Raw genomic sequence first — 115,343 nt, forward strand, 5'->3', positions numbered from 1 at the left:
TTCACCGGAAGAAGTGAGCCAATATGCGAGTGAGCTTAATAAACAGTTAGAAAAACCTTACAATATTGATGGCAATACCATAAATATAAGTTCATCGATTGGAATATCCTTCTACCCGTTTGACGCAGAAAACACCGAAGAGCTTATTCAAAAAGCAGATATTGCAATGATCCATGCCAAAAATAGTGGCCGAAATTGCTACCGTTTTTATACAGAGCAGCTTAATAAAGATGCACGTAATCGTGTACTTTTAGAAAATGAATTAGTTAATGCAGTAAAGCAAAATCAATTAACTAACTTTTATCAACCAATTATTAATACTCAGTCACAAAAAGTGGTAGGTGTTGAACTATTGTTACGCTGGTTCAATAAAGAAGAGATGATATCCCCAGGTGTGTTTATTCCGCTTGCAGAACAAATTGGCCAAATTGTTACTATAACGGAACTTGCCCTAGAAAAAGCTACTTTGGAGTTAAAAGACTGGCTTGCCAATGATCGCAACCGCTATTTATCAATAAACTTATCAGCCCTGCATATAGGTCAACCTAACCTTGTTAAAAGTTTTGTGGATATTCTCAATAGCACCGCCGTATCTCCAAGACAAATACGCCTAGAAATCACGGAAGGGATCTTGATTGATGATACGTCTAATGCGCTTGAACAATTACAACGCTTGAAAGATGCTGGTTTTAAGTTGTACTTAGATGATTTTGGTACTGGTTACTCATCCCTTACTTACATTAACCAATTTCCGATTGATGTAATTAAAATAGATCAAAGCTTTATTCGTCAGATGCTTTCCAGTAAAACCAATCAAGCTATTGTACAAACAATAGCAGTACTTGCTAAAAACTTAGGTACTTATTGTATTGCTGAAGGTGTTGAAGAGTTAACGCAAGTAACCGTATTAAAACGCTTAGGTTGTTATAATTTACAAGGGTTTTACTTTGCAAAACCTGTCCCTGCAAACACATTTTTAAGTGAAGAATTTCAATCTAATGTGGAGCGCAAAATTAGCGCTTGTAAGAATGCTTAAAAAAAGGGGCAATTAAGCCCCTTATACACGAAGGGAGTGTTAATTTAGGGTTTCTGTAATAACAGTATCGATCACATGAATAACACCATTAGTAGTGTAAATATCCTTAGTAACCACATTTGCACCTTGGATCTGTAGGGCAACTTGTGGCAGTGATACTTTCCACCAAACATTATTTGCGCCATCACCTTTAGTTTCTCCTGCAGCCATATCTTGTGCAAAGAAGTATAAAGGACGACCCATAAATGCCGCTTGTTTAGTGCCATCAGCACGTGTGATTATGCTCAGACCTTGAATATTATCTGCCATTTCATCAGTAACTATTACTGGTGGCCACGCATCTGCACATGCATCAATACATGTACTGCTAGCTTGACCAAGGTCATTATCGAACACATATAACGTATAACCTGCTTTGTCAGAGCCATTACCACCTACGAGCATTTGACTTGCTGCATCATAAGCAACTTCATCTGACTCCGAATTGGTTGATTCGGTGTAATTGATTAGATCTACTGAAACATCATTGTTTGCAAGAGTGTCCACGGCTTTACCATTTGCGGCAAACGCAGAAACCGAATCAATTTCAGCTGCGACAACATGTTGAAGTAATACATTTGTAAGCGCTGTGTTGTCAGCAAGGAGTGCTGAAAGCACATCATCAGGGATTTTATCAAAAGCCGCATTAGTTGGTGCGAAAACAGTATACGATTTAGTTTCATCAGCTAACGCATCAACCAAGTTTGCAGCTTGTAATGCAGTTACAAGTGTAGAGAATTCAGGGTTAGATACAGCAACTTCAACAATGTTTTGTGTCGGTTCACCTTTAATTGACGGCGGTAAAATTACTTGGTCTACAACGTGAATTACACCATTGTTTGCAGCTACATTCGCAGCAGATACTTTTGATGCATTGATATATAAATCAGTACCAGATAATGATAAAGCAGCCATTTGAGTATTAGCCATAGTGACTTTATTATTCTCACTATTCGCAACTGCAACAGCACCGTCTGACATTACTTTTTCATCAGCGATTACATGGTAAAGTAACACATTTTTAAGGGCTTCAGTGTCAGCAAGTAAAGCTTCTAACGTACTTTCTGGAATTTGTGCGAAAGCTGCATCAGTAGGAGCGAAAACAGTATAAGTAGCTGATTCATCAGCAAGTACATCTGCAAGGCCTGCGGCTGCAGCAGCAATTAATAGTGTGTTAAATGCCCCGGCTTTTGATGCAACCTCAACAATATTTCCAACAGGCTCTGGTACAGTTACGTCACCCACAATAACAGCGTCAATTACATGAATAATTCCGTTAGTAGTATAGATGTCTTTGGTAATTATCTTTGCTCCACCGAACATCAGTGAATCTGTTTCAGAATTAATAGATACAGGTATTTTTGCTCCAGAGGCTGTTTCTGCTTCCATACCGTTTAACGTGTAAGCAGTAACGGAATCAACTTCGCCCACAACGACATGTTGCAATAGAATGCTGCTCAGCACATCTGTGTTTTCAAGCAAAGTGTTAATGGTTTCTTCACCTAAAAGTGCAAAAGCATCATCGGTAGGTGCAAATACAGTGTAAGATTTTGATTCATCAGCAAGTACTGTGTCTAGGTTTGTTGCTTGTAGGGCGGCAACTAAGGTGTTAAATGTACCTGCTGCAACAGCCGTTTCTACTATATTACTAGTTGGCATGTCTTTGTCTTGAGGTGGCATCAAAACAGCGTCGATAACATGAATAATGCCATTGTCGGCCATAATATCCGTTGCGGTAACTGTCACAGTGTTAACAAGCAAGCTGTCACCGTCTAGTGATAAGCCAACGTAATCGCCATTGACCATTTCAACCTTTGAACCTGCACTAGAAATTGCTGCAGACGCATCAACTTTACTACCGATCACGTGATAGGTAAGAATATCTGTCAGCGTATCCGTATCAGCAAGTAAGGCGTCTAAGGTGCCTTCGGGTAAGAGTTCAAACGCGGCATCAGTTGGTGCGAACACAGTAAAATTCCCGTCAGTGTTTGCAAGGGTTTCATCAAGACCTGTAGCCTCTAATGCAGCGACAAGTGTTGTAAAATTACCATCATTTACTGCAACATCAACCACGGTAGTGGCTGAAGGCTCTGGGATGGTGGGTATTTCGACTTTTTCGTTGTTGTCATCGTCATTACACCCAGTTACCACGAGCATTGATGACACTAAGAGTGCAGATTTCAGTAAATTTCTCACAGTGTTTATCCTTTTAAATAATTAACTGGCGATATTTTGTACGCACAAAAAATTTAAGTAGATCAAAGATTCTAAAGTTATTTATTATTCAGTTAATAAAAGAGGTTATTCTGTGAAAGATAAATAAATAGATTTTTGTAATATTTCAGATTGTTACTAAACTTAAAAATAGGGTTTTAATACTCTGGTATTTCGCAATTGCAAGGAAAGCGGCATGCATAAAAATTTAATTAGAATCGCAATTGTTGATGACAGTAAAACCATGTTATTAACACTAAAAGCAATGCTTAATGGGCTCGGTTATCCCAATATTGAGACCTTCTCTTCTGCGCGCTTAGCGTTTGGAATAGTGGAAAAAGATGTTAATGCGTTTCACTGTATTTTAACTGATTTAAATATGCCAGAGTACGATGGTATGGCGTTTATTCGTCAACTTGGAGAAATAGGTTACCCCGGTGGCGTTGCTATTGTTTCTGAAATGGATGAGCGAGTGATTGCACTTGCGGCGGATTTAGCAAAAATTCATCATATTAGGTTAATCGGCAATCTTTCAAAGCCTGTCAGTATTAAACAAATTGAAATGGTGTTAGACCGGCTTAGCACGTTGAATGTCATTAAACAACAAACACTGCAATACCTTTCTGAACAAGAACTTATTGATGCTATTGAAAACCAGCAAATCGAACCTTACTACCAACCTAAAATTAATAGTATTACAAATCGAGTTGAAAGCCTTGAAATCTTAGCGCGTATTGTCAAACCAGGCCACATAGATGCGATTTTACCGCAACATTTTTTACCAACGGCTGTTGCGTTAGGTATCGAAAACATTGTCACATTCCAGTTGGTTGAAAAGGCTGCAAGGCATTACTCTGAACTTAAAGTTCTTTTTGATCATGATTTTAAGTTAGCAATTAATTTGTCGCCAAAACAAATGCAGGATTATTTTTGTGCTCAGCAAATGGCCACGATTTTATGTGTAAACGGCTTAGAACCTAATCAATTTATTATTGAAGTAACTGAAGAATATGCACTTAGAACACCTGAGCAACTAGAAACACTTAACCGCTTACGTATGAGTGGTTATGGCATTGCGCTAGATGATTTTGGCACCGGTTTTACTAATTTAAATCAGCTTAGAACATTACCATTTACTGAAATAAAAATTGATCGCAGTTTTATCTCAAGTATTCGTGATGACAAATTCTCGCAAGTTATCGTTAAGTCATTAATCGATGTGGCAAAAGAGCAAAAAGTAGAACTAGTTGCTGAAGGTGTTGAAGATGTTGAAGATTTAGAATATCTGCAAAAAAGTGAGATTGGGATTTTACTACAAGGTTTTTTTATTTGCCGGCCTAAACCAATTAAAGAAGTTATACGTTGGTATGCAAAATGGAAACAAATGACCGAAACACCTCTTTAAATGAGTTCATAAATAATAGTCATGATATCTAAATAAAAAAACCTTAAACACTGTTCTTTCGACTTAAACCACTATAAAGTAATGTTGTTTTTATGGCTTTAAGGAAAAAGCGAATGAAAGTAACTTATCCACTCATCAGTTTTACGATTTTATCTTCACTGACTTCTTTTAATTCAATAGCAGCCGATACTGCTGACATTGCTAAAAAACTGCAAAACCCAGTTGCTGATATGATCAGTGTGCCTGTGCAATTTAATTATGATCAAAATATTGGTTTAAACGATCAAGGTGAACGCTGGCTTACCAATATTCAGCCAGTGGTACCGTTTGATTTAAATGACGACTGGAATTTAATATCGCGCACCATTATTCCTGTGGTTAATCAAGATTTTGGCAATTTTACGGAATCAGGTATTGGCGACATCGTGCAAAGCTACTTCTTTTCACCAAAAGAAGTTACTGACAATGGCTGGATTTGGGGTGCTGGTCCTGTTTTGATGTTTCCTACGGCTTCTGAGCCTATGTTTGGTACTGAAAACTGGGGAATAGGGCCTACCGCAGTTGTGTTAAAGCAAGATAACGGTTGGACATATGGCGCTTTAGCTAACCACATTTGGGGCTTTGGTGCTGATGAAAAGAAAGGCGAAACAGATGTAAATGCGACCTTTATACAACCTTTTATTGGCTATACATGGCCATCTGCAACATCGCTATTTTTAAACAGTGAAACTACAATTGATTGGGAAAATGATGTTGAATCAGTACCTATCAATTTGGTAGCAAGCCAAGTAGTTAAATTTGGTGACAATGTATTTAGCATTGGAGGTGGTTTGCGCTACTGGGCAAAATCACCAGATCCGGCTGCCGAAGGGTTAGGCGTACGCTTAATGGTAACTTGGTTAATTCCTCAGTAGGTTTAAGTAATGTTTTAGTGATCTGTTAGCTTTAAAGCTAACGGAGCACTAACCAATCTTTAACTTGATGATTAATAAAGCCGCTTTGACGGTATGCTTTTTCTATTTGGCCTTTTTCACGAAGAATCGAAAGGCCTTTCTCAATTATTTCAAAAACCTGTTTGTTTTCTTTTTTTGAATTTGACACCACAAAGTGCCGACTGCCAGGAAGCTTAACTTTAAAACCTTTGATTGGCACAAATCGTTTGCCGTCCTGTGTGAAACTCAGGTCACTTGTATTATAAAATGCAGCTAACATCACATCGCTACGACCCTTAATAATCATATCGGTCATCTGTGTGAATTGACTTACATTATCAAGGTGTTTAAAGCCAATCGCCGACATAATTTTCCAGTCAACTTGCCAGTGTTGGTTTGATATAGCGTGTAACTGCCTTAAATCAGCAAGTTCAGTTACAGCAGTTGCTTTTTTATTTTCTTCAGAAGTATAAAACCCAGCTTCAGCCTCGCCATTGCGAAGCAGTGGTGAGGTAATAAATACACTTTCTTTAATCGATAACGCATCCGATTGCCAAATAGCGGTGACACTTAAATCTAACATGCCTTGCTCTAATAATCGTAAACGTCTTTTATAATGGTCCGCTTGAACAAATTCAATTTTGCCATCATAACCGCCGTAATAAAGAGCCTGTAAAAGCAATACTTGTTCGATTACATCACGATAGGCAAGTGGTCCAGAGTAATCAGTGATTGATTGAATAGGGCGGTTGTTTATGAACTGTTCGACATGCGTCTGTCCTTCAAGTTGAACACCAATGCGAAGAGCGGCATTAACATATGGCGAAACCAAACAACATAACACTGCACAGAAAAGCCAAATACGCATCTTGAATCCTTTTACATATATAAATCCTATTTACAACAATGATTTAATCATAATTATTATGTTAAAGCAGCTTTAGCGTTTAATTTTATAAAAAATAATCATTAGGTTAGAAGTAGGTTGAGTTGTAAATAAAGTCATAAAAACAGCAATGGAATAAAGGTTTTCAATTTTTATATTGTATCTTGCTTATAATTCAGGCACAGTTTCCGTACTTACCTTTTTGGAGTCGACGCCGACATGAACAACTAACTCCCATACAACACAAACATTTTGTTTTCTGTTCGGGATTAGTGGGCGTTACTTCGTCGATTTTCTATCAATTTTTTGTATGTTTTAACAACATAAAACTACGACAATTAGCGCCATAACGCTTATCCCGTTTTACTTTTGTAAAGGGAGGCTGTTATGCCACACATTATTATTTCAAATTTCACTAAGCAACTTGGCAATAAAGTTTTATTCAATAATCTTAATTTGACACTTCAAAACGGCGTTTATGGCATTGTTGGTAGCAATGGTTCGGGCAAATCGACATTTTTAAATGCATTAAATGAAGTAAATCTGGGCACTAATACCATTCAGTTGTTTGGTATGAGTATTTTGTTTTCACAACTATCAACAATACCAAATCAAAATATAGCTCAATACCTAGGTGTAGATAAGCAGCTAAAAGCGTTTAATCAAATCGAAGCGGGTATTGCAAAAGATACTGATTTTGAATTACTTAATGAACAATGGCATTTACCACATAAAGTGAATGCTTTATTAGCTGAGCTAGGATTACCAGAAGACCCTTTTATGTCATGTAAAAATTTAAGTGGGGGGCAATTAGCACGGTTAAAATTGCATTTATGTTTTGCTAGTGATGCAAATATTTTACTGTTGGATGAGCCTTCTAATCACTTAGATAGTAAAGGCAAAGAGTGGCTGATTTCATCCATAAACAAGTTTAAAGGGCTGGTGTTAATTGCAAGTCATGATGAGCAGGTATTGAGTTGTGTAGATAACATTTTGCACTTTAATAATAACAGTGTTCAAAGTTACCCTATGGACTATCAAACGTTCAAAAAGCACTTTACCAGTCAACAGGCGTCTTTATTAGCTAAAATAGATCATGAAAAGGCGGCGCAAAGAAAGCTTAAAAAAGTAGCTCAGCAAAGCCTCGAAAAAGCCCAGCAGCGTGCTGCACAAGGGAAGAAATTACGCGCGTCAGGCAGCCAAGCCAAAGTGCTATTAGATGCTAAAAAGAATGCTGCCGATAAAACAAAAAGCAGGCTTATATCGATGCAGCAACATCGATTAAGTGATGCAAAAGAAAAACTGGCAAACCTCACAACACAGCAATCTTCGTCTAAATCACAACATTTTTACCTTAACCAAGCGGAGCATCATAAAGAGAGTACTTTGCTTACAATAGAAGATTGGCAATGTGCTTATTTAAATAGCTCAAGTGTCTCGTTTACAGTAAAACAAACAAATCGAATTTGGCTAAAAGGGCCAAACGGTTCAGGCAAGTCAACGCTATTAAAAGCTCTCACAGATGCAGAGAGTACCTCGCCATTTATTACTTTTAAAAGTGGTGACATTACCTATTTAGATCAACATTATGTGTGGTTAGATAGGTTTTCTTCAAGCCTAGACGCCTTAATGACGATATCTAGTAATTTGACTGAGCAACAAGCAAGAAGCTTGCTTGCAGGCGTAGGTTTTAAAGGTGATAAGGTTTTTTCAAACACATTAAGCTTAAGCGGCGGTGAAAAAATGAAACTGGCGATGCTATGTGTAAGTTATGCCAAAGAAAATGCGTTATTATTGTTAGACGAGCCAGACAACCATTTAGATATTGAATCTAAAGCGAAGTTAACAAAGGCGTTATCGCGCTTTATACTTGTAAGCCATGATATTAATTTTGTAAATTCATTGAATATCAATATGATAATAGATATACAGGTTGGGCATACTTTTGCAGTAAATTAAAAATGCTGCTCTGTAGTAACATTTGAAATATTGATGCTCTAAGAGCCTATTTATATTTGCACTGCAATACTATTTTAAGGCGGTGTGTTATTAGTGATTGCTTGGTAAAGTCAAACGCGTCTTTTTACCTCTAAATCAATGAATTCATAACTTCAGCACAGGTGCTTTTTGCTTAAATTAAGACCATTAACAATCGATGATAAAGACGCACTCGTTAATTACTTAAACGATGCGTCTGTCACACAGTATTTATCAAGTAATATTCCATCTCCTTATACACAAGAAGATGCAATTTGGTTTATCACCAAAGGCAGTTTAGAAAATGCGATGGTTAGAGCAATAGAACGAAACGGTAAATTGTGTGGTGTCATTGGCGTATATTTAAAACAAGCTGAATATGCGCATAGCGCTGAAATTGGTTATTGGATAGGGAAAAAGTTTTGGCAACAAGGGATTGCAACAACTGCGGTTAAACTATTTGTTGATGATATTTTTAGTAAAACCCAGATTTCACGAATTTATAATCCTGTAACGAGTGCAAATATCGGGTCCATCCGGGTTATGGAAAAAGCAGGGTTTGTAAGGGAAGGTGTGTTAAAACAGTCTGTTAAACATCAGGGCAAATTGTATGATGAATACTTTTACGCCATAACCAAAACGTTTAAAAGCGAAGGTGATTAGTAAATCACCTTCGCTGTTTATTGTTAGTCTAAACTCGGGCTAAGAAGTTAACTCGCAATTTTTTCCGAGCTCAGGTGAGTTATGCTTTAACCTTTTCAGCGAATCGTAAAAGAGTATCACCACTCATACGGTAGCCAATCCATTCATGTTGAGGCTCTGCACCCAGCGATTCATAAAATTCACGTGATGGTGTGTTCCAATCTAAACAGCTCCATTCAAATCGACCGCAGCCTTTTTCAACAGCGATTTCTGCTAAGTGTTTTAATAGTGCAATGCCAGCACCCTTACCACGATGCTCTGGTGAAACATAGAGATCTTCGAGGTATAAACCAGGTTTAGCAAGCCATGTTGAATAGTTGTAGAAGAACACAGAAAAACCAATTGCTTTACCCTCTAATTCACAAATTAAACCGTGAACACCTGAGTGCTCAGCAAACATAGTCTGTTTAATGGTGTCAGGTGTGGCTAATACTTCATGTTCAGCTTTTTCATAAATCGCTAGCTCTTTAATGAAATACAAAATTGTGTCGACATCGTTTATCGTTGCTGGACGAATAGTTAAGCTCATGGAAACCTCATCTAGTAAATTTGCAGCTAGTTTATGTTTAAATGGATAATGAAACCAATGCATAATAAACATAAATACATGAATATTGATCATAATTATGAATGTAAAACAGTTTGATTTAAATTTACTCATCTTATTTCATAAACTTTATTTAACAGGCTCTGTAAGCCAAGCTGCAGATGAAATGTGCATAAGCCAGTCAGCATTTAGCCATGCTTTAGCCCGCTTAAGAAAAAGTTTGAACGACCCGCTTTTTGTCCGTGAAGACAATCAAATGAAACCGACAGAGCGTGCGCATTTACTTGCTAACTATACTGAAAAAGCACTGCCTTTGATTGAGCAAGGCCTTAGTCGTGTAGCACCATTTGAACCGCTAACAAGCGAAAAAACCTTTCGTATTGCAGCAACAGATTTCTCAGAGTTTTGCTTATTACCTAAATTAACCAAACATTTTGCATCTGTTGCGCCTAAAGTAAAACTGCAAGTTTTACCAGCAAGCCCGTTACCAGTTAAGCAGCAGCTTTCGCAAGGCAATTTAGATTTTGTTCTTGGTTTTCAACATCAAAATAGCGAGATGGAAGGGGTTAAACACTTAACTTGGTTAAGTGATGAATATGCAACTTTAGTGTGCCAACATCATAAAGACATCAAACAGCAAATTACCTTAGAGCAATTTTTAGCTCAAAAACATATTTTAATTGCACCCTGGGGCGAGAATGCAGGGGTTGTTGATCACGCCCTTGCAAGTTTAGATTTAACTCGCGAGATAGGCGCTCAGCAAGCGAGTGTTCTAGTTGCTCCATATTTACTACCTAATAGTGATTACGTGTTAACCATGCCTAAACGCATCGCAACCTTAGTGGCGGACGACTTGAAATTACAAGTACTCAAACCACCTATTCATATTCCTAACTACTTTTTACAGTTGTATTGGCATGCAACGAAGTCAAATAATGCAGCAATTACGTGGTTTGTAGAGCAGGTTGAAAGGTTATTTGTTGAATCGTGAAATCAAGTAATTCACAAAACATTGTTAAAAAGCCAGTCAGATTGATTGACTGGCTTTTGCTTTAAAGGCTCGTTTTAAATTGAGTGTGTGCGAGTGCTTCTTCAGATTCCATTTCACCACGGTGATCTTTTGCTAACTTTTCATAAAGTAACGGCAAAACAATTAAGGTGAAAAAGGTACCAATTAACATCCCCGCGACTAAGATAATACCAATACTGTTACGGGCTTCTGCACCAGCACCTGTCACTAATACCAGTGGGAAATGACCTAAAACGGTGGCTCCCGTTGTCATTAGTATTGGGCGTAGTCGCGTTGCTGCAGCGCCTTTTACTGCGTCTAGCTTAGATTTACCTTCAAGCTGTAAATGATTAGCAAATTCAACAATAAGAATACCGTTTTTAGCAATCAATCCAATTAGGGTAATAAGGCCAATTTGGCTATAAATATTAACGGTTGTTAGCGATAAAAATGGCAGCATTAATGCGCCTGCAAGAGCAAGGGGCGCACAGCCTAAAAGCACCACAAGTGGATCGCGGAAACTATTAAATTGAATCGTTAATAAGAAATACACCACTATCATTGAAACAAGTAACACACCAACCATGGTATTACCTTCTTTGCGCAGCTGACGTGATTCACCGGCATAATCAATAGAATAATGTTTTGGTAAAACGTCCGCAGCAATTTGCTCAATCGTACTTAAACCTTGCTCTTTTGTGATGTGTGGTAATACACCAGCTAAAATTCTAAATGAACTTTGTTGGTTAAATGAACCAAGTACACGCGGGCTTGTGAAAGTACGCAGTGTCGCAAAGGAAGATACAGGAATAAGTTCACCACTGCCTGTACGTATTTTCATGTCGAGAATGTTTTCAGGATTATAACGTTCGTTTGCGCCAACAATTGGGATAACGCGGTATGCTTTACCGTCTTTGTTGAAGTAATTTACAAAGTTATTGGACATTAAAATACTGAGCTGATCGTTTACTGACTTTAGGTTAAGCCCTAAATCGGCAATTAACTCACGGTCAATTTCAAGCTCTGCCTGTGGTAAATCGATTTTTAAATCGGTGTTTACAAACATAAAGCTGCCACTTTCATTGGCTTTAGCAATGATTTGATCAGCGTACTCTTTCATTACCTCAGGTTTGTCGTTTGCACGTAATACTACTTCAACATCAAATTGCCCTGCGGTAGGCAGTGACGCAGGTAAAATAGGGAACAAACTTAAACCGGTGACACTACCAAGCCTTGCGTATAAATCAAACAGCAAATCATGTACGGAGTTTTCGCGTTCTTCGTATGGTGCAAGTTCAACCCCACCGAAACCTGCAGCCGCAGTAATAATTTGCCAGGTAAATTTACCGCCTTCCGTTGCATTCATAACCACAGCTGTGTCGTTCATTTTAGTTGCAGTATATTCTTGAGATGATTCAGGCGGTGCTTCAACCACGACTTGAATACTGCTTTGGTCTTCAATCGGCGCGAGCTCTTTTTGTGACAATAAATAAAATGGCGCTGATAAAATTGAAAACACAATTGCCACAAAGAATACCTGAGGGCGAAGTGCAAATAGCTTATCAAGTGCATTAAAATAGAACGCTTGTAAACGGTCAAAGTAGCCATTCACTTTTTGTGTTAATTTACCTTCTTTACCACCTTCTGCATTGACCCATGCACTCATAATTGGCGACAAGGTCACGGCAACAACGCCTGATATTAATACTGCAATGGCGAGCGTGAAAGCGAATTCGCGAAACAAGAAACCCGTTAGACCAGTAAGAAAACCAATCGGTGCATAAACTGCTGCCAACGTAAGCGTCATCGCAATTACTGGTACTAATAATTGGCGCGAACTGATAAGTGCTGCTTGCCAACGAGGGCGACCTTCGCGCATATGACGGGCGACGTTTTCTACTACAACAATGGCGTCATCTACTACTAAACCGACGGAAAGTACTATCGCGAGTATTGTAAGCAGATTAAGTGAAAAGCCCATCATGTAAATTACGGCAATGGCGCCTAATATAGAAATTGGAATCGTGATAAGTGGCACCATAGCGGTTCTAAACGAGCCCATCATGGCAAGTACTACAATCCCTACAAGTAAAACGGTTTCGCCGAGCGTGGTAAAAATCTCTTTAATTGAATCACGCATGTACAAGGTACCATCGTAACCAATTTCAATGTGTAAACCATTCGGTAAAACATCATTTATTTGATCAAGTTTTTCGTAAAGTGCATCACCAATAACAATTTCATTTGCACCTGGTAATGCCCATACAGCTAAAAACACCGTGTCGTGATCATCTAAACGGGCAGTAACCATACCTTCAGCTTCGCCAATTTCAATTTTGGCAACGGTGCCTAAACGAAGTTGGACTCCATCACTTTCCTTGATCACTAAATTTTCAAAATCAGCAATGCTTTTAAGCGATGTATTGGCCATTAAATCAATGCGCTGACGACTATTTTCACTATAGCCAAGTGTGGCAATAGTGTTATTTGCTTGCAGTGCTTGAAATACATCCACGGCACTTATGTTATAAACTGCAAGTTTGTCAGTATCTAACCAAATACGCATTGCTGGGTCGCGGCCACCTTCTAGCGTTACTTTCTGAACGCCTGGAATATCGCTCATTTGCGGCACAATGTTACGAGTTAAATAATCACTTACTTCACTGCGGGGTAAGTCTTGCGATTGTACGTCCAGGTAAAAAACGGCATACGGACTATCAGCACGGACAATTTGAATTGATGGATCTTCCGCGCCAGTGGGTAACTCAAATTTAATTTGATTTAGCTTAGTTGTGAGCTCCGCTAATGCGTCAGTGGTGTTGTGATTTAATTCTAACCAAGCAGTTACCTTGCTAAGACCAGCTGTGGTGATTGAATCAACGTAATCTACCCCAGGTACTGTTGAAGTTACGCGTTCGATAGGCTCTGTAACGTAGCCTTTAACAACATCGGCAGCAGCACCGGTATAAACGGTATTTATCACAAGCGACGCACTTTCTATTTTAGGGTATTGCTGGACAGAAATTTTTTGTGCCGCATTAATGCCCGCTAATACAATTAGTACAGAGAGTACAATGGCCAATACCGGGCGGTTAACAAAGATATCCATAAAGGATGGCTTATTTTCATGTAATGCACTCATTACAAGCCCCCAGTATTTGAGCTATCTTGCGCAGTTTCTGTTGTATAAACCAATAAGTTTTCTTTTAATTTAAAGGCGCCTTCGCTGGCAATAAATTCACCTGCGTTTAAGCCACTTAAAATTAACTGTTGATCCGCATTTTTATCGCCAAGTACAACTTTAATTGGCTTAGCACGCCAATTTTGTTGTTCATCTTTTTCGAGTCTATAAACAAAATCACCAAAGTGATTGCGTGTTACCGCATTGGTTGGCACAGATACTGCGCTTATGGCTTCAATCGGCACAAAAACACTAACAATTTGATTATGATATAAACTGCTATTCTTGTTACTCAATTCAGCACGATAACTTTGTTGGCGAGAATTGATGTCGATATTGGGTGCCGTTGCAATAATTTTTGCGCTGAGTTTATTACCTTGAGCGGTTTGTTTTATTAAAGCAATTTCTACCGTATCACCGATGTTTAAACGGGGTAGGGTTTGCGGTACTGAAAAATCCACCCAAATGTTAGCATCTAAACCAACAAGCGTTGAAATTTGACTATTCACATCTAGCAGCTGACCAACTTGATATTGATTTAAGCCAATGCGTCCAGAAAAAGGTGCCTTAATTGTCTTTTTATTAATGATCGATGTTAAGTTTGCAACTTCCGCTTTTGCAACGCTTACATTTGCATCAGCTTTATCAACTTCGTCTTGGCTGATACGTTTTTGCGCTAAAAGTTTTTCAACGCGTATAAGTGTCGACTCTGCAAGTTTAAGGCGAGCTCGAGCTGCACTTAAATTAGCTTCTTCAATGCTAGTATCTAATTTAATTAGCAACTGGTCTTTTTCTACAATGTCACCTGGTTTAAAACCAATGTTAGTGATAGTACCAGCATATTCGTTGCTTAACGTTAAAATACTTGGGGCTTGAACTTGACCAACTACTTTAACCGTTTTGACATGCTCAACAGATTGCGCATAAGTACTTTTAACACTTGCCGATGGTTCAGGAAAAGATTCGGCAAAGGCAATCATCGCTTGTATTTGGCTAAATTTAACGAAGCCTAATCCTAGAATGACGACGAAGATTAAAATAATGGCACTTAGCCAGCGTTTGAGTTTCATAACTTTCCTTTAGTAATGTTTAACGCAAATTTAGCTCTTTCAACGTAGTATCAATACGTTGCAAAGAAGTTTGAGATAGTGGTTCTTGCCATGGGTAACTATTGAGTAAGCGCATTGAGCTGCGAATAATCGGGTGATCTAGCGCCAAAGGCTCTAGAAAAGATTCGGTACTTTCGGTGATTTGTTTTGTTTGTTGAATACGCTGAACATGCTCATAACCAACAGTAATTGCCCAGCCACTAATAATAATTTCTTCAATGACCTCACCGAGGTTAGGCACTTGCTTGAGTGCACCAGCATTAATGCCATCAGTCAATGCAAGCTTAAACGCTTGCTCACAGCGCGTACTTGCTTCAATCATTTTCTCTGTCCACATAGTTGATGCGCGTTTAATTACTGCTTCATTTGTTGCATATGATTGCAAGTCATAACAAAAGCTAAAACGCTGTAACTTGCGAGGCGCGATCAAGCTGATTGCCAGTATCTTTTCATGGGTTGCAAGAGATGAATGTAAAACTTGATTAAACACCACGGACGCGTGATTGAATGATTCATAGGCAAGTGCTAATACAATATCTTCTTTGCTCTGTACAAATTTATACACAGAACCCATAGATAGCCCTGCCAAACGGGCGATTTTGGCCATGGTAAAGTCAGTAACAGAGCTTTCCTGAATACACTCTTCTGCTGCTTTTAGGATTAAATCTTGTTGTTTCTCTGCACTAAACTTAGGAGCAGGTGCCATACAAATGCCTCACAATTTTCTTTGGTAATCTTGTTCGAATGATATTCGAATGATATTCTACGTTCGGTTTCAGTTAAGTCAAGCTGCAGTAATGCTGTTTTAATAAACAAGTTTCAGGTTGCTTGCTCATAACCTCGATAACACTTGTATATTCCTAAGATTTAAGAGTAATGAAGATGGACTATATAAAAATAAATAAAGAAACGTGGGATCAGCGTACTAAAGTGCATGTTGAGTCAGAGTTCTACGATGTAGCAAACTTTAAACAAAATCAAAATTCGTTAAACCCAATTGAACTCAAGCAAGTTGGAGATGTATTCGGTAAAAAGTTACTACATTTACAATGTCACTTTGGTCAAGACTCGCTTTCTTGGGCGCGACTTGGCGCAAAAGTAACAGGTGTTGATTTATCTAACGAAGCGATCACAAAAGCACGCGAACTTAATGACGAGTTGGGTTTCGATGCACAGTTTATTGCGCAAGATGTATATGAATTTGGTAATGAAAACCAGCAAACGTATGATCTTGTTTATACTTCTTATGGGGTATTGTGCTGGTTACCTGATTTAAATCATTGGGCAAAAGTCGTTGCTAATGCCTTAAAGCCTGGTGGCGAATTTCACCTAGTGGAGTTTCATAGCTTTAATGATTTACTTGACGGTTATGCTTATTTCCCAAAAGAAACTCCTGATATTGAAGAAGAAGGCACGTACACAGAAAACTGCGATGGTACTAAGGGCAAGGTTGTTACATGGGCACATTCTGTCAGTGAAGTTATCTCAGCGTTAATTTCAGTGGGCTTAGTGATTGATATATTTGAAGAGCATGCTTACTCTCCTTATGACTGTTTTGCAGATCTGGAGTTGGTAACGAATAAAGGCTATCAAAAGTTACATAAGGGTCAGCAAGTACCTATGCTTTATTCGATCAAAGCGCATAAGTCTGTTTAGCTATTTATACCAATCGAGTATTTAATAAAACTAATGAGATAAAGGCAGAGAAAATTGATAAACTTACCGGCGCTATTTTGACTTTTTTCTGTAGTAAATGATTATATTTATAACCGAATTTGTGAACTCTTAATCTAGTTACTTAGTGATTAATGCAATGCAAGGATGCAAAATGAAAAAAGCAATAAGAGTTGGTAGCTTAATCTTTATTTTTGTATTGAATTTCGCAACTGATGCCAAGATTTTATTATCAGAAGTTTTGATACAGCAACATGCTTATTTTGAACTCGACAACAAGTTAAAAGTACTGGCTATCTCAGATTCGACAACGAAAGAGTCAGCGGCATCGGTAAGTTTAGTCTTTGGTCAAGCTGATGGGCCTTTTGAGTACCCTGGTTTGGCCCATGCCCATGAACATGCAATGTTTTTGGGCAGCAGAAACTTTCCAAATAGTGATGATTGGCGACGCTTCTTTAAACCTAATACCGCAAATGCATCAACACTCACTGATCTCACTCGTTATCACTTTAAAATTGAATCCGAACATTTTGATGCAGCTTTGACTCGATTTCATGATTTATTGTTTAACCCATTATTTACACCACAGGGGGTCAAACAATCTTTGCAAGAAGTTGATGATGAGTTCCATCGTAAAAATAGCGATTGGCGCAAGTTGCTGTCTGTGATGCAAGCTAACATCAACCCGGCACATCATTTATCGGTTTTTGGTACCGGCAATTATGAATCTTTTGGTGAGTATTCAGAGGCGAAAAGACAACTATATATCGATTTACATAAACAATACTATGTTCCTGAAAATATGGTATTGGTGGTATACCATTCAGCGTCATTAGAAGTTTTGAAAGGGCAAATTAAGCGTCTGTTTGGCGAGCAAATGGCGGGGACATTTTCGTTACCGCGTAAACATGTCCCGTTATTACTAAGTTCACAACAAAGAAATTACATAAAAGTAGCAAAAGGCAAGGGTAAGCCTTCACTAGATATACGCTTCGAAATCCCACCAAGGACAAACCCAGTTAATTCGCTATTGCCAGAACTGCTCCATCACTATTTAGATATTTCCGTTGCAGAGACATTGAAACAAGCTGGACTGATTAGCAATCTTTCAATAGCTTATCAAGGTGATATGTATACTGGGATCATGGATATATATATTCAATTAACAACGTTAGGAGATAACAATAGCCAACAAGTTATAAAGCGCGTGCTAAAAGCAATTAGATCTTTTCAAAACGATTTCAGAGCAACTCAGGTTAAAGCGTGTGACTCACTAAATCAGCGTTTTCGAGGTCAACGACAAGAGATCTGGGATTGGCTGGGTGATATCTCGAACCAACTTCGAAGTTGGCAGCACGAACATTATATTGTGATTGATTATTGTAAAACAGAGGTATCTGAATCGGACTTAGAAAATTTTGCAAGCTATATTAAAAGTAATCAGTATCAAATTTTTCATGTGACCGGCTCTGAATTTAAAGCCGATAGTAAATCTAAATATTATCACGCAGCTTACCAAAAATTTGGACTATTTTTAGAAGTTCCATAATCGTTTTTAACATGACGTAATGATCTAAATGAATACTAGTGTGAGCGCAGTGATGTTAGATATAGAGCTTAAAACTCAAGTTTTCCGATTATCGGTAATTGGTGTTTAAATTCAATTTTACGTTTTTTCGAAGCAAGATGATTAATTATTAGCCTTGTTTATGAAAATTTGCAACATTATAAATGGTGTTTATAATGGGTATTGTTATGGTAAATCTTGCTATTGTGCTTAGCATGTTACAATCGTTGAAAATAGATATATGGTGAAGTTAGCCAATTTAAAATAGGCAACTGTATATAATCAATTGCCCATATATAAAGCATTTAACGCAGGATTTTTAAAATTTAGCTTGTTGGTAATAGTAATTATTATTAATAACTTAACGGGTGTTTGATGCTTTGCTTCATCATAGTGACTACTAAGGTTATCAATTAGTATTAATTTACTGAGTTTTTCATGTTTTTTAGACTCGACAGTTTAGTGAGTGAGTAAAAATCATGTAAAATACTTAGTTCATATCTTTTCAAAAACACGTCGAGAGTTTTTTATGAGTTTGTACACAGAATACATGGAAGAAATTGAGGTTCGTAAAAAAGACCTTGGTTTAAACCCAAAGCCAATTGATAGTGCTGAGCTACTATCTGAAATCATTGCTCAAATCAAAGATACAACAAATGAGCACCGTGAAGATTCATTAAAGTTTTTCATTTACAACACGCTACCAGGTACTACCCCTGCAGCGGGTGTAAAGGCAGCATTCTTAAAAGAAATCATTCTTGGTGAAGAGAGCGTTGCTGAAATATCAGCTGAATTTGCATTTGAACTGCTTTCACACATGAAAGGCGGTCCTTCAATTGCAGTACTACTTGACCTAGCATTAGGTAACGATGAAGCAGTAGCAAAACAAGCTGCAGATGTACTTAAAACTCAAGTATTCCTATACGATGCGGATACAACTCGCTTACAAGACGCATTCAAAGCAGGTAATGCGATTGCGAAAGAAATTCTTGAAAGTTACGCAAACGCTGAGTTCTTCACAAAACTTCCTAACATTCCAGAGAAGATTGAAGTTGTAACTTACATTGCAGGTGAAGGTGATATCTCAACTGACTTACTTTCTCCAGGTAACCAAGCGCACTCACGTGCTGACCGTGAACTTCACGGCCAATGTATGATTACACCTGAAGCACAACAAGAAATCGTTGCACTTAAAGAAAAGCACCCTAACGCGAAAGTTATGCTTATCGCAGAAAAAGGTACTATGGGTGTTGGTTCTTCACGTATGTCTGGTGTGAACAACGTAGCACTTTGGGCGGGTGAGCAAGCAAGCCCTTACGTTCCATTTATTAACATCGCACCTGTAGTTGCTGGTACTAACGGTATCGCACCTATCTTCCTTACTACGGTAGATGTAACAGGTGGTATTGGTCTTGACCTTAAAAACTGGGTTAAGAAAGTAGACGCCGATGGTAACACAGTGACTGATGAAAATGGTGACCCAGTACTAGAAGAAGCTTACTCAGTTGCAACGGGTACTGTGTTAACAATTGATACCCAAGCGAAGAAACTATACAACGGTGACAAAGAGTTAGTTGATGTATCTTCTGCTTTCACACCACAAAAAGTTGAATTTATGCGTGCGGGCGGCTCTTACGCGGTTGTATTCGGTAAGAAACTTCAAACGCTAGCAGCAGAAACACTAGGCGTTGATGCACCAGCAGTTTACGCTCCTTCAAAAGAGATTTCACACGAAGGCCAAGGTCTTACTGCTGTTGAGAAAATCTTTAACCGTAATGCAGTAGGTGTTCAATCTGAAACGCCACTTCACGCTGGTTCAAACGTACGTGTTAAAGTTAACATCGTAGGTTCGCAAGATACTACTGGTCCTATGACATGTCAGGAACTTGAAGCAATGGCTGCTTCAACGATTTCACCACTTGTAGATGGTGCTTATCAGTCTGGTTGTCACACAGCATCAGTTTGGGATGCAAAAGCGCAAGCAAACATTCCTAAACTAATGGCGTTTATGAACAAGTTTGGCCTTATCACTGCACGTGATCCAAAAGGCATCTATCACTCAATGACTGACGTAATCCACAAAGTATTAAATGATATTACTGTGGACGACCGTGCAATCATCATCGGTGGTGACTCACACACGCGTATGTCTAAAGGTGTAGCATTCGGTGCTGACTCAGGTACAGTAGCACTTGCTTTAGCAACAGGTGAATCGGCAATGCCAATTCCTGATTCAGTTAAAGTAACGTTTAAAGGTAAAATGGCTAAGCACATGGACTTCCGTGACGTGGTACACGCAACGCAAGCACAAATGCTTAAGCAATTTGGTGGCGAGAACGTGTTCCAAGGTCGCATCATCGAAGTTCACATTGGTACGCTAATGGCTGACCAAGCGTTCACTTTCACTGACTGGACTGCAGAAATGAAAGCGAAAGCGTCAATCTGTATTTCAAACGACGAAACGCTTATCAAGTCAATTGAACTTGCTAAGAGCCGTATCCAGATCATGATCAACAAGGGTATGGAAAACGAAGCGAAGACACTTCAAGGTCTTATCGACTTAGCTGACGAGCGTATCGCCGGTATTAAGTCTGGTGAGCAACCAGCACTTGCACCAGATGATAATGCTAAGTACTACGCAGAAGTAGTAGTTAATCTTGACGAAATCGTTGAGCCAATGATTGCTGACCCAGACGTAAACAACGATGACGTTTCTAAGCGTTACACGCACGATGTTATTCGTCCAGTTTCTTTCTACGATGGCAAGCCAGTTGATCTTGGTTTCGTTGGTTCTTGTATGGTTCACAAAGGTGACATGCAGATCATCGCACAAATGCTTCGTAACCTAGAAAAACAAAACGGTTCAATCGAGTTTAAAGCGCCACTTGTTGTTGCGCCACCAACATACAACATTGTTGATGAGCTTAAAGCTGAAGGTGATTGGGAAGTACTTGCTAAGTACGCAGGTTTTGAGTTTGACGATGCAAATCCGAAAACAGCTGCACGTACTAAGTACGAAAACATCTTATATCTAGAACGCCCAGGCTGTAACTTATGTATGGGTAACCAAGAAAAAGCTGAACCAGGTGATACTGTTATTGCTACATCAACGCGTCTTTTCCAAGGCCGTGTTGTAGCAGATACTGCTGAGAAGAAAGGTGAATCGCTACTTGGTTCAACACCATTAGTAGTTCTTTCAACTATTCTTGGTCGCTTCCCAACAATGGCTGAGTACACAGCAGCTGTTGAGGGCATTGACCTAACTGCGTTCACACCACTTGAAGAAGAACTAACGACTAAGTACGGTTCTGAGCAAGCAGTGCCAGTTAAAATGGTTTAATAAACCGATTTAACGAAAAAGCGCGGTAAGTTATGCTTACCGCGCTTTTTTATTTAAATGAACAACAATTCTGATAAATACAGATTTGAATAGGTTAAAAATCTATTCGTGATACTTACGAATAACCGCTACTTTTCCATTTTCAATTTCGAGCACTTCCATCATTACATTTGAATACTCAAGCGCTTGATTGTTTTGTGGGTGAATACCCTTAGCATTCGAGGTGTAGCGGATTGCGACAGCTGAATCATTAAAAGCAAATACATTGAGTAGTTTTGAATTGTATTCAGTATGTGCACCTAAATAAAATGTCATGCCTTTTCGCATCGCTTCTTTACCATCAGGCAAACGTGCATCATCGGTAACATAAGGTAGGTGTGAGTGACCCACATCGTCAGTAAGAAAAGCCAAATAAGCTTCAAGTTCTTTTGTTGTTGCGTTTGGTGCTTGAGAAGCAACCATCGCTTTATAGTAGTCTGTAGCAAATGTTTTAAGATCAAGTTGCTCTGCGTTTGCGAGCACATTTGGTATTGTGAACAATGAGAGTAAACAAATAAAGAGTAAGCGCATTTTAATTCCTGTTGATTTTATAAACATCAACTAATCTAGCGATTTAATTTTTTAAAGCCAAGGAAAATAAAGGCTTAGAATTATTTTGTTACATTAATCGCAAAGCAAAATAACTTACCCAATAGCAAATAATCACAGTAGATGTATGTATAATTGCTCGAATGAAAAATGGATACTTGCTTACATCTACCTTCAATTTACTCGATACTATGACGGCTAAACTCATCACAAAAAACCAAGGTGTACAAACAAAAAAGGTGTCTTTTTTAATTAAACTTACCGCTAAGTCATGAAGTAGCCCACTGATACTAAACGTTAAAATTAGTGCGAGAGTGTGAGGCAAAAAGTGCGTTAATGGTTTTTGAATTTTCGTAGCTAAGTAATAGCCCCAAATTGGGTTCCAATATAGCCAAAATTGTGAAAAGTTTTTCGCACCAAGGGCATTTTTGAGCATATTTGTGAGAGAACTTGATGCACCGAGTGGTACACCATTACGGCGTTTTACATATTGTCTAAGGGATAATTTTCTAGCCATTACAAGACATTTAAAGTAACAATCCATTAGTAATGGGCTGAAAACGACTCGCGCTGTAAATGAGAGACTGTGCAGTCAATTTTTCAACCCCATATACCCAGGTTTCTATACCATGTTTAGCTGCAACTTTTTGCAGTAGTAAATCGAAATCCCCATCGCCAGAGAGTAAACACACTACATCCACATTTGGGGCATGCTCTAAAACATCAATGGTAATGCCCACATCCCAATCACCTTTTGCTGAGCCATCAGCGCGTTGGATAAAAGGTTTGAGTTTTACGTCAAAGCCAATGTGCTTAAGCGCTTTTTGAAATTTATGTTGTTGGTCATCTTGGCGTGCAATTGCGTAAGCATTGGCGAGCACAATCTCTCCTTGATTTGATAATTGTTGCCATAATTCACGGTAGTTAAATTGGCGTTGATATGCTTGGCGTGTTGTGTAGTAAATATTTTGAATATCTACAAAAAGGGCGATTTTTTTCAAAATAAGTCATCGTTTTAAGTTTTGTTTACTATAGCAAGCATCGATTGAGAGTAACAGGGTAGCGATGCTGTGGTATAATTAGCTTTTTGAAATTTTGAGTAATCACTTTGTCTACAGCTTCTTGTTTCTCCCAAACGGCGTTATCGCCAGCACTTTTGGAAAACTTAACCAGTTTAGGTTATAGATCCATGACCGATATTCAGGCGCAAACCTTGCCGCTTATACTTGCAGGTAAAGATGTGATTGGGCAGGGTAAAACCGGTTCGGGTAAAACAACGCTTTCGCGTTCAAGCAGTGGTTGTGTGTCCTACTCGCGAACTAGCCGACCAAGTAGCAGTAGAGATACGAAAGCTTGCGCGCGCTATTCATAATATTAAAGTGCTTGCGTTATGTGGTGGAGCACCAATGGGGCCACAAATAGGCTCGCTTGAACATGGTGCGCACATAGTGGTGGGCACACCAGGGCGTATTGAAGAGCATTTACGAAAAGGCCGTTTAAATTTAGACGAAGTGAATACCTTTGTGCTTGATGAAGCCGACCGAATGCTTGAAATGGGCTTTGAAGAGTCTCTTAACTGTATTATTGAGCATTTACCGGCTGCTCGCCAAAACTTGCTTTTCAGTGCAACTTACCCAACTAAAATCGAGCAGTTAGCACAGCATGTGATGGTTAATCCTGAAAAAATCGTGGTTGAAGCAACACATGACCACAGCTCAATTAGCCAATATTTTTATGAAGTTGAAAATAACGAAGCGCGCTTAGATGCGGTTAATCGTCTGTTACTTAAGTTTCAGCCAAAATCAGCCGTGGTGTTCTGTAATACAAAAAATGAATGCCAAAGTGTGTGTGATGAATTAAGTCAGTTTGGCTTTGATAGCGCAGCGCTACACGGTGATTTAGAACAAAAAGATCGTGACCGTACCTTAGTGCGCTTTGCTAACAAGAGTTTAACTATTTTGGTTGCAACAGACGTTGCTGCGCGTGGTATCGATGTCGACCATGTTGATATGGTTATTAACTATCATATTGCCCATGACCCTGAAGTGCATCTTCACCGTATTGGTCGTACGGGCCGTGCCGGTAATAAAGGCATTGCTTGTTCACTTATGAGCTATAAAGAATCACATAAGGTGAATGCCCTTGAAGACTATTTAAAGATTGAAGCAATGCCCACTGATTTGCCGAGCGATGATGTGTTTGCTAACCCAATTGAACGCGCACCTAATATCACACTACAAATTGATGGTGGTAAAAAAGCAAAACTTCGCCCGGGCGATATTTTGGGAGCTCTAACTGCAAATAACGCAATTAGTGGCGATCAGATTGGCAAAATCAAAGTAACTGCAATGGCATCCTATGTTGCCGTTACCCGCAAAATAGCAAATTTAGCGGTAAAGACAATTAGCGAAGGTAAGATGAAAGGGCGCAGCTTTAGGGTACGTAAAGTTTCTAAATAATTTTTAGTATGGCGATCTACTTTGTAGTATCGCCACTATAACCCATGCTTTACGTTATAGTCTTTGAGAGCTTTTCTTATTTTATCGACAAGGGCTTTGTCTGTTTTTAGTCCAAATGCCATACACCCCTCGGCATCGCTTGGTTTTTTAACTTCAAATATTTTTTCAACATCAGATGCTGGGCGCTTGAAATGGCGCAGGTTTTCTTTCATTTCCCATTCTGTTTGCAACACTAAATCAACGCGCTCGGCAAAAAATTTACGTGTTCCAGCATAGGGGTCGCCTGTCACATCTAAATTAACACCATTGATAAAGCCTTTGGACAACAGATATTCGTGATCACTTTCACTTTTTTCAATGGAAGTAACGTAATTACGAGCATCCTCAATGGTATTGATATTGATATCTTTTCGTTTGGATAATTTGTAAAGGTGAACTTTAACAGGGCCAATCAGCGGGCAAATCCATTGAAACTTGTCTTCGCGGTCTTTGGTCCGGAGTATTGTATAAATAAGCGTGTTTTCATCATTAGATGTGAGGATCATCGAACGCGCCCAAGGGTAAGATGAAATGGTGTATTCGATGTTAATGCTGTCTAAAACTGCTTTTAATCGTTCAGTTGCAATGCCGGTAATTTCACCATTGTCGTTGGTGTAATTAAATGGGCGCCATTCTTCAGTCACTACATTAAGCTTGGCGACTGCGAAAGACATCTTTGCAAAGGTCAAAAATAGAAAAACTACACAGTTTAAAACAACCCGAAACACACTAATCGCAACTCCTTAAGCAAATGCGATTATGTAATTTTAGTACGTGATCGCATAAATAATTTCAAATTTAAGAACAATTTAATCCATTTTTAAGTTTCACTATATAACGTTGTATTAAGTTTTTAAACTAGGAAATAAATTCTTAAAAAAGAAAGTTTCAAAACTACATTAGTTGTACGTTGTAAATGATGCTATGGATTGGTTATGAGCCGATTTAAGTAAACAGAAACAGGCACTAAAAAAAGGGCTTACAGCCCTTTTATAATATACTTAACTTTCAGAAGTAGCATTTTGCTCTAACGCTAACTTTTCTCGCTCAGCCTTAGATATATATTTTGGTTTATTACTCTTATGTACTTTCTCGTTGGCTTTTTTGTCTTTCTTCTTGAGCTTTTCGTAGATTTTTTTACGACGGTTCATGATTATCTCAATAAATTTATCTTTGATTATTTTAACACAGCAAGTTAAAAAGCAATCATATTATTCACTTGCTAAACTTAAATTGTATAAAAGCGCGGCATGATCACTCCCGTTAACAGGAAGTGTAGAAAAGCTGTTAAGTTTAACTGTATTGCTTACTAAGCAGTGGTCAATGGTAATTCCAATCAATGAAAACAATGAATTGGGTAAACTGAAAGGAGCCCATGAAGCATAATGGCCTGAATTATCATAGCAGCTGCTGTATTTCGTCATTTTAGGAAAATGTGTTGAATGTGGGTTTGTATTAAAATCGCCAAGTACAATGGTGTGTTTTACTTCAGCTTCACTTTCTAATAAATTTTTAAGTTGTGTCAGCATCATATTGCGTTTATGCCACAGCGTTTGTGTTCTTGGTGATGGGGGATGAAGTGCAAATACTCTTACTTTTGTATCACCGACAGCGAGCATAAGTTCAATAATTACGCCGCGTACACTGCTTTGAAATATTTGGTGTTTTTGGCGAGATAGTATTGGGTACTTCGAAATAATACCTATGCCATCCGGAAACCCCTCTATTTCAGCTGAGCCATAATCAAAGTAATTGCCTCTTAACCTAATAAACTCGGCTCTGTGGCTATCATTTACTTCAAACAGCACGGTAAGCTCCGCTCTATTCGTTGCAAGTGTTTGATAGACTTTATTAATATTTGGATTGTAGTAATTTAAATTAAGCTGAAAAACACTAATAGCAGGCTGAACTTCGCTTACTGAAGATGAAAAAAGAGGCACCTTTGTAAATAGCAAACCAATAGATATAAACGTAAGCAATAAGCCAAATTTAATATTAAAACAAAGTAATAGAAATGAAATTACGCTGGCAAATATAATCAACTGGGGTGTGATACTACTGCTCAAATCGAGCCAGTAGAGCTCCGATGCAAACGATGAGTTTGACACTAAAACAAGCAGCACAATAACACACCACATTAAAATCAGAAGATTTTTAGCCATATTTCTCATTTGTCTTTTAGTTAGTGTAATAAGTATAGGAGGTGATTAGCTATGATGATATTTTGACTTGGTATGGCGGTAGTGAAGCGGCATTAGGGTGTTTTCACATGCGTATAATCAATGACGTCTGAAAGCTACTGGCAAAATAAAGAATCAGTATCGTTATGCGCTTAGTCAAATTGGCTACTTCCCAAGAATGAACATTCCTTTTTTAGGAAATAACTCCTCACCAGTTTTACCTTGATAGATTTGATGCAATCAAAGTGCTTAGTTATTAAACAAAGTCGAACAAGCTTTGCTTGCGAAGCTGCTTTTATTTTTAAAAGAAATAGAAGTTCCTAAACCACTGTGCTAATCTGCGCGACCTTTTTTTGCTTAGGAGTTTTCTATGATTGTTGGTTTTGATTATGGTAGTTCAAACTGCGCCATGGGCGTAATGGATGAGTCATCACCTAAGCTAATTCCTTTAGAGCAAGGCAAACCTTATTTACCTTCTACACTGTACGCGCAGCACAATAGTTTGATTGTTGATTATGTCGCTAAAAATCTGTCGAAAAATGCCGAACATGAGCATTATCTAGCATCACGAAAAGGCTTATTAAGCGGCATTCCAGCGATTCGTGCTGATTTAGACTTAGCTTCACATGAAAGCGGCATTTACATTGGTAAAGAAGCAATAGAAGAATATATAGAATTCCCTGAAGAAGGTTTTTACGTCAAATCACCAAAATCATTTTTTGGTGCGACAGGATTAAAAACAGAGCAAATTGCCTTTTTTGAAGATATTGCAACAGCCATGATTATGGCAATAAAAAAGCGTGCTGAAAGCCATTTAGGGCGTGAATTATTGCAAACGGTAATAGGTCGACCGGTTAATTTCCAAGCGGTTGGTGGTGAAGAAAGTAACCAACAAGCGGTTGAAATTTTAACAAAAGCGGCCAAGCGTGCAGGTTTTAAAGATGTTGAATTTTTATATGAGCCACTAGCTGCTGGTATCGATTTTGAATCGTCATTGAAGCAAGACAAAAAAGTACTTGTTGTTGATATTGGCGGTGGTACATCCGATTGTTCATTTGTACAAATGGGGCCATCATTTCGTGATAAGCATGACCGTTCGCACGATTTTCTTTCTCATAGTGGTAAGCGAATTGGCGGGAATGATCTTGATATTGCCCTTACTTTTCATAAGTTAATGCCACAGTTTGGCTTAGGCACACAAATGAAATCTGGGCTGCCAATGCCTCATCCACTGTATTGGCAAGCCTGTAAAATAAACGATATTCATTTACAAAGTGAGTTCTACAGTGATGCAAATCACCGAGAATTAACTCGCTTGCTACGTGAAGTAGAGCAACCAGATTTGTTAGCGAGACTGATAAAAGTATTAGAGAATAAACAATCTCATCAGCTAGTTAGGCAAGGCGAGCTGGCGAAAATTGCGCTTTCTGAAGATACTGAGCACACGGCAGATCTTTCGTTTATTGAATCATGTTTAAAGCAATCAATCGCTAGTAATGATTTAAGCGATGCGATAAATGATAGCCTTAAACAAATGGTAAATTTGGCCAATGATGCTATCACAAGTGCAGGTACACGCCCTGATATCATCTACTTAACCGGTGGCAGTGCACAATCACCATTTTTGAAAAAAGCATTACAACATGCCCTTGGTGATATCCCAATGTTAAATGGTGATAATTTTGGCAGTGTGACTGCAGGTCTTACAAAATGGGCACATAAACTCTATAAATAATTAAAAAGCGCTTTGTTAAGGTTACAAGTGATTGGCCTTAACACTGACAATGGTTGCTATTAGCGCTTTTCTTTGTTTATAGTAAAACCTACTGCTAAAGGAGTTATGCAGTAGGTCGATAAATAAACAACAATTTTTTCAAGGATGACATATGGAATCTTCAATCCATAAAGAGGCAGAACAGGCTGTGATGTCTGTTCATACAAGCCGCAAAATAGATTTACTTTTACTGTTATTGCTCAGTATTTTAGTTGTTGTAAATGCTTACTTAGCCCACTATGCATCGATAAATCATGCAGCTTTTAATGTGAAAAGTAAGCAAGTTGCATTTGTGTTAGCTGCGACATTTGGTTTGCCATTTATTTGTTTTGTCACAAGTCTTTGTTTTCCGGCAATGCGGAAATTATCAAACCAGCTAAGAATGTTTACCCTTACTTCTGCAATTGTCTTTGTCTCTAACATGCCATTGCTGGCTTTGGTTTTTTAAATAGCAATAAGCCGCTTTTAAAGGCGGCTTTATTGTTTGTTTCGTTTTTACTTGAATTAGCTTTGAGTAATAACAACACATTCACTGTACGTTATTGCAGTAATACTGATTTTTTCAGCCCTGACGAGAGTGCCATCTAAAGCCAAAATTTGCTCATCCCCTTCGCTTAATTTCATTTCACCTTGGTATACATACACCATTGTTTTACTGTCAGTATGGTAAGTTTGCCCCGCTTTAAGCTTTACAATATGCATATGTGTTGTGCTATCGAAGGTGTCATTTTGCGTTATATCACCACCATAAATATGGGTTACACCGATTTCCTTGGGGTTGTAATGTTTATATTCTGCAGGGCGACCAAACTCTTCTGGAAGCGCCCAAATCTGTAATAACCGGTTTTGAGAATTATTGGGGTTAATCTCATTATGTGAAAAGCCTTCACCACCTGCACGTTGAACTTGGGTTTCACCTGCTTTTAAGCTTTTACCATGCTCAAGAGAGCCTTCATGGGTTACTTCACCTTCTAACATAACAGTAATCACATCAATTTCTTTGTGTGGATGCATTGTGGTATCGCCAAAAGGATTAAACTTTGCATCTGCTAAGTAAACAAATTGTCCTAAACCTTCAAAAGTGTTTGGTGATTTATGATTGCCAAATAATCGACTATCTGTAACTAAACGGTGCTCTGTTAAACCTGCAAACCCGCCAAGTGGCAGTGAGTTTCTTGTAAGTACTTTCATTGTGTTTCCCTGTAATTAGTTGTGTTTTACCAATGAAAGTAATATTAGGGTGTTTTTATTGTTCAATAAATATAGTTTTTTGATTAACATAAATCCATAACTAACAACAATGATGTGTTATGCAAGACCTAAACGATATGATGGTATTTTTGGCTGTTGTTGAAACAGGCAGTTTCACACTGGCTGCTGAGCGTTTAGCAATGCCTAAAGCTAATGTGAGCCGCAAAGTAACAAAGCTTGAAAATGCGTTAGGCGTTACACTTTTAGAAAGAACAACACGTACTCAAAGATTAACCGAAGCAGGTAGAGCCTATATTGCCCATTGTAAGCGGATTTATGATGAAGCAGAGTTAGCAAAAGGCGTTGCAGACAAAGCCCGAAATTCTATTTCAGGTCCCATTAAACTTGGGTGTTCTGTGTCAATTGGGCAAGAAATTCTAAAACCCAATATTGCAGGGTTTTTGGCAAAATTTCCTGACGTTGAATTACAACTTAATTTGACAAATCAGCGTGTGGACATGGTCGAAGGCGGTTTTGATATGCTGATCCGTATAGGCAAACTGAGCGATTCTAGTTTGATTGCTAAAAAGCTGGGGTGTGCAACACGTAGCCTTTATACAAGCCCAAAATATTTAGCGTCATTAAATGTCGAACCTAATCTCGAAAACTTACATCAGTTAAATTGGTTGGTGATGAGTAGCAGTGTGAGTGCCCAAGGCATTACACTTTTGAATGCTAACAAAGAGAAACATGTATCATTTAAAGCAAAACTGATAGTTGATGATTTTAGTGTGATCAAACAAGCAACAATTGATGGTTTGGGTATTACTGCAATGCCAAACTATATGTGCCAAAAAGAACTTGAATCTGGAAAACTGGTTAAGGTGCTGCCTAACTGGCAACTGGAACCCTCAATGATGTATGCGCTTTATGCAAAAAATCGCGTTAATCTACCCAAAATTAATGCGCTTTTAACGTTTTTACAAACGGTATTTGAAAACAAGTTAGCATGCTAATAAAACTAAAAAGGGAAGCAATTGCTTCCCTTTTAAATATTAGATGTAAATCAAATTAGGTATAAATACTGAAAAGATCCGCATTTAACCAAAGGTGAACTAATATACTTGCCGCATAACCAAGGGCAATTACTGGCGCCCATTTTAAGTGGCCAAAGAAAGTATAGTAACCACGTGCTTGACCCATTAAAGCAACGCCTGCCGCAGAGCCAATAGACAGTAAACTACCACCAACACCGGCTGTAAGTGTGATTAACAGCCATTGACCATGTGATAGCTCAGGTGACATTGCCAGAACTGCAAACATCACAGGAATGTTATCAATTACAGCAGAGATTAAGCCCAGTAACACGTTTGCGGTAGTTGCAGACATACCACCATAGAGTGCTTCTGACATTAAGGTTAAGTAACCTAAGAACCCTAAACCACCAACACATACCACGATCCCGTAGAAAAACAGTAATGTATCCCATTCTGCTCGCGATACTTTTGCAAATACATCAAATGGTACAACGCTTCCCAGTGATTGAAGACGTTTCTGATCACCTTTACTTTCTGCCATCGCTTTTTTGCGAGCCAATGAGCCAGGTAGGGTCATTCTCAGGAAGTAACCAAAGAACTGAAGGTAACCAAGACCCATCATCATGCCAAGTACAGGTGGTAAGTGGAGTAGGCTGTGACACAGTACCGCAGTTGTTACAGTCAGAAGGAATAGACATAAAATACGAATGGCTCCACGCTTTAATTCAACGTCTTCTTGGGCTGCAGCAGGCTGCTTACGTTCAACGAAGAAACTCATAATCGCTGCTGGCACAATGTAGTTAGCAACAGCAGGTAAGAATAAGGCAAAGAATTCAATAAATTCGACTTTACCCGCTTGCCAAACCATTAAGGTTGTAATATCTCCGAACGGACTGAATGCGCCACCAGCATTGGCTGCAACAACAATATTAATACAACATAAGTTAATAAACTTTTTATCGCCAGAGGCAACTTTCATCACAACGGCACACATTAGAAGGGCTGTAGTTAAATTATCGGCGATAGGTGAAATGAAAAATGATAACCAACCAGTGATCCAAAACAGCGCAGGATAGCTAAAGCCTTTTCGAACCATCCAAGCACGTAATGCATCAAATACACGGCGCTCTTCTAAGGCGTTGATATAGGTCATCGCAACCAGGAGGAATAACATAAGCTCGGCAAATTCGAGCAAATTATGCCTAAAAGCAGCTTCGGTAATGGCTGGCAAGTCGTTACTGACATAATAACTACCAATTAAAATCCAAATTAAGCCCGCTGCAACTAACACCGGTTTAGATTTGCGCATATGTAACTTTTCTTCAAGCATTACTAAAGTGTACGCAAGTACAAAAATGGCAATACAAATAAAGCCGATAGTACTTGAAGTTAAGTTAAGCGGTTGGCCGAGATCTGTCGATGCAGCCAATAATGAAGAAGGAAACAGCAAGCAGCTGAATAGGAGTAGACATAAATACAACTTGTTATTCATCGGTGTGCCTTGTATTAAAATTGCAGCGTTTGTTAAAAAGCGCGCGAACAGTAACACAAAAAATTAACAAATTGCATAAGACAGAGGTCTAAATGGCTAAAATAATGGTTAATATCGGAAATAGATCAAAAGAATGGCTAATATGGTCACTATTAACTAGTAATTTTATTCAGGCGAAGTGAGCAAGTTGAGTATTTGGAAATAAGTCCTTAAAAATCAGGATTATTTTTTAGATGATATAAAAAAGCCCAGCAATGCTGGGCTTAATTTTTGGTAATTAAATTACCAAATACGTACGCGCTCTTCAGGTTTTAAGTAAAGTGCATCGCCTTCTTTAACGTCAAATGCTTTATACCATGCATCATGGTTACGCGGCGCAAGTGCACGGAAACGACCAGGTGCGTGTGTACCCGCACGTAATTGGTTAAGCATGCTTTGCTCAGTACGCTTTTCTTTCCATACTTGTGCCCACGCTAAGAAAAAGCGCTGGTCGCCAGTTAAGCCGTCAATTACTTCAGCTTCTTTACCATTTAAGCTTAACTTGTAAGCATGGTATGCCATAGCAAGGCCACCTACATCACCAATGTTTTCGCCAAGGCTGTTACGGCCGTTAACAAAGTTATCAGGAATTGGCTCGTACTTGCTGTATTGCTCTGCAAGTTTATCGGCTTTTGCTTCAAATGCTGCGCGATCTGCATCAGTCCACCAATTACGTTGGATACCGTTGGCATCTGATTTAGAACCCTGATCATCAAAACCGTGGCCCATCTCATGACCAATTACCGCGCCGATTGCGCCATAGTTAACCGCTGCATCTGCATTTGGATCAAAGAATGGTGGTTGTAAAATCGCTGCCGGGAAAACAATCTCGTTAAATGAACTGTTGTAGTAAGCATTTACACGTTGTGGTGTCATGCCCCAGCGGTTACGGTCTGTTTTTTCAAGCTCTTTTGCTGCGCTTTCAGCACGGAAGAACTGACGCGTGTTTTTAATGTTGCCCATTAAATCGTCTTTGGCGATTTTTAGGCCATCAAACTCTTGCCATACATCTGGGTAACCAATTTTTGGGTTAAATGCAGCAAGTTTTGCTTTTGCATTTACTTTGGTCTCTTCACCCATCCAATCTAAGCCATCAATACGCTCGCCAAGAGCTGTGCGAAGGTTTTCAACTAGTTCAGCCATTTGTGTTTTTGATGACTCTGGGAAGTAACGATTTACGTATACTTGACCAATTGCAAAGCCAAGAGACTCAGTGCCTGACATTTCGCTGATTGCACGTTTCCAACGAGGGCGAGGCTCTTGTTGACCGCTTAATTCTTTACCGAAAAATTCAAAGTTATTTGCATAAATTTCTTCAGAAAGAAGGCTGGCATTACCGCGAATTGCGTGGAAAGTTAAATAGTCTTTCCATACATTAATGTCTTCACCGTTAATTAGCGCGATCATTGCTTTAATTGGCTCAGGTTGAGACACATTTAACTGTGGTACTTTATAGCCTGTTTGCGCGAAATACAGATCCCAGTTAAAACCAGGGTATTCTTTTGCTAAATCAGCACGTTTAATTTGGTTAAGCGTCAAGTCACGGTTACGACGTTTTTCACGTGGCCAGTGACCTTCTGCAATTTTAGTTTCTAACGCTAAAATTGCTTTTGCGCGTTCTTCAGTGTTTTCAACACCCGCAAATTTTAGTGCGCTGGCAATATGTGCAACATAAGCATCACGTGTTTTTGCAAAACGCTCACTGTCTTCTAAATAGTATGAACGATCAGGTAAACCTAAACCGCCAGCGCCCATCGACATCTCATATTGGTTTGGGTCTAAACGGTTAAACCACATGCCACCCCAAATTGGAGAAGACACACCCGTTAACCAAGCATTACCAAATAGTTTTGTTAAATCATCTGTACCTTTAACAGCACTGATCTCATCTAATAAACCTTGGATTGGTGTAATGCCCTTTTTGTTGATTGTTTCAACGTCCATATAGGCATTGTAAAAGTCAGCAATAAGCTGCTCTTCAGCATTAAGATCTGTACGGCTGATAATATCATCGATAATTTCTTTTACTTGTTTTTCACTACGTTCAGCAAGTGCAGTAAATGCACCAAAGCGTGTTTTGTCAGCAGGCATAACGTAATTGTCGTACCAAGTACCACTTGCATACATAAAGAAGTCATCGCCTGGTTTAATTTCTAGATTACGTGCTGTTAAATCAACACCAAAGCTACCTAATTCCGCTTTGTTTGGAGTTTGACTTTCGGCAACTACTGGTGCAGCAGCTTGTTGTTTTTCTACTTTAGCTGTTTCAGCTTGTTGGTCACCACAACCACCAAGAAACGCAGTTGCAAGTGCAACTGCTAGCATTGATTTTTTCATTAAGATTTCCCTTAGCGTTTATTTTTTCTATTTTGCGTTAAAAACAGCAAAACTTAGCTTGTTTTTAACCAAATTAAGACAAGATAGCAAATAGAACACGTTTAATAGCGTGCTGTTTTGTAAATAAATATGTATATAATAATAGTTAGTCTGCTTGAAGGGTTAGCAGTTTATCGCTACTCAGGTTAAAGCAAACAACTTGATTTCTTCCATTTGCTTTTGCGCGATAAAGGGCTTTATCTGCATTAATGATTGCTGGTTTTAAATCATTTTGTACTTCTGCAATACCAAAGCTTGCGGTGATTGATAATGCCTCATGATTGTGAGAGCTAATCCGAGTTTTTTCGATTTGTATTCTCAATTTTTCGATAAATTTAAATGCAGACCGTTCATTACAACGTGGTAGAGCAATAATAAATTCTTCCCCACCTAACCGAGCGACAATTGCATTTTCTGGAGTGAATTTCTTAAGAATATCTGCAAATGCAGTCAACACTTCATCACCAACTAAATGACCATATTGGTCATTGAATTTTTTAAATAGATCAATATCTGCAATGGCTATACTTAAAGGAGTTTGGTCAGAATCTTTAGTTAGTAATTGATTAGTAACTTCATCAAAATAACGGCGATTATATAACTGTGTAAGTGGATCTGTATTTGCTTGTATTTGTAAACAGGCTTGCTCTTTTTCGATACGTTCAAGTTCTCGTATGCGGTAAGAAATGATAAAAGCAAGCATAAATGCCTCGAGCATGATGCCGATACCAACAGCATGGCTTGTCACATAAGTGTTTGGCAGAATACCTTTGTAATAACCAATGGCAAGTATGCTGAAAAGAACAAAAAAACTGTGACCAATTAAAAAATACTTAGCTAGAGGGTTACCCTTATTCTTGATAGATAAGCTGACAGTTAACGTAACTGCTATCATTATTGCAGCATGAGTCGATGTAGGTTCAAGCGCTGCAATGATATCGATAGTGCCATAGAATATATTCAAAACAATTAAAACGAGTACAGCTAATAGTGCTTTATGTTCTAATGGATACATTCGTTTTGTTTCGAATATACACATCATAAATAAAATTAAGAAACATGGCATGGCTAGTAATGACAAATTTATATGGATCATTGATTGGCCATAAATCCCAAATAAAGTGGCTAAAAAACCATATGAAAGAGCAATCCATACGGATGATGCCACTAAATAAAGGGCATAGAAGATATTTTCTTTTTTCCGTGATGTAATAAATAAGATGATGTTATAAAACATTAAGGCCAATAAGATGCCGACCATGATGCCAATATCGTAATTTTGACTGATAAGAGCATGTTTAGAATTTTCCTCATCATAAATAGCTAATGTAAACCATTGATGAGAAAAGGTTTCATTTTTTAAATAAATATAGCTTTCAGAATAAGGAGAAAGGTTAATGGGAAATATGGCAGTGCTGCCATATAGTTTTGTGTTTGGTTTGGCATCACCTAAATAAACAACATGACTATTTTCAATTAAGTTATTAGTCGCCTGATAAAGTGTCAGTTGTTTGGTGTGGTATGCTTCAGGGATATGTAAAAATAACTTTTTTGTTTTAGGTGAGGTATTAGATAGCAAAAATCTTACCCAAGTAGTTTTTGCATCTTTTCCAAGAGTAAGTCGATTAGATGAATTTTTAAAAGACTTGTTTTTGACTGTGTAAAAATCATCAGCACCAGATTTATCTACATAGTATTCAACGCTAAATCTTGTAAATGATGTTTCTGCTTCGTTTACTTCAATATGAGCATTTGAGCTGAAACTAAAAAAAAATAATAAAAGAAGCAGCATCGTAGCGGTCAGTGGCATAATCCTTTAGCCTTTATAAAACACCCCTTAGCTAAAAGATATCACACTCTATAACAATCTCATATGAAATATGAAATAAATTCAACTTACTCAATAATCGTACAATGAAATATGAAATATGAAATATGAAATATGAACTTTAACTTTTAAAATTAGTGAACGTGTATCAAAAAATTAATATGTTATTTATCCCTATATCAATTGAAAGGTTTTTAAATTTGCTCTGCGTTTTGTCTGTAGCATTGCAATGTGAATAGTCGTAACTTGTATAACGCATAGCACATAGCGGCAGTAATAACCGAGTAAACAATGCCACTTAGTGCACCAAAAACAATGCTTAGGCTCAAAGCAAATCCTAAAATACATTCAGCACGATATGCCTTTACTAAAAAAGCAATAAATGCGATTGCAATAATTAATATTCCAACATAGTCGGCGTAGCCCAAATACACACTACCTGAAATAGTCGCGCCATAATTAAATGACAGTAAAAAGCCAATCAAGGTAAAAGTCGTGTTTTTTGCGCGTTTACGGGCATTTTGCTTAAACCGAGTTTGTATCAAACAAAGGCAAATATATACAAAGGTCGGCATTAAGATAACTGCTAACCAGCTAGGTAATTCAAATGAGTAAGGATAGTTTGAGAAAGTATAAATCGTTAAAATGTTGTGATTAGCCTCAAAATTTAACAGCGATAGCTGAAGCATTGCTGTAAACGCTGTGACACTCCAAATAAATTTGTTTTTTAACATTTCCCACACCAAGTAACATCTTTTTTTATTCTTTAATGGCAAAAGTCGCGCCAAAAATAAAATCATTTGAATTCAATGCTCTATATTTCAAGGTGGTTGTGTGCTTTGGGTATTTAGTTATATTTTAGTGAACTTGGTAAGAGAGTTAGTCTTTTTCACAACTTTCAATGATATAATTTTGTGACTTTGCGCTTAATTATATTAACTATGGCATTTTCAGATTTTCGTTTAAATAAAACGCTTTTAACTACACTGCAACAATTAAATTATTTAGAGCCCACACCAATCCAACAATTGGCGATCCCTGAAGTATTTAAGGGGGCTGATTTAATAGCCCATGCGCAAACTGGCACAGGCAAAACGGCGGCCTTTATGTTGCCAATTATTCATCATATTTTAGAGAAAAATGAAGTCTCATCTTTGCCAAGTAAACAAGTAAGCGCACTTGTATTAGTGCCGACAAGAGAACTTGCTCAACAAGTTGCTAAGGCTTCAGAAAGCTATAGTCAAAACAGTCAAATTAGCGTTGCGTGTTTATATGGTGGGGCAAATATTGGCCCGCAAGAAAAAAAGCTCGCAAAAGGTGTACAAATTGTGGTTGCTACGCCGGGTCGATTGCTCGACCATTTAATTAAGGGCACTGTCGATTTATCCCAACTAACCCATTTAGTGTTTGATGAAGCCGATCGCATGTTAGATATGGGGTTTATCGGAGAAATCAAACGCATCATGCGACGTGTTCCTGAAAAAAGGCAAACATTATTGTTCTCAGCTACGGTTGATGAACATGTGATTAACAATGTAAGCCAATGGCTAAATAACCCACAACGAATTGGCGTCGATGCGCCAAATACGGCTGCAACCAAGGTTGAACAATTATTTTATGCTGTTGATGAAGAACGTAAACGCGAATTAATTGCTTACACCATAGGTAAAAATAACTGGCATCAAGTGCTTGTATTTACGCGTACTAAAAATTATGCCGATGAATTAGCAAAAGAACTCAATAAAGATGGGCTAAAGACGCAAGCAATTCATGGCGATAAGTCACAAGGAGCGAGAAATAAAGCATTAGAGCAATTTCGTGATGGTGAACTGCGTGTGTTGGTAGCAACCGACGTTGCTGCGCGAGGCATTGATATTCCATCGTTAGATTTCGTTATAAATGCTGAATTACCTTATGTGGCAGAAGATTATGTGCATCGAATTGGTCGAACAGGGCGAGCGGGTAAAGTAGGCACTGCAATTTCATTGGTTGGGTTAGATGAAAACTGGTTGCTAGAAGAAATAGAAGTACTTCTTGATGAACGCCTTACCCCGCAATGGTTAGCTGGATTTGAACCAGATCTTACTCGTGAACCTAAAAATAATCGTAAAAATACGGCAAAATCACGAAAGCAGCGTGATAAAAAACGCATTTTGGGGCAGCGTAGCACGCGTCGTCGCAAAAAGAATTAAGTAAAACTAGGTACTGACTTTTTGAGGCGAGTTTCAATAAACAGAGCTTTCTTGAAATGCGTCTCTTATTTTAAGCCTCTAATTAATTCCACTTATAATCCTTTCTAAACGCTCAATCTTCAAAAAATTAGTCAATTAGTTTAGCTATTTTAGTTAACAAATTTTCTTTTTATAAAAATAAACTATTTTGAAAGAGGTATCGTATTAACTAATTGCTTTGCTAGCCAATCAATGGGGCGTTCATAATGCTAAAAAACCTTCCTATTTTGCTCAAGCTACTGCTAATTCTACTTATTCCAAGTGCATTATGTGGCATGCTCATTTACCAATTAAATAAAACCAGCGAAGTGCAAATCACAGCTCAATTGGACATCAATAAGGTGATTGCGCTTACACAAGGGCTTAATAACGTTGCGCACAACTTTGCTGTTGAACGTGGAATAAGTGCCGGATTTTTGGGTTCGCGAGGAGCAGAGGGCAAACAAGCCCTTGCGGAGCAACGCTTAAAAGCAGATAAAGCAGCGGAAGCATTATTACTTGAGCTGGATGAAATTAAGACGCTATCACTAAATAAGCATTCGATTGAGGTGATAAGTACTTTAAAAAAACAATTTGCAGAACGAGAAACCGTTCGATCAAAAGTGGATACACTCACAAGTGATTCAGATTTCTTTGCTTTCTATTCCTCACTAAATGCCAATGCCATCACGCTTACTGAAAAGTTATCGGTGTATATTACCGACCCAACTTTAGCCGCTAAATTCAAAGCATCAATTCAACTAATCTGGTTAAAAGAGCATTTAGGGCAAGTGCGAGGAGCGCTTAATGGTATTTTTGCTAAAGGAGATTATGCGAATAACCGCGCAACCCAGGTTAATCAATTTTTGGCACAACTAGTTATAAGAGAAAGACAATTTAAGCACTATGCAAATGATGAATATTTGAGCCTTTATGAGACACTTAAAAGCAAAAAAGAAGTCGAAAATGTAAAATCAATGACGTCAATATTTACTAATAATGTAGAGCTTCGAAACCAAAACAAAGCGCTAAAAGTTTTACTAAGCCAGAACGTTGTTAATCAGAATGAACTGTTAGAGCTTAAACAAATATTAAATGAGTTGAAGCCACTTGTATCAAATGAATTCTACAGTTCATTATCTGGTGAAATTAATTTAATACAGCCTAATTCTGAGATTGCGACCAAGAATTTAAAACGGATTAATTCACTTTTATCTACAGCTGTAGTGCTACTAAAAGTAGATGCTAAAACGTGGTTTTTAAATGCCACAGAGGAAATAAAGTTTGTAAATGGTTTAATTCAAACACTTTCAAGTGAAATATCAACTAAGGCGCAGCAAACCTTAACTAATACCCAAAAAACAATTGAAAAAGCGCTCTACACAGTCTTAGCTTTTCTGTTGATAAGCCTTGTAATGGGTTACCTAATTGCCCGTTCAATAAAACTTGCACTCAATCAGATACAGCAAACAATCGAACAGGTTCAACAGGATAATAATTACAGCTTAAGAGTTCCTTTAAAACAAAAAGATGAAATTGGCAAAACCGCGGATAATATAAATTCATTGCTTGGCAATTTAAGAATGGCATTTGATGAAATAACTACAATGAGTGATGCATTAGCAAATGGACGTTATAGTGATATTAACTGTAAAGGCAGTTACACCGGCGATTTGTCAAGCTTAGTTAAACAAATCGAAACGGCAGGTAGGCAAGTAGGTACAGGTGTTGGCGAAATAAGTTCGGTGATGTCAGCTGTCAAACAAGGTGACTTTTCCAATACCATTCAAGCTGACTTAAAAGGGCAATTGGGTCAACTAAAAGAGGATGTTAATAATACAGTAATCATCTGTGACCAATCATTTAGTGCTATTACATCCGTTGTTACAGATTTGGCTCATGGTAATTTGAACAATCAATACGCTAATGATTTAACTGGTGAGTTTGGTAATGTACTCAACTCTGCAATTCAATGCCGAGACATTTTACACAAAACAATTGAACAAGAAATACAACAGCTGGTGGATGCTGCTTCCAAAGGCAAATTAGACGTTCAAATAAAAGAAACAGGTAAAGAAGGGTGTTTCTTGGCGTTAACTGTTGGCATAAACAAACTCCAAACTCTAAATCGCCAAGTAATTGGTGAGGTAGACAAAGTATTTGCAAACTTAGCAAAAGGTAGTTTAGCTACTAATATAGAGGGCAACTTCGACGGTGCTTATGCCCGATTGCAGGAAAATGCAAATAAAACGATTTTAACCCTTGAGCAAATTATCGAAAAAGAAATTGCGAATATTGTTGACGATTGTTTGATTGGCGAACTCTCATCAAGAATAAATACCCAAGATAAAGAAGGTTTCTTTCTCTCATTAAGTCAATCACTTAATAATTTAGTATCTCTTAATCAAAATGTCATAAGTGAGTTGAATTCTGTAGCAAATTCTCTTGCTAACGGCAATCTCCATGTAAGTGTTGTTGGTGACTATAAAGGCGAATTTAACTCTTTGAAAGTTAACATTAATAAATCACTTTCAGAACTTAGCCAAGTGATAGAGGTTGAAGTGCAAGAGGTTATAAATGAGTTAAAAGTAGGCAATTTAGATAAACGCATTGACAGTGAGAATAAACAAGGCTGTTTTTTACAGTTAAGTGACGGCGTTAACCAGATTATTTCTGTTGTGAGTCAGGTTTTGAATGATTTAGATAGTCTATTTGAAAGCTTGGTTTCAGGTGATTTAACCGCTCGCGTAACAACACATTATGATGGGCAGTTTAAGCGTCTTAAAGATAATGCGAATAATACGGTCAGCAAGTTAGACTCATTACTTTCTAATTTACTGACCCTTGCACAATCAGTATCGAATAGTGTGCATGAAATTGCCCATGCTAATGAAGATTTAAGAAGACGGACAGAATCGCAAGCAAGTGCAGTGGAGCAAACCAGTGTCAGTGTTCAGCGCGTTAATGAATCTGCAAAAGTAGCTCAATCGAATCTTATGGATACAGAGCAGTTGATGCTTACAATGTAAACAAATGCAAAAAGTGGTCAAAATATTGCCTTTGATGCTAAGGCAACCATGCAACAAGTGAGCGCCTCTAGCGAGCGAATTAAAAATATCATAGGTGTGATTGATGAAATTGCTTTCCAGACTAATTTACTTGCTCTTAATGCAGCTGTTGAGGCCGCAAGAGCAGGTGAACATGGTCGTGGATTTAGTGTTGTTGCAAGTGAAGTTCGAAATCTTGCTCAGCGAAGTGCGCAATCAGCAAACGAAATCAAATCACTTATTACATCTAGCGTTGAACAAGTAACTCACGGCAATCTTCATGTTGATAAATCAAGTGAAGCGTTGGTGGGTATTGCAAGTTCAATAACCAATGCAAATGAAAAAATGGAAGAAATTGCAGAAGCGAATAAACAGCAAACGGCAAGCTTTAACGAAATTAATATTGCGGTAAATAATATTGAGCAAAGTACACAACAAAATGCCGCAATGGTTGAGCAAATTGCAAGCTCGGCAGCTGCACTTAACGAAGAAACAAAACGTATGGTAGAAGAAGTTAATTACTTTAAGGTAAGTTAGCATGAAAAGGAAATTACCTTTCCATGCTAACGTCTTGGTGTTGCTGTTTAATTGAATTCAGCAACTAATTGGGTATTATCAACATCTTGCTCAGTTGTTGGGATCCACTTCATTAAGCATTGTTCATCTTTAACACAGGGGTCAGTTTGTGCTTTTAAGAAAGCAACAACGGCATCCACTTGTTGGTCTGTGTATTCAACAGTTTTTAGTTTAGCTGTACCCGCATTTTGTAACTGTGTTAATTGGTTTAGCGCTTTTTCTGTATTTGCTAACCAATTTTCAGTTTGTAGCCCAGGTTGTAAAGTACTTGGATCGTAATTAGCAATCGAAACTGCTGGATTAAGATGATGTTTTACAACCTCTTCTAATGTTGCAAAAGCACCGCTGTGGCCGTATGGGAATGTTACTTCGATATTGGTTAAATGCGGCGTTCTAAACGCAAAACGATCGCTATCAGTTTTAGTTTCACGAAAGCGGCCAAAATCTTCATCACCATTAACACCATCGCCTTTGCCGCGGCCAATTTGTGGCATGGCAATCACGTGGAATGATTCATCTGTCATAAAGTCGCCTGAATGACAAGATGCACAATTAAATCCACCATTTTCATACGACGTATAAAAAAGTTTTGCACCAACTAATTGTTGCTCGGTTAATGCATTATCATCACCTTCCACAAATTTGTGCCAAGGTGAGTTAATTAATACTTGCGAGCGCTGGAATTCACCAAGTGCAAACGCAATGTTGTCATAAGTAATTAATTCTTCTAAAGACGTTGTGTCGGCGCTGGTTTCAAAGCCAGTTAAAAACGCGTCAAACCAGCCATTGCTTGAGAGTTCATTCGTTTTTCCTTGCAATCGACTAGCAAGTTGATCTCGCAATTGTTGGTTTGTTAAGCCAACGGCAAACGAAAAGCCACGCATTTCTTCTTTAGAGGTTACAGGGAAGCGAGCCTGTGCAGCCGATAAGTTATTACCTGCGAAAGTGTCGACTGTATTAAATAGGCTATCAGGCGTGCGGATATCTTGACCAACACCGTTGAGTGTTGTGTCATCTGACAAACTTTCTACACGACCATCATGGAACATTTCTTTGTTATAAAATGCAATGTTAAAAGTTGATGGCGCATTACGCGGTACTGTTGGACCACCATCAGCATGTTCTGCAGAGGGCAAATGTTCGCGGCCAGGACCCAGAAGTTCAGGGTCAATAGCATCAACACCGATAGGGAGGGCTAAGTCATCACCGCCGCCAAGAAATGGATGATGGCAACTTGCACATGCTGTATCCATATTGCCACTTAATGATTTGGCGTAAAACAATTGCATACCAAGTTGTGCGATAGGCTGTTCAATATGCGGCAATTCAGCAACGTGTTGTGATAAGCCTTTTAATTGATAAGGTTCAATTAAAGTACGCACTTCACTGGCTAAATTGGTTTCAACATCAGGTTCTTTTACTTTGTTATCATCGTTACAGCCAAGTAACGATGATAACACCACTAATCCTATAAATGTCCTTATCATCTGCGCCCCTGTTTTTATTTTAAATTTAAGTTAAGAAGCGCAATACTAGTAGATAGTAACAAGATAGCAATGAAATCTGTTGTATATTTTCACATAAAATAACTGATATTTTATAAATACATTGGTGCAGAAAATTAAAGAATTGTTTTACTTTATAAAGTAGCCAATTGTTTGCCACTTGCCGTCAGAGAACATCATAGATAATGTTTCAATACTTTGGGCTTTATTTTCAAATTGTGTATCAAACTGGATAACTTGATAGCGTCCCTCTGGCATACCTGGTAGTTTTGCATGTTCAGTCGATTCAATGACATTACGATGTATCAACTTACCAAGAGGAAATCGAACCTGTTCTAAAGCTGTTTGCCATTGTTTTTCATTTACAAGTCTTTGAAACCGTTCACTGGTGCCTTGCCATGATGTCGCATACTCGCCTTTATCTACAAGGGCTAGCCATTCATTTGCAGCTGGTTCTATTTCATGTTCGTTTGCTAACAGATTAGCCGAAAATAACAGTAAAAAAGTTAAATACTTCATAGTTTGGTATGCCCTTAAAAGTTGTTTGTGTTCTTAATTGGTAATTGTTAGTTAAAATGTTTTTTATATTTTAATTTAGCTTTTGCGCCCATTTTGTATAACAGGGGACGTAGTGCGCGTCGTAATTTTGGGAAAAGATAAGCCAAAGTGGTGAGTTTGCCACTAAACCAAGGCATTGCTATTTCTTCTTTGTCATTAATTGATAGTGCAACAATGGCATTGGCAACATCAAGTGCACTACTCATAGGTTGTGAATAAACGATGTCTTCCACGTCGTCTATTTCGTCCATAATAAAACCGGTATTAATCGGACCTGGTGATACAACTGCCACTTTGACATTATATTGTGTTAATTCATCGAACAATGAATAGGTAAATGCTCTTAATCCAGCTTTGGTTGCAGCATAAACTGCGGCGCCTTGCAGTGGTGCGCGACCCGCAAGTGAGCCCACCATGACAATTGCACCATTATTTGATTTTTTAAGATAAGGTAAACACAAGCTGGTTAAGGTAAGTGGTGCTGTTAAATTGACCTGAACCATATTAGTCACTTGTAAGGGTGACAGACCTTGAAATTCCCCACGATGATGCAGACCTGCATTATTCACAAGGACATCTATTGAACCAAAGGTGTTAATTACGTCATCAACGAGCGTAGCAAGGTTATTAATATCACCAATATCACAAAGGAATATTTCGGCATGAGTATATTGGTTAATTTGTTCAGCAAGTTCTTTTAGTGGGCCTTCATTCCTTGCGACTAGCGCAACATTCGCTCCTAGTTTCGCAAATTGTTTCGCTGTCTCAGCGCCGACACCTTTAGAAGCACCTGTTATTAAAACCGTTTTATTTTTATAGTTATTCATTTCAATAGCCATTCAAGGTACATTAAAGCAAGATTGTTGTTTAATTTATCTGAAAATGTATGGAAACACTATTAGCACTTATTGGTTTGTTAATCACATTATTTATCTTAGGCGGTGTGATCGTAGCATGGATAAGCTTTGCCAAAATACGAAGTGCAGATGAAAGAATAAAGGAACTGACACTTGCAGTGCTTCATCTAAAGTCACTGGTAAAAAAATTAAGTGATAATGTTGCTGAAAACCAATTGAGTCAATTTCCGCCAACTGAATTTGAAAATGAATCTCAACCGGCACAACAATCTTCGAAACCCACATTGCATGAAGGGTCACCAGAATATCAAGCAACAGAAACAGAGAATCTAAAAGCCACCGCTACAAATAAACCGCCTATTAAGCAAGTTAATAAAACTAAAGTAAGCTTGGCAGAGCGCTTAGAAATGTTTCTAGCTAACAATGGCTTACTTTGGATTGGTGGGGCAATTCTCGCCCTTGGAGGTGTGTTTCTTGCGAAGTATTCAATAGAATCTGGGCTTATTTCAATTACTGTAAGGTTAATCATTGGTGGCGTATTTGCCACTTCACTAGTTGTACTGGCAGAATATCTCTATCGAAAGCATCTAGGAAGTGCAGAGTATATTACTTCCTTTGCGGCGCTAGCGAGTGGCGGAGTGATCACTGGCTTTGCTTTAGTGCTCGTTACCTTTAGCTACTATCAGTTTATTTCACCTTTTATTGCGTTTGCAGGACTTGGTGTAATATCGCTTTTAGCCACAGCGTTAGCACTTCGGTTTGGTCCATTACTCGCGGTAATAGGTATTATTGGCGCTTATGCGGTACCTGCATTAGTGAGCACAGGCAGTAATAATGTGTTTGCTCTTCTATTGTATGTAAATTTTGTTTCACTGGCGGCTATTTGGGTGGTTCACAAGGTAGCTAAACAATGGCTATGGTGGCAAAGTTTTGTCGGCCATTTTTTATGGTTGAGTATAAGTGTTTTTATCGCGGATAAAGCCGATATTTGGATAATTTTAGCGACAATTTTCGTTGGCTTGTACTTGTATGTAGTTTCAAGTGTTTTGGGCTGGCGATTGACTCGTATTAATGTAGAAGCACTGCCAATAAAAATCTTATTAATGCCAAGAAAAGAACAGTTAGCAATTGTGATAAGTGTTTTCCTACTTTCTTTATTTTATATATTGCACGGCTTTAATAGCAGTTTAATTATGGTCACCATACTATTAACCTGTTTGTGTTTATACTTACCACTTAGGCACAGTGCATTTGATTCATGGCCATTTGTGTCATTACTGTTTAATTGTTTTGTCATTCTAAACTACCCGCCGCCAATTGAATTAACTGACTCAATGCTTATTTTTTCAGGCATGTTTTTATTTGCTCAGGTGACGGCGATAAGTTATTTCGTGTATGCAGTTGTTTTTCAAAAGGTATATAATGAGCGGCCAAGTTTTAGCTTGCTCTTAGCAACAGCACCCGTATTACTGTTTGCTCTTTCGTATATTGTTTCTCCGAAAGAAGTTGAAACAGCGTTGTATTCACTTTGGACGTTTTATTTGATGTTGATAGCCGGCTACGCATTATGGCAAACAACTAGGTCCAATCATGTAATAGCGAAAATTACTTTCTGGATTCTGGCAAATACTAATTTGGCTTTAGTCGCATCCATGTGGCTAAATGCGAGCACATTAACGTTAGCAATCTGTAGTCAGCTTGTACTTATCGCCTATGGTCAAAAACGCTTTAAAATAGAGCTGCCATTGTGGTTAAGCAAAATTGCACTAACACTTGTGATGATTCGAATTACGCTTTCGCCATGGACTGCAAAGTACAGTAATGAAACAATTGTTGGTGTGCATTGGAGTTTAATTGTTTTACCAATAATAACAGCCTTAGTGTACTTTGCTTATAGACTGCATACCAACCTAGCACTAAAAAAATGGTATGAAGGTGCTTTAGTTCATTTAGTTGCGTTGTTTGTAACAACTGAAACAAGTTACTTGTTAGTTGGACGATATCCAGATTTTAATAATCTTAATTTTGCTGAACTTGCTGTTTTATCGATGAACTGGCTAGTGCTTGCTGCTGTGTATAGTTGGCGATATAAATTAAATGAGCGAAAGCTTTACTTATATGCTGCGTCAGGACTTACAATAGCAAGTGCTTTGGCGCATGTGGTGATTAATACAGAATATAATCCGTTTTTAACGTCTATTTCAGTAGGGGAATACTTCTTTTTAAATTGGTTACTAGTAATTTGGGCGGCACCTGCAATAGTACTTGGCATTGTTTATCACTTTAATCTTCTGCCAGGCATCTTTGAAATTAGTAAACAAAAACTACTCTTACCTTTAATTGCAGTCTTTGGTTTTTTATTTATAAACGGTGTGATCCGTGACTATTTTCAAGTAAATCAAATTTGGCTGAAGCTTTCGACCAGCCAGGCTGAAATTTACGCCTATTCAGTGGTTTGGTTAATGATTGCTGCTGGCTTTATACTTTTAGGGCAACAGAGGAACAAAGCAGTACTTTATCAATCCGGATTTGCTATATTGCTGGTTGTAATATTAAAAGCATTTTTGTTTGATATGGCGCATTTTGATGGGCTTTATCGAGCGATTTCGTTTATTGGTTTAGGTTTATCGTTAGTTGCTTTAGGCTGGTTATTTTCACGTTTTAAGCTGTCTGGCAAAGAGGATGTTAAATGATCGTTCTGATCATCATTTGTTTTATTATGTGGCTTTTTATGATGTGGCTGACATATTCAAAAAAGTTAAACAGTGTTAACCACTTAATCACGAAATCTGAAGGTGTTTTGTATGTTCGAGATACGCCTATTGCCCGATTAATAAAAGGGTTGTCGGTTTCGCTAGCAATAGATGAAATAAGGCAAATCGAAGCAACGAATACGCATGTTATACTGCGTACTGCAAAAAGCTCGGTTGATCTTTTTATCAACCATCGTTTTATTAATAATGTACTTGATTATCTCAAAGAAGAATTGGACGAAATCGAGATAAAAGATTTGCGCCCAATTGGTAAGTAAAGCGCTATTTACTTAGCGCTTGTTTTAATTTACTACCAGCTTTAAAGCTCACTTTATTTTGCCCTGCAATCGTTATTTGTTCACCAGTTTGCGGGTTTCGCCCTTGTTTTTCTGGGTGATAGCTCAGTGAAAAGCTGCCAAAACCAGGTAATTGCACTAAGTCACCTTCAGATAAGGAACGAATAATACTACTCATTAGGCTTTCTACAATAAGTTTGGATTTGGCTTTTGTCATGCCACTTTGTTTTGCAATTTCATCTATTAGTTGGGATTTATTCATAATAGCGCCCTTAAAAAGCGGGAAAGGCTAATCGTCTGTTGCCTAGGAGTCAAGTATTCTGGTGCTTGTTGCGCACTTTCTTAGCAAAAAAGTGTAATAGGAAATGTGATCGTGTTTTTGTTCAATTGCGTAATTACAAATGACAGAGATGATTGCGTTGTTGGAGGAATATATGGAATTACTAGTTTCTGTATTAGCTTATCAAAAAGCCCGTGATGAAGGTAGAAAAGATCCTGCTGAGCGAGATTTTGAATGGGCAGAGTTAAACTTAAGTTACTTTGAAAGTCATAAATTTGAATTCGGTTTATGCGATAACATTGAAAGCGCAGCTTCTCCGTTTGATTAACTTATTTTTGAAATGGAATTCAATTGTGTTTTTCTTTTTAATCCACTCAACATTACTGCTATAGGTGTTTATTAAATAAACCGACACCCACACATCTTCATTTTTACTTACCGTTCGAAATCAATTTTAACCGTTTATCATTTTTAGTTTTTCAAAATGTTTCAGGTTGTTATGGTTTGTGTATCAAAACAACTAAAACGGGTAACACTATGAAATCAGAAAATGCTATCAGCGCAATTGGCGATACTTTTTTAGCGCCAACAAAAGCCTTTAACGGATTAAAAGAGGCAAAAGGCTGGTCTTGGCTGGCAATCATCTTAATTTTTATTTTTGGCGTTTCTGCGCAAGTAATTTATTTCAACTCAGTTGATCAAGCTTTCTTTGTTGAGCAGCAAGTAGCACAAATGGAACAAAGTGGCGATTATAACCCGGCGCAACTAGAACAAGCCGAGGCGATGACCGCACAGCAGTTCCCAATGATGTGGATTTTCTCTGCAATTGGTGTGTTGATTGGTGTACCAACCATTTTTTGTATCTTTGCGCTTTATTACTACTTGATTGGCAAACAAGATATGGATTGTCATATGAGTTATGGCGATTGGTTTGGATTTACTGCATTCACCAGTTTACCAACTATTTTCGCTGCAATGGGTACTATTGCCTTGGTGTTAACAGCCTCAACCGGTGATATTCCAATGAGTGTCTTAACATTCGCCTCACTTAACCAATTAGTTTTTGGCTTTGAAGCAAACCACGCATTTGCAGGGCTATTAGAAAGTATCAATATCTTTTCAATTTGGTCACTGGTACTAACTTATGTTGGTTTGAAATCTTGGACAAACTTTAGCAATAACAAAGCATTACTATTTGCATTACTACCAAGCCTACTAATTTACGGTATTTGGGCAATCATTGCAGCACTTTAATGTGCTGCTTTTTCAGGGGTTGAAAATGAAAAAACTTGTAATTGTAATTGTTGCTATTGCCGCATTTGTTGCACTGATTGTTAGTCAGCAAATCAAAGGAGACAGTAAAGTACCTGAAGTTAAAGTGACTATTGCAGAAAAAGGTAAAATCAAAGATTCCATCTTGGCATCCGGTACACTGGTGTTTAACACACAAGTACAACTACGCTCAGAAGTCACAGGACGAGTGGAGCGCGTATTTGTAGAAGAAGGGCAACGTGTTGAAAAAGGCGATATGCTAATGCAACTCGACACCGAAGCCTTTGAAGCTGAAGTTGACCGTTATAAAGCGCTAGTAAGACAAAGCGAAATTGATATTGAACGCGCACAAACACAACTCAAAAATTTTGCTTCACAGTTAAAGCGTCAAAAAGAATTATACGATGTCGGTCTTTCGCAACAAGAAGTCTATGACAATGTAAAAAATGCGAAAGAACTCGCTGAAATTGATGTGGAAGCGCGAAAAGAATCACTCAATCAGGCAAAAGCATCACTGTCTATTGCAGAAGATCGTTTAAGTAAAAGTGTTTTTAGAGCAACTATGAGTGGTTTGCTTGCATCTGTAGATATTAAAGAAGGCGAAACGGTTATAGCCGGTACTACCAATATTGTTGGTTCAGATCTGATGTTACTTGCTGATCCAAGTAAAATACTTGCAGAGCTTAAAGTTGATGAAACGGATATCGCAAACATTAAGCTGCATCAAGAAGCTGAAATCTACGCAGCTGCCTACCCAAATAAACCGTTTATTGGGCAAGTAATTCATATTGGCACTTCAGCAAAACAGTTTGCAGGGTCGCAAGGGCGTTCATTTAAAGTAAAAGTACTATTAAATACTGACGAGCGTACACTTTATGCCGGTATGAGCTGCCGTGCTGAAATTGCGACAGCAATAGGCGAAGATGCAATTAAGTTACCTATTGAAGCCGTTCAAAATGAAAAAGACATGCATTATGTTTGGTTGTTAAATGATGACAACACAGTGACAAAGAAATCAGTTGAATTAGGCGTTTCATCAGATATTGAACAAGCTATTGATGATGGCGTCAGTGCAGAGCAGAAAATTGTGATAGGCCCAGCGCGAGCAATTAGCAAATTAAAAGAAGGTGAAAAAGTTAAGATAAAAGCGAATGAAAAGGACACTAAAGATGTCAGTGATCGCGCTTAATAACATTCGTAAAGAATATAATATGGGCGAGCAAACATTCCGAGCACTCGATGATGTGAGTTTAACCATAGATGAAAATGAATATTTGGCGATTATCGGCCCTTCTGGCTCAGGTAAATCAACGCTAATGAATATTATCGGCTGCTTAGATGTTGCCTCCAGTGGTGAGTATGTATTACAGGGTAAACCTGTAAAAAAAATGACAGAAACAGAACTTGCTGGTCAACGTAATAAAAGTGTGGGGTTTATCTTTCAAAGCTTTAATCTTATTCCCCGTGCAAGTGCATTAAGTAATGTAATGCAGCCGCTTATTTATCGCTTTATTTCAGCAAAAGAGAGACAAAAATTAGCGACAGAAGCCCTAGAAAAAGTGGGGCTTGGCGACAAGCTCAATCATTTACCATCACAATTATCAGGCGGCCAAAGGCAACGTGTAGCAATTGCTAGGGCGTTGGTAACTAAACCTGATATTTTATTAGGGGACGAACCAACCGGTAACTTGGATAGTAAAACAACTAATGAAATCATGGCGTTATTTGATGAATTGCACCGTGAAGGGCATACAATAATTCTGGTTACACATGAACAAGAAATTGCTGAACATTGTCACCGCGTAATCCGATTAGTCGATGGTAACGTGGTATCTGACACCCGAAATAGCGAGGAAAAAACATATGTTTAAATCATTTCTTGCGATTATTGAAGGTACAAAGGCTGCACTTCAAGCAATACGTGCAAATGCCATGCGAAGTGCGCTTACTTGTTTAGGTATCATTATAGGCGTTGCTGCAGTTATTACTGTGGTTGCAGTAATGCAAGGTTTTACTAAGCAAATTAACGACCAACTTGCTGATATGGCACCCGATGTGACAACCATTAAGCCTTATACAACGCCACAACAAGAAATGCTTGGTAAGCGCTCTTACCTAACAGTGAATGATTTTGAAACACTCAAAGGTAAAGTTGATGGGTTTGATACGATAACAGCCCAAATGATGGCATTTCGTTTTCAAGGTGCGGTGGAGTACAAAGGTGAAAGCCATAACACGCGAGTAGTAGGTACAGAGTCGAATTACCAAAAAGCCTATCGCATTTATCCTGAATCGGGACGCTACATTCGACCTCAAGACGATGAAAAACGCCGTCGCGTTGCGTTTATAGGGGAAAGTTTAATTGAAAAATTAAAGTTACCTAAAAACCCTGTTGGCGAATATATTAAACTTGGTGGAGAGTGGTTCCGAATTATTGGTGTTGCTGAAAAGCAAGGTAGCTTTTTAGGCTTTGACCAAGATGATTACATTAATATTCCGATTAGTACCATGCAATTGCTTGAAGGAAATCAGCGCAAACCTTACTTCCAAATTATGTTTCGCTTAAAAGCTGATGTTGATGAAGCTAAAACACTAGCGCAAATGAAACGAATCTTGCGACAAAATCATAAGCTAACAAAAGATGAACATGATGATTTTGAATTTGAAACGGCTGAAAAGGCGCGAGAAAACATTGATAAATTTACAGGAAGTGCAACGGCCATAACTGCAGGTATAGTAGGTATTAGCTTGATTGTCGGTGGTATTGGTGTAATGAATATTATGCTGGTTTCGGTAACTGAGCGCACGCGTATTATAGGTACATTAAAGGCATTAGGCGCAACACCTGGCTTCATAATGCTGCAGTTTTTGGTTGAAGCGGTGGTTTTAAGTCTTTTTGGTGGCATTATTGGGCTTGTGACAGGATATGGCGCTGCTGCTGCAATTTCCGCAATTGTACCCGGTATGCCAGATGCGTACATTCCGATGTGGGCAATTTTGTTGTCATTTGGATTCACTTCTGCAATCGGTGTTATCTTTGGATTGGTACCTGCAATTAAAGCTGCAAGACTCAACCCCATTGATGCATTAAGATACGAATAACAAGTGGGCATTAAGGAGTTTAAAATGAAAAAATGGTTTTTCGCCTTACTGGTAAGTACATTTTTAGTTGGTTGTGACTCAAATGAAGTGGGTGATGTATCACTTGGTATGTTTACGACTAAAGATATAAAGCTTAATCACTTTAAAGACCCAATTATTACCGGGGTGACATGTCATGTTGCATCAATTGAAGCAAATTTGAGCCTATCCGACCCAAGTGATAGCTCAATTGCTTGCAGACAAACAGGCCCAATTACCAAAGAGATGATTGCAAAAATAGATATGTCTGATTCAGGTGAAGTGATTTTTAAAAAGTCTAAAAGTGTATTATTCAAATCGATGAAAATAAGACGCGTTTTAGATAAAGAAAACCAAACATTGATGTATCTTGCTTATTCTACAAAAGAAACTTCTGGTAGTTTTAAACACAGTTTATCGACAGTACCACTGTGGAGAACTAAAGCGTATAATTTCCAAAGCATAGAAAATTAACATTAAATTCGGCTTTGCTATGTTAATTTGTGAATTGTAAACAAAAAACCAAATAGGAGATTTTGATGATTGTTTTAAACCCAACCGGGTGTAATGCATAAATAATTTCACCCGGTAACAATTACCGGGGTTAAAGCCCCTTTTTTAAATATTAAAGGGCATAAAATGATAAATATTAGCAAGTTAAACCTTATTGGCTGGCAGCCATTCTTTCAACAACAATTAACTATGGAAGAGTGGTCAGACACAACACTAGTACGTGTAATAGAGCAGCATCGCAATCAAATAGTTGTTGATAATACAGAGCAGCTACTAACGTTGCCAATAACAGTGACAACATCAGAGTATGTTGTGGGTGATTGGCTGTTACTTGATGAAGCGCATAATTAATTAGGTTACTTGAGCGTAAAAGCTTATTTTCACGAAAATCAGTAGGCTCACAACGTGAAGTACAACACATTGCTGCGAATATAGACGTTGCATTTATTATGTGTTCACTTAACGATGATTTTAATTTGAATCGGATTGAGCGCTATTTAGCATTAGTGAATGAGGCTGAGTGTGAAGCGGTTATTATTTTAACGAAAGCGGATCTAGTTGATGATTGCGTGCAAAAGCAAGCATTAGTACAAGCGTTAGATCCACAACTAAACGTTGAAGTAATCAATTGTTGTGACGATAAAGCGAATGAACAACTTGCACCTTGGCTAAAACCGCAAACAAGTATTGTATTGCTTGGTTCATCAGGTGTTGGTAAATCAACTTTAAGCAACACGCTTTTAGGTGGAAGTGTGCAAACTACAGGTGCAATCCGTGAGCAAGAAAGTAAAGGGCGGCACACAACTACCAGTCGTCATTTACTTATGCTTGAAAGTGGAGCGGTCATTATTGATACTCCGGGCATGTGTGAATTGCAGTTAGCCGATGTAACTTACGGCATTGAGGCGACGTTTAAAGATATTGAAACGTTATCAAATAACTGTAAATTTGCTGATTGTTGTCATACAACTGAACCTGCTTGTGCAGTGAGGATGGCAATTGAATTGGGTGAATTATCTGAGCGTCGGTTTTTGAACTTTCAAAAGTTACGTAAAGAAAACCAGTTTAACACGGCCTCTTTACAAGAGCGGCGGGCACTTGATAAATCGATGAGTAAATATTACAAACGTACTCAGAGCCAAGCGGTTAAATTAAAACGATTAGATAAGATGAATTAGACTATCAGGGAGCAAATGCTCCCTTTTTTATACTTTAAACCGATTCACTAATTGCTCTAAATTTGCCGCGATATTTACAAGGCCTCTAGCTGTTTCAGCTGCTTTTTCTGCGCCAGCAACAGTTTGCACTGCCATTTCATTAACTTGGCCAACACTGTCAGTAATTTGCTGCGTTACCACATTTTGCTCTTCCGAAGCCCCCGCTATTTGCATATTCATATCCCTAATGGTGCCCACAGAACTCGAAATAGAATCAAGAGCCAGATTGGTTTCATCGGCTTTTTCTGTTGTGATACGAGCACTTTCTAAATTGGCATTCATTTGGTCCACTGAGGTTTTAGCTTCGTTTTGTAACTTATGTATCATGGTTTGAATTTCTTCAGTACTCTGCTGCGTGCGACTGGCCAAACTTCTCACTTCATCAGCAACTACGGCAAATCCACGTCCTTGTTCACCTGCGCGTGCTGCTTCAATAGCGGCATTAAGTGCAAGTAAATTTGTTTGATCCGCAATTGCTCTGATCACATCAAGAATTGACCCTACAGATTCAGTTTCGCTTTCTAAATTTTTAATAGAACTACTAACTAATTCAATATTACTGACCAGGTTATCAATAGCACTTCTCGTATTATCAACTACTTGCTTACCTGTATGGGTTTGCTCGTCAGCATTTGTCGCTGCATCTGCAGCAAGTTGCGCGCTTTGAGTGATCTCCGCAACGGTAGACGCCATCTCATTCATTGACAGCACAGTTTGATTTAGCTGTTCCATTTGGTGCTCAGCACCTTGCATTGAACTAGCTGTATTTTCATCCAAAATAGTGGTTGCACGGGAAAGTTCCTTAGTGGCTGATTTAAGGTTATCAATGATATGTCTTAATGTTTCGACCATCTCGCCCATGGCTTTATAAATACCTGTCTCATCACCATTTTTAGAGAAGGAAATAGTGAGATCGCCATCAGCTATACGATTGGCAATATGTTCAATTTCAATTGGCTCACCACCAATTGGTTTACGTATTGTTACAGTAATAAACCAACTAAAGAATACGCCAACAAGTATTACTATAATTGATACAATAATAATCGTAGTTATGGTGTTTTGGCTTTGAGATTGTACAAGTGGACCTAATGTGTCTTGATCTTGTTTAACGGATAATTTGACTTGTTCAAGATCAGAAGCAATTTCAGGGCCTACTTTGTTAAGTACACCTTGAATAATCAAATTACGTTCGGTTATTACTGCATTAACATTATCAATTCCAGCAACATATAATTTGAGTAATGTAGTTGCTTCTTCTAATAGAGCACGTCGGTTGTTAGATTGTGTATTGTCATCGAGCTCTGCAAGGTGCTCGTTTAAAGTACTAAATTCTTGTTTTGCTCTTTGATAATCTTGTTGAGTATTGGTGACTAAAAATTTGGTGGTATAGAGCCTGCCTAGCAATAGTTGCTCTTGAACAAGTGCTGCAAAATAGGTGACATCAGTGTCGCCATCTTCATATGCTGTTCTAATGATTTCACTGATGTTTCTTCGAATTTTAGTGCCATTTGCATCTAATTGCTTTGATACAATGTCATTGCGTTTTTTAAAAAGTTCGACAACTTTATAAAAACCTTCTTCATATGCAATAACTTTATCGTAGGAGCTATGAATTAAACGTGAACGTTCTGGTTCAACAATCTCCTCTTTGGCTTGATGCAGTAGTTCGTTTAGTTGTTTTTCGCGCTCTTTAAATTGCGTAACGCTTTCAGGGTTTTGCTCTTTTAAAAATTTAAGTGCATTAAGCCTAATATGAAGTAAGTTAGACTGCACCATGGCTGCTAAGTTACTGTCTCTAGCAAGTTCACGATATTCTACAAAATTTGTATATCCTCTACTTAAACCAAAGTAAGCGATTGAAGCGAGGAGAACCATTAATCCAATCATGGCACCAAATGATATCGATAGTTGCTGAACAAGCTTTAACTTAGTAAACATGGAGCCTATCCTTCTGTGAAGAAGTGTTTTAGGAAAAATTTAAGTTAAGTATAGATAGAAAAATCAGAGTAATGCTAAAAATTCAGTAATGAAAACAGAATTGTTTTAATGAGAGATTTTGCAAGTGTTAAAAACTGGTATGCTTTGCGGGAAATTATGTTTCTTTGAAATAGTAAGAAAAAGAAATAGCCAGAAAATTGATCAAAGAAAAATTATTATTAATAAAAAAAACGCAGGACACGCCTGCGTTTTAAAAAGTGTACTATTGAGCTAGAGATTAATGCTCAAAAAGTGCTGAAATAGATTCTTCGTTGCTTACGCGACGAATTGTTTCAGCAAGCATATCAGCAAGTGTAAGCACTTTAATCTTATCGATTGCTTTAAGCTCATCAGTCAGAGGTACTGAGTCAGTTACAATTACTTCATCAATTACTGAGTTTTTGATGTTTTCTGCAGCAGCTCCTGATAATACTGGGTGTGTAGCGTATGCAAATACACGGCGTGCGCCATGCTCTTTTAACGCTTCAGCGGCTTTACATAATGTGCCACCAGTATCAATCATATCGTCAACGATAATACAGTCACGACCTTCAACATCACCAATAATGTGCATTACTTGCGAAACGTTAGCGCGTGGGCGTCGCTTATCGATAATCGCAAGATCCGTGTCGTCTAGTAATTTTGCAATTGCACGAGCACGAACTACACCGCCGATGTCTGGTGATACAACTACAACATCTTCAAATTTCTTAGCTTTCATATCTTCAAGAAGAATTGGGCTACCGAAAACATTATCCACAGGTACGTCGAAGAAACCTTGAATTTGCTCAGCGTGTAAATCAACCGTAAGAACACGGTCTACACCAACGCTTGAAAGGAAATCTGCAACTACTTTCGCGGTGATTGGTACACGAGCACTACGCACGCGACGATCTTGGCGAGAATAACCGAAATATGGGATAACCGCAGTGATACGGCCAGCTGATGCACGACGAAGTGCGTCAACCATCACGATTAATTCCATTAAGTTGTCATTAGTAGGCGCACAAGTAGATTGTACGATGAAAACGTCAGAACCACGCACGTTTTCGTTAATTTGAACGCTAATTTCACCGTCACTAAAACGACCAACTTCAGCGTCACCAAGATCAATGTATAAGCGTTTTGCAACTTTTTGAGCTAACTCAGGCGTTGCGTTACCAGCGAAGAGCTTCATGTCTGGCACGGTAGGTTTCCTCAGGCACTTTTTTGGGTAACGTTAGTTACCAATAATTAATTTAGTTTAGTACGTAGCTCCGAATGTGCTGGAGATATGTTCGTACTTCTTGCTACAAAGCCTTGCCAAGAGTCAGGGAGCATATTTAACGCTGCTTGGGCTGCGTGTTGTGTTTCAAAACTGACAAAACAACATGCGCCGGTACCTGTCATTCTCGACGGAGCGTATTTTAACAACCAGTTAAGGGTCTTTTCAACCTCAGGATAGCGCTTTTTCACTAACTCTTCGCAGTCATTGCGATGATTAACGCTTTGCCAATGGCTTGATAATTTAGGTGTATTACGTGGTAAGTCAGGATCGTTGAAGATTAATCCTGTACTAATATGCACATTTGGGTGAACTACTAAGTACCATTTTGTGGGTAATTCAACAGCTTCAAGTTGCTCACCGATACCATGTGCAATCGCCGCGCGACCATTTATAAATACAGGAACGTCAGCACCAAGTTTTACACCAATTTTAGCAAGCTCTTGCAATGATAAATTTAATTGCCAAAGAGCGTTTAGTGCAAGCAGGGTAGTTGCTGCATCGGAAGAGCCTCCGCCAACACCGCCACCACTTGGTAAACGTTTATCAAAAGAAATCTCAGCGCCTAATTTGCAACCAGTCGCTTCTTGTAATGCAACTGCTGCTTTGTAAATTAAATTATCGTTATTATTTAGCCCTGTAATTTGTGTAGTTAATACAATATTGTCGCTTGTGGTCGTTTTAAAATGAAGGGTGTCACCATAGTCTAAAAAAACAAACAGTGTCTCTAGTTCATGATAACCATTATCTAAACGGCCGTTTATATGAAGAAATAAATTGAGTTTTGCTGGTGCAATTAAAGAAAGTTCGTTTAAATCTGCCATGAATATACTTTTAATTTAAGTTTTACACTGTTGTGGGTAAGCGAAATTGAATAAGGCAGCCAATAACCACCGTGTTTTTTATAATCGTTGTACGAAATTTGCCACTGTTCACCTTTCGAATCAGTTAACGTAGCTTGGTTAACACGGTTTAGTTCATCTGCTAGATACTTTGTGGTGTTTGGTAAGCCTTTCAACCAATTTGGATCATCTAAAAACGGCAAATTCATGCCTGTTAACCAATAAACTAATTGTTGCGCATCCTTTCCAGAATGCGTTTCGCCATCAAATTCAAGAGTTGCTTGGTTTGCTGTTTTTTCGAGTGTTAAAACAGATGTACCCACAAAACTGGTGAGATTTAAATTATCTTTTAGCGGGGTAGTAGACCAAAATAAATTTGCGCTTTGTCTTTTGTTTGGTTGAATAATCGCCAGTTTTCCTTGGGCTTGCCAGGTATCCTGTTGAAGTAATTGTCTTTGCCAATTTTCTTTTACTGTCGCATTATCGAAGTATTGACTTGCACAGCCACTCAAAAAGACCAAAAATATGACAAATATCATGCGTAATTGCATCAAATCTTAAATCCTTACTTTTTTTATTGACTTGATTTACGTAAAATTAATCGCTTTAAAACGTGCTAAAAACAAATTGTAGACATAATGACCATAGTTGCTTTAGGCATTAATCATAAAACAGCATCAGTAGAACTCAGAGAACGCGTGGCGTTTTCACCCGAGCAAATTGATGTTGCCCTTTCTCAGCTTTGCCAACAATCTGGTGTAAATGAAGCCGTTGTTGTGTCTACCTGTAATCGTACAGAACTCTATTGTATCCTTGAAAATCAACATCCCCAAGTGCTTATTGAGTGGTTAGCGCAATTTCACAAAATTGGTGAGAATGAACTAGCTGAGCATATTTATCAGCATCAAGACTTTGCGGCTATCCAACATTTAATGCGCGTATCGGTCGGGTTAGATTCATTGGTATTAGGTGAACCACAAATACTTGGTCAGATAAAACAGTCCTATGCTAAAGCGAAACAAGCTGGGGTTGTTAATGCATTACTTGAACGCTTATTTCAGAAATGTTTTTCAGTAGCGAAACAGGTACGTACCGAAACAGATATCGGAGCGAGTGCCGTTTCTGTAGCTTATGCTGCGGTAAATCTAGCAAAACACATCTACGGTAATTTAGAACCAACCAAAGTGCTTTTGATAGGTGCAGGCGAAACAATCGAGCTAGTAGCACGTCATTTATATCAAAATGGCTGTCAGCATATGACGGTTGCCAACCGTACGTTATCTAGAGCGGAAAATTTAGCAGCAGAATTTAACGCGAAAGTTGTACCTTTAGCACGTGTGCCGGAAAGTTTAATTGAAGCTGATATCGTAATCAGCTCCACAGCAAGTACTTTACCGATTATTGGTAAGGGAATGGTTGAACAAGCTCTTAAAGCGCGTCGATATAAGCCGATGCTTTTAGTAGATATTGCCGTGCCGCGTGATATTGAAGCGCAAGTAGCAGAACTTGATGACGCATATCTCTATTCAGTTGATGATTTGCAAGAGATTGTTAATCAGAATATGGAATCCCGTGAACGTGCTGCGTCTGAAGCTGAAGAAATCATCGTAAATAAAGCCAATGAATTTGTCACTTGGCGAAATGCGCTAGATTCTGTCGATATAATTCGCAGTTACCGCGAAAATATTGAACAAATAAAATTAGAGTTAGTACAAAAGGCGCAAGGTCAGTTAAAATCAGGAAAAGATCCAGAGAAAGTATTAAATGAGCTTGCTAACAAATTAGCAAATCGCATTATACATTCACCTACAAAAGCGATTAAGCAAGCGGCAGAAGAAGATGATATTGCCAAGCTTGCACAAATCAAAAAAGTTTTAGATTTAGATAATTAATAGGCGTCAAGCTTAAATGAAAGAATCCGTTTATAGAAAGTTAGAAACGCTGGTTGAGCGTTACGAAGAAGTACAAGCACTGTTAAGTGACCCTGAAGTTATTTCAGACCAAGACCGTTTCCGTTCGTTATCAAAAGAGTACTCAGAACTTGAAGAAGTAACAAAAGCATTTAACGCATATCGTCAAGCTGAAGAAGACGTTGCAACAGCTGAAGAAATGCTAAAAGACAACGACCCTGATATGCGTGAAATGGCGCAAGAAGAATTTAAAGAAGCAAAAGCCAATATCGAAGCGTTAGAAGATGAACTTCAAGTGCTTATGCTACCAAAAGATCCACGCGATAATAACAACGTATTCTTAGAGGTACGTGCAGGTACGGGTGGTGATGAAGCTGCTATTTTCGCAGGTGATTTATTCCGTATGTATAGCCGTTACGCTGAAACACAGAAATGGAAAGTTGAAATTGTGAGCACGAATGAAGGTGAGCACGGTGGATTTAAAGAAATCATTGCTAATATTTCAGGTGATGGTGTTTACGGAAAACTTAAATTTGAATCAGGTGCGCACCGAGTACAACGTGTTCCCGAAACTGAATCGCAGGGTCGAGTTCATACGTCAGCCTGTACTGTTGCAGTTATGGCTGAAATTCCAGAAGCTGAAGCAATTGAAATTAATCCGTCAGATTTAAAAATCGATACTTTCCGTGCATCTGGTGCCGGTGGTCAGCACGTAAACAAAACTGACTCAGCAATTCGTATTACGCACTTACCAACAGGCGTGGTTGTTGAATGTCAGGATGAGCGTTCTCAGCATAAGAATAAAGCGAAAGCACTAAGTGTACTTGCATCACGCTTACAACAAGCGGAAGATGAAAAGAGAATGGCTGCCGAGGCAAGTGAACGACGTAACTTAGTGGGTAGTGGTGACCGTTCAGAACGTATTCGTACTTATAACTATCCGCAAGGTCGTGTAACTGATCACCGTATTAATTTAACGCTTTATAAGCTAAATGAAATAGTTGAAGGTGATTTAGGCTCAATTGTTGATCCGCTTGTGCTTGAACACCAAGCTGATCTACTTGCAGCGATGGGCGATGAGTAATTATTCACTTGAACAAGCACTTGCGTTTGGCGCAAGTGCTTTAAATACGACCTCTGAATCCCCTAAATTAGACGCTGAAGTATTGCTTCTTGCGACCATAAACCAATCACGTACCTATCTTTTTACATGGCCTGAAAAAGAACTTACAGATGATCAGCAATCACACTTTATTGCTGCAATTGAAAAACGTAAGTTGGGAAAACCTGTGGCGCATATTACACAGTGCCGTGAATTTTGGAGCCTAAATTTTAAAGTAAGTCCCGCGACATTAATTCCGCGTCCAGATACCGAAACGCTAGTTGAACTTGCATTAACTAAAGCCACAGAAAAGACAGGCAAATTACTTGATTTAGGCACAGGCACAGGTGCGATTGCTTTATCGCTTGCTAGTGAACTTGTGAATTGGCAAGTAACTGCGGTTGATTTTAAACCGGAAGCAGTTGAACTTGCTACCGAAAACAAACACGCGCTCCAAATTGAAAATGCTGAAATTTTACAAAGTGATTGGTTTAATGCGTTGAGTGATTCACAGTTTGATATTATTGTTTCAAACCCTCCTTATATCGACCCTCAAGATCCACACTTACAACAAGGCGATGTTCGTTTTGAACCTCTTTCTGCATTGGTTGCTAAAAAGCAGGGCATGGCGGATATTGAGCATATAATAAAAGCAAGTCGTAAATATTTGAAAGCAAAAGGCTGGTTATTGATAGAACATGGTTACGATCAAGGTCAGTTAGTGCGTGATTTTTTTGCAAAAATGGCATATAAAGTTATAACAACAGAGAAAGATTTAGGCGGCAATGACCGTGTTACCTTAGCCAAATGGGACCCAGATTAGTTATTAAAATCGGTGCGTTAGCTAAGCAGTCATAAGGGGTATGGATAAGATGGCAAGTGATTTTTTATTTTCAGAAGAATCAGAGCAAACACCTGAGCAAGAAAATAACCACGGCAGCTGGAAAGTATTAATTGTTGATGATGAACCCGAAGTTCATGCCGTAACAAAGCTTGCACTGAGTGATTTTTCTTTCCAAGGGAAACGTTTAGAGTTTTTCAGCGCATTTTCAGGTAAAGAAGCTGAGCAATTGATCCTTGCACATCCCGATGCCGCAATTGTGCTGCTTGATGTGGTGATGGAAACGGACGATGCGGGTCTTAAAGTTGCGCAATATATTCGTGAAGACGCCAAGAATAATCACGTACGTATTATTCTACGTACAGGTCAACCAGGACAAGCACCTGAGCGCCATGTAATTGTTAATTACGATATTAATGATTACAAATCCAAAACAGAACTAACCGCGCAAAAACTGTTTACAGTTGTGATGTCTAGCTTGCGCTCTTACCGCGATATTCTTTCAATTGAACACTCGCGACAAGGGCTTGAAAAAATTATCACAGCATCACGCGACATATTTTCTGCACATTCAATGGATACGTTTATCCACGGTGTAATGCAGCAGCTGACTTCTATTCTTGGCTCTGTGGATGAAGCTATGTACGCCACATCGCTTGTTGCTAGCAATCCCAATGAAAAAGAACAAGAACTAATTGTATTTGCTGGACAGGGCGAATTCGAAAAAAGTGAAGGCAAGCCTGTTAGTAATGTCCTCACGGAGAACCAGTTACTAGCGTGTAAAGAAGCGCTGCAAAATAAGAGTATTGTTTATAAAGAAGATTATTTGTTTGCGTATTGCTCTAGCCGTTTTAATCATAACTCAATGTTATATGTGTCGGGTATTCCAAAAAGTTTGACTCAAACACATAAAGATCTGATTGAAATATTTTCTCAAAATGTACAAATTGCTTACGAAAATGTGCAATTACAGTCTGAAATTGAAGATACACAGCGTGAAATCGTATATCGCTTGAGTGAAGCGGTTGAGCAACGCTCTTCCGAAACAGGCAATCATGTAAAACGTGTTTCTTTAATCAGTTATGAATTGGCCAAAGGCTATGGTTTAACTGAAAAAGAGGCTGAGATTCTTCGTTACGCAGCACCATTACACGATGTGGGTAAAGTGGGTATTCCTGATACTATTTTACATAAACCTGGTGCGTTGGATGATACAGAATGGAAAGTGATGCAAACTCATGCCATAAAAGGCCATGATATTTTAGCAGGATCTCGTCGTGACATAATTCAAGCTGGTGCAATATTATCACGTGACCATCATGAAAAGTGGGATGGAACGGGTTATCCTCGCGGTCTTAAAGAAGAAGAAATCCATATTTATGGTCGAATTGTCGCATTAGCTGACGTTTATGATGCGCTAAGACACAAGCGTTGTTATAAAGAAGCATGGACATTAGAGCAAGTTGTTGAAGAATTAACAAATCAACGAGGTAAACATTTCGAACCAAAATTGGTTGATGTATTACTTAACAATATTAATACCTTTGAACAAATTTTAAATAATTATCCAGAGTAGTAAAAATGGAATATACAGCGTTAAAACATACCCATATGTTGTTTGCACTAATCAGTGTTGTGCTCTTTTATATACGAGCATTTGCAAGAATTAAACAGCTTAATTTAGCTAAAAATAAATTGCTCTTTATAGGTAGTCATAGTGTAGATACACTGTTGCTGATTTCTGCTGTAGCACTTGCAATGACATTAGGAATGAGTCCTCATAATCAACCATGGTTACTAGAAAAGATTATTTTAGTGGTTGCTTATATTGCAGTTGGCATTTTCATGGCAAGGCAAAAACACATAAAAGGCCAGCTTTCCTTATTGTTGCTAGCAACTACAGTTATTTTTGCAATTTTCTATCTTGCAAGGTTCAAAACACCATTTCTTTTTTAAAGGCTGATTTTTCAGCCTTTTCTTTTGTATTTTGAGTAATTCACTTTTAACAAAGTTTAACAGATTCAAATTCTTTTTGAGCTAAAGCATAAAGTTAGCCTCTATTCTTTATCTATTCTGCTGTGAACGTTGGTATTCATAGTAAAACACGATAAACTGGCAGTAATTTTTAGTAACTATGAGACCGAAGGGTATTGATGTTTGATATCTCTGAGGAAGAATACACAGCAGCAGTCGAAGCGCCAGTATTTACGTGTTTAAATCATGAATCATCATGGCTCAATAAATTCGACCACCTTGCATGTAAAGATAAACTTTCTGAACTTGTCTTAATGGCTGTTAAAACACAAAAATCCGAAAACACAATCGAGCAAAATCTAAATTCATTGTTAGATAGTTTTTACAGTGATTGGGCTTTTAGTGGCACCAGCCAGAAAGTACCGATGAGTTTATTAAACAGCGTTGCTTACACCTTGCATTATCGTACTGGGAGTACAATTTCTCTTGGTATGATTTTAACGTATGTGATGGAGCAACTCGGGTTTGATGTTGAAATGCTGGTCTTTGAAAATGATATTCAGGTTTTACTGGAAGTAAGCCAAGGCGAAGGCTATTTAATCGACCCATGTTCTGGCTCCCAGCGTTGGTATATCAAGCCTGAAAATGATGAAGACAATAGCCTTGAAAATGCATTTCAGCAATTGTTTGAAGAAGACGTTGAGAAATTATTTTTAGCACATCAAAAATGGGCATTTATAAGCGAAAAACGCTACGGCGAAGCATTTAAATGTGTTGAAAAGTTAATGGTCTTAACGGGGGGGGATCCTTATGAGCTTCGTGACCGTGGCTATTTATTACAAAATCTAAACTGCGACGAATTAGCTAAAAAAGACTTTGAAAAGTTTATTGAAGAATGCCCTGATGACCCATCAATTGAGCTATTACAAAGCCAAATTGAGGAAATGGATAAGCATCTTCGCACCATTCATTAATTAAAAACAAAAATACAGGAAGCAAACTAATGGACTCTCACTCGGTTATGTTCACAAACGACGCAGTCGTTATGGGCATGTTGGCCATTATTTTAGGATTTGTTTTTTATACATCTAATCTTAAAAGAGGTTTTTGGGCAAAATTTTATAAATATGTACCAGCGCTTTTAATGTGCTATTTCTTACCGTCATTATTAAATACATTCGGCATAGTGGATGGCGAAGGGAACAAAGTATATACCGTTGCTAAATATTATCTGTTACCTGCTTGTTTAGTGTTATTAACATTAAGTATTGATTTAAAAGCAGTTGCAGCCCTCGGTCCTAAAGCAATTATTATGTTTTTAACTGGTACGGTAGGGGTTGTGATCGGTGGACCAATTGCGCTTTTAGTAGCCGCGACTTTGATGCCAGAATTGTTAGGCGTAGATGGTGCAGGCGAATTATGGCGTGGTATGGCGGCACTTGCTGGTAGTTGGATTGGTGGTGGCGCCAACATGGTTGCGATGAAAGAAATTTACCAAGCCAATGGTGATATCTTCACAATTATGGTGACAGTAGACATTGTTGTAGCCAATATTTGGATGGCAGGCCTGTTATATCTTGCGGCACGCCACAAAGAAATTGATAAGCATACCGGTGCTGATACCAGCTCTATTGATAAACTAATTGATACAGTAACCCATTTTGAGAAGCAGAATTCACGTAAACCAGAATTACGAGATTTAATGCTATTAGTCGCTTTTGGTTTTGGTGCAACAGGTTTTGCGCACCTAATTGCAGACACTGCAGTGCCTTTTTTCCAAGCGAATTATCCCGAACTCGAAAAGTTTTCACTGCATTCAAAATTATTCTGGATCATCTTTGTTGTCACAACAATAGGTCTTAGCTTGTCATTTACCAAAGCACGTCAATTTGAAGCAGTAGGTGCATCTAAAGTGGGCGGTGCATTTTTATATATTCTTGTTGCCACTATTGGTCTTCATATGGATATTGGTAAAGTTTTTGAAGCACCGAAATACGTTATTATTGGTTTAATCTGGATGGCTGTGCATGTCATTTTATTATTTGTTGTTGCTAAGCTAATTAAAGCGCCTGTTTTTTATGTTGCAGTAGGCAGTAAAGCAAATATTGGTGGCGCAGCGTCAGCACCTGTTGTTGCTTCCGCGTTTCATCCTGCATTAGCACCTGTTGGGGTACTGTTAGCTGTGTTAGGTTATGCTTTAGGTACTTATGCGGCTTGGTTCTGCGGACAGGTCTTACAACTCGTTGGAAGTTAATAATTCAGTTAGGAATTTGAATGAATACACAAATTATTAAAGTAGGTAACTGCGACGTTGCCAACGACAAGCCATTTGTTTTATTTGGCGGAATGAACGTGCTTGAATCACGTGACCTGGCAATGCAAATTGCAGAGCATTATCTTGAAGTTACATCAAAGCTAAATATTCCATATGTGTTTAAAGCGTCATTTGATAAAGCAAATCGCTCTTCAATAAATTCATATCGTGGCCCTGGTTTAGATGAGGGTCTTAAAATATTTGAAGAAATTAAGAACACTTTTAATGTGCCAATAATTACAGATGTGCATGAACCATATCAAGCAGCACCTGTTGCTGAGGTTGTTGATGTAATTCAATTGCCAGCATTTTTAGCTCGTCAAACAGATCTTGTTGTTGCAATGGCTAAAACAGGTGCAGTGATAAATGTTAAAAAACCACAGTTTTTAGCACCTCACGAAATGCGTCATATTATTAAAAAAATTAATGAAGCAGGTAACGACCAAGTTATTTTGTGTGAGCGTGGTTCGAGCTTTGGCTACAATAACCTCGTTGTTGATATGCTGGGAATGGATGATATGAAGCATCAAGCGCCCGTTATTTTTGACGCAACTCACGCATTACAACGCCCAGGAGGACGTGCCGATTCAGCAGATGGCCGTCGTGCACAAGCAGCAGAACTGGCAAGAAGCGGAATGGCATTAGGCTTAGCAGGTTTATTTATCGAAGCTCACCCTGATCCTAACATTGCAAAATGTGATGGTCCGTGCGCATTGCCGCTTGCAAAGCTTGAAGGGTATTTAAGTCAAATGAAAGCGGTAGATGAGCTTGTGAAAAGCTTTGAGCCATTAGATACTTCTGCAAGTTAATAACTTAAAAAAACACCGGCAAACGCCGGTGTTTTTTTGTATTTAAAAATTCATACTAGCTGTTTACTAACTTCAAATTATTAAAAAAAAGAAATCTCAAACAACGCAGGTTCAGCTTTTATAGTGTTTAAATTCCTTTGATTAGAATTTTAACTCGAACTCTTTAATAGAAATGCTTGAACCAGAATTTCCAATAACGTAGAGTATTTAAGTCTTATTTTTATATGGAAATTGAAAAATGTTAAGATCAATCACACTTTCACTCGTTGTACTTTCTTCACTTACTCTTGCAGGTTGTGGCTCTACACCACCAATTCAAGCACAAGAAAAAACCATAGCATATAATGGAAAAACGTATGTTTTTGGTGGTCAGTACGACACAAAACGTAATGAAGTACAGCTAACTGTGAATGGTGATCCTGTAATGAAGGGCCGTTTCCCGCCGTATACACCAACACTTAACTTAGATACAAATTACCAAGATGTGAATGTTTCAAGCTATTGTTACTTTAGCTCGGTATTGAATAATCAAGGTGGTGTTTTTGGTGCGGTAGCTGGCGCAATTCAGTCATCTAACTCTAAATCTGGTGATAAATGTGAAGTTAAAATTGCTGGTGAAATTGTAGAAAGCCTTTATTTCTAATTGAATGAAAGTGTAGCCAAAGGCTACACTTTTTTATAATGTTAATAGTAACGTAACTCGTCAACTTTGCCCCAAAACACCCTGTAAGAAAACGCCGTATACGCTAAAATTGTTGGCACAACAATTAATGCTCCCCACAGTAAAAAGTTAAGTGATTCAGGCGCTGCAACAGCTTGCCAAATAGTTAACTTTCCTGGAACGATTTCAGGGAAGAAGCTAAATGCTAAGCCAAAGAATGACAGTGAAAATATCAACAAGGCAAAAATAAAAGGCAGGCTCGCTCCGATATTAGGCTTGCACTCTAAACGCTTTAATACAAACCAACATAAAACAAAAAAACTGGCGCAAATAAGCGGAATTGGAATTAAAATCAACGCATAAGGGAAGGTAAACCACTTTAAATATATTTCAGGTGAAATAAAGAGATTCACTAATGACACTGAAAAAATACCCAGAAAAGTGATTATAACAGTGGATTTACATACAGATATGGCCTTTTTCTGCAGTGCATCTTCAGTTTTCATTACAAGCCATGCACTACCAATAAATGAATACGCCGCGGTTACGCCAATTGCACTTAAGACTGCAAAACCATGAGATTCAAAACTATTATTAAACCCCATTACATATAAACCAAGCATATAACCTTGAGCAAGTGACGCAAGCAGTGAACCTAATTTGAACACGGTATCCCAACTTCGTTTATGGGCTACAATTGCTTTAGCTCTAAAATCAAATGCAACACCTCGCATTATTAAAGCAATCAACATGAAAGTGCAGGGAATATAAAGTGCCTGCAATACAATGCTGTGCGCTGTGGGAAAAGCAATTAATAGCAAACCAATTGCAAGCACCAGCCAAGTTTCATTGGCATCCCAAAAAGGGCCTATAGAAGCAATCATGGTATCAGCATCTGTTTCATTATCTAGAGGCAATAAAATACCGACTCCCAAATCATAACCATCTAAAACAGCATACATTAAGGTAGCTAAGCCCATTAGGGATACAAAAATCACAGCAAGCGTATTTTGATCAAACATAAGCATTCTCTCCATTTGGTGAAATTGTTTTGATAGGTTGTTCAGCCATATCAAACTCTTCAATTTCTACTGCACGGCGTGCCATTAAAAAGACAGTGTGAAGGTAAGCGACTAGTAAGACGGCATAAACACTTAGATACATTGCTAAGCTAAAGCCAACATTTGCTGGGGCAATTTGAGTTGCAGCGTCCGATACTTTTAATACACCACTGACAAGATAAGGTTGTCTGCCAATTTCTGTTACATACCAACCAGCAAGAGTTGCAAGCCAGCCTGAAAAGGTAAGTAATACAAAGCTACGCATTAACCAAATTGGCAATTTTTTTCGTTTTTTAAGCTGATAAACACCAAACCAAGACGCAGCAATCATCAATAATCCAAGGCCAACCATAATTCTAAAACCAAAAAAGACAGGTTTTACAGGAGGGTGCTCGCCAATAAATTCATTAAGCCCTTTTATTTCACCTTCCCAGTCATGGGTAAGAATAAAACTGGCCATGTTTGGAATACCTATCTCGAAGTGGTTAGTGCGGCTTTCTTCATCAGGTATGGCAAATAGCAATAAAGGCGCGCCTTTTTCGCTATGCCAAACGCCTTCCATTGCAGCAATTTTTTGCGGCTGATGCTTGAGTGTATTTAAACCATGCAAATCACCTACAAATGCTTGAAGTGGAGCAAGCACTGCGGCAACAATTAATGCGACTTTTAGTGTTAGTTTGGGGGCTTGTTTGTCATCACCTTTTAATAATCGATAACAACTAATACCAATAATTAAAAAACTTGCAGTTAAGCCTGATGCAAGCAGCATATGAGTTAAACGGTACGGAAAACTTGGATTAAAAATTATTGCAAACCAATCTGTTGGATACGCAACCCCGTCTCGCATCTCAAAGCCTGTCGGTGTTTGCATCCATGAATTTAGGCTCAAAATCCAAAAAGCTGATAGCGTAGTACCAAGAGCAACAATAAAGCATGCAAGGGTATGGACTTTCGGTGGCACACGTTTAATACCAAAGAGCATAATGCCTAAAAATGTGGCTTCTAAGAAAAATGCCGTAAGCACTTCATAACCGAGAAGAGGGCCTGCAATATTACCGACCTTTTCCATAAAACCTGGCCAATTTGTGCCAAATTGAAAAGACATCGTAATGCCACTAACCACTCCTAAAGCAAAGGATAAAGCGAAAATTTTCACCCAAAAACGATATGCACGCATCCAAACAGGATTACCTGTCATATCAAATCTGACTTTAAAGAATACTAAAAACCAACACAAAGCGATGGTAATAGTGGGAAATAAAATATGAAAACTAATGTTGGCCGCAAACTGTATGCGTGAAAGCATTAATGTATCCAACATAAACAACCCCAAAATGAGGCTATCAATACTTATTCCTTTAAAAATGTATTGAATAGCACGACGACAAAAAACACCTTATTTGGTGCACAAAAAAAGCGGAATGGTTATTTACCATTACCGCTTTTTAAAACCTTATCTTTAAATTCGAGTACTTTGACTACACCAGAGCCAAGCTTCATTAATGTGGTTAACTTCTCTGGGCTCATACTTTGTAATTCACTTGCCCAGACTGTGATTGTTTCAAGTAAATCATGGATTTCAGCCATTTTATCTTGTGCATATGCTTCTTCGGCATTCGCGGGCTCGTCGATAATAGAAGCGCGCAAGAGAGATAGGGTTGGGTCCATCTCTCTTTTTCTGCGCTCTTCGAAAACTCGGTTTGCTAACTCCCAAATATCACCAGCAGGTGCGTAATAGTCTTTTCTATCACCTGGTTTATGAATAACAGATACTAAACGCCATGACTGCAGCTCTTTAATTGCCATACTGACATTACCGCGAGAGATATTAAGAGTCTCTGACAAATCAACGGCACTAAGGGGCTGTTCACTCATGAGTAATAATCCCATGATTTGGCCAATTGTACGGTTAAATCCCCAACGACTGCCCATTTCACCGCAGTGCATGACAAAACTTTCGATTTTTGGTGTTAATAACATTTTAAACTTTCAATAATTTCTGAAACTTTAAAATAATGGTAATTGTATACTTGATGTAGATCAATATTTTTATTGAGATAACAGGAAATAAATTGAAGGGCTTTTAGATTTAGTAACGATATAGGTGATTTTTATATGAATTTATGATGTATCAATTTGGCTAGAACTGAAGCCAAAATAGGGTGATTAATAAAAGCTTCATTAATATGAGTTATGTTTTAATTTGGGAGTTAAAATGTCTTTATTGTGCTTTTATAGATTAAAACTGTTGTTATGCTTGTGTTGTTCATCGCAATTTTAAGTGTGCATGGATGGTTTTAACATTATAAGTGATACTGAAAACTTCTTTTTTTATGCGGCGAATTAGGCAGTTATAAATATTAATTAAAAAAAATCGTAAATTTATTGTTTAATAATTGGTAATAATACTTCTATACTCTTATTGAAATTTATTGATGTGCAGTATCCATGTGGAATAAAACAAGCTATTTAACCTTTATCACTTCTTTCTTATTTAATTCATTATTACTTTTCTTAAGCTTTACAACTTCTGCTAATTACACAATTGGTGTGATTGGCAAAACTAAAAATGATAGTTTTTATATTCAGTCGTTTAAAGGGTGTGAAGCAGTAGCCAAAAGCGTTCCCGATTTAAGATGCATTTATGATGGTGCTGACGATTTTCAAGATATTCGTGGTCAAGTATTAAAAGTAAATCGTCTGATTGATAATGGCGTTAATGCATTACTTATATCAACCACAGATTCTGAGTTTTTGGTGAATGGTGCATTAAAAAGAGCGTATGAGAGAAATATTCCTGTAATTACGTTTGATTCAGACTTACTACCGCAACATCATGATTATCGTATGGCTTATGTAGGTACCAATAACTTTGATTTTGGCGTTGCGCTAGGTCAATACATCAAAGATCATGTTAAAAATAAAAATACGGTTTGTTTGCAATCGGGTCACCCATCAACACCTAATTTAAACGAGCGTATAAAAGGTGTTCGTCATGCGCTAAGTGGGCAGAGTATTCAACGCTTGAAAGGGCAGCAAGGCTGGTATGAACATGAATTATGTCCACTTTATAGTTTAGGCAAACGCGGTCTGGCATTAAGCCAAATGGTAGGCAAACTAAAATTAGAACCTTCTCCAATTTTTGTAGCAGTTGCAGGCTTTGCACAATTTAACCCGCGTTATATTGAACAAATGGCACTTTTTAAAAATAAGATCAAAAAAGATCAAGTTGTTATAGTGTCAGCAGATACAGAAGCGCTACAACTAAAAGCACTTGAAAAAGGCCTATCGACGGTAAATATTGGTCAAAAACCGTTTGATATGGGAAAAAAAGGGGCTGAATACCTCTATCAGTTTTTACAAAGCAAAGAAAAGCCCAAACAAGAATTTACTTATTTAGGCTTTCATTATTGCGATAAAAACAACGTACAAACATGCACTGTAAATTATTAATGTATTCATGTGTCCGCTTTACAGCATTGGCACTATTGAACACACTAAAAGCGCGGCCATAATCCAATTAAATAACTTAACTTTTAGTGGTGATTCAATAAATCGCTTCATTTGTTTTCCTAGTACCAACCAGCAGAAAATGGCTGGAAAATTCACAAGTAGAAATACAAAAGTTACAAATAAAACGGCACTTAGCGTTTGTTCGTTTGCATAGATGGCATTCACACTTATCGCCATTGTCCATGCTTTTGGGTTAACCCATTGAAATATTACTGCCTGTAAAAAAGTAAATGGTTGTGGGTTAGCTGAATCGCATTTAACAACATGGTTGTTGGCAATTTTATAAGCCAAATAACTTAGGTAGATAATACTTACCCATTTTAATATTTCATAACTTATTGGAAAAAGGTTAAACAGTTTTCCAATACCAATACCGACCAGTAAGACCATCATGGCAAAGCCAAACGTCACACCAAATAGATGATTCAGTGAACGCTTTAGACCAAAATTTAATCCAGAGCTAAGCAACAATAAATTATTAGGACCAGGAGTTATTGAAGAGACGAAGCAAAACGTGACTAGGGCAATGAGTATTTCTGTATTCATAGATTATTCTCCAGTAGATTAAACAAGAGAATAATTTACTTTTAACGCAATTTGGCATCTTATATTGTTATCTATAAGTATTTAGAACAATTTTAATTAAGCATGGATAAATATAACGAACAAATATTGTTTGAGTTAACTCGCAATAGCAATATATCAAACATAGAACTTGCTGAACGGATCGGATTATCACCGTCGGCATGTCTAAGGCGTGTTCAGGATTTAGAACGTAAAAAGGTGATAAAAGGCTACAAAGCGACGATTGATACAGAGCAGTTAGGTATAGGTTTTAAAGCATTTGTGACCGTAGGATTATCTGTGCATACAAAAGCTGCGCAAACACAATTTGAGCAAGCAATTACATTATCAAAAGAAGTACTCGAATGTCATAACGTTACCGGTGCTTTTGAATATATTTTGCGAGTAGAAACTGCTGACCTTAAAAGTTACAAGCAATTTCATACGAATGTATTGGGTGATATTGAACAAGTGGCGACGATTACAACGCATGTTGTAATGGCTTCGGTAAAGGATTCTTGATTAGCGAGCCATAGTGCTAGCAATTTATTTGCAGTTCTCCAAAGCGTATAAATAGCTTTCTGGTTAGCCTAATGTTGTTTCTAGGTAATTATCGGTTAGTAAGGTTCATTTTGAGAGCTGTTTTACTTAGTCACTTAACACATAATCTAAAAGTCTTTAAATATCAATATTTTGATTTATTAATACAATTTAAGGCAAGAGCTATATTATTTAGTTATGTAGAGTATGTAGTATTGACATAAATCTGTAATAACAAATGTGCCATTCATACCGATTGTTAATAAAGTGTAAAAAAATATTGTAAATGTACCTAAATTGGTTATTTTGTGATCGGAGGTCACTCCTCCGATCACAAAATAATAATTAGGAACACACAGTATGAAAATAATTAAAATAATAGCTTATGCGGTGATGTTGTACGCAAGCAATAGCTTATTTGCTAGTCAAGGACTCGCCTTTATTCATGGCACTGGAAATCAAACGGATGCTTACAATGATTACTGGACAGGCGACTTTGTAAACTCGGTTAAACAAGGCCTTTCTAACACCAATAATGTTACAGTTATAAATTGTGACTTTGATCAGTATATGTGGGATGCGCGTGCATCCGGATGTTTAGCTGAACAATTAACCACATTTATCGAGAGTAAGAATATTACCTCTCTAACCCTTATTACACATTCAAATGGTGGTAATGTTGTACGTTGGATTCTATCAAACCCTACTTGGAATAGTCGTTTTGTAAAAATCATTAATACTGTTTCCAAAACAATTGCTTTGGCACCTTCATCAGGCGGCACACCTTTGGCTGATGCGGTAACTACGGGTAATTCATTTGAAACAACGCTTGGCTGGATTTTAGGCTATGGCAGTGATGCCGTTAAACAGCAGCAAGTTGGCTGGATGGCACACTATAATCAAAACTGGTTGAATGGCACTCCAAATAGGCCTGCGCTTAGCTCGCAATTTGAAGTAGTGGTTGGTAGTGATGTGGATTCGGCGATTTGGGACGGTGATAGTTATTGTGGTGGTTATCAATATCAAGTTGCTTTGGAGGTAACCCAAAATTGGTTAGATAATTGCTCAGATGGTTTCCTTGAATGTAGTTCACAATCACTTGCAGGAAGCGTGTGGTTTAAAGACAAAAACCGGACAAGAGGCAGTGAACCATTAAGTCATCATCAAAGCCGACGTAAATGTTTTAACCTTGATGGTCTTTTACGTAACCGCATTTAAGGAATAATAATAATGAAAAAACTTACCTTATTAACGCTTTGTTGTGGTTTAGTTACTGCTGCAAATGCTTACTCAAATGACGTTGTATATCAATTTAAACAAGTACAACCACGAGTTGAAAAAAATACTACTCAATCTATTACAAGCAATGAATATTGGATCACTGTATCTGGTAAGCAGTTAAGAAATGGTGTCGATTTACCACTTTCTGCACCTAATAGTTTTGTTCGTGTTGCGCCAAAGATCACCCATAAAAATGATGAGCAACCCTACATTGAGCCACTTGATGTGCGTTCACTCAAGTTAATATCAGTTGATGGTCTACAAAATGAAGAAGGTTTTGCTGAACATGTATTTGCCCAAAAAGAAATGGATGATGCAGGCTTTTCAGATGGCAGTGTTGCGCTAAAGGTAAAATCAAATAAAGCGTTACAAAAGTTTGTGCTTAAAACAGAACAATATCTTGATGATTCGTCGCACTATTTGGTGCATGTAAAAGAAAAAGAAAGTAATGCAATTTTAAATGTGGTTTCAGTAAATGAAATGAAAAACACATCAAACTTATTTGCATTTCAGTCACTTAAATTTACTGATCCTAGCATTAAAGTAACTAACGTTTCCGCACGTTTGAAAAGCCCGACAAATCAATCGGTTGATGTAAATGTTACACAAAATGGTGCTAAGTTTAGTGAGCCGCTTGATTATGTAGGTGCAATTAACGGTTTATATGAATTAGAGCTGCAAGTTGATGCTATACAATCAAATATGCCAATTAAACGCACAATCAAAGTACCATTTGTAAATAGTAAGCAAACAGCAAAAACACTGCCAGATTATAACTTTAAAGAATTGAATAATACGGTAAGCGCATCTGTTCAATTAGCTGTTAATGAGCCGGGTAAATTTAGCATTCAAGCAACTTTACAAGGAAGTGATGATGGAAAACGTTTCCATAATATTGCAACAGTAGAAATGGCTAAAACATTTTCAAGTGATGGTAAGTTTGAAATTCCATTTAATGTGAGTAGTAATTTTAAAGAATACCGACTTACAAATCTGACATTAAAAGATCACAGTCGTTTACTTGTGTTAGAGACACCTAAACCACAATATAATTTGAAACCTAAACTACTACCTTAATCAAACTAGTCTAATAAATACGCCAATCACTTTGGCGTATTTTCTTATTTATAAAAAATCACTTTAGAAATATTACGTTATACTCAGTAAAACGCACTATTTAAAGGGGCCAAACAATGGTGTTAACGGTAAAGCAAAAAATAACATTTGGCTTTGCATCAGTTGGGATCTTGCTTGCAGGTGTATGTGTATTTTTCTACTTTTCGCTCGCAAACATTGAACGTGCATATTTAAATATCAAAGAGGAAGCATTGCCAATTCAGCGTAATGCGGATGATATCCAATCAATTATTTTGAACTATACCAAAAATGCCAATGGTATCTATGGGGCTTCCAAAATAACGGCAATAGAAAAATTGGCAATGCAGAACAAGCAGTTAAAGCAAAATCTATTAGCGATATTAAAAACAAATACAGACTATGCAATAGATTTAAATAAGCTTAATCAACAATCAATTTCATTGATTGAATCTGCTGAAAACTTAGTTGTCAATAAGAAAGCCTATATTGAGGCTAAAAATGACAACCAAGCACTCTTGTCAACGCAGTTAGACTTGATAAAACACAGCTCAGATTTGCTTTACGATTTAGAAACGTTAGATGGATTAAATGGTCGATTGTTAGATGAAGTAATGGGCACGGTAGTACGTATCGACGATATGCTGTTTAATCTCACTGAACTTACTAACGGACTCTTACAAACTCTTCCACTTGAAACACAGGAAAAGCACCAAAATGATACACGCTTTTTAATTGCCAACATCAAAGATAATTATAATTTTTTATTGCAACAATTAACGTCGTTAGAGAGTGGTGAGTTTAAACAGCAATTTGAGCAAAACTTAGCCATATTTGACGAGAATATTGATAACCCTGGTGAGTTATATTTACAACAAAAAAAACAGTGGAATAAGTTTGAACAAATTGAAGCAAGCTATCAAAAGATGGAAGTTCTGTCTGATTCAATTTCAGACTCAATTCATCAAATAAAGCAAAGTGCAGGCGAAATTGTTAATCGATACCAAAAAATAGCAGATAATAAAATAGATGATAATAAAGTGCTATTAATCTCAATTGCGATTGTATTTTTGTTAGCTGCCATTGTTATTGCAACACTTACGATAAAAGCAATTATCGCACCGCTTGGCTATATTAATGAATCTCTCACTAAAATAGCGGATGGTGACTTCTCAACAAACGCTAGAAAATTAAATGATGATGAATTTGGTGAGATAAGTGACAAACTTAATCGCGTGATCAGCAACTTAAAAGAATTAATTAATGATATTTTTGCACAAGTTGTATTACTCGAAGAACGTTTAGAGAACTCGTCAAAAAGAAGCAATACCGTATCAGCAAATGCAGAAAAACAAATTGAACGTGCAAAACATACAACGTCACTAGCCGAAGATGTGCATGCAAGTGCAGATTTAGTCAATATTCAAACTAAGCAAAGCAGCAATGATATTTTAGAAGCAAGCAAACAAAGTGATGCAGTGCTCAATCTGGCAACTCAAAATAGAGAGCAGATTCAAATGCTTGCTTCAAATTTAAATACTTCAGTAAAATTGATGGACGAGCTTTCAGCACAATCAAGTAATATTGGCAGCATTTTAGATACAATTGTTGCAATTGCGGAACAAACTAATTTATTGGCATTAAATGCAGCCATTGAAGCTGCTAGGGCAGGTGAGCAAGGGCGCGGCTTTGCGGTGGTTGCTGACGAAGTTAGATTGCTGGCATCACGCACACAAGAGTCTACCAAAGAGATTGCGCAAATGATTAATCGTTTGCAAACGGGTACAAGTGAAGCGCAAAGTACAATAAACCAAGGGCAAGAAGTTGCGATTACATGTACAGAACGAAGTGCAACATTAACCGCTGCTGTTGATAGCATTGAACAAAGCTTGTCGCGGTTAGCAGAACAAAGCAATCAAATTGATAATTCAAGTGCGACACAAAGTGCCATGGCGCAAGATATTGTTAACCGTATGCAAGAGGTAGAGAAAAGTGCTGAACACAACAGTAACGAAGTCTTAGCACTAAGTGAAAATATTGGCCAAATAAACGAGTTAGGCCACAAGGTAAGCGAGGCGTTAAATCGCTTTAAACTTTAAATATTTGGCCGTAAAAGAGGTTTTATAAGTAAGGTAACAGAAGCATCTGAACATTTACCTTAGCATTGAGCCGTTTGGCAATTAAATACAGCCCGGCAATTTTTCGATGAATAAAAAGCGCATCGACAGGTGGTGTGTGCCATTGATCCTTTTGTTTATTAATGCTTTGGCTTTCTATTCGTAAAATTGATGCAATATCACAAGTGGAGAAATCATATTCTCCGTTATAACGTATTGGTTGTGATGCGATTTCAAATAAATCGAGGATTTTTTCTAAATATTCAACATCAATATGTTGTTTAAAAAATCCGATATCGCGGGCGGCGCGTTCTATTTGGTCTTTATCTTCTAGATAAAGTGCTTTAAAAAGAGCTAAATAACCAGAGGATATTTCATTTGATATTTCTCGCGTTGCGCCAAAGTCTAATAATCCGATGGTTTGGGTATTTTCATCATACAAATAATTAGCAAAATTGGGGTCTGTTTGCATTAAACGAATATTGAATAATTCGTTAAAAAATAAGGAAAACAACTGTTCAGTGATGTGATTTCTAACAGATGGCGGAAGTTGTGCTGTTTGTTCAATCGGCATTCCTTCAATAAAACTCATCACCAGAATATTTTCATTGCTTAAATTGTGCACTTTAGGCAGTGTGAAACACGTGCTTTCTAAATGTCTTTCAAACAAATAAATGTAATGCGCTTCACGTATATAATTTGCTTCATTTGCCAGTTGCTTTGCCGTTTTGTTTAACAATGAATCTAAATCGACTTGTTTTGGAATAAGGCCAGAGAGCTTTAAAATGCGGCCAAGATTAGCAACATCACTTTCAATAGCATCTTTTACACCTGGATATTGAAGTTTTACGGCGAGTTTTTTGCCTGCATCATCATGGGCTATATGCACTTGGCCAATTGATGCACAAGCAAATGGTTTAAGATTGAAATAAGCAAAATTATTTACCCAATCTTTTCCCCATTCGTCACTTAAAACCGATACGAGTTGCTTGTGGGGCATTGCATATGCGTTATCACGAAGTGACGCTAAAATCTGGCTGAGTTCGGGTGATAAAAATTCACCCGCATCCATCGAAAGTAATTGCCCTAATTTCATAGCCGCACCTCGCATTGAGGCCAGTTCATTGGCTAATTTTTGCAAATTACTTGGTGTTAGCAGTAAGTCAGAAAAGGTCGGTTTTTGCCCACCAACAAATTGTTTTGTGCCATTAACTGCCACGTTGCTAGCAACTTTAGCAAACAAGCCACCTAATTTAGTTGCTCTACTAAAACGCGAGCTAGGCACTTTTAACTCTTTTTTGACCATTTTGCCTCCAAATAAATTGCAAAAGGCAATACGTTCAACTTAATCAATAAGTTTAGTTAAAACTGATATTTAAGTTGTGCTGTGAAGTTCCTTGGTTCACCTACAAAATAACGATGGTTACCGAACGCGTAATCAGCGCGCTCTGCATAGCGTTTATCAAATAGATTTAAAACAGCAACAGAAAGGCTAAGCTGCTCATTTAAATACAAGCGAGTGCGCAAGTTGCTAACAGTATGACCTTCGTATTGCTGGGTGTTCTCAGCATCTAGGTAGTAACCGTCGAGATAACGCGTTTCAAATTGGGTATTCACATTATCAGATACTTGCCAATCTATTTGCGCATTAGCGATTAATCGTGGAGAGGTATCAATTTCATTTCCTTTAATGCTCGGTCCATTTTGCGGATTATTTTGATAAGTATGCTTGGCGTAACTGCTATTTAATCGTGCCTTAATATTACCTGTAAGATGCCAATTTAGGTCGAGTTCGATACCGCGATGACGAGTATCTAAGCCATTTAAATAATGTCTATCAGCATCTTGATAAATGGCATTTTGTTTTTCTAAATTATAGACATTTAGTTCGCTGAAAAAGGTTCCATTAACAAAGCGCATGCCAAATTCTTGCTGTTTAGCATCAACACTATCGATGGTGATGTCTTTTTGATTGTTTTGCAAACGATATAACTCAGCCGTATGCGGTGCTCTAAAGCTATCATCAACTTTTACAAAAATTAGAGTGTGTTCATTTAATGCATATGAATACCCAACACTGTAGCTTAAATCGTTAAAGGCATTGGTTTGATTGCTAGGGCGAGTATAACGGCAACCACCAAAGCCGCATGGTGTGCCATCGTCTTTTAAATTACCGCTTGAGATGTTGTTAGTATAATCGTATTGGGTTAAATCATAGCGTAAAGCAACAAATGCGTTTTGCGAGGATGATAATGCCATATCCAATTGACTAAAGAGGGCATAACTTTGACCAAACACGCTGTAGTCGTAGTGTTTTCCCTTAGGTAAAACAGCGCGTAAAAAAGCAGAGTCAGATTCTGTCTCATTACTTTGATATTGCAGCACTTCGCCCTCGGTTAAATCAATATCACTGCCTATTTTTAATTTAATCTTGTCACTGATAACGCCAACTCTGTTTATTTGCACCCCGACGCTTTGTTGTGAGTTTTCTTCTACAGGTGTGCCAGGTAAAAAATGCATTAAAAAGTCCATTTGGTTGTAACGCAAATAGGGTGTTATTTGCCAAATTGACTTATCTAATTCAAGTTGGTTGTTAATACTATAACGTAGTGACAAGCTATCGCGATAAGCATCTGGAAAAGCATTTATTTTAAGCAACGATTTATCTTGGTAAGCATTTTCACCTTGTTGTAAATAACCGGCTGTATCTTGCGTGAGATTCGTTAAAGTAAAATGATGAGTGGATTGCCAATTGCCGAAATTGTGTTGTGCCGCGGCAGATACTTTTTGTTGCTGATAGCCTGAGCTTTGCTGAAAACCACCATCAGAACTTAAAGTAACTGCAGCACCAAATGATAAATCATCAAAGTCATGGCTATACGTTCCATTAAATCGGTAAAAATCATCACTTGCGATATCGATACTTGCTTGTGGTGTTTGATTATAAAGGGTGTTTGTTAAGTTGATAATGCCATGAATTGCATTAGAGCCGTAACGAGCAGAGTTATTACCTTTTACCACTTCAATTTGGTCGCTAATTTCGAAATGACTATCAAATAACTGATTTACATTACAAAAACCAGGCGCACGTAAACTAATGCCATTTTCTAGGGTTAAAAACTCTGCGCAAGACCCTGAGCCTGTCAGTACTGGGGAGCGAATAGAAAGTAGAGATTCTTGCCCATTTCCGCGGCTTAACCAAACACCCGAAGCAAGGCTTAACACTTGATTTAAATGTTCAGCATTAATTGATTCGATAGCGTCTTTTGCAATAACACTGGTATTACCAATAAGCTTAATATGGCTTTGCGCTGAACGGTTTGCGGTAGTTACGATGGTTTCTATATCAGTATTCTCGTTATTTAATGTGATTGCGTTCACATTGAATTGAATTGCAATAACACTTGTTATAATTGATTTTTTAAACACTTTTCGCACCAAACTAACCTTTAATCGCAACTTGACTGTAAATTTAAACTCGGCACATTATACTGCATTAAGCAATTAATCGATCTACCGTGAAATAATAATATGTATCAAAAAATGAATAAGTTACCGATATTAGGGGCGGCAATTTTTGCAGCTTTAAGTTGTTCTGTTCAGGCAAAAGTTGAAGATCTATTTAAATCAACCTGTGCTTCGTGTCATGGTGAAGCATTAACAGGAGGCATGGCAGGTTCACTCGTTGATAAGGAGTGGCTAACAAAAGGCACCGATGAAGCTCTTTCGAATGCAATTAAACAAGGCATCGCAAAAGCTGGAATGCCAGCATTTGGCGGTGTTTTAAGTGATGAAGAAGTGCGCACTTTGGTTGTTTATATTCGCGAAGCAGGCGCAAAAATTGAACAACAAAAAGCGCCTGAGTCACAGTTAGGAAAAGTATTTAAAACAAAACATCATACCGTTAGTACACAAGAGATATTAACGACGGATGGCATTGTTTGGGCGCTTGATTTTTTACCTGACAATAGTCTTCTTTATACCCTAAGAGAAGGGCAACTTTGGCATGTTTCTAAAGAAGGTAAAAAAACATTAATTAAGGGCACTCCAGAAGTGTGGCATAACCGCCAAGGCGGTTTACTTGATGTTTATCCAGATCCTGATTATCAAAGTAATGGCTGGATTTATTTATCGTTCAGTCAATCTGCAGGTAAAAATGAGGCAGGTGATGAAATTGCTTTTACAAAAATTGTACGAGGTAAAATTAAAGACGGTACTTGGGTAGAACAACAAACTTTGTTTGAGGCAAAACCACAGAACCGTAAAAACCGAGGCTGGCATTTTGGCTCACGTTTTGCCATTCAAGGTGACTATTTATTCTTTACCAATGGCGATGAGGGTCATCAAAATGATGCGCAAGACATTACCACTCAAAATGGAAAGATACATCGAATTTTCAAAGATGGAAGCATTCCAAAAGATAACCCGTTTTATAATGAAAAAGGGGCTCAGAAAACGATTTGGACCTATGGTAACCGTAACCCTCAAGGTTTAACTATTAACCCTACAAACGGCCAACTATGGTCTACTGAACATGGTCCTCGTGGTGGTGATGAATTAAACCTAGTTAGTAAAGGTGTTAACTATGGCTGGCCAAAGGTAACGTTTGGTATGAATTACAATGGCACCCCGATTACTGAGCATACAGAACTACCTGGTATGCAATCGCCAATACACCACTGGACACCGTCGATAGCTGTTGCTGGTATTAATTTTTATAGCGGTACGCAATTTAAGCACTGGCAAGGTGATTTATTTGTCGGTAGTTTAGCGAAGAAAGAATTGCACCGTTTACGTATCGAAGATAATAAAGTGGTCGAAGATGAGATTATTTTAAAAGGCCTCGGGCGCATTAGAGATGTAATTACAGCACCGAACGGCTCACTTTATTTAACCATCAATGATCGAGATAAAAACCAAAGTAAGATTATTGCGATTACTCAATAACTACTTATAGAACAAGGCACATTTGATTAATGTGCCTTGTTTTACAATTTGCGCGAAACAAAAATTTGAACTAAACATTAAATAAAACAAATAGTGTTTAGCCATGCCAGAAGTATCTTTCCCCGACAATCAAATCATTGTATCTAAAACGGATACTAAAAGTATTATTACTTACTGCAATGCCACCTTCATTTCTATCTCGGGTTATCAAGAGAGTGAGCTAATAGGTCAACCTCATAATATTATTCGTCACCCCGAAATGCCAAAAGGGGTATACAAAATGTTATGGCAAACCATTGCTAAGCAAGATGAATTTTTTGGACTGGTAAAAAATCGATGTAAAAATGGCGATTATTATTGGGCGTTTGCCAATATTAGCGCCTCCCTCGATGCCAATGGCAAAACCATAGGTTATTACTCTGTCAGAAGAAAGCCAACTGAAAACTTAATTAATTTATTGGCGCCAATTTATGAAAATATGCTGAAAATAGAACAGCAACAAAGTGATAAAGAAGCTGGTATGAATGCCTCTTGGCAATACTTACTGAATGAATTTGATGGGTTAGGAGAAGATTATGTGGCAACGTTACTTCAATTCTTTGAGTGAACCCAAAAATGTAGTTTCTGCAATTTTAATTTTACTTTTAACCTTGGTGTTAGTGTTTGGGGGCGGGGGTAACTTTTGGTGGTTAATTTGCTTACCTGTATGGCTAACGGTTAACTTTTTTCTGATTGATAATAAACAGCAGAATATAGACCCACTGCTACAAAAAATCATTGCTGCAAGCGAGCGATATGCAGAAGGTGATTTAGAAACGCGTATCACGAATATAAACAATTTTAGCCAATACGCTCCCCTTGCTTGGAATTTGAATTCTGCTATTGACCAAATAGAGGCATCTTTAAGAGAGATGCAAGCGTGCTTTAAAGCAGCAAATCAAAATCGATTTTATCGTAAATCACTGCAAAAGGGCTTAAAAAAGGGCTTTCATGCAAACTTAGCGATAATTGACCGCTCCATCGATTCGATGAAAGAAGACTTTATGCGTGCAAGGCGCGATGCCACCCTAAACGAACTTTCTGCTAATAAAGCTGACAACCTTATCGATAACTTAAGTGCAACCCAAAAAGATTTAAACACCATCGCGCATGATATGACTGAGATCCAAACATTATCGCAAGAGTCACTCAATATCACTATGCATAACAATGATAATGTGGGTGTGCTTTTTAATACGATTGAACGCTTTGCAAACGACTCCAGCTCATTGTCGCAAACAACTGTCGAATTATCTGAAGCGGGTAAGCAAATTACAGAAATGGTAACCATTATTGTAAAGGTAGCGGAACAAACTAACTTATTAGCCCTTAATGCAGCCATAGAAGCTGCTCGCGCAGGTGAACATGGTAGAGGCTTTTCTGTTGTTGCTGATGAAGTAAAAGTACTTGCTGAAACCACAAAAAAAACAGCTGGCGAAATTGGCTCAATAGCAGGGCGCTTTACATCAGCTTTAGAAGACGTATTGAGTCGTTCAGATGGTATGGCTCATGCTTCAACAGAGTCCAAATCGCTTATTTCAACCTTTAGCGGGGGCTTTGAAAAAGTAATGCGTGCCTCACAAGAAGTGTATGAATTGGTTTCCAATGTGCATGCCATTTGTAATGTAACTTTAACCAAGGTAGATCATACTTTATATATGCAGCGTGCTTATTGGGCGGTTGAACATAACGATGCTCGCAGTAAAAATGCAGAACAAGTAATGGTAGATGATAAGTCATGTCGATTTGGGCATTGGTATCATAATGGTGAAGGGGCACATGAATATTCTCATCTACCTTGTTATTCAGAAATAGACGCACCGCATAAAGCCGTGCATGAACACGTGCATAATGCCCTTGCTTTATTAAATACTGATTGGCAAACCAGCAAAGAATTCCAGAAATTATTACAAACTGAATTTGAATATGCTGAAATTGCCAGTAAGCAATTAGTTAATTTAATGGATACGCTCGCTGAGCAGAAAAAACATTTTGAATCGAGCTCCGCTAGCACAGCAGATACTGAAATAGACTTGTTTTAACAAAGCATTAAATTAATTACAGTGTATGTTAGATACTAGTTCATTAGAGATGAATGATGTTTGCCAATGTTAATGTAATCAATATCACCCATTATGATTGAACCCGTATATGATGTAACACTTAAAAATAATCTCGTAATCGCTAAGATTTCAGGTGATTGGAATATTCAAGCTGACATTGGTTATTTAACCTCGCTTGATGAAACGATATCACGGGTTAGAAATGTACCTTGGGCGCTTTTTGCCGATTTACGTGGATGGCGTGTATCTGAAGAAGTTATTAACTATAAACATAATAAGACAATTCAACTCGCAAGAAGTAAGCAAAAAGCCGAGTGCTGGTTAGTAGACAGCATAGAGCAAGGTCAACATATTCAACATCATATCGAAAATGCACATATCCCGTTTATAAAAGTCACAACAATGCAAGAAGCAGAAATATGGCTTTCTCAGTATGACTTTCACATCAAATCAACTTAGAGATTTAATACCGCTTTAAAAAACATACGAAATTTAGAATATGCTTTGAAAAATTTCCTTACTTAATACTTTTCTACTTATAACTCAATTTTGTGTACAGTCAGTTAATCTTAAATTAAATAGTCATGTGTACGAAGAATGTTAAACAAAAAATCATTAAATGAGGCAATATTTTAATGTTTACCGAAAGGCGGACACGCTGGTTTGCCCGTGTGTTTAGTATTGCTACTGCGGTGGGGTTGATAACCATGTTAGATGGTGATTATTCTTATCGTATTCAAGGTAACGAAGTGATTGTAACTGCGATTAATCAACCTTTTAAATTTTACACAAGCTTAATTGTCGACTTGGTTTTATGTTTTCTTACAACATGGATAGGCTTTTTTAGTAAAGACCGACCTAATACGGGAAAGCGCTAATGGGCTATTATATGCTTTTGGTCAGTGTAGTGTGCTTATTAATAGCGACTTGGTTACTCATAATTCGTTTGAGATTTCGTGCAAAAGCTCACATTTATAAAGGTGTCGTAATAGATTTGGTAACAAAAAATCATGATGGCATCGCAAAGGGGGCTCGCAATAAACATTTGCTAATTGAGTACTATGATACCCAAGGTAGAAAAGAATTCTTATGTGAGGATGCGACGATTGCGGCCTTCTATCATATAAATGATAACGTTGAAGTACTGGTAGGAAGTGAAGGCAAAAATGAACGAATACACATTAACAATTTATTTTCCTTAGCTTTACCCTCTATTGTGCTCACAATTATTGGACTGGGTAGCTATCTTGGTGCAAATTCAATCTTTGGCTGGTGGAGGTGACGACTAATTGTTCAAATTAAATAAGTTAAAAGTTGGATAAAACTACGATAGCTTACTTTTAGGGACAAAGGCTAAGTTACTAACCCGAACTAAGTAATGTTAAGGTGTATGTTTAGCTAATAAAAAAGGCGCTTATATTAGCGCCTTTTCAAATGGAGATTAACGATTTTCTTCAGCTTCTTTTTTCGCTAAATATTCATCGTAAGTACCTTGGAAATCGATAACTTTTCCGTCTTTAATTTCCCAAATGCGTGTTGCAAGTGATGATACAAATTGACGGTCGTGAGAGACGAAGAACAAAGTACCTGAGTACTGCTCAAGCGCTAAGTTAAGTGATTCAATCGATTCCATATCCATGTGGTTTGTTGGTTCGTCCATCAGCAAGATGTTTGGTTTGTGCATCATTAGCTTACCGAATAACATGCGACCTTGCTCACCGCCCGAAATCACCTTAACGGATTTTTGAATATCGTTCTGTGAGAACAGTAAACGGCCTAAATAACCGCGAACAACTTGTTCGTCATCACCAGGCTGTTGCCATTGCTCCATCCATTGGAAAAGTGTAATGTCTTTTTCAAAATCATCAGCATGATCTTGCGCGTAATAACCAATATTGGCATTTTCAGACCATTTAACTTCACCATATTTAGGTGCTAAACGATTAGCAAGCGTGTGAAGAAGGGTCGTTTTACCTACACCATTTTCACCGATAATGGCAACTTTCTCGCCTACTTCAACAAGTGCCGTTAACTTACTGAACAAGGTGTCATCATAGCCTTGGCTTAAGTTTTCAAGTTCTAACGCATTTCTAAATAATTGCTTAGATTGTTCAAAGCGAATAAATGGGTTTTGACGGCTTGATGCTTTAACTTCTTCTAATTGTATTTTATCAATTTGTTTTGCACGTGATGTTGCTTGCTTTGCTTTTGAAGCGTTTGCTGAGAAGCGAGAAACAAACTGTTGTAATTCAGCAATCTGTGCTTTCTTCTTGGCATTGTCTGAAAGTAGACGTTCACGCGCTTGAGTAGCAGCAAACATGTACTCATCATAATTACCCGGGTAAATACGAAGCTCACCAAAATCAATATCTGCCATATGCGTACATACAGAGTTTAAGAAGTGACGGTCGTGTGAGATGATGATCATAGTACAATCACGTTGATTCAAAACATCTTCAAGCCATTTGATGGTGTAAATATCTAAGTTGTTGGTTGGCTCGTCGAGTAACATGATATCTGGTTCAGCAAAAAGTACTTGTGCAAGTAGCACACGTAGTTTCCACCCTGGGGCAACTTCCGACATCAAACCATAATGCTGCTCTGTAGGAATACCTACACCGAGTAATAATTCACCAGCCTTAGCCTCTGCTGAATAGCCATCCATCTCAGCAAATTGTGTTTCAAGCTCAGCAACAAGCATGCCTTCTTCTTCACTCATTTCTGGAAGAGAATAAATACGATCGCGCTCTTTTTTGATATCCCACAGCTCTTTATGGCCCATAATTACGGTATCAACTACGGTAAATTCCTCGTAAGCGAACTGATCCTGATTTAGTTTTGCAATACGCTCATTAGGATCATATGAAATGTTACCAGCGCTTGGCTCAAGCTCACCACTTAAGATTTTCATAAATGTTGATTTACCACAGCCGTTTGCGCCAATTAGACCATAACGGTTACCGTCACCAAATTTAACCGAAATATTCTCAAAAAGTGGCTTTGCACCAAATTGCATGGTGATATTGTTTGAACTAAGCATTGTTTATCTATAACCCAATAAAAATTTGCGGCATTTTATCACCATATAGCAGCACAAAATAGCAAATGCAGCGTTTATTTTAATAAAAGAAAAGCGGCGCAAATTAGCGTTAATTAAGTAAATCGCTGCAAGTTGAAGAGACAAAATCACCAAATAATGATTCAAGTTCGCCACTGGCGAGTACTGTTTCAAGCGCCTTGTTGAACTGCGCCATGAATGTTGGCGAAATACTGTATTTATTGAAAATAAAATGAATATCAGCTTGTGAGAGTAGTAAAGGGTGAATATTAACGTTTTTATGATTTTGACGGGTTATTTCACTACAAAGAACAACGTCATCATCAATCACAATATCAACGCGATTTTTAGCTAACATTTCAAGGCGTTTGATTGTGGTTTCAGAAAAAATAAAACCGTTATAGTCTTTTTTGGCATGCTCCAATTCATCACCGTACCAGCCAGCAAGGTTAACACCTATGAGTTTACGGTTTTTGATAATCTCTTTAAGGGAATCGATGCTTTGTAAACTGCTATCATTATGTCGATAAGCAAAGCGGTTACGCTCAATGCGGTATTTATTAGAAAAGTGAAAATCTGACTCTCTCTCGGGGTTTTTACTTGCACCAAGGGCGATATCAAAATTCCCCATGCTTAATTCAAATAAACTTCGCCTTTCAGGAAATTGTAAAACGATTAAATCACAATCCATCTCAAGCAATACTTTTCTTAAAAGCTCGACATCAATACCGCTTGGTTCTTCATACTTTGAATAACGAACATAAGGGTACCAATCATTGGTAATTGATAACTTAAGAGGCGTATTACATTCAATTGGTTTTACGCTATCTAAAGCAATTACACTCAATGAATATAAGCTGAAAAAGGGTGCAATACAGAGTTTAAACATAGCGGCCACTTAGCAATAACGTTATTGTAAAGTATATACAAAGTGAGCATTTTTGCTGATGTGATCTGTGATTTGCCTTTTAAAAAATGAATTTAAAAAGCGATATATATAAACTAACAATAAAAAAACAATATAGTAATTAATAAATAGTTGTTACTTAGCAAGCGTTAAACGTAAGTTAAAACATATGGTAAATAACTCAGTGAGATGATTTATGTTACTTATGTTACTAAAGCGGTGTAACCAAACAATGTATCGCGTAAAGTGAGTTTAGCATTGTGAAAATTATATAGGATTCTTTATGTCGCATTCGCACCACCACCATCATCACCATGGAGATAAACAACTGTCATGGGCTGTTGCGATAAATATTGTATTAACCATTGCACAAATTGTTGGTGGTGCACTTGCAGGCAGTATGGCGCTAGTTGCAGATGCCCTTCACAATTTAAGTGATGCTGGCGCTATAGTTATAGCAATAATCGCGAGGCGCATTGCGCGAAAACCTGCTTCAAGCACCATGAGTTTTGGCTATAAACGTGCTGAAATTATTGGTGCATTAATTAATAGCTCAACCTTGATTGTAGTAGGAGCCTATTTAATTTATGAGGCAATAACACAGTTTTTAGAACCTAAAACGGTGGATGGCTGGATAGTGGTTTATATTGCGGCGATTGCGCTTGTTATTGATGCAGTAACGGCGTGGTTAACTTACAAAGCAGGTGCTAAAACTAACTTAAATTTAAAAGCTGCTTTTGTACATAACTTATCAGATGCTTTTGCATCCCTTGTTGTGATTGTGTCAGGCAGTTTGATTATTCTTTACCAATGGTATTTGGTCGATTTAATCGCAACAATTGTCATCTCCATTTATGTGATTTATCACGGAATTGGCTTTGCCAAACAATCTATAGTTATCTTAATGCAAGGTACGTCAGCAGAAATCGATGTTGATGCAGTGCATCAGGCATTACTTACACTTAAAAACGTAAAAGCAGTGCATCATCTGCATGTGTGGCAATTGGATGATAATACACTTCATCTAGAAGCAAATATTGAACTCACTGATCAGGATCTTAATTTAGTTAAGGCGATGCTCAAAGAGGAGTTTGCAATTAGCCACTCGACCATTGAAACCCTCTTAAATGAGCAATCATTTGATGCGTGTTATTTACCAAACACACAGAAATAGTTATCGGTTATTACAGTTTGGTGTATTGGCCATTTTAGCCTGTTGATAGGTTTCCCATGCACCTATTGAGATAAAGCAATAGCAAAGTAGTTCTAAGCCTTCTTGGATGATTGTTTTTACGACAAAAGCATCTTGGCTAACTACCTCTCGCCAAAAACTACCCGTACCAAAAATACGACTAAAAATAACTAAAACCACTACGCCGACAATCACCTTACTCATTGCAGGCAGTTTTAATAAATTGACAAATTCACGCAGACCTTGTTTTCGTTTTCTAGAAAAAAGATAAAGAACAGACAAAGTTGAAATCAATGCAGGATAAAGCCAAAAGCCGTGGCTTATTTTATCAAACCAAAAATCACATTCACGAATCAAAAGTGCTGTAAAAAAGCCAAAAACCAATAAGCTGCCAGAGCCAATACTGCTAATTTTAATCGCTTTATAAAACAAAATATTAATAAAGATTAGCGCTAATCCCTGAAGAGTTTCTGTTATTGATAGTTCAGGGATCCCTTTTAGGAAATAATAATCTAAACGTACGCTTAGATTAACCATAAGACAAACAGCAATCACCGCAAGAATATAAAATAAATTCCATTTAACAACAGTTCTTGATGAGTGATTTGACGAAAAAGTTGAGAGAGTATTCACATGTAGCGTTCCTGCTTTTAGTACATGTGGGCAGTTTAGGGTGCTAAATGTATGGGGTAAATGCTTCTTCTGTAATTCTTCGTCGGAAAGTGTAAGTGACTGTAAGAAAAGGTTAAACGAACGTTAATAATGTAGCAAACTAAACCTGTTTACTACATTAATCTAACTTTCGCGACAATTACGATAATGTACGATTAAAAAGTGCTACCGCTTGTTGATACATGGTGATTGCAAGTGCTGCATCATAGCGTTCACCTTCATCACGCATAAAGGCGTGCTGTGCATTTACTTCTTGCCAGTGAAAATTAATACCGCTTTGCTGGCACGCTTGGTAAAGTTTGATTCTTCCTTCAACAGGTACATGCGGATCTTGTTTACCAAAAATAAAGTGAATTTCGCCTTGTATATCTTTGATAAGTTCTAACGAATTATTGCCACTATTGGCAGGTAAAGTATTGCTGTGAATATCGGTTGCATACAAACAAAATGCCGATTTAATATTGCCATTAAGTGCTGCTCGATAAGCAAGGTGGCCGCCAATGCACACGCCAATTGCACCAACATTACCATTACAACCTTCGAGCGTTTTTGCAAATTCAATTAACGCAACTGTATCGCTGTCATGCGATTCAAGTGGTTTGGTCCACTTGTCGTTATTACCTTTGTCCTTGCCATCATCATCGTAACCAAGCACTGTACCTATCGGATTTAGCTCATGAAATACCTCAGGCACTAATACATGAAATCCATGACTTGCTAATATTTTTGCTGAACGTGCGATAGGCGCTGTTTGTTGAAAAATTTCAGAATAAAAAATTAAGCACGGATAATTTCCCGTTATAGCAGGAGAGTAACGATAGGTACGCATTACACCTGTGGGTGTATCTAAGTCATGTTGGTGCTGTGAAATAATCATAAAGCTGTCTTAACTAGTAAAATTATTGGTATTTTAAAATTTACAAAACCGATTTGCATATGAATTAAATTAATAATTCGTTTATCGCACCGGCTTTTCAAGTTCACTAAAGCCATCATAAAGTGTATCAATTTTACTTTGCAGTAATGTTTGTGCGTCATAAAGGCCTTGATTATAAAAAGACGCTGCAATTTCTTTTGCGATAAAATCCAGTAAAAAATCTGCATCGAATTGACCTAATTCTGTATCTAACTCTGCTTCAAAATAGTTTTGTAACTTCTCAATGCATAGCTGTTTATCGTGATCGTTTAGTGTGATTGTCATGTATTGTGCTTCTATTATTATTGATAAATTTTATTTAAATCCGAAAGGTTAACTCTTTTGATTGCCACAAACAATTAAGCGACAAAAGCCTGCTGTTTATCGCAAACAAATTGGCATTATTTTACTAATAGTTAGAATAGATGCAAATAATTATCATTTATAAAGGTAAGGTTATGAACACACTGAATTTTAAACATGGCTTTTGTGTTTTGTTTCTGCTGATAAGCTTATCACTCACGGCAAAAGACACATCGGTGGATTTAATCTATGCTGATGTAAATCAAGTAACAGAGCCGCTGGCACTTTCAGGCACTATAAAATCAAAACAACAAGCAAATGTGACTGTATTAGAACAAGGTGTAATTGCACATATTTTTGTAGAAGCCGGACAAAAAGTTAAACACGGCGAACCGTTGCTTGAATTAAATAATTCGCTTGCTAAAGCACAATTGGCACAAGCAAAGGCCACCCTTGAAGCATCTAAAATAGCCCATCAAGAAGCCGTACGCTTATATCAAGAGGTACTGTCATTATCAAAACAGCAAGTAGTAGCAAAAACACTCATTGCTGAAAGAGCAGCAGCTAAAGCTAAAGCTGAAGCCCAACAGGCAGTCGCCAAAGCGCTTTTTGAAGAGCAACAAGAGGTAGTGAATAGACACCGTTTAACTGCACCATTTAGTGGGGTTATAAGTAAACGACATGTAGAAGTTGGCGAATGGATCACACCCCAATCACCGGCATTTTCAATTGTGGCAAATGATAAACTCAGGCTTGAGTTAGCAGTACCACAGGAATATTTTTCAAAGTTCCAACATAACAAACTTACGGTTTTAGCATCTCCTGAGCTTACAAATTTTGCACCAATTGAATTACCGATATCACACGTCATTGCAGCAGCAGATGAAACGACACGTACTTTTACTGTATTTGCCGATATTACAAATAACGAAGGATTAATCTCCGGGGTATCAGCACGGGCTTTAATTAGATTTTCAGCTGGGCAACAACAAATTTGGTTACCAAAAACAGCAATAAAGCATCACCCTGATGGTGGTTATAGTGTTTTTTCGGTAACTGAGAATGTAGCCAAACGTCACCTAATTCAGATAGTTGATGAAAAAGCGGATCAAGTCGCGGTAATTAACGCGCCTAGCAATTTAGCATTTGTGGTTTCCGGTGTTGAGGCTCTTAAAGAGGGTATGCAAGTCAGTGTTGCATCTGTAAAGGGAAGTGCTAAATGATAAGTGCAGCAGTTAATCGTGGGATTTTAGTTGCGGTTTGTGTGCTTATAACCAGTATTCTTGGTTTAGTTACTGCCCTTAGTATTCCTGTGCAAATGATCCCTGATCTTGAAGTAAGAACAATTACTGTACAAACAGGCTGGCCCGGTGCCACACCACAAGATGTAGAAAAAGAAATTATAATTGAGCAAGAGCGTTATTTACGTTCTTTAGCTAATTTATCACGTATGACGTCTTACAGTGAAATGGGCTCAGCGAGTATTGAGCTCGAATTTCCGTTTGGTGTCGATGCCAATGATGCACTTATTCGTGTAAATAATGCTTTAAGCCAAGTGCCAGCTTATCCCGAGAATGTTGACCAGCCTAGGCTGTTTTCGAGCTCGTTTTCGGGTAATGCATTTATGTACTTTACATTGAAACCGCAAAAAGGAAATCCTCTCAAATTAGATGTCGATTTGTTACGTGATTTTGCTGAAGATTATGTTAGGCCTCGAATGGAGAGTGTAGCGGGAGTGTCTGAAGTACGCGTTGGTGGTGGCGCGCAAAGGCAAATTCAAATTAAAGTTGATGCACATCGTTTAGCACAGCGTGGGATTAGTTTACCAGAACTTAGAACGGCTATTCGCAGCCGTAACAAAGACGCTTCAGCAGGAGACATTGAATCGGGGTCAAGCCGCTATTTATTAAGGGTTGTTGCACGATTCGAAACATTAAAACAACTCGAAAATCTGATCATTGCACGCAAAAACAATGTCGATATTTTATTAAAAGATGTTGCCTCTGTGAGCTTAGATCATTTTGAAACAAGAAGCATGTCTTACTCTGATGGTGAACGAACACTTAGCTTATCGGTAAGACGTGAAAGTGGCTCTAATGTATTGGCGATAAAAGATGCAATGCTACCGATTGTTGATGAGCTTAATCAGCAGCTGCTAAGTCAAAATGGTTTAGAACTCAAGTTAATGAGTGATGATGTTAAATATGTCAGAAGTTCACTTAAAAATGTATGGTTTAATCTTGGCTTAGGTGCACTACTCGCAACGTTAGTGATGTACTTTTTCTTACGTTCAGGGCGTGCAACCCTTGTTGGCATGATTGGTATTCCACTGTGTACTATTGCGGCATTTTTTGCGTTAAGCCTCTTTGGTCGAACAATTAATGTTATTTCTCTTGCGGGGGTCGCTTTTGCCATCGGCATGACAGTGGATAATACCATTGTGGTGCTAGAAGCCATTGTGCAAGCCAAGACAAAAGGTATAAGTAAGCGTCAAGCTGCAATTAATGGGGTTAAAGAAGTGTGGCCTGCTGTGTTGGCATCTACAGCCACAACTGTGATGGTTTTTGCGCCAATTTTATTTGTGCAACAAGAAGCAGGGCAGCTTTATTCAGATATCGCCATTGCAATCTCCGGGGCAATTATTGCGTCTATGTTAGTGGCTATTTTTATTGTGCCGAGCGCAATTGCACATATAGGTAAAAGTGAGCAACTCAGTGAAGGCAAACAACTCATTCTTTCAAAGGTGTGGTTAGTTCCAGCTCATTGGCTTATTAAACATACTAAACGAGCTCGTATTAGTGTTGCCGCTTTTTTTGTTGTTATTTTAGCCAGTGCAATTGCCTTAATGCCAGCAGCTGAATACTTGCCTGAAGGTGAAGAGCCAAAGGCCTTTTCAATGATGATAGCGCCGCCAAGTTATAACCTGTCAGAAATGGAAAAAATTGGCAGCGAATTGCGCCAGTATTTTGATGTCTACATTAATAAAGACGATAGCGATTTTACCCTTGGCAAAGATGATATGCCGCCGCTTGCATATTATTCTATGTCAGTATCTGTTGGGCGCATTTGGTTTTTAAGTGCACCAGTAGATCCTGCGCATATCAATCAAATGATGGAAGCAGTTACAACAAAATTTAAAAGCTATCCCAAAATGCGTGCCTTTAGTTCTCGTGGCTCAATAATATCCAGTAATGATGGTGGGACTCGGGCAGTGGCTGTGGATATTGCGGGCAGTAACATTACCGATTTATATGCAGCAGCTGAGGCGGTTTATGATGAGGCAAATCAACTGTTTGATAAGCCGCAAATAAATTCAGATCCTAGCTCGTTAACGTTAGAACAGCCTTTAGTTGAAATAAAACCGCGTTGGCAACGCTTGGCAGAGCTTGGTATCAACAATGCTGACTTTGGCTATGCAATCGCAGCGATGAGTGATGGGGCATACGTTGATGAATTTATTTTGAATGATGACAAAATTGATATGTTTTTATTCAGCGGTGCTGGTAATCGACAAACCATGTCGCAGCTCGCAAGTTCGCCTATTGTCGCGCCTAATGGCAGCGTTCTACCATTACATGCATTAGCAGATTTAACTCATTCAAATAATAGTAATTCGATTCGTCGAGTGGATGGCAACCGTACTGTAACTGTTTATATTATTCCGCCACGCAGCGTTGCGCTTGAAACTGCAGAGCAACAAGTGCGTAATGAGCTTATTCCAACACTTTGGCAACAAGGTAAACTGGCGCAAGGTATTAAACTTAATATCAGTGGTGCTGCAGATCAGCTTGAAGCAACAAAGGAAGCTCTTTCGAGTAATTTTATAATCGCCTTAGCACTTAGTTACTTATTGCTGGTGGCTATATTTACTCATTGGCGATACCCACTTTTTATTTTGGCAACAGTGCCACTTGGAATGGCGGGAGGCTTACTCGGATTAGTCTTAGTAAATGGCGTTAATTCCTTACTTACTGAGATTGGTTTAAGTAGCTATCACCAGCCTTTCGATATGATAACCATGCTAGGTTTCTTAATTTTACTTGGTACTGTCGTTAATAATCCTATTCTTATTGTCGACCAAACAAGGCGCTTAATTGTAGAACAAGGCGTAAAAGTAAAAAGAGCCGTTTTACTGGCCCTTGAAAAACGTTTAATGCCCATTTTAATGTCAACAGCAACGACATTATTTGGTCTTGCCCCTTTGGTACTTATCCCTGGTGATGGCACAGAGTTGTATCGGGGGGTTGGCGTTATTGTAATGAGTGGCATTTTAGTGTCGACATTACTAACACTGACGTTTTTACCTGCGTTATTGGTTGCTTTGTTAAAAGATAAACGTTCGTAGACTAAAAGTTTTGATGTAAGGGCTCACAAAGTGGGCCCTTTTGGGTTTTAGTTGCGAGAAACTTCTTATAGCAGTTGGTTTCAACCCTTTAACAAGGTACAGTTTTAAAATGGTTTGTTGTATGTAGTAAATTATGTCGCTAGAGCGTTTTATTCCATTTAGAAAGTCTGATGTGATCAGCATGTGTCAGTCACTTTTTATAAAAGAAGAGCAACCGTCTTTTATCGAATTTGCAGAATTATTTGCCAGTGTTATTCATTTTGAATATCACAAGCGCTTAGAAGTATTAAAAGATAATTACGCACCTTTTGACCCAAATGCTGATACGCAATTGCTAAAAAGTATTAGCGATGATGAAAAGCTCACCTGCCAAAAAACCTTTGCACAAGAATTTGCATCAATACTGAATGCAGCAAATTATGAGATCATTACAGATCAAGACTTGCAAGATGCATTAACGGAAGAATCACTGTTTAAAGTCAGGCTCGAAGTGGCCTTTGATGATTTTGCTGAAGTGGTATTTTATCGTCGTGGTGCTTCAACAAAAAATGAAACACTCAGCACTTGGTGGGGACTTAGAAAACAAACCATCAGTTTTACTAATTACGATAGAGTTGCTGTTTTTATACGTTTTAAAGATGCAGCACATTTTGCCAATAAAAAAATAAAGCCAGTTGGTTTTGAGCCAGGCGCTACCATCATCAAACTCTTTCAAAATGTGCCCAAAGCTGATTTAGAAATGCTGTTTCCAAACAGTGAAGTACGCATGAGGCCAATTGATAAAGTAATTATCGGTGCATCAGCGGCAGTAGGTGGGGCAGTTGTATTGGTTACTAAATTAGGGGCATCAATTATTTTAGTTGCTGCGTTAATCTCATACTGGTTAGGACTACGTAATGATAATGTTGAGTTTAATCAGCAGCATTTAATCAGTTTAGGGTTAGGCTTAGGACTATTTGGTAGCTTTATTTTTAAAGAGTGGAGTAAGTTTAAAAATAGAAAAATCAAATTTATGAAAGCATTAGCAGATAACCTCTATTTTAAAAATTTAGACAATAATGCCGGGGTGTTTCACACCATAATTGATGCAGCTGAAGAAGAGGATTGTAAAGAGGCAATAATCGCTTACAGTGTGCTGTTAAATTCTAAAGCACAGCTAACGAGTGAAGCGCTTGATAGCGAAATTGAAAATTGGTTTGAACAAACATATCACTGCCCATTAGACTTTGAAATTGCCGATGCAATTGCAAAGCTTGAAAGGTTAGACTTGATAGAACGTGACGGTGACTACATCTCTGCGCGAACACTCGATGATGCTAAAGCGCGACTCGACGCTCGCTGGGACAATTTTTACCAGTATTAATACTGGTTTTGGTGGTATTTGGGGTTTTGATTTTGTGGTGAGAGATACATTTTAATCTAAAACATCTAGGCAAATAAAAACGCTGAATCGATATTGCATTTAGTAACAAATTTTTATTACCCAAGGGTCGGGCTAACTGCTAACGTTAAATTTTTGGGAGTATTATTTTGATCGCACATTTAAAATCATTGTTATCTTCATTCAATCAACAATATAACACTAAATCAGCTATCGATTTTGAAACAGGACTTGCTGCACTCTTAGTTGAAGTAATGCGTGCCGATGGCAAAGTGGTATCAGAGGAAGTTGAAAATATTCACACTACACTGACCACGTATTGTAATTTACCCAATGAGGCAGCAACACATTTATTAGATAAAGCGAAAGGCATCGTTGAAAAGGCCATCGATTTGTATTCGTTTGTTAACGTAGTGAATGAACACACCAGCGATATTGAACGTATTGAGATTATAGAGTTACTTTGGCAGGTTGCCTTTTCGGATGGCTCTGTGGACGGGCATGAAGATCATCTGATACGAAAAATAGCAGGTTTGATGTATGTTACTCATGCGGATTTTATTCAGGCAAAAATTCATGTGCAAGAAAGCCGCCAAAAAGCGAGTGAGTAATTTACGCTGGCATTTAGTGCTTATTCTGTCAGCTGTTTCATTCTGTGCATCTTCATTTGCAACCATTACACCTAATAATTTGGGCACTTCAAAAACCATAAAGTACCAACATTTAGATGCGCTTTCGTTATCACATCAACAAAAAATTAAAGAGTGGATTTCATTTGGTATAACAGCGAATGAGTTGGTATTAGGCGAACCTTGTCAAAGCAACTATCAGTTTGACTTAAAACCACGTTATTTTTCAACAGAACCAGTACCTTGGGCAAGAATAGTACGAGGGACACCAGACACAGTTGAACTTCATTTTAATCGTTATGCCTCACTTGTTAGTTTAAAAAACGATTGGACGCTATATCACGAGTTATCCCATCTTTATCATCCTCTTTTCGATTACAGTGTTTTTTGGTTAGGTGAGGGACTGGCAACCTATTTACAAAATATTGTGATGTTTAAAAATAACTTAATTAATCGCGATGAGTTTTATACTCGGATCAAAGCGGGGCTTTCAAGAGGTAAAGTTAATACTAAAATAAATAGCGGACGGCTAAGCGATATCAGTGAAAATATGTGGCAGTTAAAGGCGCATCAACGTGTGTATTGGTCTGGTGTTGCATTTTTTATAGAAGCTGAGAATGCTTTAAAAGCGCATAATAAGCCAAGTTTAGTTGCTTTGATAAAACAATATCAACATTGCTGCGCTATTAATGCGAATACCAGTAACGCCGGTGACTTTTTACGTGAACTCGATAAGTTATCGCGGTCAGCAATTTTTTCCAGCCTTTATCGGCGTTATCGGGACCGAGAAGACTTCCCAGTAATTACTGATCCACAAATTAAAAGCTTAATAGCACCTTCAACATTAAAATTCTGACACGAAGCGCATGTTTAAATTCATATTTGGTTAATTTTTCAACTGCTATTATTTATTCCTAATTAATAAGGAGAGCGCAAATGAATATGTTGTTAAGTCAAGAGGAGCTATCGATGTTACTTAGCGATGTTCAGGAAAAGGATTTAGTATTCGAAGCACAAAACAGTGAGGCTTCTGAAGGTGCAAATGATGTGTTTGAGAATATTGTTACGCATTATCAAACACTGCAAATAGAAGCGCGTAACACCATGTTAAGTAATACAGAAAAAGGCGATATCGCTGCTGTTAATCAACAACTTAATCGCCTGACACTATTAAACCGAAAAATGTTAAATGAGCTTAAACAAACCCTTTATTTTGCGGGTACTTCGGTTGCCTGAGTAGTCATTTGATATTCACTTTGATGAACACTCGATAACAAGTGCCATTCACTGTGCGCTCTTTCAGGGGTAAACGTTACAGTCATAAAACCACGCTGATGGATATTGGCATACTCAAGGTCGTCAACAAGCAGTTTAAGTGCTTCAGCAAATTGCAGCGCCATTTGTTCTGGCAGTTGTAAGTAATATTCTAAACCAGGCGAACTTACCGAGCTTGTTGCAAATTCATAACCACACAGATTACCTTTACCATCTTTAAGTGGACCGCCCCATGCATTGTGGGTATCACCTGCAAGTGTAATCAGGTTTTTACCTAAGCTATGTGCTGTTTGTAGGATCATTTCGCGCTCTACAGGGTAGCCATCCCAGGCATCTAAATTGTAAGGTGCAACAGTCATAACACGTGCTTTTTCAAGCTCAGTTAACGTAGGATCACCTGCAAGTAATCGCCCTTTAATTTGTGCAAGTTCTGTTAGTGTTTGCGCGGTTTGCGTGCTTGGATTAGCAAGTTCAGCCAGTAATTCAGCTGGAATATGCATACGATTCATAAGTACCTGCTGGCCAAGCACTTGCCATTTTGCATCTGAATTTATCATGCCATCTTGTAGCCAAATTAGCTGATCAGTGCCAATTAATTTTTGTGTTGGCTCAATTAAATCAAGAATAAATCGGTTGCTGTCAATTTGGCCTGTTACAGGATCAATATAATTTGCATAATCTAGCGGTTTTGCACGACTTTCATGACGTGTATCAAGCATATAAAGAGATACCAGATCACCAAATTCAAATTGACGGTATAAACTTTCGGTTTGACCTTTTACATATGGGCGGATGGGCATCCACTCAAAATAAGCCTGTAGGGCAGCCAGTTTTCGCGCAGTGAAGTCACCTTCGCCTTCATTATGGTTCTCTGCACCGTTTTTAAAGGCATCGTTGGCAACTTCATGGTCGTCCCATACAGCTATAAATGGGCTGTTTGCATGTAATTGTTGTAAAGCAGGGTCGCTGCGATAAAGTGCATAACGCTTACGGTAATCATCAAGGGTAATGATTTCTTCTGCATTGTCTGAAGCAAGCTCACGGCCTAGCGCTACAGCGTTTTCAGTTGCGTAGCCATCTGCACCGTATTCATAAATGTAATCACCAAGGTGTAATACTGCATCAATATCAGTAAGTTTTGCTGCTTCTGCGTACGCATGAAAATATCCTGCAGGGAAGTTTGCACATGACATAACGGCAAACTTAACACTGTTGATTGCACCCTGTGGTAGCGTTTTAAATTGCCCAACCGGTGATGTTTCATTTTCAGTCACAAAGCGGTAGTAATATTTGCTGCCAGCATTTAAGCCAGTAAAGTCGATTTTAACTGTGTAGTCATTTGAAGCTAAAGCCACAACCGTTTGTTGTACAAGGTTTACTTCAAAGTTTTCATCATCTGCAATTTGCAGTGTTAAATTAACACCTTGTGGCGCACCAGCAGGTGTAGCACGTGTCCATAAAATAATTGCATCACTTAATGGGTCGCCACTGGCAACACCGTGATTAAAGCTGACTGAAAATTCATTCTCAGCAAGCTTATTATCATTATCGCTATTACAGCCTGTAAGAGACATTGCGATGGTGGCGGCACCCAGTCCGTAAATAGATGCTTTTAAGAAATTTCTGCGTGAAAAGTGGTGATTCATAGTGTGACCTTTTGTTTTTCTTATTATCATAGCTACCTTATATGACAATATTAGGTCTGGTCAAACCTCTGTCCACATCAATGTGAATGGATGTAACAAGTTAATCTAAAACACATTTGAAGTTTTAGGGTGATAATTAATTAGAGACTAAATAGGATGTTATTATCAACGCCTAGTATTATGTTCATAGCATAAAAACGCATGCTGGATTTAAACAGCATGCGCTGCTTGTACCTATAAAACGGTAATTACGTTGTCTTTTGCTAATCGTGATTTTGGCAGTGACGCGTTGTAGTCTTCACTTGGCTCATGATAGCCAATTGCTAATGCAACTTCACAAACATAACCATTTAGCTCTTCTGCAAATAATTCGCTTATCATGTCTTTATCTACCCCTTCCATTGGTGTTGAGTCTATGCCTAAACGTGCAACAGTATGCATGGCATTACCAAGGGCAATGTATGTTTGTGCTTTCGTCCACTGTGCGTTATTGCCTGCCTCATCAGTATTCAAATCTACAAAAGCAAATGCACCAAACGCTTTTTTGATGTCAGTATCAATAACTTTCTCATAGTCACTACGTGCATACTTTGGGTTATAAGCAAATAAAAGTGTGTGCGATGCAGCTTTAATATGTGGCTGATTAAATTGAAACTTATTAACAAACGTGTTGTGCATACGTTCTTTTGCCTCATCCGACGCAATCACAATGATCTTCCAAGGCTGTGAATTAATGGATGATGGGGAAAGACGTATTGCTTCTAAAATGATTTCTAGATAACTTTGTGAAATTTTTTTACTCGCATCATAACGTTTACTTGTATAGCGGCGGTTTAAATCGGTAATTATTGGGTGTGTCATTAAAATCTCCTAACAACAAGCTGTTGTAAAACATAGGATGTAGTTTAAAGCTTGATTAGCTAATTAAAAACAAGGTAATGTTTGAAATATTATCAAAAAATATTAGTTAATATGTTGGTAGAAGATTTAAAGCTGGTCGTTAAAATCTCTGAAATGAAGAGTATATCTAAGGCTGCTTCATCTTTAGATTTGCAATCAGCAACAGCGAGCGCTGCGCTTAAACGTGTAGAGGCAGAGCTCGGAGCAGAATTGTTTATTCGCACAACACGCAGTATCCGATTGTCAAAAGAAGGAGAGCGCTTTTTACCGCAATGTGAAGAAGCGTTATCTTTACTCTCACTAGCTAAGCAAAATATAAAAAGCGATAACAAAGATATTGAAGGGGAGCTGCGCATTGCGCTTTCATCAGATCTTGGTCGTAATGTGGTTATGCCGTGGTTAGATGATTTATTAGATAGGTATCCTAAGCTGAGCGTAAGAAGCCATGTAAGTGATAGCAACATTGACTTTTATCGTGACTCAGTTGATTTAGCACTACGATATGGCAAGCCAAATGACACCAACATGTTCGGCTTTAAAATATGTGATGTACCAAGAATATTATGCGCCTCACCAAATTATTTAAAACAGCATAAGGCACCGAAACACCCTAATGACTTGCAATATCACCAAGGTTTATTTTATCAGTTACAAGAAAGAATAAACGATACATGGGAGTTTTTAGAAAACGGCAAAACAATCAAAGTGAAAATGAAAGGAAGGCGAGCCGCCAATGATGGTGATTTGGTCAGACGTTGGTGTGTAAAAAGTAAGGGAATTGCAGTTAAATCATTAATTGATATTGCCGAAGATTTATTAGCCCAAAGGCTTGTACCGTTAATGACAAATTATCCTCACAAAAGTACCGAACTTTGGTTAATGTGTCCTAGTCGTCAGTCCATAACGCCTGCTGTGCGATTAGTACGGGATGAATGTCGAAAACGCACCAAAGCATTAATGGAAGAATTAACCAAGAAAGGCATCTTATGTTGAGATTTTTGTAATTTATTAGATGTATACAAACGTTAACATTAACTCAATAGTTCAGAACAATTTAAGCTATAATGTGTTAGATATTTGTTTTTAAAGCCACTTCAATTATGCATTCAAAGTTTGAAAGGCAATTGTTTAAATTGAGTCTGTCAAAATCCGTTGATGGTGGCAATTTGCATGCTGCCTCACAAGAGATTTTATCGGCAGCGACCACAGCGTTAGATATTACCCGTGCAAGTATTTGGCTGTTACGCGATGATCATATTTTTTGTGAATTTCTATTAGAACAAGGTACGGCGTTTCCCTCGCTTGGTATAGAACTAAGTAGACATGATTTCCCCAGTTATTTTGCTGCAATTGACTCAGAGCAAGCTATTATTGCAGACGATGCTACACTGCATCCTGCAACCTTTGAATTCACAGAGAATTATTTAAAGCCACTCAATATTAAATCGATGTTAGATTTACCAATAAGACACCTTGGCAAAATGATAGGGGTGATCTGTTGTGAACATCAAGGTGAAGAAATAAAACAGTGGTCAGATGAAGAGGTGACCTTTGTTCTAACACTTGCAGAAATTTATGGCAGGGCATATAACGCAAAATCACGATGTGATTATGAAAGTGAGTTGAAAACACTCAATCTCAATTTAGAAAAAGTGGTTGAGGAGAGAACTTTTGAGCTGGAGCAATCTCTAGAAGCATTAAAAGCATCCCAAGAGTCACTTATTGAAAGTGAAAAGTTTGCAGCTTTTGGCGAACTAATAAAAGGTATTTCGCACGAATTAAATACCCCATTTGGTATTGTTATTACCTCAATTTCTCATGCCTTAGAAGAAGTTAAAAGTGGTGCAATTGCTCTTGAGTCAGGCAGGCTAACCAAGACACATTTAGAATCATTTTTTGAAGAGCAGCAAAAAACCCTCAATTTAGCCGAAAACAACATTAAAAAAGCATCTCGCTTAGTTGAAAGTTTTAAGCAGGTCTCTATGGTTTCGTTAAACGATACCCCAGAGCCCTTCAATATCACGTTGTTTTGCAAACAGGTAACTGACACTGTTTTACCAATGGCAAATAAACATGGTGTACAACTTGTTTTAAATTTCGAAGAAGAACTGGAAGTTACTTCTCAGCAAGGACTTTTAGCGCAAGTGTTAATTCAATTAGTACAAAATGCACTGACTCACGCATTTAAAGATGATCACCTTGATAAAGTTATTACCATTGGCATTACTAACAAGCAAAATACTGTTGAACTTATATTCGAAGATAACGGCAAGGGAATCGACAATAGCTTACATAAAAAGGTATTTGACCCGTTTTTTACAACCACGCGCAACGATGGCTCTACAGGATTAGGTTTGTCGCTTGTTTCTAATATTGTGCATCATAAACTTGGCGGGCGAATTGTTTTAACAGACCCACAAGAGAGGGGATGTAAATTTATTATTTCGCTACCTAATCTAAAATAAAAAGACTTAGCTTCAAAATTCACTAAGTCTAAGTGTTAAAAATTAGTCTATTTGTGCAGCTATTACTGATACTTCAACAAGTAATTCAGGGCGCGCCATTGCAGCTTCAACACAAGCACGAGCTGGTGCATACCCTTCAGGTACCCATGCATCCCACACTTCATTCATTTCTTTGAAATATTGCATGTCTTTAATGTAAACCGTTGCACTTAACATGTGTTTGCGACTGCTACCTGATTCGATAAGTAATGCATCGACTTTATCTAGCATTGTTTGCGTTTGCTCTTTGATATCTTTGGTTGCATCAGCACACACTTGGCCGCACAAATAAACAGTTTTGTTATGTACCACAATGCGACTCATTCGTTCATTGGTATGGGTACGTTGAATGCTCATATTATTTTCCTAAACTTGAGTTTTGTATGGCCGAAACTCTATCAAAACCCGCTATAAAATAATATGTAAATCAGTAGCAATGTTATAAAACATGGGTGTAGCTTATAACGGTTTGATGTATATTAGTGGCTTGAAAAAATAAGGCTATATTAATGAAATTAAAATTTATCTTTCTTCTTATCTTAAGCATTTTTAGTGTTACGGTGTTAGCCAATGATGCAAAACCGATGAATGAGCAACAACAAGAAAAAGCACTTAAAGAATTAAACGAACCGCTTTACCGCCCACTGTTGGAGCGATATGTGTTGGACGAGTTGAAATCGTTGCGTCAAGATCAACAAAAACTTCGTGAAGACACCACAAAACAAATTACACACACTGAATTAAGCGCAGCTGATAGAGCACTTGATTACACTAATGACACAATAAACAACGTGATGTTTATTATTACCGCCACAGCAACAATATTAATTCTCGTAGGTTGGAATTCATTACGTGATGTAAAAAATAAAGTTGAAAGTATTGTAAATGAACGCGTAAAAAGTATTACCGAAGAATATGAAACGCGTTTAGGTGTGCTTGAAAACCAATTAAAAGAACGTTCTGAAGAAATTCTCAATAACCAGCGGAAAATTACCATTACCAATGAAGTTCATTCACTTTGGATGCGTGCGAATTTAGAAAGTGATGTAAATTCTAAAATTGAAATTTATGACGAAATTTTAAAACGTAAACCAGATGATGTAGAGGCGATCACATACAAAGCAGATGCATTATTAGAGCAAGGTAAAACGAATAAAGCGGTTGCACTTTGCAATCAAGCAATTGATGAAGATGCTGATTACGGTTATGCCTATTGGCAACGTGCCTGTGCTTATGCACAAGAAAACCGCTTGTCTGAATCGATGGACGATTTACAAATGGCGCTGAAGCTTTCACCAAATCTTAAAAATGAATTGGCAAATGAGCTCGCATTTGAAAACTTACAGGTACTACCTGCATTCTTAAAACTACTTGAAGATGCAGGTATTAAATTGAGTGAGCAAGCCTAATTAATTTAGGCTTAAAAACATCATTGCGATTGGGCAAATTAAACCCACTAACCATACGCTCGATCGCAATATATGCCAATTTACGTAGTAACAAACGCAATAAAGCACGCGTGCAATAATATAGATAATTGCAAGTGTTTCAGTTGTACTTGTTATGGTATTTGTTGCAAACACTACCACTAATGCAATGGTAAAAATTAGCAGTGATTCAAAACTATTTTGATGCGCAGCTAGTGCACGGGCACCAAATCCAGTTAATTTGCTTTGCTGTGCACGTGGATGACGGTTGTCGTAACCACCTTGTTTATTCATGGCAATTGCAACAGGTGCTTTTGCTAGATAAGGTAAAAGTGCGGCAATAATTGCACACAGGATTAATGTATTCATCGTTATTCTTTAATAAATGTGATGTTAGTTACACCTAACTTTTTAAAATACTCATCTCTGAAATTGCGGATTGCCGCTTTATCTTTAGCATACAAAGTAACTTGGTGCTCCATTTTTGAATAATCAGCAATATCAAAGCCCTCGGCAGCTGCAATAGCTTCAAACATAGAGTTATACTTGTCTTGCGCAAAATTTATCAGTTTTTGTTGGTGATTAAAGGTGTATTGAATTTTCTTAGCCATAAATGTCTTCTAACAATATTTTGTGACATTGTACTTAACTGTAAATAATCTGGATATACGAAATATTCGCTTGGTGAGTTTAATTGTTAGAAAGTGATTTTAATTTGTTGGTTATTTTGAGGTATTCATTTAATGCAGGTTTAAATTCAACTTTGTGTGAAGCCACTTTTTCATAATGAGATACAAGACGTTTTAAATAGTTTAAAGCGGTATCAGGTTTTGTATGCTGCCAAAAACTCTCGCCAACAGGGCTTATTAATTTAGCGCTATTTTTTGATATATAGATGATCTCATAAAAGCGATTATTTTCTTCAACGAGTGTTTCTTTTAAAAGCCTAAAGTCTAATTCAATTAATTGTTTGCGTAGTAAAAAGGAATGATGAACAGGGCAAATAATAAAGTCTATTTCTCTTATTGGGTATTTAGTCTGAATAGTTGAAACAAATTCCGCGGCTAAATCGCCACCTACACCTGCAATGATAACCAAATGCCGGCCAGGATAATCATCAATTGGTAGAGCATTTACGCTTATTGTATGGCAAAGCCAATTCGTCTTGGAAAAGCGTGTTTTAAGGTTATGCTCGAGCGCTAACATTATGTGCTTTGCAATATCAACAAAATGGATTGTGCTAGCTGGATTCAAGTTGCAAAGCGCTTTGCCCAAAAAACCATGATCGCAACAAGTATCCCAAATATGGTGATAGTTGGGCTCAATAAAATCAACGATGGTTTGTAAACGGTTTGATAAAGACATAGCAAGTGTACAAAAAATAAAGTGAGTTATTTTAACAAGTTTTAATTAAAAATACTGGATATTAAATGTATATTGCATGCAAAGTAAATTTTAGGGAATTTAAATGAAAATAGCGATAATAAGTGGCAGTGGTCGTAATAATTCAAATAGTTTGAAACTAGGTCAAAATATAGCATCAAGATATCAATCTGAAACAATTACAATGGATCTGATTGATCTTAACCAACATAGTATTTTACTTCGTCACTATGAGCCATTAGATGACCCTCAGTTAATGTATGAGAAAGAGCAATTACTGAATCGATTATATGATTGTGATGGTCTAATGATTATTGCACCAGAGTGGGGAGGCATGTTACCACCTGTATTACATAATGCTCTATTGTTAACTGCGTTTGGCTCTGCATCAGGCTTTCCGTTGGGGCACAAACCTGCCTTTGCGATAGGCGTGTCGGCATCAGGTGGTGGCCATAATCCTATTAGTATTTTAAAAGGCTATGGTGCAAAAAACCCACATTTAGTTTGGTTACCTTTTCATTTAATTATCAGCAATATAAACGAATTTTTATCTGATATTGACGAAGACAGTCAAAACACTCGACACCTTCAACTAATGTCACGTTTAGACAGCGGTGCTCATGCTTTAACACTCTATGCAAAGCAGCTTAAACCAATACGAGAGCAACTAACAAAACTTTCAGAGAAACACCCCTTTGGTCAGTAAACTAAATGTGTTTTTATTATCTCAGTAAATGCTTGTTTAAAAGAGTGTGTGTGACGAATGTTAAGTTCGCTTAAGCGAGTATCTTTTAATGCACAGTTATATGGTCGGTTAGCAATTTGGCTTGGTTCATTGATTGGTGAAATACCCTTTGTGTCCAGATTTAGAATTTCTGCAGATAATTTCGCAATTTCATACTTTGTATATGCTTTTTCATCTGATAAATGAAAGATACCTGATGTATTCTCACTTGGCTGTTTAACTAAATCGACCAATGTATAGGCGATATCGTCAACATGTGTAGGGAAGCGAATTGCCCAGTTATCATGTGCACTTATTGGCTTATCGTTCACCTGCTGCGCAATGGTAGTAATGGCTGACTCATCAAGTGATTCGACGTCTCCATATAATACAGGTACTCGAATAACCGTATGCGCTTTGCTGGTACTTAGCACAATTTGTTCACCCAATGCTTTGGTTTCACCGTAAAAATTCAGCGGGTTCGTTTTTGCGTTTTCTAAATAAGGCGCCTCTCTACCATCAAATACATAATCTGTACTGATAAAGAATAAACGGGCATTTATGTGTTTAGCTTCGTTAGCTAAATGTTCCGTTACAGCAAGGTTTAATGCCTTTGTGTGTGCTTGGTTATTTTCGCATACATCAGGTTTTCGCTCTGCTGCTGCATGAATGATGATGTCAGGTCTAGCAATATTAAGGAGCTCGGTTACAGCAACATTATCTGTTAAATCAAGTTGAATGATTGGCGCCTTTGCACGGCTAAAACCTGTGCCAATAACATTAAACCCTTGTTCGGTAAAAATTCGAAATAGCGCACGGCCCAAGAGGCCCGTAGCACCAGTCACCAGTACATTTTTCATAACATTCCTTAACAATAACATTATTGTTATTGTAAAGCGCTAAATGCGCCTAGTCTTTAACTGTTATTTTATGTGACACACTACGCGATATAGACATTAAAACTAAGAGAAATACGTGTTTTGCTTGAGCGATTTGGCATCACGCTATGTGGCACGTGAGAGCGAAATAGTACTATTCGATTTTGTTTGGCAGTGTAACACGCCTCAAAGGTTTCAAGGCCTACTTCCTCTGTCGCTATCGGTGCTGAAAAGTTGGGATGATAAAATTTAATGTCGCCAGAATTCTCAGGTGCGTCAAGATAAAACGAACCACTTACAAATGAGGGGTGAGTGTGATGAACATGGGTATGCACTTCTTGGCTATCGCCAGGGCGATAAAAATTAAACCAGCTTTCTCTTATCTCAATATGGTTGGCTTTGGGATTAAGCTTTTTAATAAAGAGTGCTGCTTGTTCTAAAATAAACTCGTGTGTATGGACTAAATCATATTTATGCAGTACTTGCCTATGTTCAGGCTGACGGGACTGTATATAAGAACGAGCATTAGCATCATCTTGTGTTAGGATTTGATTATACTCTTGTTGAATAATCGCTTTTAGTTCTTGTTGGATTAAAAAAGCACGATCTCCTTGGAGATCGTGACTGTATATAGGCGTGGCGAACCACAAATCAATTTTCATATTATTATTGTTAGTTAAAATTCATAACCTAAGCTTACAACAAATCGGTAGTCATTTTTATCCGGTGTAAATGTGCCTGTTGGTTTTGGATTTTCTATACGGTCTAGATAAAATGATAAGTCCAAATCGAAATCACCAATTAAGTCGATCTCTAACCCTGTTTTTAAGCGGTGTATATATTCACCAGCATCTTCACTTACTACTTTAACTTGGTAGTCAGCATCAAACTCAATATCTTTAGTGATATCCCACTCGATAACAGAGCCTAGATTTAACACACCTGATGTTTCGTTATCATCTTGACCAGGTTCAACGTTAATGTAGTTTGTTGATTGATAACTAGGACCTGCGCTTACTTCCCAAGAAAAATCACCAGTATCAATTAGCTCGTAACCAATACCCACACCAAAAGTATGTCTGCTATCGATATTACCAAATTCATCAGCAAAGTATTCATAGTCAGCAAGTCTAATAAAGGTTCTAGGTGAGAAAAACCAATCGAAGTTAGCGGTAAAACGCTGATCATTCGTTGTTTCTTCTTTTTTACCGGTTTCTTGACTAACTCGTTCACTGAAGTTACTGATAAACTCTGAAGAAAAACGGCTAGTTGATGTTCTTCGCTGTGCTTCAGCACTGATTGTGTAATCCGATTGTTCTGAATTACCGCGGCGGAAGTTTGTACCAAAGTTTACTTCACCGTCCCAGTAATCAAATTCATTACCATCAGCAGAAGCGATAGAAAGTAAATTACTCATGGCATAAGATTGTTCTGCGCCATCCTGAGAAATAATAAATTTTCCATCTTTAATAATAAGCTTGCCACTAATCACGGTACCATCATTAAGGCGGATACTTTGTGCACCTTTAGAGTAAAGTTCAGCAACATCTGCAATATCAATGACTTGGATGCCAAACTCATCGGAATCGAATTCAAGCTCTTCTTCATACATGGTAATTAGATCACCTTTAAGCCATTCCCCTGATGAGGTTTTAACCCAATCAAACTTTTGATCAAATGCAGGTGTGTCAGGTTTCCAAATTGGGTATGTATTTGCATGGGTAAAAAGAGGGGTGAGGAGAGTTGCGCTTAATAGTAAAGAATGTGCGAATTTCATAAAAATAACTTCCTGTTATAACTTAATTATTCACACATTATATTATTTTTGTACCGATTTAAACTGCTTTAGATCAAACTTTAGTTTCAGCTGAAAGCGGTAACTCCATAAATACACTTAGCGGGTTATCACGATAACGACCAAAACATTCACATCGAGTAAAGCCTAGGCTTTCGTACAAATGAATTGACTCTGTTTGTTTGCTACCGGTTTCGAGTCTGAGTAATGGAATTTGAGCCTGGCCTGCCCAATACATTAGATTTTGCATAATTCGGCGTGATAAGCCTTTTCCGCGGTGAGTTGGTTTAACATACACGCGTTTGATTTCACCATAGAGGTTAGATTCAAACTTTTTAACTATCGCACCACAGGCGATGATACCTTCATCAGTAAGAAGTCCAATGGCATGTACATTGGGTTGATTAAGTTCACTCAAAGGTAATGATTGGTCACTGGCAATTGGGTAAAGTGAATTCATCAAGCGATCTATTTCTTCGAATAGGCTAATAACATTTGGATCGTTTGAGTCTAATGAGACTAACTGCATAGTGTCCTCTACAACTTTTAACTTTGCCTGTCATATTGTGGCAAATAATTAAAAATCAAGTTAACAAAAAATACAAGTTTGATTTTCACCATTATTTATTTACTAACAGCCAATATTTTTGTAGGGTCTGCATAAATTGACACAATGAGTATTACAAATGCCAAAAGCAAGTGAAATTAAAAAGCATGCCGCTATTGATTATAACGGTCGCGTGATGATTGTTCGTGATATTGAGCGTTCAGTACCACAAGGTCGTGCGGGTGGAAGTTTATACCGCATGCGCATGTATGATGTGGTAAACGGTGGTAAAGTTGACGAGACTTTCAAAGCTGATGAAATGCTTAATTTTGCAGACTTAAATCGTAGACCTGCTGTCTTATCGTATATAGACGGTGACGAATATGTATTTATGGACGAAGAAGACTACACACCATATAACATCAATAAAGAATCAATTGCAGAGCAACTTTTGTTTATTGATGAAAACACCAAAGGTTTATTAGTGGTTGTGGTTGAAGGTAGCCCAGTTTCAATTGATTTACCTTCTAGTGTTGAACTTGTGATTGAAGATACTTCTCCCTCAATTAAAGGTGCATCAGCTAGTGCACGTACCAAACCTGCAACGATGACTACTGGTCTTATCATTCAAGTACCGGAGCATATTTCAGCAGGGGATAAAGTGAAGATTAACACATCAGAACAAAAGTTTATGGGCCGTGCTGATTAATAATTTATTTATGCTGTTAAGGCTTAGCATTTGCTAGGCCTTTTTTATGAGCAAAAATATATAAATTTAATATTATTCGTTAATAATTAAATTAGTCTTTATATGAGATAAACTAACATGCCGAATTATGGATAGAAAATAAGCTCTAGTAATCAGAGCTTCTATAATTACTTAAATAAAACTACAAAAGAAATTTTAAAAGGATGAGTATGAATATAACTATTGCAGGAACTGGCTATGTAGGCCTCTCAAATGCTGTTCTACTTGCCCAACACAATTCAGTTATTGCTTTAGATTTAATTCAAGAAAAAGTAGATTTAATAAATCAAAAAAAGTCCCCAATATCAGACCCAGAAATTGAATCATTTTTAGCAAGTAAAGAATTGGATTTAATAGCTACTACTGATAAAGAGCAGGCTTTTAAGAATTCAGATTATGTCATTATAGCTACGCCAACAGACTATGATGAAATAACCAATAAATTTAATACCTCTTCTGTGGAAGCGGTCATTCACGAAGTAAACAAAGTGAATCCATCAGCCATTATGGTTATCAAATCAACAGTGCCTGTTGGTTTCACAAAACGTATAAAACAAAAACTATGCACCAGTAATATTTTATTTTCTCCAGAATTTTTACGAGAAGGTAAAGCCCTTTATGATAATTTGTATCCTTCACGCATTATCGTAGGCGAAAAATCAGAACGTGCGCAAGTTTTTGCAGAATTACTCGCTGAAGGGGCAGTTAAAGAAGATATCGACATTTTACTAACGGGCTCTACAGAAGCTGAAGCTGTAAAGTTATTCTCTAATACCTACCTTGCAATGCGGGTTTCCTACTTTAATGAGCTTGATACCTATGCAGAGAGCCATGGCTTAGATACCAGAGAAATCATTCAAGGTGTTAGTTTAGATCCTCGTATCGGTAATCACTACAATAACCCATCGTTTGGCTATGGTGGTTATTGTTTACCTAAGGATACCAAGCAATTACGTGCAAATTTTGAAGATGTGCCAAATACCTTAATTAATTCAATTGTTGAATCTAACACGGTTAGAAAAGACCATATTGCCTTTTCGATCATTAACAAACAGCCTAAAGTCGTTGGTATTCACCGTTTAATAATGAAATCAGGCTCAGATAACTTTAGAGCTTCTTCGATTCAAGGCATTATGAAACGCATCAAAGCAAAAGGCATTGAAGTTGTAGTTTATGAGCCTGTGCTAGAAGATGAATATTTCTTTAATTCTCGCGTTGTACGTGATTTAGAAGAGTTTAAACAAATCTCTGATGTGATTGTCGCCAACCGAATGGAAGCGTGTTTATCTGATGTCGCATGTAAAGTATATACTCGGGACTTGTTTGGTAATGATTAGGTTTATATAACTTAATTCTGCTAGCACGAATCACCTAAATTAGTTAGCATTAGTGTTTTTGTTTTTAGGTAATTTATGGCTCAGTTGTACTTTTATTATTCTGCGATGAATGCAGGAAAATCTACTACGTTATTGCAATCGGCATTTAACTATAAAGAACGTGGTATGGAGCCATTAATCTATACGGCAGCAATTGATACACGATTTGGCGCAGGTAAAGTAAGTTCACGTATTGGTCTTGCTGCTGATGCGTCATTGTTCTCACCTGAATCAAATCTAATTGATGAAATAGCCACCAAACATGCCATCAAAAAAATTGATTGTGTTTTAATTGATGAAGCGCAATTTTTAACTAAGAAACAAGTTGAAGAATTGTGTTTAGTGGTAGATAGATTAAAAATTCCTGTGCTGTGCTACGGCTTAAGAACCGATTTCTTAGGCGAATTGTTTGTAGGTGCACAGTATTTATTGGCGTGGGCAGACAAACTGATTGAACTTAAAACGGTTTGCCACTGTGGGCGTAAAGCTAATATGGTGCTTCGAACAAATGAGCAAGGTGTGCCTATTACACAGGGTGAACAAGTTGAAATAGGCGGTAACGATCGTTATGTTTCAGTTTGCCGTAAGCACTATTTTGAAGGCTTGGAAAATCAATTAGCTGTACCTAATTAATTTTTTACTTAGATGGGCTCAATTATTTATTGAGTCCATCTAGTATTTATCACAATCAATTCAGTTACACGTTAAATTGCCAACACAATAAGTGCATAAGTTTTTGCCCATGCGCTAAAGGTAAAACTTGATAACTGCAGTCATCTAACTTTTCTAACGCTTTTGTTAACTGAGGTAAATTTTCCTTCTTTGAAATCAGAGAAGTAAAAATACCTACTTGAGATTTAAACAATTCACTTTCTTTAATCATGTTACGTAAGAAAGAGAGCTCGCCACCTTCACACCACAATTCTGCTTTTTGCCCTGAAAAATTAAAGCCTTTAGTGTCGTTTTTATCTAAATTTCGCCACTTACGTTGATTA

106 protein-coding genes and 1 pseudogene (2 of these 107 cut by a window edge) are annotated in these 115,343 nt (G+C 37.9%); 60 read left to right on the top strand and 47 right to left on the bottom strand.

The features are described 5' to 3' along the window. Positions 1–1,036: the final stretch of an EAL domain-containing protein gene (locus tag ON073_RS00500; protein WP_274759901.1), read on the top strand. The gene continues 3,443 nt to the left of window position 1, outside the view; only the last 1,036 of its 4,479 coding nucleotides appear in the window; the start codon falls outside the window, past its left edge; the stop codon is at positions 1,034–1,036. 39 nt (positions 1,037–1,075) lie between these two features. On the opposite strand, the gene ON073_RS00505 is transcribed toward ON073_RS00500, so the two are convergent. Then, positions 1,076–3,271 (bottom strand): fasciclin domain-containing protein, encoded by a 2,196-nt coding sequence (locus ON073_RS00505; protein ID WP_274759902.1) that lies wholly within the window; start codon positions 3,269–3,271, stop codon positions 1,076–1,078. Between the two features lie 214 nt (positions 3,272–3,485). Between ON073_RS00505 and ON073_RS00510 the strand changes: the two genes are divergently transcribed. Both ON073_RS00510 and ON073_RS00515 read left to right on the top strand, forming a co-directional pair. Then, positions 3,486–4,694 carry an EAL domain-containing response regulator gene (locus ON073_RS00510; RefSeq protein WP_274759903.1) on the top strand — a complete coding sequence of 403 codons (1,209 nt, stop codon included), beginning with the start codon at positions 3,486–3,488 and terminating at the stop codon, positions 4,692–4,694. A 113-nt stretch (positions 4,695–4,807) separates the two neighbouring features. After that, entirely contained in the window at positions 4,808–5,608 is an 801-nt protein-coding gene (locus ON073_RS00515; protein ID WP_274759904.1) for a transporter, read from the top strand. 37 nt (positions 5,609–5,645) lie between these two features. Here the strand turns inward: ON073_RS00515 and ON073_RS00520 are convergent, their stop codons facing one another. Beyond that, positions 5,646–6,494: a hypothetical protein gene (locus tag ON073_RS00520; RefSeq protein WP_274759905.1), complete on the bottom strand. Its 849-nt coding sequence runs from the start codon at positions 6,492–6,494 to the stop codon at positions 5,646–5,648. Between the two features lie 405 nt (positions 6,495–6,899). On the opposite strand from ON073_RS00520, the gene ON073_RS00525 reads away from it, so the two are divergent. Then, positions 6,900–8,471, top strand: coding sequence for an ATP-binding cassette domain-containing protein (locus ON073_RS00525; RefSeq protein WP_274759906.1), 1,572 nt, complete (start codon positions 6,900–6,902; stop codon positions 8,469–8,471). Between the two features lie 168 nt (positions 8,472–8,639). Beyond that, complete coding sequence (locus ON073_RS00530) at positions 8,640–9,152, top strand: GNAT family N-acetyltransferase (protein WP_274759907.1); 513 nt, start codon at positions 8,640–8,642, stop codon at positions 9,150–9,152. Between the two features lie 79 nt (positions 9,153–9,231). Here the strand turns inward: ON073_RS00530 and ON073_RS00535 are convergent, their stop codons facing one another. Beyond that, entirely contained in the window at positions 9,232–9,720 is a 489-nt protein-coding gene (locus ON073_RS00535) for a GNAT family N-acetyltransferase (protein ID WP_274759908.1), read from the bottom strand. 97 nt (positions 9,721–9,817) lie between these two features. Between ON073_RS00535 and ON073_RS00540 the strand changes: the two genes are divergently transcribed. After that, on the top strand, positions 9,818–10,729 hold the full coding sequence (locus ON073_RS00540) for a LysR family transcriptional regulator (RefSeq protein ID WP_274759909.1): 912 nt from the start codon (positions 9,818–9,820) through the stop codon (positions 10,727–10,729). A gap of 61 nt (positions 10,730–10,790) precedes the next feature. Here ON073_RS00540 and ON073_RS00545 read toward each other — a convergent pair whose 3' ends face one another. The 3 genes from ON073_RS00545 to ON073_RS00555 are packed head-to-tail and all read right to left on the bottom strand — an operon-like array spanning position 10,791 to position 15,743. Then, positions 10,791–13,889, bottom strand: coding sequence for an efflux RND transporter permease subunit (locus tag ON073_RS00545; protein ID WP_274759910.1), 3,099 nt, complete (start codon positions 13,887–13,889; stop codon positions 10,791–10,793). Further along, positions 13,889–14,998 (bottom strand): efflux RND transporter periplasmic adaptor subunit, encoded by a 1,110-nt coding sequence (locus ON073_RS00550; protein ID WP_274759911.1) that lies wholly within the window; start codon positions 14,996–14,998, stop codon positions 13,889–13,891. The genes ON073_RS00545 and ON073_RS00550 overlap by 1 nt, the downstream gene beginning before the upstream one ends. Positions 14,999–15,017: 19 nt before the next feature. Further along, positions 15,018–15,743 (bottom strand): TetR/AcrR family transcriptional regulator, encoded by a 726-nt coding sequence (locus ON073_RS00555; RefSeq protein WP_274759912.1) that lies wholly within the window; start codon positions 15,741–15,743, stop codon positions 15,018–15,020. Positions 15,744–15,919: 176 nt separating this feature from the next. On the opposite strand from ON073_RS00555, the gene ON073_RS00560 reads away from it, so the two are divergent. The 3 genes from ON073_RS00560 to ON073_RS00570 all read left to right on the top strand — a co-directional run bounded on the left by ON073_RS00560 (position 15,920) and on the right by ON073_RS00570 (position 21,618). Next, positions 15,920–16,693 (top strand): class I SAM-dependent methyltransferase, encoded by a 774-nt coding sequence (locus ON073_RS00560; protein ID WP_274759913.1) that lies wholly within the window; start codon positions 15,920–15,922, stop codon positions 16,691–16,693. 172 nt (positions 16,694–16,865) lie between these two features. Further along, complete coding sequence (locus tag ON073_RS00565) at positions 16,866–18,260, top strand: insulinase family protein (protein WP_274759914.1); 1,395 nt, start codon at positions 16,866–16,868, stop codon at positions 18,258–18,260. 547 nt (positions 18,261–18,807) lie between these two features. Then, positions 18,808–21,618 (top strand): bifunctional aconitate hydratase 2/2-methylisocitrate dehydratase, encoded by a 2,811-nt coding sequence (locus tag ON073_RS00570; protein ID WP_274759915.1) that lies wholly within the window; start codon positions 18,808–18,810, stop codon positions 21,616–21,618. 102 nt (positions 21,619–21,720) lie between these two features. On the opposite strand, the gene ON073_RS00575 is transcribed toward ON073_RS00570, so the two are convergent. From ON073_RS00575 to ON073_RS00585, 3 genes are all read right to left on the bottom strand, one after another. Beyond that, positions 21,721–22,188: a nuclear transport factor 2 family protein gene (locus ON073_RS00575; RefSeq protein ID WP_274759916.1), complete on the bottom strand. Its 468-nt coding sequence runs from the start codon at positions 22,186–22,188 to the stop codon at positions 21,721–21,723. A gap of 88 nt (positions 22,189–22,276) precedes the next feature. Next, positions 22,277–22,723: an acyltransferase gene (locus ON073_RS00580; protein WP_274759917.1), complete on the bottom strand. Its 447-nt coding sequence runs from the start codon at positions 22,721–22,723 to the stop codon at positions 22,277–22,279. Between the two features lie 10 nt (positions 22,724–22,733). After that, a complete protein-coding gene (locus ON073_RS00585) occupies positions 22,734–23,207 on the bottom strand; it encodes an NYN domain-containing protein (RefSeq protein ID WP_100915332.1) in 474 nt (157 codons plus the stop codon). Positions 23,208–23,395: 188 nt separating this feature from the next. On the opposite strand from ON073_RS00585, the pseudogene dbpA reads away from it, so the two are divergent. Then, positions 23,396–24,665, top strand: a pseudogene (gene dbpA, locus ON073_RS00590) (ATP-dependent RNA helicase DbpA). 35 nt (positions 24,666–24,700) lie between these two features. Here the strand turns inward: dbpA and ON073_RS00595 are convergent. The 3 genes from ON073_RS00595 to ON073_RS00605 form a co-directional block, all read right to left on the bottom strand. Further along, positions 24,701–25,378 carry a substrate-binding periplasmic protein gene (locus ON073_RS00595; RefSeq protein ID WP_274759918.1) on the bottom strand — a complete coding sequence of 226 codons (678 nt, stop codon included), beginning with the start codon at positions 25,376–25,378 and terminating at the stop codon, positions 24,701–24,703. Positions 25,379–25,705: 327 nt separating this feature from the next. Next, positions 25,706–25,855, bottom strand: coding sequence for a DUF2986 domain-containing protein (locus ON073_RS00600; protein ID WP_274759919.1), 150 nt, complete (start codon positions 25,853–25,855; stop codon positions 25,706–25,708). A gap of 60 nt (positions 25,856–25,915) precedes the next feature. After that, positions 25,916–26,866, bottom strand: coding sequence for an endonuclease/exonuclease/phosphatase family protein (locus ON073_RS00605; RefSeq protein WP_274759920.1), 951 nt, complete (start codon positions 26,864–26,866; stop codon positions 25,916–25,918). Between the two features lie 388 nt (positions 26,867–27,254). Between ON073_RS00605 and yegD the strand changes: the two genes are divergently transcribed. Both yegD and ON073_RS00615 read left to right on the top strand, forming a co-directional pair. Further along, on the top strand, positions 27,255–28,619 hold the full coding sequence (yegD, locus tag ON073_RS00610; protein ID WP_274759921.1) for a molecular chaperone: 1,365 nt from the start codon (positions 27,255–27,257) through the stop codon (positions 28,617–28,619). Positions 28,620–28,770: 151 nt separating this feature from the next. Next, the gene (locus tag ON073_RS00615) at positions 28,771–29,106 is read left to right on the top strand and encodes a hypothetical protein (protein ID WP_274759922.1); all 336 of its coding nucleotides are present in this window, start codon (positions 28,771–28,773) and stop codon (positions 29,104–29,106) included. Positions 29,107–29,162: 56 nt separating this feature from the next. Here the strand turns inward: ON073_RS00615 and ON073_RS00620 are convergent, their stop codons facing one another. Next, positions 29,163–29,849 (bottom strand): pirin family protein, encoded by a 687-nt coding sequence (locus tag ON073_RS00620; RefSeq protein ID WP_274759923.1) that lies wholly within the window; start codon positions 29,847–29,849, stop codon positions 29,163–29,165. Between the two features lie 119 nt (positions 29,850–29,968). Between ON073_RS00620 and ON073_RS00625 the strand changes: the two genes are divergently transcribed. Then, the gene (locus ON073_RS00625; protein WP_274759924.1) at positions 29,969–30,865 is read left to right on the top strand and encodes a LysR family transcriptional regulator; all 897 of its coding nucleotides are present in this window, start codon (positions 29,969–29,971) and stop codon (positions 30,863–30,865) included. Positions 30,866–30,920: 55 nt separating this feature from the next. On the opposite strand, the gene nhaD is transcribed toward ON073_RS00625, so the two are convergent. From nhaD to ON073_RS00645, 4 genes are all read right to left on the bottom strand, one after another. Beyond that, entirely contained in the window at positions 30,921–32,378 is a 1,458-nt protein-coding gene (nhaD, locus tag ON073_RS00630) for a sodium:proton antiporter NhaD (protein WP_274759925.1), read from the bottom strand. Between the two features lie 282 nt (positions 32,379–32,660). Next, positions 32,661–34,754, bottom strand: coding sequence for a M13 family metallopeptidase (locus ON073_RS00635; RefSeq protein WP_274759926.1), 2,094 nt, complete (start codon positions 34,752–34,754; stop codon positions 32,661–32,663). A gap of 145 nt (positions 34,755–34,899) precedes the next feature. Further along, positions 34,900–36,603, bottom strand: a complete 1,704-nt coding sequence (locus ON073_RS00640; protein ID WP_274759927.1) for a sensor domain-containing diguanylate cyclase — start codon at positions 36,601–36,603, stop codon at positions 34,900–34,902. A gap of 212 nt (positions 36,604–36,815) precedes the next feature. Next, the gene (locus ON073_RS00645; protein WP_274759928.1) at positions 36,816–37,355 is read right to left on the bottom strand and encodes a hypothetical protein; all 540 of its coding nucleotides are present in this window, start codon (positions 37,353–37,355) and stop codon (positions 36,816–36,818) included. Positions 37,356–37,562: 207 nt separating this feature from the next. Between ON073_RS00645 and ON073_RS00650 the strand changes: the two genes are divergently transcribed. From ON073_RS00650 to ON073_RS00660, 3 genes are all read left to right on the top strand, one after another. Then, positions 37,563–38,813: a DEAD/DEAH box helicase gene (locus tag ON073_RS00650; RefSeq protein ID WP_274760019.1), complete on the top strand. Its 1,251-nt coding sequence runs from the start codon at positions 37,563–37,565 to the stop codon at positions 38,811–38,813. A 245-nt stretch (positions 38,814–39,058) separates the two neighbouring features. After that, positions 39,059–41,860, top strand: a complete 2,802-nt coding sequence (locus ON073_RS00655; RefSeq protein ID WP_274759929.1) for a nitrate- and nitrite sensing domain-containing protein — start codon at positions 39,059–39,061, stop codon at positions 41,858–41,860. Positions 41,861–41,908: 48 nt separating this feature from the next. Then, positions 41,909–42,415 carry a methyl-accepting chemotaxis protein gene (locus ON073_RS00660; RefSeq protein ID WP_446728491.1) on the top strand — a complete coding sequence of 169 codons (507 nt, stop codon included), beginning with the start codon at positions 41,909–41,911 and terminating at the stop codon, positions 42,413–42,415. A 47-nt stretch (positions 42,416–42,462) separates the two neighbouring features. Here the strand turns inward: ON073_RS00660 and ON073_RS00665 are convergent, their stop codons facing one another. The 3 genes from ON073_RS00665 to ON073_RS00675 all read right to left on the bottom strand — a co-directional run bounded on the left by ON073_RS00665 (position 42,463) and on the right by ON073_RS00675 (position 45,344). Next, entirely contained in the window at positions 42,463–43,941 is a 1,479-nt protein-coding gene (locus ON073_RS00665) for a cytochrome-c peroxidase (RefSeq protein WP_274759930.1), read from the bottom strand. A 147-nt stretch (positions 43,942–44,088) separates the two neighbouring features. Beyond that, positions 44,089–44,478: a DUF4019 domain-containing protein gene (locus tag ON073_RS00670; RefSeq protein WP_274759931.1), complete on the bottom strand. Its 390-nt coding sequence runs from the start codon at positions 44,476–44,478 to the stop codon at positions 44,089–44,091. Between the two features lie 47 nt (positions 44,479–44,525). Then, a complete protein-coding gene (locus tag ON073_RS00675) occupies positions 44,526–45,344 on the bottom strand; it encodes an SDR family NAD(P)-dependent oxidoreductase (protein WP_274759932.1) in 819 nt (272 codons plus the stop codon). Positions 45,345–45,403: 59 nt separating this feature from the next. On the opposite strand from ON073_RS00675, the gene ON073_RS00680 reads away from it, so the two are divergent. Both ON073_RS00680 and ON073_RS00685 read left to right on the top strand, forming a co-directional pair. Next, the gene (locus tag ON073_RS00680; protein WP_274759933.1) at positions 45,404–48,067 is read left to right on the top strand and encodes a DUF2339 domain-containing protein; all 2,664 of its coding nucleotides are present in this window, start codon (positions 45,404–45,406) and stop codon (positions 48,065–48,067) included. Next, positions 48,064–48,405 (top strand): hypothetical protein, encoded by a 342-nt coding sequence (locus ON073_RS00685; protein ID WP_274759934.1) that lies wholly within the window; start codon positions 48,064–48,066, stop codon positions 48,403–48,405. Before ON073_RS00680 ends, ON073_RS00685 begins: the two co-directional genes overlap by 4 nt. Before the next feature lie 4 nt (positions 48,406–48,409). Here the strand turns inward: ON073_RS00685 and ON073_RS00690 are convergent, their stop codons facing one another. After that, on the bottom strand, positions 48,410–48,685 hold the full coding sequence (locus tag ON073_RS00690) for an HU family DNA-binding protein (RefSeq protein ID WP_274759935.1): 276 nt from the start codon (positions 48,683–48,685) through the stop codon (positions 48,410–48,412). Between the two features lie 172 nt (positions 48,686–48,857). On the opposite strand from ON073_RS00690, the gene ON073_RS00695 reads away from it, so the two are divergent. The 8 genes from ON073_RS00695 to rsgA all read left to right on the top strand — a co-directional run bounded on the left by ON073_RS00695 (position 48,858) and on the right by rsgA (position 54,786). Next, positions 48,858–49,031, top strand: coding sequence for a hypothetical protein (locus ON073_RS00695; protein ID WP_274759936.1), 174 nt, complete (start codon positions 48,858–48,860; stop codon positions 49,029–49,031). Positions 49,032–49,240: 209 nt separating this feature from the next. Next, the gene (locus tag ON073_RS00700) at positions 49,241–49,957 is read left to right on the top strand and encodes a YIP1 family protein (RefSeq protein ID WP_274759937.1); all 717 of its coding nucleotides are present in this window, start codon (positions 49,241–49,243) and stop codon (positions 49,955–49,957) included. A 25-nt stretch (positions 49,958–49,982) separates the two neighbouring features. Beyond that, complete coding sequence (locus tag ON073_RS00705) at positions 49,983–51,164, top strand: efflux RND transporter periplasmic adaptor subunit (protein ID WP_274759938.1); 1,182 nt, start codon at positions 49,983–49,985, stop codon at positions 51,162–51,164. Continuing rightward, a complete protein-coding gene (locus tag ON073_RS00710) occupies positions 51,145–51,846 on the top strand; it encodes an ABC transporter ATP-binding protein (RefSeq protein WP_274759939.1) in 702 nt (233 codons plus the stop codon). Before ON073_RS00705 ends, ON073_RS00710 begins: the two co-directional genes overlap by 20 nt. Further along, the gene (locus tag ON073_RS00715; RefSeq protein ID WP_274759940.1) at positions 51,839–53,077 is read left to right on the top strand and encodes an ABC transporter permease; all 1,239 of its coding nucleotides are present in this window, start codon (positions 51,839–51,841) and stop codon (positions 53,075–53,077) included. Before ON073_RS00710 ends, ON073_RS00715 begins: the two co-directional genes overlap by 8 nt. Positions 53,078–53,101: 24 nt before the next feature. Next, a complete protein-coding gene (locus tag ON073_RS00720; RefSeq protein WP_274759941.1) occupies positions 53,102–53,569 on the top strand; it encodes a CreA family protein in 468 nt (155 codons plus the stop codon). Positions 53,570–53,734: 165 nt separating this feature from the next. Next, positions 53,735–53,959, top strand: coding sequence for a hypothetical protein (locus ON073_RS20530; protein ID WP_342455405.1), 225 nt, complete (start codon positions 53,735–53,737; stop codon positions 53,957–53,959). A 68-nt stretch (positions 53,960–54,027) separates the two neighbouring features. Next, complete coding sequence (gene rsgA, locus ON073_RS00725) at positions 54,028–54,786, top strand: ribosome small subunit-dependent GTPase A (protein ID WP_342455406.1); 759 nt, start codon at positions 54,028–54,030, stop codon at positions 54,784–54,786. Positions 54,787–54,813: 27 nt separating this feature from the next. Here rsgA and ON073_RS00730 read toward each other — a convergent pair whose 3' ends face one another. The 4 genes from ON073_RS00730 to lolB all read right to left on the bottom strand — a co-directional run bounded on the left by ON073_RS00730 (position 54,814) and on the right by lolB (position 59,462). Beyond that, positions 54,814–56,766 carry a HAMP domain-containing methyl-accepting chemotaxis protein gene (locus ON073_RS00730; RefSeq protein WP_274759942.1) on the bottom strand — a complete coding sequence of 651 codons (1,953 nt, stop codon included), beginning with the start codon at positions 56,764–56,766 and terminating at the stop codon, positions 54,814–54,816. A gap of 277 nt (positions 56,767–57,043) precedes the next feature. Then, complete coding sequence (locus ON073_RS00735) at positions 57,044–57,991, bottom strand: ribose-phosphate pyrophosphokinase (protein ID WP_274759943.1); 948 nt, start codon at positions 57,989–57,991, stop codon at positions 57,044–57,046. 47 nt (positions 57,992–58,038) lie between these two features. After that, positions 58,039–58,893 (bottom strand): 4-(cytidine 5'-diphospho)-2-C-methyl-D-erythritol kinase, encoded by an 855-nt coding sequence (ispE, locus tag ON073_RS00740; RefSeq protein WP_274759944.1) that lies wholly within the window; start codon positions 58,891–58,893, stop codon positions 58,039–58,041. Further along, the gene (lolB, locus tag ON073_RS00745) at positions 58,881–59,462 is read right to left on the bottom strand and encodes a lipoprotein insertase outer membrane protein LolB (protein ID WP_274760020.1); all 582 of its coding nucleotides are present in this window, start codon (positions 59,460–59,462) and stop codon (positions 58,881–58,883) included. Before lolB ends, ispE begins: the two co-directional genes overlap by 13 nt. A gap of 87 nt (positions 59,463–59,549) precedes the next feature. Between lolB and hemA the strand changes: the two genes are divergently transcribed. The 9 genes from hemA to ON073_RS00790 all read left to right on the top strand — a co-directional run bounded on the left by hemA (position 59,550) and on the right by ON073_RS00790 (position 68,504). After that, entirely contained in the window at positions 59,550–60,803 is a 1,254-nt protein-coding gene (hemA, locus tag ON073_RS00750) for a glutamyl-tRNA reductase (protein ID WP_274759945.1), read from the top strand. 16 nt (positions 60,804–60,819) lie between these two features. Next, positions 60,820–61,905 (top strand): peptide chain release factor 1, encoded by a 1,086-nt coding sequence (gene prfA, locus ON073_RS00755; RefSeq protein ID WP_274759946.1) that lies wholly within the window; start codon positions 60,820–60,822, stop codon positions 61,903–61,905. Beyond that, entirely contained in the window at positions 61,898–62,746 is an 849-nt protein-coding gene (gene prmC, locus ON073_RS00760) for a peptide chain release factor N(5)-glutamine methyltransferase (protein ID WP_274759947.1), read from the top strand. The genes prfA and prmC overlap by 8 nt, the downstream gene beginning before the upstream one ends. A gap of 49 nt (positions 62,747–62,795) precedes the next feature. After that, positions 62,796–64,340 carry a DUF3369 domain-containing protein gene (locus tag ON073_RS00765; RefSeq protein WP_274760021.1) on the top strand — a complete coding sequence of 515 codons (1,545 nt, stop codon included), beginning with the start codon at positions 62,796–62,798 and terminating at the stop codon, positions 64,338–64,340. Positions 64,341–64,345: 5 nt separating this feature from the next. Then, positions 64,346–64,720, top strand: a complete 375-nt coding sequence (locus tag ON073_RS00770) for a SirB2 family protein (RefSeq protein WP_274759948.1) — start codon at positions 64,346–64,348, stop codon at positions 64,718–64,720. A gap of 197 nt (positions 64,721–64,917) precedes the next feature. Then, positions 64,918–65,712: a tetratricopeptide repeat protein gene (locus ON073_RS00775; RefSeq protein WP_274759949.1), complete on the top strand. Its 795-nt coding sequence runs from the start codon at positions 64,918–64,920 to the stop codon at positions 65,710–65,712. A gap of 29 nt (positions 65,713–65,741) precedes the next feature. Then, positions 65,742–66,992: a DUF819 family protein gene (locus ON073_RS00780; protein WP_274759950.1), complete on the top strand. Its 1,251-nt coding sequence runs from the start codon at positions 65,742–65,744 to the stop codon at positions 66,990–66,992. A 20-nt stretch (positions 66,993–67,012) separates the two neighbouring features. Then, entirely contained in the window at positions 67,013–67,861 is an 849-nt protein-coding gene (gene kdsA / locus ON073_RS00785) for a 3-deoxy-8-phosphooctulonate synthase (RefSeq protein ID WP_274759951.1), read from the top strand. Positions 67,862–68,099: 238 nt separating this feature from the next. Then, positions 68,100–68,504: a hypothetical protein gene (locus ON073_RS00790; protein ID WP_274759952.1), complete on the top strand. Its 405-nt coding sequence runs from the start codon at positions 68,100–68,102 to the stop codon at positions 68,502–68,504. 41 nt (positions 68,505–68,545) lie between these two features. On the opposite strand, the gene ON073_RS00795 is transcribed toward ON073_RS00790, so the two are convergent. From ON073_RS00795 to ON073_RS00805, 3 genes are all read right to left on the bottom strand, one after another. Next, a complete protein-coding gene (locus tag ON073_RS00795; protein WP_274759953.1) occupies positions 68,546–69,544 on the bottom strand; it encodes a cytochrome d ubiquinol oxidase subunit II in 999 nt (332 codons plus the stop codon). Next, on the bottom strand, positions 69,537–70,904 hold the full coding sequence (locus ON073_RS00800) for a cytochrome ubiquinol oxidase subunit I (protein WP_274759954.1): 1,368 nt from the start codon (positions 70,902–70,904) through the stop codon (positions 69,537–69,539). The genes ON073_RS00795 and ON073_RS00800 overlap by 8 nt, the downstream gene beginning before the upstream one ends. Positions 70,905–71,008: 104 nt before the next feature. Next, positions 71,009–71,563, bottom strand: coding sequence for a GbsR/MarR family transcriptional regulator (locus ON073_RS00805; protein ID WP_274759955.1), 555 nt, complete (start codon positions 71,561–71,563; stop codon positions 71,009–71,011). 468 nt (positions 71,564–72,031) lie between these two features. Between ON073_RS00805 and ON073_RS00810 the strand changes: the two genes are divergently transcribed. Further along, a complete protein-coding gene (locus tag ON073_RS00810; protein WP_274759956.1) occupies positions 72,032–73,036 on the top strand; it encodes a substrate-binding domain-containing protein in 1,005 nt (334 codons plus the stop codon). An 18-nt stretch (positions 73,037–73,054) separates the two neighbouring features. Here the strand turns inward: ON073_RS00810 and ON073_RS00815 are convergent, their stop codons facing one another. After that, positions 73,055–73,642, bottom strand: coding sequence for a LysE family translocator (locus tag ON073_RS00815; RefSeq protein ID WP_274759957.1), 588 nt, complete (start codon positions 73,640–73,642; stop codon positions 73,055–73,057). Between the two features lie 102 nt (positions 73,643–73,744). On the opposite strand from ON073_RS00815, the gene ON073_RS00820 reads away from it, so the two are divergent. The 4 genes from ON073_RS00820 (at position 73,745) to ON073_RS00835 (ending at position 78,675) form a co-directional block, all read left to right on the top strand. Next, positions 73,745–74,182, top strand: coding sequence for an Lrp/AsnC family transcriptional regulator (locus tag ON073_RS00820; protein ID WP_274759958.1), 438 nt, complete (start codon positions 73,745–73,747; stop codon positions 74,180–74,182). A 378-nt stretch (positions 74,183–74,560) separates the two neighbouring features. Next, positions 74,561–75,418: a hypothetical protein gene (locus ON073_RS00825; protein WP_274759959.1), complete on the top strand. Its 858-nt coding sequence runs from the start codon at positions 74,561–74,563 to the stop codon at positions 75,416–75,418. Positions 75,419–75,430: 12 nt separating this feature from the next. Beyond that, a complete protein-coding gene (locus ON073_RS00830) occupies positions 75,431–76,558 on the top strand; it encodes a DUF4785 domain-containing protein (protein WP_274759960.1) in 1,128 nt (375 codons plus the stop codon). A gap of 116 nt (positions 76,559–76,674) precedes the next feature. Continuing rightward, positions 76,675–78,675 carry a methyl-accepting chemotaxis protein gene (locus ON073_RS00835; protein ID WP_274759961.1) on the top strand — a complete coding sequence of 667 codons (2,001 nt, stop codon included), beginning with the start codon at positions 76,675–76,677 and terminating at the stop codon, positions 78,673–78,675. 22 nt (positions 78,676–78,697) lie between these two features. Here ON073_RS00835 and ON073_RS00840 read toward each other — a convergent pair whose 3' ends face one another. Both ON073_RS00840 and ON073_RS00845 read right to left on the bottom strand, forming a co-directional pair. After that, a complete protein-coding gene (locus ON073_RS00840; protein WP_274759962.1) occupies positions 78,698–79,999 on the bottom strand; it encodes an ABC1 kinase family protein in 1,302 nt (433 codons plus the stop codon). Between the two features lie 56 nt (positions 80,000–80,055). Next, positions 80,056–82,122: a TonB-dependent receptor gene (locus ON073_RS00845; RefSeq protein WP_274759963.1), complete on the bottom strand. Its 2,067-nt coding sequence runs from the start codon at positions 82,120–82,122 to the stop codon at positions 80,056–80,058. Positions 82,123–82,236: 114 nt separating this feature from the next. Between ON073_RS00845 and ON073_RS00850 the strand changes: the two genes are divergently transcribed. From ON073_RS00850 to ON073_RS00875, 6 genes are all read left to right on the top strand, one after another. Continuing rightward, on the top strand, positions 82,237–83,640 hold the full coding sequence (locus tag ON073_RS00850) for a PQQ-dependent sugar dehydrogenase (protein ID WP_274759964.1): 1,404 nt from the start codon (positions 82,237–82,239) through the stop codon (positions 83,638–83,640). A 103-nt stretch (positions 83,641–83,743) separates the two neighbouring features. After that, on the top strand, positions 83,744–84,247 hold the full coding sequence (locus ON073_RS00855) for a PAS domain-containing protein (protein ID WP_274759965.1): 504 nt from the start codon (positions 83,744–83,746) through the stop codon (positions 84,245–84,247). Further along, the gene (locus ON073_RS00860) at positions 84,216–85,721 is read left to right on the top strand and encodes a methyl-accepting chemotaxis protein (RefSeq protein ID WP_274759966.1); all 1,506 of its coding nucleotides are present in this window, start codon (positions 84,216–84,218) and stop codon (positions 85,719–85,721) included. Before ON073_RS00855 ends, ON073_RS00860 begins: the two co-directional genes overlap by 32 nt. Positions 85,722–85,814: 93 nt before the next feature. Continuing rightward, a complete protein-coding gene (locus ON073_RS00865; protein ID WP_274759967.1) occupies positions 85,815–86,201 on the top strand; it encodes a hypothetical protein in 387 nt (128 codons plus the stop codon). A gap of 176 nt (positions 86,202–86,377) precedes the next feature. Continuing rightward, the gene (locus ON073_RS00870; RefSeq protein ID WP_274759968.1) at positions 86,378–86,620 is read left to right on the top strand and encodes a hypothetical protein; all 243 of its coding nucleotides are present in this window, start codon (positions 86,378–86,380) and stop codon (positions 86,618–86,620) included. After that, on the top strand, positions 86,620–87,024 hold the full coding sequence (locus ON073_RS00875; RefSeq protein ID WP_274759969.1) for a hypothetical protein: 405 nt from the start codon (positions 86,620–86,622) through the stop codon (positions 87,022–87,024). The genes ON073_RS00870 and ON073_RS00875 overlap by 1 nt, the downstream gene beginning before the upstream one ends. A gap of 159 nt (positions 87,025–87,183) precedes the next feature. On the opposite strand, the gene ON073_RS00880 is transcribed toward ON073_RS00875, so the two are convergent. Next, complete coding sequence (locus ON073_RS00880) at positions 87,184–88,782, bottom strand: ABC-F family ATPase (RefSeq protein WP_274759970.1); 1,599 nt, start codon at positions 88,780–88,782, stop codon at positions 87,184–87,186. Positions 88,783–88,891: 109 nt separating this feature from the next. After that, positions 88,892–89,689 (bottom strand): substrate-binding periplasmic protein, encoded by a 798-nt coding sequence (locus tag ON073_RS00885; RefSeq protein ID WP_274759971.1) that lies wholly within the window; start codon positions 89,687–89,689, stop codon positions 88,892–88,894. 301 nt (positions 89,690–89,990) lie between these two features. Here ON073_RS00885 and ON073_RS00890 point away from each other — a divergent pair, with 301 nt between their 5' ends. Further along, positions 89,991–90,881 carry a cation diffusion facilitator family transporter gene (locus ON073_RS00890; RefSeq protein WP_274759972.1) on the top strand — a complete coding sequence of 297 codons (891 nt, stop codon included), beginning with the start codon at positions 89,991–89,993 and terminating at the stop codon, positions 90,879–90,881. On the opposite strand, the gene ON073_RS00895 is transcribed toward ON073_RS00890, so the two are convergent. The 3 genes from ON073_RS00895 to ON073_RS00905 form a co-directional block, all read right to left on the bottom strand. Beyond that, positions 90,882–91,532 (bottom strand): hypothetical protein, encoded by a 651-nt coding sequence (locus ON073_RS00895; protein WP_274759973.1) that lies wholly within the window; start codon positions 91,530–91,532, stop codon positions 90,882–90,884. Between the two features lie 178 nt (positions 91,533–91,710). Continuing rightward, positions 91,711–92,448: a dienelactone hydrolase family protein gene (locus ON073_RS00900; RefSeq protein WP_274759974.1), complete on the bottom strand. Its 738-nt coding sequence runs from the start codon at positions 92,446–92,448 to the stop codon at positions 91,711–91,713. A gap of 81 nt (positions 92,449–92,529) precedes the next feature. Beyond that, entirely contained in the window at positions 92,530–92,772 is a 243-nt protein-coding gene (locus ON073_RS00905; protein ID WP_274759975.1) for a DUF2164 domain-containing protein, read from the bottom strand. A gap of 173 nt (positions 92,773–92,945) precedes the next feature. On the opposite strand from ON073_RS00905, the gene ON073_RS00910 reads away from it, so the two are divergent. The 6 genes from ON073_RS00910 to ON073_RS00935 all read left to right on the top strand — a co-directional run bounded on the left by ON073_RS00910 (position 92,946) and on the right by ON073_RS00935 (position 100,381). Beyond that, positions 92,946–94,013 (top strand): efflux RND transporter periplasmic adaptor subunit, encoded by a 1,068-nt coding sequence (locus ON073_RS00910; protein ID WP_274759976.1) that lies wholly within the window; start codon positions 92,946–92,948, stop codon positions 94,011–94,013. Then, entirely contained in the window at positions 94,010–97,135 is a 3,126-nt protein-coding gene (locus tag ON073_RS00915; protein WP_274759977.1) for an efflux RND transporter permease subunit, read from the top strand. The genes ON073_RS00910 and ON073_RS00915 overlap by 4 nt, the downstream gene beginning before the upstream one ends. 133 nt (positions 97,136–97,268) lie before the next feature. Beyond that, the gene (locus ON073_RS00920) at positions 97,269–98,498 is read left to right on the top strand and encodes a TMEM143 family protein (RefSeq protein WP_274759978.1); all 1,230 of its coding nucleotides are present in this window, start codon (positions 97,269–97,271) and stop codon (positions 98,496–98,498) included. 167 nt (positions 98,499–98,665) lie between these two features. Continuing rightward, positions 98,666–99,127: a tellurite resistance TerB family protein gene (locus tag ON073_RS00925; RefSeq protein ID WP_274759979.1), complete on the top strand. Its 462-nt coding sequence runs from the start codon at positions 98,666–98,668 to the stop codon at positions 99,125–99,127. Beyond that, complete coding sequence (locus tag ON073_RS00930; RefSeq protein WP_274759980.1) at positions 99,093–100,001, top strand: hypothetical protein; 909 nt, start codon at positions 99,093–99,095, stop codon at positions 99,999–100,001. Before ON073_RS00925 ends, ON073_RS00930 begins: the two co-directional genes overlap by 35 nt. Positions 100,002–100,081: 80 nt before the next feature. Further along, on the top strand, positions 100,082–100,381 hold the full coding sequence (locus ON073_RS00935) for a hypothetical protein (protein WP_274759981.1): 300 nt from the start codon (positions 100,082–100,084) through the stop codon (positions 100,379–100,381). On the opposite strand, the gene ON073_RS00940 is transcribed toward ON073_RS00935, so the two are convergent. Continuing rightward, positions 100,354–102,066 (bottom strand): alkaline phosphatase D family protein, encoded by a 1,713-nt coding sequence (locus ON073_RS00940; RefSeq protein ID WP_274759982.1) that lies wholly within the window; start codon positions 102,064–102,066, stop codon positions 100,354–100,356. The genes ON073_RS00935 and ON073_RS00940 overlap by 28 nt on opposite strands. Positions 102,067–102,300: 234 nt before the next feature. Further along, the gene (locus ON073_RS00945) at positions 102,301–102,927 is read right to left on the bottom strand and encodes a nitroreductase family protein (protein WP_274759983.1); all 627 of its coding nucleotides are present in this window, start codon (positions 102,925–102,927) and stop codon (positions 102,301–102,303) included. Between the two features lie 111 nt (positions 102,928–103,038). On the opposite strand from ON073_RS00945, the gene ON073_RS00950 reads away from it, so the two are divergent. Both ON073_RS00950 and ON073_RS00955 read left to right on the top strand, forming a co-directional pair. Next, a complete protein-coding gene (locus ON073_RS00950) occupies positions 103,039–103,959 on the top strand; it encodes a LysR family transcriptional regulator (RefSeq protein ID WP_274760022.1) in 921 nt (306 codons plus the stop codon). 140 nt (positions 103,960–104,099) lie between these two features. Beyond that, entirely contained in the window at positions 104,100–105,431 is a 1,332-nt protein-coding gene (locus ON073_RS00955; protein ID WP_274759984.1) for a sensor histidine kinase, read from the top strand. A gap of 42 nt (positions 105,432–105,473) precedes the next feature. Here ON073_RS00955 and ON073_RS00960 read toward each other — a convergent pair whose 3' ends face one another. Then, complete coding sequence (locus ON073_RS00960) at positions 105,474–105,827, bottom strand: RidA family protein (RefSeq protein ID WP_274759985.1); 354 nt, start codon at positions 105,825–105,827, stop codon at positions 105,474–105,476. Positions 105,828–105,979: 152 nt separating this feature from the next. Here ON073_RS00960 and ON073_RS00965 point away from each other — a divergent pair, with 152 nt between their 5' ends. Continuing rightward, positions 105,980–106,879 (top strand): TPR end-of-group domain-containing protein, encoded by a 900-nt coding sequence (locus tag ON073_RS00965; protein WP_274759986.1) that lies wholly within the window; start codon positions 105,980–105,982, stop codon positions 106,877–106,879. Here the strand turns inward: ON073_RS00965 and ON073_RS00970 are convergent, their stop codons facing one another. The 3 genes from ON073_RS00970 to ON073_RS00980 all read right to left on the bottom strand — a co-directional run bounded on the left by ON073_RS00970 (position 106,880) and on the right by ON073_RS00980 (position 108,262). Beyond that, positions 106,880–107,266, bottom strand: a complete 387-nt coding sequence (locus ON073_RS00970; protein WP_274759987.1) for an MAPEG family protein — start codon at positions 107,264–107,266, stop codon at positions 106,880–106,882. Between the two features lie 2 nt (positions 107,267–107,268). Continuing rightward, entirely contained in the window at positions 107,269–107,508 is a 240-nt protein-coding gene (locus ON073_RS00975) for a DUF2960 family protein (protein ID WP_274759988.1), read from the bottom strand. A 79-nt stretch (positions 107,509–107,587) separates the two neighbouring features. Continuing rightward, on the bottom strand, positions 107,588–108,262 hold the full coding sequence (locus ON073_RS00980) for a tRNA (adenine(22)-N(1))-methyltransferase (protein ID WP_274759989.1): 675 nt from the start codon (positions 108,260–108,262) through the stop codon (positions 107,588–107,590). Positions 108,263–108,365: 103 nt separating this feature from the next. Between ON073_RS00980 and ON073_RS00985 the strand changes: the two genes are divergently transcribed. Continuing rightward, positions 108,366–108,986, top strand: coding sequence for an NAD(P)H-dependent oxidoreductase (locus tag ON073_RS00985; RefSeq protein WP_274759990.1), 621 nt, complete (start codon positions 108,366–108,368; stop codon positions 108,984–108,986). Here the strand turns inward: ON073_RS00985 and ON073_RS00990 are convergent. From ON073_RS00990 to ON073_RS01005, 4 genes are all read right to left on the bottom strand, one after another. Beyond that, positions 108,980–109,864, bottom strand: a complete 885-nt coding sequence (locus tag ON073_RS00990) for a dTDP-4-dehydrorhamnose reductase family protein (protein WP_274759991.1) — start codon at positions 109,862–109,864, stop codon at positions 108,980–108,982. The two genes, ON073_RS00985 and ON073_RS00990, sit on opposite strands and share 7 nt — an antisense overlap. A gap of 80 nt (positions 109,865–109,944) precedes the next feature. Next, positions 109,945–110,544 carry a TIGR02466 family protein gene (locus ON073_RS00995; protein WP_274759992.1) on the bottom strand — a complete coding sequence of 200 codons (600 nt, stop codon included), beginning with the start codon at positions 110,542–110,544 and terminating at the stop codon, positions 109,945–109,947. A gap of 14 nt (positions 110,545–110,558) precedes the next feature. Then, positions 110,559–111,659 (bottom strand): DUF481 domain-containing protein, encoded by a 1,101-nt coding sequence (locus ON073_RS01000; RefSeq protein WP_274759993.1) that lies wholly within the window; start codon positions 111,657–111,659, stop codon positions 110,559–110,561. Between the two features lie 73 nt (positions 111,660–111,732). Beyond that, positions 111,733–112,206: a GNAT family N-acetyltransferase gene (locus tag ON073_RS01005; RefSeq protein ID WP_274759994.1), complete on the bottom strand. Its 474-nt coding sequence runs from the start codon at positions 112,204–112,206 to the stop codon at positions 111,733–111,735. Between the two features lie 157 nt (positions 112,207–112,363). Here ON073_RS01005 and efpL point away from each other — a divergent pair, with 157 nt between their 5' ends. From efpL to ON073_RS01020, 3 genes are all read left to right on the top strand, one after another. Next, on the top strand, positions 112,364–112,933 hold the full coding sequence (gene efpL / locus ON073_RS01010) for an elongation factor P-like protein EfpL (RefSeq protein WP_274759995.1): 570 nt from the start codon (positions 112,364–112,366) through the stop codon (positions 112,931–112,933). Between the two features lie 209 nt (positions 112,934–113,142). Then, a complete protein-coding gene (locus tag ON073_RS01015) occupies positions 113,143–114,309 on the top strand; it encodes a nucleotide sugar dehydrogenase (protein WP_274759996.1) in 1,167 nt (388 codons plus the stop codon). Positions 114,310–114,384: 75 nt separating this feature from the next. Then, positions 114,385–114,981, top strand: coding sequence for a thymidine kinase (locus tag ON073_RS01020; protein WP_274759997.1), 597 nt, complete (start codon positions 114,385–114,387; stop codon positions 114,979–114,981). Between the two features lie 64 nt (positions 114,982–115,045). On the opposite strand, the gene rlmF is transcribed toward ON073_RS01020, so the two are convergent. After that, on the bottom strand, positions 115,046–115,343 hold the end of the coding sequence (gene rlmF, locus ON073_RS01025; protein WP_274759998.1) for a 23S rRNA (adenine(1618)-N(6))-methyltransferase RlmF. The gene runs 587 nt beyond the window's last position; the window shows 298 of its 885 coding nt (coding positions 588–885); the start codon falls outside the window, past its right edge; its stop codon occupies positions 115,046–115,048.

This window comes from Pseudoalteromonas sp. G4 (assembly GCF_028875915.1).
Lineage (GTDB): Bacteria > Pseudomonadota > Gammaproteobacteria > Enterobacterales > Alteromonadaceae > Pseudoalteromonas.

Bases quoted from the DNA above. Each gene is read 5' to 3' on its own strand.
- ON073_RS00510 (WP_274759903.1), top strand. From the start codon at position 3,486: ATGCATAAAAATTTAATTAGAATCGCAATTGTTGATGACAGTAAAACC.
- ON073_RS00515 (WP_274759904.1), top strand. From the start codon at position 4,808: ATGAAAGTAACTTATCCACTCATCAGTTTTACGATTTTATCTTCACTG.
- ON073_RS00520 (WP_274759905.1), bottom strand. From the start codon at position 6,494: ATGCGTATTTGGCTTTTCTGTGCAGTGTTATGTTGTTTGGTTTCGCCA.
- ON073_RS00525 (WP_274759906.1), top strand. From the start codon at position 6,900: ATGCCACACATTATTATTTCAAATTTCACTAAGCAACTTGGCAATAAA.
- ON073_RS00535 (WP_274759908.1), bottom strand. From the start codon at position 9,720: ATGAGCTTAACTATTCGTCCAGCAACGATAAACGATGTCGACACAATT.
- ON073_RS00540 (WP_274759909.1), top strand. From the start codon at position 9,818: ATGAATGTAAAACAGTTTGATTTAAATTTACTCATCTTATTTCATAAA.
- ON073_RS00545 (WP_274759910.1), bottom strand. From the start codon at position 13,889: ATGAGTGCATTACATGAAAATAAGCCATCCTTTATGGATATCTTTGTT.
- ON073_RS00550 (WP_274759911.1), bottom strand. From the start codon at position 14,998: ATGAAACTCAAACGCTGGCTAAGTGCCATTATTTTAATCTTCGTCGTC.
- ON073_RS00555 (WP_274759912.1), bottom strand. From the start codon at position 15,743: ATGGCACCTGCTCCTAAGTTTAGTGCAGAGAAACAACAAGATTTAATC.
- ON073_RS00560 (WP_274759913.1), top strand. From the start codon at position 15,920: ATGGACTATATAAAAATAAATAAAGAAACGTGGGATCAGCGTACTAAA.
- ON073_RS00565 (WP_274759914.1), top strand. From the start codon at position 16,866: ATGAAAAAAGCAATAAGAGTTGGTAGCTTAATCTTTATTTTTGTATTG.
- ON073_RS00570 (WP_274759915.1), top strand. From the start codon at position 18,808: ATGAGTTTGTACACAGAATACATGGAAGAAATTGAGGTTCGTAAAAAA.
- ON073_RS00575 (WP_274759916.1), bottom strand. From the start codon at position 22,188: ATGCGCTTACTCTTTATTTGTTTACTCTCATTGTTCACAATACCAAAT.
- ON073_RS00580 (WP_274759917.1), bottom strand. From the start codon at position 22,723: ATGGCTAGAAAATTATCCCTTAGACAATATGTAAAACGCCGTAATGGT.
- ON073_RS00595 (WP_274759918.1), bottom strand. From the start codon at position 25,378: ATGTCTTTCGCAGTCGCCAAGCTTAATGTAGTGACTGAAGAATGGCGC.
- ON073_RS00600 (WP_274759919.1), bottom strand. From the start codon at position 25,855: ATGAACCGTCGTAAAAAAATCTACGAAAAGCTCAAGAAGAAAGACAAA.
- ON073_RS00605 (WP_274759920.1), bottom strand. From the start codon at position 26,866: ATGGCTAAAAATCTTCTGATTTTAATGTGGTGTGTTATTGTGCTGCTT.
- yegD (WP_274759921.1), top strand. From the start codon at position 27,255: ATGATTGTTGGTTTTGATTATGGTAGTTCAAACTGCGCCATGGGCGTA.
- ON073_RS00615 (WP_274759922.1), top strand. From the start codon at position 28,771: ATGGAATCTTCAATCCATAAAGAGGCAGAACAGGCTGTGATGTCTGTT.
- ON073_RS00620 (WP_274759923.1), bottom strand. From the start codon at position 29,849: ATGAAAGTACTTACAAGAAACTCACTGCCACTTGGCGGGTTTGCAGGT.
- ON073_RS00625 (WP_274759924.1), top strand. From the start codon at position 29,969: ATGCAAGACCTAAACGATATGATGGTATTTTTGGCTGTTGTTGAAACA.
- nhaD (WP_274759925.1), bottom strand. From the start codon at position 32,378: ATGAATAACAAGTTGTATTTATGTCTACTCCTATTCAGCTGCTTGCTG.
- ON073_RS00635 (WP_274759926.1), bottom strand. From the start codon at position 34,754: ATGAAAAAATCAATGCTAGCAGTTGCACTTGCAACTGCGTTTCTTGGT.
- ON073_RS00640 (WP_274759927.1), bottom strand. From the start codon at position 36,603: ATGCCACTGACCGCTACGATGCTGCTTCTTTTATTATTTTTTTTTAGT.
- ON073_RS00645 (WP_274759928.1), bottom strand. From the start codon at position 37,355: ATGTTAAAAAACAAATTTATTTGGAGTGTCACAGCGTTTACAGCAATG.
- ON073_RS00650 (WP_274760019.1), top strand. From the start codon at position 37,563: ATGGCATTTTCAGATTTTCGTTTAAATAAAACGCTTTTAACTACACTG.
- ON073_RS00655 (WP_274759929.1), top strand. From the start codon at position 39,059: ATGCTAAAAAACCTTCCTATTTTGCTCAAGCTACTGCTAATTCTACTT.
- ON073_RS00660 (WP_446728491.1), top strand. From the start codon at position 41,909: ATGCAACAAGTGAGCGCCTCTAGCGAGCGAATTAAAAATATCATAGGT.
- ON073_RS00665 (WP_274759930.1), bottom strand. From the start codon at position 43,941: ATGATAAGGACATTTATAGGATTAGTGGTGTTATCATCGTTACTTGGC.
- ON073_RS00670 (WP_274759931.1), bottom strand. From the start codon at position 44,478: ATGAAGTATTTAACTTTTTTACTGTTATTTTCGGCTAATCTGTTAGCA.
- ON073_RS00675 (WP_274759932.1), bottom strand. From the start codon at position 45,344: ATGAATAACTATAAAAATAAAACGGTTTTAATAACAGGTGCTTCTAAA.
- ON073_RS00680 (WP_274759933.1), top strand. From the start codon at position 45,404: ATGGAAACACTATTAGCACTTATTGGTTTGTTAATCACATTATTTATC.
- ON073_RS00685 (WP_274759934.1), top strand. From the start codon at position 48,064: ATGATCGTTCTGATCATCATTTGTTTTATTATGTGGCTTTTTATGATG.
- ON073_RS00690 (WP_274759935.1), bottom strand. From the start codon at position 48,685: ATGAATAAATCCCAACTAATAGATGAAATTGCAAAACAAAGTGGCATG.
- ON073_RS00695 (WP_274759936.1), top strand. From the start codon at position 48,858: ATGGAATTACTAGTTTCTGTATTAGCTTATCAAAAAGCCCGTGATGAA.
- ON073_RS00700 (WP_274759937.1), top strand. From the start codon at position 49,241: ATGAAATCAGAAAATGCTATCAGCGCAATTGGCGATACTTTTTTAGCG.
- ON073_RS00705 (WP_274759938.1), top strand. From the start codon at position 49,983: ATGAAAAAACTTGTAATTGTAATTGTTGCTATTGCCGCATTTGTTGCA.
- ON073_RS00710 (WP_274759939.1), top strand. From the start codon at position 51,145: ATGTCAGTGATCGCGCTTAATAACATTCGTAAAGAATATAATATGGGC.
- ON073_RS00715 (WP_274759940.1), top strand. From the start codon at position 51,839: ATGTTTAAATCATTTCTTGCGATTATTGAAGGTACAAAGGCTGCACTT.
- ON073_RS00720 (WP_274759941.1), top strand. From the start codon at position 53,102: ATGAAAAAATGGTTTTTCGCCTTACTGGTAAGTACATTTTTAGTTGGT.
- ON073_RS20530 (WP_342455405.1), top strand. From the start codon at position 53,735: ATGATAAATATTAGCAAGTTAAACCTTATTGGCTGGCAGCCATTCTTT.
- ON073_RS00730 (WP_274759942.1), bottom strand. From the start codon at position 56,766: ATGTTTACTAAGTTAAAGCTTGTTCAGCAACTATCGATATCATTTGGT.
- ispE (WP_274759944.1), bottom strand. From the start codon at position 58,893: ATGGCAGATTTAAACGAACTTTCTTTAATTGCACCAGCAAAACTCAAT.
- lolB (WP_274760020.1), bottom strand. From the start codon at position 59,462: ATGCAATTACGCATGATATTTGTCATATTTTTGGTCTTTTTGAGTGGC.
- hemA (WP_274759945.1), top strand. From the start codon at position 59,550: ATGACCATAGTTGCTTTAGGCATTAATCATAAAACAGCATCAGTAGAA.
- prfA (WP_274759946.1), top strand. From the start codon at position 60,820: ATGAAAGAATCCGTTTATAGAAAGTTAGAAACGCTGGTTGAGCGTTAC.
- prmC (WP_274759947.1), top strand. From the start codon at position 61,898: ATGAGTAATTATTCACTTGAACAAGCACTTGCGTTTGGCGCAAGTGCT.
- ON073_RS00765 (WP_274760021.1), top strand. From the start codon at position 62,796: ATGGCAAGTGATTTTTTATTTTCAGAAGAATCAGAGCAAACACCTGAG.
- ON073_RS00770 (WP_274759948.1), top strand. From the start codon at position 64,346: ATGGAATATACAGCGTTAAAACATACCCATATGTTGTTTGCACTAATC.
- ON073_RS00775 (WP_274759949.1), top strand. From the start codon at position 64,918: ATGTTTGATATCTCTGAGGAAGAATACACAGCAGCAGTCGAAGCGCCA.
- ON073_RS00780 (WP_274759950.1), top strand. From the start codon at position 65,742: ATGGACTCTCACTCGGTTATGTTCACAAACGACGCAGTCGTTATGGGC.
- kdsA (WP_274759951.1), top strand. From the start codon at position 67,013: ATGAATACACAAATTATTAAAGTAGGTAACTGCGACGTTGCCAACGAC.
- ON073_RS00790 (WP_274759952.1), top strand. From the start codon at position 68,100: ATGTTAAGATCAATCACACTTTCACTCGTTGTACTTTCTTCACTTACT.
- ON073_RS00795 (WP_274759953.1), bottom strand. From the start codon at position 69,544: ATGTTTGATCAAAATACGCTTGCTGTGATTTTTGTATCCCTAATGGGC.
- ON073_RS00800 (WP_274759954.1), bottom strand. From the start codon at position 70,904: ATGTTGGATACATTAATGCTTTCACGCATACAGTTTGCGGCCAACATT.
- ON073_RS00805 (WP_274759955.1), bottom strand. From the start codon at position 71,563: ATGTTATTAACACCAAAAATCGAAAGTTTTGTCATGCACTGCGGTGAA.
- ON073_RS00810 (WP_274759956.1), top strand. From the start codon at position 72,032: ATGTGGAATAAAACAAGCTATTTAACCTTTATCACTTCTTTCTTATTT.
- ON073_RS00815 (WP_274759957.1), bottom strand. From the start codon at position 73,642: ATGAATACAGAAATACTCATTGCCCTAGTCACGTTTTGCTTCGTCTCT.
- ON073_RS00820 (WP_274759958.1), top strand. From the start codon at position 73,745: ATGGATAAATATAACGAACAAATATTGTTTGAGTTAACTCGCAATAGC.
- ON073_RS00825 (WP_274759959.1), top strand. From the start codon at position 74,561: ATGAAAATAATTAAAATAATAGCTTATGCGGTGATGTTGTACGCAAGC.
- ON073_RS00830 (WP_274759960.1), top strand. From the start codon at position 75,431: ATGAAAAAACTTACCTTATTAACGCTTTGTTGTGGTTTAGTTACTGCT.
- ON073_RS00835 (WP_274759961.1), top strand. From the start codon at position 76,675: ATGGTGTTAACGGTAAAGCAAAAAATAACATTTGGCTTTGCATCAGTT.
- ON073_RS00840 (WP_274759962.1), bottom strand. From the start codon at position 79,999: ATGGTCAAAAAAGAGTTAAAAGTGCCTAGCTCGCGTTTTAGTAGAGCA.
- ON073_RS00850 (WP_274759964.1), top strand. From the start codon at position 82,237: ATGAATAAGTTACCGATATTAGGGGCGGCAATTTTTGCAGCTTTAAGT.
- ON073_RS00855 (WP_274759965.1), top strand. From the start codon at position 83,744: ATGCCAGAAGTATCTTTCCCCGACAATCAAATCATTGTATCTAAAACG.
- ON073_RS00860 (WP_274759966.1), top strand. From the start codon at position 84,216: ATGTGGCAACGTTACTTCAATTCTTTGAGTGAACCCAAAAATGTAGTT.
- ON073_RS00865 (WP_274759967.1), top strand. From the start codon at position 85,815: ATGATTGAACCCGTATATGATGTAACACTTAAAAATAATCTCGTAATC.
- ON073_RS00870 (WP_274759968.1), top strand. From the start codon at position 86,378: ATGTTTACCGAAAGGCGGACACGCTGGTTTGCCCGTGTGTTTAGTATT.
- ON073_RS00875 (WP_274759969.1), top strand. From the start codon at position 86,620: ATGGGCTATTATATGCTTTTGGTCAGTGTAGTGTGCTTATTAATAGCG.
- ON073_RS00880 (WP_274759970.1), bottom strand. From the start codon at position 88,782: ATGCTTAGTTCAAACAATATCACCATGCAATTTGGTGCAAAGCCACTT.
- ON073_RS00885 (WP_274759971.1), bottom strand. From the start codon at position 89,689: ATGTTTAAACTCTGTATTGCACCCTTTTTCAGCTTATATTCATTGAGT.
- ON073_RS00890 (WP_274759972.1), top strand. From the start codon at position 89,991: ATGTCGCATTCGCACCACCACCATCATCACCATGGAGATAAACAACTG.
- ON073_RS00900 (WP_274759974.1), bottom strand. From the start codon at position 92,448: ATGATTATTTCACAGCACCAACATGACTTAGATACACCCACAGGTGTA.
- ON073_RS00905 (WP_274759975.1), bottom strand. From the start codon at position 92,772: ATGACAATCACACTAAACGATCACGATAAACAGCTATGCATTGAGAAG.
- ON073_RS00910 (WP_274759976.1), top strand. From the start codon at position 92,946: ATGAACACACTGAATTTTAAACATGGCTTTTGTGTTTTGTTTCTGCTG.
- ON073_RS00915 (WP_274759977.1), top strand. From the start codon at position 94,010: ATGATAAGTGCAGCAGTTAATCGTGGGATTTTAGTTGCGGTTTGTGTG.
- ON073_RS00920 (WP_274759978.1), top strand. From the start codon at position 97,269: ATGTCGCTAGAGCGTTTTATTCCATTTAGAAAGTCTGATGTGATCAGC.
- ON073_RS00930 (WP_274759980.1), top strand. From the start codon at position 99,093: ATGTGCAAGAAAGCCGCCAAAAAGCGAGTGAGTAATTTACGCTGGCAT.
- ON073_RS00935 (WP_274759981.1), top strand. From the start codon at position 100,082: ATGAATATGTTGTTAAGTCAAGAGGAGCTATCGATGTTACTTAGCGAT.
- ON073_RS00940 (WP_274759982.1), bottom strand. From the start codon at position 102,066: ATGAATCACCACTTTTCACGCAGAAATTTCTTAAAAGCATCTATTTAC.
- ON073_RS00945 (WP_274759983.1), bottom strand. From the start codon at position 102,927: ATGACACACCCAATAATTACCGATTTAAACCGCCGCTATACAAGTAAA.
- ON073_RS00950 (WP_274760022.1), top strand. From the start codon at position 103,039: ATGTTGGTAGAAGATTTAAAGCTGGTCGTTAAAATCTCTGAAATGAAG.
- ON073_RS00960 (WP_274759985.1), bottom strand. From the start codon at position 105,827: ATGAGCATTCAACGTACCCATACCAATGAACGAATGAGTCGCATTGTG.
- ON073_RS00965 (WP_274759986.1), top strand. From the start codon at position 105,980: ATGAAATTAAAATTTATCTTTCTTCTTATCTTAAGCATTTTTAGTGTT.
- ON073_RS00970 (WP_274759987.1), bottom strand. From the start codon at position 107,266: ATGAATACATTAATCCTGTGTGCAATTATTGCCGCACTTTTACCTTAT.
- ON073_RS00975 (WP_274759988.1), bottom strand. From the start codon at position 107,508: ATGGCTAAGAAAATTCAATACACCTTTAATCACCAACAAAAACTGATA.
- ON073_RS00980 (WP_274759989.1), bottom strand. From the start codon at position 108,262: ATGTCTTTATCAAACCGTTTACAAACCATCGTTGATTTTATTGAGCCC.
- ON073_RS00985 (WP_274759990.1), top strand. From the start codon at position 108,366: ATGAAAATAGCGATAATAAGTGGCAGTGGTCGTAATAATTCAAATAGT.
- ON073_RS00990 (WP_274759991.1), bottom strand. From the start codon at position 109,864: ATGAAAAATGTACTGGTGACTGGTGCTACGGGCCTCTTGGGCCGTGCG.
- ON073_RS00995 (WP_274759992.1), bottom strand. From the start codon at position 110,544: ATGAAAATTGATTTGTGGTTCGCCACGCCTATATACAGTCACGATCTC.
- ON073_RS01000 (WP_274759993.1), bottom strand. From the start codon at position 111,659: ATGAAATTCGCACATTCTTTACTATTAAGCGCAACTCTCCTCACCCCT.
- ON073_RS01005 (WP_274759994.1), bottom strand. From the start codon at position 112,206: ATGCAGTTAGTCTCATTAGACTCAAACGATCCAAATGTTATTAGCCTA.
- efpL (WP_274759995.1), top strand. From the start codon at position 112,364: ATGCCAAAAGCAAGTGAAATTAAAAAGCATGCCGCTATTGATTATAAC.
- ON073_RS01015 (WP_274759996.1), top strand. From the start codon at position 113,143: ATGAATATAACTATTGCAGGAACTGGCTATGTAGGCCTCTCAAATGCT.
- ON073_RS01020 (WP_274759997.1), top strand. From the start codon at position 114,385: ATGGCTCAGTTGTACTTTTATTATTCTGCGATGAATGCAGGAAAATCT.